This window comes from Gordonia heveisoli, assembly GCF_030315745.1.
Classification (GTDB): Bacteria; Actinomycetota; Actinomycetes; order Mycobacteriales; family Mycobacteriaceae; genus Gordonia.
Genome location: NZ_JASXSH010000005.1, coordinates 115344 through 229463 on the forward strand (window position 1 = coordinate 115344; position 114120 = coordinate 229463).

Sequence of the window (114120 nt, forward strand, 5' to 3'; positions counted from 1 at the left end):
CGGCGCCGGTGGCGATCATCTATGTGATCGTTCTCGCCGCCGTGAGTACCACCACCTTCACCACCAGCGGGATCGGCTACACCCTGCTGCTGATGGCGGCGGGTCCGCTGACCGCCATTCCGTTGCTGTTGTTCGGCGTTGCTGCGCAACGGATTCCGCTGAGCATGCTCGGTCTGCTGCAATATGTGACGCCGACGCTGCAAATGTTGCTCGGTGTCCTGGTGCTGGGTGAGACGGTGTCCGCGGCGCGGTGGATCGGATTCGCCCTGATCTGGACCGCCCTGGTGATCTTCACCGTGGATCTGCAGCGGCGTCCGGCCCGCCCCTGAGGCCGGTGGGCAGCACGGCGCGCGAGATGACACAGTAGGGGGCTGATGATGGAAGGGCGATCCTTCCCCGAACCTCGAAGGAACAGGCAGACGATGGCGTTCTCGGCCGACGGTAAGACCTACGCACTGGTGATGTTCGACCTCGACGACACGCTGGCCGACTCGAAGAGCCCGCTGGACGATCAGATGGTGGACCTGCTGAAGCGGATGCTCGAGCGGGGTCTCGGCTGCATCATCTCCGGTGGACGGTTCGAGCAGTTCCAGAAGCAGGTCCTCGACCGCCTCGGCGTCTTCGACACCATCGGCAACCTGCACCTGATGCCCACCTGCGGCACCCAGTACGTCCGGTGGTCGGGGGACGAATGGGAAACCGTCTACGCCGAATACCTCACCGATGACCAGAAACAGCGCACCCTCGAGGTGCTGGAGACCGGGGCCAAGGAACTCGGCATCTGGGAGACACAGACGTGGGGGCCGATCCTGGAGGATCGGGGCAGCCAGATCACCTTCAGCGCGCTCGGGCAATCGGCTCCGGTCGACGCCAAGACTGCGTGGGACCCGGACGGCCGCAAGAAGGAATCCCTACGCGCCCACGCCGCACGCCTGCTGCCCGATCTGGAGGTGCGCAGCGGCGGTTCGACGTCGGTCGACGTCACCAAGAAGGGCATCGACAAGGCCTACGGCGCCCGCAGGCTGATGGAGATCCTCGACCTCGGCACCGAGGACATCTTGTTCTTCGGTGACCGCCTCGACGAGGGCGGCAACGACTACCCTGTCAAGGCGCTGGGGATCGACTCGATCGCCGTGCACGGCTGGCAGGACACGCACACCAAGCTGTCGGCGATCCTCGACTGAGGATTGCAGGCAAGGGATCACAGGCAAGGGATCGCCGACAGACGGTTCAGCGCCGCCCGGTGAGCGGGGTATATGCGGTCCAGCCATAGTCACCGGGCTGCACGAGCAGAGACTTCTTGAGCGAGGCGACGTCAGCGGCCGTCAGTCCCAGGCCCGCGCGGACGTAATTGTCGAAACTGCCGTAGACCTTGTCGGCGGTCGCGAATGAGGCGCGCAGCCACGCGATGTTCACCCCGTTGAGCGGGTCGTTCGCGGTGGTGTGCCGGAAGGCGTTGCTGGCCAGGTAATCCCGTTCGACGCTCACCCGGTCGACGCCCAGCACGGTCAGCAGCACGGCGGCCGTCCAGCCGGTACGGTCCTTGCCCGCGGTGCAGTGGAACAGGGCGGTATGGCCGGCGGCGGTCGTCGATTTGATGTCCAGCAGGGCGGTCCGGAATCCGCGACGCGCCTGGGGATCGGTCACGAAGGCGCGGTACGTGCCCGGCATGTCGACCAGCGCGGTCGGCGGCAATCCGCCGAGAATGTCGGCGTTGACCAGCTGTGCGCCCGGCACGGCCCGATTGGGCTGAATGGTCCGCTCCAGCGCGGTGCGCAGATCGATGACCCGACGCACATCTCGGCGCTGCAGCGTCCGCTGATCGGCCGGGGTGAGCTTGGACAGATTGTCGCTGCGGATGACCAGCTGGTTGACCAGATGTCCGTCGGCGGTGCGGTACCCGAGGAAGGTGCGGGTGTTCTCGGTGCCGGTGAGGGCGATCTCGTCCAGCACGGTGGACGTCGGGGCGGCGGTGGCCGACGGCGCGATCGACGGTACGACCAGCGCGGGCGTCGCGATCAGCGCAGCCGCGGCGACGCCTGCGGCGATCGTGCGGGAGGCGCGGGAACGGGCGGACAGGCGCATCGAGAACCTTTCGGTGGAGTTGATCGAGGTGGCTCGCGGGCAGGGTATCGCACCGAAATGACCGCACACCGGCGGCGACATGACCGCACGGCGGCGGAAACGGTGCCGGTCGGGTCGGATCGGGCGCCGGTGGGGTGATGGGGGAGGCGCCGGTCAGGTGGTGGACAATCGACGGGTCTGAAGTAGTGCGACCAAGTGTGCGAAAGCGAGGCCAGACGTGTCGGAACTGGTGCCCTTGAAGGTCCAGATGGTGGCGTTGACCCAATTCACCCCACCGTCCGACGTGCCGTGGTCGACCGACGCCGAGGGCGGCGAGGCACTCGTCGAGTTTGCCGGTCGCGCCTGCTATCAGAGCTGGGACAAACCCAACCCGCGCACCGCGACCAACGACGGCTACCTGCGCCACATCCTCGAAGTCGGGCACCTGTCGCTGCTCGAACACGCGAACGTGACCTTCTACATCAGCGGCATCTCGCGGTCGTGCACCCACGAGCTGATCCGGCACCGCCACTTCTCCTACTCGCAGCTGTCGCAGCGCTTCGTCCCCGAACACGATTCGAATGTGGTGGCCCCGCCCGCGATCGTCGGGGACCCCGAACTCGAAGAACTGTTCACCGCGGCAACCGACGCCAGCCGCCTGGCCTACACCGAACTGCTCGACGCGCTGGAAGCGAAGTTTGCCGACGTTCCCAACGCCATCCTGCGCCGCAAACAAGCCCGGCAGGCGGCGCGTTCGGTGCTGCCGAATGCGACCGAGACCAAGATCGTGGTCACCGGCAACTACCGCGCCTGGCGGCACTTCGTCGGGATGCGCGCCACCGAACACGCCGACGTCGAGATCCGTCAGCTGGCCGTCGAATGTCTGCGTCAGCTCATGGCGGTGGCCCCCACCGTCTTCGGCGATTTCGAGATCGGCACGCTGGCCGACGGTACCGAGGTCGCCACGTCCCCCTTCGTGCTCGAAGGCTGAGGGGGAGAAGGTAGCCTGAGCACCATGAACGCAGGCGAGGAACAGCTGCACTCGCATCCCTTCGGGACCGTTGCAGTTGCCATGGTGACCCCCTTCACACCGGAGGGGAAGCTCGATCTGGACAAGGCGGCCGAACTCGCCGATCACTTGGTCTCGAAGGGGTGCGACGGTCTTGTCGTATCCGGAACCACCGGTGAGTCGCCGACCACCACCGTGCCCGAGAAACTGGACCTGCTGCGCGTCGTTCTCGACGCCGTCGGCGACCGGGCCCGCATCACGCAGGGTGCAGGCAGCTACGACACCGCCGAGAGTGTGCGATTCGCCATCGAGTCGGAGAAGATCGGCGCGCACGGGCTGCTTCTGGTGACCCCCTACTACTCCAAGCCCCCGCAGGCCGGCATCCTCGCGCATTTCCGCACGATCGCGGATGCCACCGAACTTCCCGTCCTGCTCTACGACATCCCGCCGCGCTCGGTGGTGCCCATCGCCGACGACACGATGCTGGCGCTGGCACAGCACCCGCGCATCAAGGGCGTCAAGGATGCCAAGGGGGATCTGCACTCGGCGGCGCGCATCATCGCCTCCACCGACCTGGAGTATCTGTCCGGCGAGGACGCACTCAACCTTCCGTGGCTGTCGATCGGCGCCACCGGCTTTGTCAGCGTGATCGGCCATCTTGTTCCAGATCGCTTGCGCGACTTGCTGATCGCGGTCGACAAGGGTGACCTGGCGGCGGCTCGGGGGCTCACCAACTCGATGGCTCCGCTGGTCGACGCGATGGGACGCCTCGGTGGCGTCACCATGGTCAAGGCCGCATTGCGCATTCTCGGTTTCGACGTCGGCGACCCCCGCCTGCCGCAGGTGCCTGCCGACGGCCCGCAGATCGAGGCGCTCATCGCCGACCTCCGCACCGCGGGATTGTTGTCCTGATGTCCGGCGTCGAGCGTCAGCCGCGACGTCGCACCGCGAGCCGCAAGGCGGGTCCGCCGCAGGCCCGTCCCGAAGTGCGTCCCGAGGCAGCCGCCGCGGCTGACACCCCGGCGTCCCCCGAGCAGCCCGCCAAGAGTGGCGGAGCTCGGTCGGGCGGTCGGCGCCGCGGCGGTGGCGGGGCCAAGGCTGCCGCTCCCGCGGCTACGCCGGCGCCGGTCGATCGGCTGGGCACCCCGAGGAAGCTGCCCAAGGGCGGTATGCGGGTGGTCGCCCTCGGCGGCATCGGCGAGATCGGCCGCAACATGACGGTGTTCGAGTACGACGGACGCCTGCTGATCGTCGACTGCGGTGTGCTCTTCCCCGAGGATCAACAGCCCGGCGTCGACCTGATCCTGCCCGATTTCTCCTACATCGAAGACCGGATGGACGACGTCGACGCCGTCGTCCTGACCCACGGTCACGAGGACCACATCGGCGCCGTGCCGTTCCTGCTCCGCTTACGCGGCGACATCCCGGTGGTCGGCTCCAAGTTCACTCTCGCGCTGGTCGCGGCCAAGTGTCGTGAGCATCGCCTGCGCCCGAACCTGGTCGAGGTGACCGAGGGGCAGCGCACCCACCACGGCGCCTTCGACTGCGAGTATTTCGCCGTCAACCACTCCATCCCGGACGCCATCGCGGTGGCCATCCGTACCCCGGCGGGCCTCGCGCTCCACACCGGCGACATCAAACTCGACCAGCTTCCGCTCGACGGCCGACTCACCGACCTCGCGGGGTTCAGTCGGCTCGGCGACGAAGGTGTCGATCTCTTCCTGGTCGACTCCACCAACGCTGAGGTGCCCGGTTTCGTCACTCCGGAACGTGAGATCGGCGGGGTTCTCGACACCGTCATCGGGCGGGCCAAACAGCGCGTCATCGTCGCTTCTTTCGCCAGCCACGTGCATCGCATCCAGCAGATCGTCGACGTCGCGCACACGCACAACCGCCGCGTCGCCTTCGTCGGTCGCTCGATGGTGCGCAACATGCAGATCGCCCAGGACCTCGGCTATCTGTCGGTGCCCGACGGTGTGGTCGTCGACATGGACACCGCCGCCACCCTGCCCGATCACCGCATCGTGCTGATCTCCACCGGTTCCCAAGGTGAACCGCTGTCCGCCCTGTCCCGGATGGCGCGCGGCGAGCATCGCCAGATCAACATTCGCGCCGACGATCTCGTCGTGCTGGCCTCCTCGCTGATCCCCGGTAACGAGAACTCCGTCTTCGCCGTGGTCAACGGCCTGGCCAAGCGCGGTGCGACCGTCATCACCCAACAGTCGGCCAAGGTGCATGTCTCCGGACACGCCTCCGCGGGAGAGTTGCTGTACCTCTACAACGCGGTGCGGCCGTCGAATGCGATGCCGGTACACGGTGAGTGGCGTCACCTTCGGGCCAATGCCGCACTCGCCGTCGCGACCGGGGTGCCCGAGGACCGGGTCGTTCTCGCCGAGGACGGTGTCGTCGTCGACCTCGTCGACGGGCGGGCCGAGATCGTCGGCCGCGTGCCGGTCGGTCATGTGTACGTCGACGGGCTCTCGGTCGGCGACGTGGGCGAGTCGACCCTGTCGGAGCGGCTGGTGCTCGGTGAGGGCGGCTTCATCGCCATCACCGTCGCGGTCGATGTCGCCACCGGTCGCGCGGTCAGCACGCCGGAGGTCTCCGGCCGCGGCTTCTCCGACGATCCGAGTGCGCTCAAGGAGGCCGCGGACATCGTCGACAAGACCCTCGACACGTTGGCGGCCGAAGGCATCTCCGACACCCACCGCATCGCGCAGGCGATCCGACGGGCGGTTGGTCGCTGGGTGTCGGAGACCTATCGACGGCGTCCGATGATCGTGCCGACCGTACTTGCTGTCGGATCCTGAGTTCGCACAAGCGAATCCACGACTCTGGCTAGATTGACGCTAGGGTAGTCGGGGTGACCAGTGCTCAAAACGAACGTGCGGCCCTTGTCGAAACCCTGCGGACTGTCGGACCCGACGCCCCGACACTGTGCGACGGGTGGACCACCCGGGATCTGGTGGCCCATCTCGTCGTTCGTGAGCGCCGTCCCGACACCGCGCCGGGCATCCTGATCCCGCGCTTCGCGGCCCACACCGAGAAGGTGCGTCGGCAGACGGCGGCGGGGGAGTGGGATGTCCTGCTCGGGCAGCTGGCCGATGGCCCGCCGGTGTACTCGCCGATGGCGCTGGTGGACCGGTGGGCCAATCTCGCCGAGATGTTCGTCCACCACGAGGACGTGCTGCGCGGAGGTGTGGCGCCGGACAGCGACTGGACGCCCCGCGCCCTCGACGCACAGCTCCAGCGGGACTTGCGCACACCGGCGAAGTCGATCGGCAAGATGAGCCTCAAGAAGGTTCCGGCGACGGTGACGCTGCGCACTCTCGACGGTGACGATCTGGTCACCGCCGGTAGCGGCAGTCCCGTGACTGTCACGGGCGCGGTGGGCGAACTGGTGTTGTTCGCCTTCGGGCGCGCCCCGGTCAACCTGGAGTTCAGCGGCGACGCGTCGGCGATCGCGGCTGTGCAGGCTTCCAAACGCGGACTTTGAGTCCGCGACCATCGAACGTCACGAATCCGACACGCCGAAGTTGTTGCCGGTGTTGCCAGTGTGACTGTCGTGACGATTGGCGACTAGTCTGTCCCCATGGCTTCGAAAGCAAGCACGGGTTCACGCGCGTCCTCTTCGCGCGCGCGGACGTCGGCGTCGGCAGGTGCGGCCGGCAAGAAGGCTTCGCCCAAGTCCAGCGGTAAGTCCTCGGCACGCTCGACCAAGACGACGAGCAGCACCAAGACCACGAGCAGCACCAAGACCCGTGGTGGCGCGAAAACAACGTCGGCCCGATCCGGATCGACGCGGACCACGGCGACTCGCCAGACGACCCATGGATCGGCGGACCTGCACCGACGCTCGGCGGCGGCGGCGGGTGCGGCGGCGGTCGGCAGGGGAGTGGGCAAGAGCTGGTCGCTGCTGGCGCGCGGAGTCGGGAGCGCAGCGCGCGTAGGCTCCACCATCGGGCACGGACCGCGTGTCGGTGACGCCCGCGGCCGCGACGACCGGGCGTACGACGACGCCTACGGTGACGACGCCTATGACGAACTCGACGACGATGGTGCGTACGACGAGACGTACCCCGATGACTATTCCGACCAACCGCCCTTCGACGCCGATCGTGATCGTCGGGGAGCACCGCTCACCGGCCACTCACATCGACGCGACGGCGTGGCGCTCGCGCTGCTCGGCCTGGCGTTGCTCGTCGGCGCGTCGGTGTGGTTCGGGGCAGCAGGGCCGGCCGGTGCGTTCATCGACGCTCTGATCCGCTCGGTGATCGGATCGGCGGCGATGGTGGTACCGGCGGTACTGGCGATCCTCGGCATCGTGCTGATGCGTCGCCCGCCGGCGCCGGAACGTCGCGCCCGCTACATCGGCGGCGGTCTACTGCTGGTGCTGCCGATCCTCGGTGTGATGCACCTGATCGGAGGCGCGCCCAACGATCTGCCCGGTAGGTCCCGGATCGCAGGTTTCCTCGGCTTCGCGATGGGGACACCGCTGACCAATGGGGTATCGGCCTGGGTGTCGATCCCGATTCTGCTGCTGTGCGTCGCCTTCGGGCTCCTGATCATCAGTGGCCGGACGATGCGTGAGGCCATCGACGGTGCGGTCGGCTATCTGGGCCTCGGGGTCCACGAACCGGCGCCGCGACCGGTTCGGCCCGGCAGCCGCCGCGCCCGTGCGGACGCCGACGACTGGCGCTACGACGGTTCGCGCTGGGACGACTCGCGCCGCGGCTATCGCGCCGGCGAGGTGGACGACCGTGACGCAGACGACCGTGACGCAGCTGATGACCGTGGTGTGGACGGCCGTGGTGTGGACGGCCGTGATGTGGACGGCGACGATCTGGGCGCCGACACCGTCAGCGGCTTCATCGATCTCAGCGACAGCGGACGTCGTGGCCTGACCGCCGGCCAGGTGCGTGACCGCGGGGGCTACTCCGCCGATCCGTACGAGAACTACCCACCGGACGCCACGGCGTCGCGGCGCAGCCGGCCCACCTCGCGGCGTGTCCCGGCCGATGTCGCCGACAATGCGACCGAGGTACTCGCCGACGCCGTCACCGACAACTTCGTCGACGCCGTCACCGAACCGCTGGGTGATGACAATGCGACCGCGACGATCGATCGCACCCCACCTCGCCCGGTCCGGCCGAAGACGACGCGACCGGCACCCGTCGTAGAACCCGAACCCGAGCCCGAACCGCGCGCCGAGGTGCCGCCCACCCCGGTCGCCGAGGGCGACTACGTGTTGCCGCCGACATCCCTGCTCGTCGACGGCGACCCGCCGAAGTCGGGCAGCAGCGCCAACGACGACATGATCGACCGGATCTCGGAGGTGCTCCAACAGTTCAAGATCGACGCCGCGGTCACCGGGTACACCCGCGGCCCGACCGTCACCCGCTACGAGGTCGAGCTCGGCCCGGGCGTCAAAGTGGAGAAGATCACCGCGCTGCAGCGCAATATCGCCTATGCGGTCGCCACCGACAACGTGCGGCTGCTGGCACCCATCCCCGGTAAGTCGGCCGTGGGTATCGAGGTGCCCAACAGCGATCGAGAGATGGTGCGCCTGGCCGACGTCCTGACCGCGCCGTCGACGCGCAAGGACAAACATCCACTGGTGATCGGGCTGGGCAAGGACATCGAGGGCGACTTCGTCAGTGCCAATCTGGCAAAGATGCCGCACCTGCTGGTGGCCGGTTCGACCGGCTCGGGTAAGTCGAGTTTCGTGAACTCGATGCTGGTGTCGTTGCTCACGCGCGCCACCCCGGACGAGGTTCGCATGATCCTCATCGACCCCAAGATGGTGGAACTGACGCCCTACGAGGGTATTCCGCACCTCATCACCCCGATCATCACCCAGCCGAAGAAGGCAGCCGCTGCGCTCGCCTGGCTGGTCGAGGAGATGGAGCAGCGCTACCAGGACATGAAGGCCTCGCGGGTTCGGCACATCGACGACTTCAATGCGAAGGTCAAGTCTGGGGAGATCAGTGCACCGCTGGGTTCCGAACGGGTCTACAAGCCCTATCCCTACATCCTGGCCATCGTCGACGAACTCGCCGATCTGATGATGACCGCGCCGCGCGACGTCGAGGACGCGATCGTGCGCATTACCCAGAAGGCGCGTGCGGCCGGTATCCACCTGGTGCTCGCGACCCAGCGGCCCTCGGTGGACGTGGTCACCGGTCTGATCAAGACCAATGTGCCGTCGCGGCTCGCGTTCGCGACCTCCTCACTCACCGACTCGCGGGTCATCTTGGACCAGCCGGGTGCGGAGAAGCTCATCGGCATGGGTGACGGTCTGTTCCTGCCGATGGGGGCGAACAAGCCCATCCGCATGCAGGGCGCGTTCATCACCGACGAGGAGATCGCCGCCGTCGTCGACTACACACGTGCGCAGGGTGAACCGGAGTACACCGAGGGTGTCACCGCCGCGAAGGCCGGCGACAAGAAGGAGATCGACGCCGACATCGGCGGTGACCTCGACGACCTGCTGCAGGCCATCGAGCTGGTGGTCAGCAGTCAGTTCGGGTCGACGTCGATGCTGCAGCGCAAACTGCGTGTCGGATTCGCCAAGGCCGGACGGCTGATGGATCTGATGGAGACCCGCGGTGTGGTCGGGCCGAGTGAGGGCTCCAAGGCCCGCGAGGTGCTGGTCAAACCGGAGGATCTGGCCGGTGTGATCGCATCCATCACCGGCGGTGGTGCCGACGATGCGGACGCGAGCGGCGACTGACGCCGGGGATCGTCGCCGGTATGCGTTAGGCTGATCGACAGATCGAAGAGGGGAGTATCCCCGAACTCGTGGCGTCTTTCGTCAATACGGTCTGTGCGCGCATCCGATGCCGATCATCGGTGCGCGGCCGGCCCGGGGACGCCGGTCCGCACCCATATCCGGGTATCTCGGCGGGCGGGAGAGACCTCTGGCATCGCACAGTTCGTGCTGCGCTGGAGGAGATTCGCTTATGCATGTGTCCCCGACCGTCTGGGTCATCACCTGTCTGGTGATCCTGGGTCTGTTCGTCTTCGACTTCTTCGCCCACGTGCGGGTTCCGCACGCCCCGACCCTCAAGGAATCGGGGACCTGGTCGGCCATCTACATCAGCATCGCGCTGCTCTTCGGGGTATTCGTGTGGTGGCAGTGGGGTGCCACCTCGGGTGGCGAGTACTTCGCCGGCTACGTCACCGAGAAGGCGCTGTCTGTCGACAACCTGTTCGTCTTCGTGATCATCATGGCGAAATTCGCCGTGCCCCGGGAGTATCAGCAGAAGGTGCTGCTGCTGGGCATCGTGATGGCGCTGGTGATGCGCGGCATCTTCATCGCGGTGGGCGCCGCCGCGATCAACGCCTATAGCTGGGTGTTCTACCTGTTCGGTGCTTTCCTGATCTTCACCGCGGCCAAACTGCTCTCCGAGAGCGACGACCCGGTCGAGCACGAGGAGGAACGCGAGACCCGGCTGGAGCGATTCCTCAAGAAGTACCTGCGCACCCACGACTCCTACGACGGCGACAAACTGTTCACCCGGATCAACGGCAAACGGCTGGCCACGCCGATGCTCGTCGTGCTCATCGTCATCGGGTTCACCGACGTGCTCTTCGCGCTGGACTCGATCCCGGCCATCTACGGTCTGACCCAGGAGCCCTATCTGGTCTTCACCGCGAACGCCTTCGCGCTGATGGGTCTGCGCCAGCTGTACTTCCTGCTGGGCGGACTGCTCGACCGGCTGGTCTACCTGTCGTACGGGTTGTCGTTCATCCTCGCGTTCATCGGCGTGAAGCTCGTCTTCCACGCGCTGCACGAAAACACCCTGAGCTTCATCAACGGTGGTGAATCGGTACACGTGCCGGAGATCAGCACACCGGTGTCGCTGGGCGTGATCGTGGCGACCCTGGTGATCACCACCGTCGCGAGCCTGGTGTTCGGGAAACCGAAGGATTCGCAGACGTCGGGGACCGACCCTCAGAACGGTCCGTAGATATTGGTCCATTCCTTGATCTCCACGCCGTCCACGGCCTGATGTGCCTGGAACGGATCGTTGGCGATGAATGCCTCGGCGGCATCGATGTCGCCATCGACGCGAATCAGGATGAGCGCGCCGGTGCCGTCGGGGTAGGGGCCGGCGAGGAGGACGTTGCCCGCCTTGTTCTCCTCACCCAGCCATTCGCGATGCAGTCCTCGGTGCTGGTCGCGCAACGCGGCCTTGGCGGGGCGGTAGGTGTAATGGACAGCGAAGATCGCCACGTTCACTCCTGATCGAGGTTGGCCAGCATGCGGGTGTTACCGAGCGTATTCGGCTTGACGTAGCTGAGGTCGAGGAACTCCGCCACACCGGTGTCGTAGGAGCGACACATCTCCTCGTACACCTCGCGGGTGACCGGGGTGCCCTGGATCTCGACGAAGCCGTGCCTGCCGAAGAAGCTGGTCTCGAAGGTCAGCACGAAGACCCGGGACAGCTGGAGCTCGCGCGCAACCTTCATCAGCCTGCCGACCAGCTGATGTCCGATGCCGCGTCCGGCGCACGACGTGTCGGTGGCGACCGTGCGCACCTCACCCAGATCGGCCCAGAGGACGTGCAGGGCACCGCAACCGACGACCCGGCCACCGAGGTCGGCCACCCAGAACTCCTGCACCGACTCGTAGAGGGTGACCAGGTTCTTCTCCAGCAGGATCCGTCCCGCGTACTGGTCGATGAGTTCTTTGATGCGGGGGACATCGGAGGTTCGGGCGCGGCGGATCACCACGTCGTCGTCGGTGATCGGGTCGATCGTCCGGTTGTCGTCCGGTTGACCGTCTTTCGGTTGACCGCCCTCGGCGGGGCCAGTGCCGCTGTGCATACCGATCATCTTGCCCCGTGCCGGTCTCGATGTTCGAGCGGGATTCGATACCGCCGCCGACCTCACCGCAACTGCCCGGTGAGCGGGCCGATACCCTGGTCGGGTGCGGAGCAAGGATCTGGGTGCGGCCTCGGGTATGCGCATGGGCGTGGCCCGATGACCGACCGGATGAGGCGTGCGGTCAACGAGCACGGAATCGCCAACGCGGGTCGGGGACCCGACCACATCACCGACCCGGTGGATCCGGTCCCGGTCGTCAACATCGCCAACGCGCTGACGGTCTTCCGGATCGTGCTGGTCCCGGTGTTCCTGGTGACGCTGTTCATCGACGGTGGGGAGAGCACTACGTGGCGTATCGTCGCGGCGCTGATCTTCGCCCTGGCGGCGCTCACCGACCGCTACGACGGTCAACTCGCCCGGCAGCGTGGACTGATCACCGACTTCGGCAAACTTGCCGACCCGATCGCCGACAAGGCATTGATCGGTGCGGCGCTGGTGGGTTTGTCGATCCTGGACATCCTGCCGTGGTGGGTGACCGCGGTGATCCTCGCCCGCGAGCTGTGGGTGACCGCGTTGCGCTTCTGGGTGTTGCGCCATGCCGTCATCCCGGCCAGCCGCGGCGGCAAGCTGAAGACGCTGTTGCAGGCGATCGCGATCGGCCTGTATCTGCTCCCGCTGTCGGGCGGCTGGCTCGTCGCGGCCGGGGTGATCATGGGGCTGGCGTTGATCGTCACCGTATTCACCGGACTGGACTACACCTGGCAGGCCTGGACCGTGCGGGCCAACGGGCAGCGCGTGGCGGCAAATGTCCCCCACGGGACCGACGAGCCGCGCGGCACCCGCTGATATCTTCGGCTAATCTCGTGCAGACGATGCCGGGAAGGGTTCGGGTGTCGACGGTGTTGTGGGAGTGAAACCGAAGGGAGTCTCGATGGCGATGCTGCTGCGCGAGGCGCTGGGCGAGGGCCTGCGGCGTGCTCGTACCGAACAGGGCCGCACGCTGCGTGAGGTGTCGACCGACGCCCGGGTGAGCCTCGGTTACCTCTCCGAGGTGGAACGCGGACAGAAAGAGGCGTCGAGCGAACTGCTCGCCGCGATCTGCGATGCCCTCGACGTCGAGATTGCCGATCTGCTGCTGGATGCGGGCAACGCCATGCGTCCGATCGATTCGCTCGCCTCGACGACTGTCGTCATCCCCGCACCCACCGCTGACCGTCGCGACGCGACGGCTCTGGCGGCCGCCTGAGCGGAATCTGCCCGTCGCCGGACCCACCCGGCCCTGGCGACAGCTAGATTGGTGAACAACGTTTTCTACCGCTGAATGGAGTGACGACGAGCATGGCGAACCCGTTCGTAAAGATGTGGCGCTACCTGATGGCTCTGGGCAACGCGAAGATCGACGAGAACGCGGATCCCAAGATCCAGATCCAGCAGGCGATCGAGGATGCTCAGCGTCAGCATCAGGCACTGAGTCAGCAGGCCGCCTCGGTGATCGGCAACCAGCGTCAGCTGGAGATGAAGCTCAATCGGCAGCTCGAAGAGGTGGAGAAGCTGCAGGCCAACACTCGGCAGGCGCTGACCCTCGCCGATCAGGCCGCCGCTGCCGGCGACACCGCCAAGGCGGGCGAGTACACGAACGCCGCCGAGGCCTTCGCCGCCCAGTTGGTCACGGCCGAACAGGGCGTCGAGGACCTCAAATCACTGCACGATCAGTCGCTGCAGGCCGCCGCGCAGGCGAAGCAGGCCGTCGAACGCAACGCGATGATGCTCCAGCAGAAGCTCGCCGAACGGTCCAAGCTGCTCAGTCAGCTGGAGCAGGCCAAGATGCAGGAGCAGGTCAGTGCGTCGCTGAACCAGATGAGCGAACTGGCCGTGCCCGGTAACACCCCGAATCTCGATCAGGTCCGCGAGAAGATTGAGCGCCGCTACGCCAATGCGCTCGGCTCGGCCGAACTTGCCCGCGATTCGGTGCAGGGCCGGATGGCCGAGGTCGAGCAGGCCGGCATCCAGATGGCCGGGCATTCGCGACTGGAGCAGATCCGCGCCAGCATGAAGGGTGAGGCGCTGCCATCGGCCGGCGCCGCGACCCCGACCACCCCGTCCATCGCCGAGGCTGCACCTCCCGCGGCCGCCCCGGCGCCCGAACCGCCGCAGCAGGGATAGCGGACTGCGCATTGCCATAGTCGCGGGATCGGATGCGGGACACGCATTTCCGGCCCTCGCGCTGGCCGAGAGGTACGCCGCTGCCGGCGATCAGGCGACCGTGTTCAGTGGTCTGAAGTGGCAGCGTGCGGCCGCCCGGCGGGGGATCGACCTCGCCGAACTGCCCGGGCTGGCCGCCGTCGACACCGACGATGACTCGGACGCCGGAGACAAGCTGAGTGTGCGCGCCGCGCGGATGACCTTGCAGCTCGAGCCGGTGCTCCAGGATGGCGGCTTCGACCTCGTCGTCTGTGACGTCATCACCGTGGCCGGCGGCTGGGCGGCTCAGCGCTGCTCGCTGCCGTGGATCGAGCTGTCGCCGCATCCGCTCTATCTGCCGTCGGTCGGATTGCCGCCCATCGGTTCCGGTCTGGCGGCCGGCACGGGGTGGCGCGGACGGGCGCGCGACGCTGCGATGCGGGCGGCGACCTCGATGTCGGTCCGTCAGGGTGAGCAGCAACGCAGCCGGGCTCGGGCGAGTATCGGGATGAGCGCCGCGGGAGAACCCGACGCCCGGTTCGTGGCGACGCTGCCAGGACTTGAGGTCTACCGCCCGGACTGGCCGGCCGGTGCACACCTCGTCGGACCACTGCTGTGGGAACCGACCGACGAGATCTTCGACCGGCCGACCGGATCCGAGCCGCTGGTCGTCATCGCACCGTCCACCGCGGTCACCGGCGCCGCCGACATGGTCGCCACCGCGTTGCGTGCCCTGCGTGCCGATGAGCTGGGACAGCAAGTGCGCGTGGTCATCTCGTCGCTGACACCGCCGGACGATGCCGAGGTCGCCGCTTTCGGCGGACCCATCGCCGCGGGACTCGGCAGACAGGACGAACTACTGACCCACGCGGATCTGGCGATCTGCGGGGCCGGTCACGGGATGCTGGCCAAGACACTGCTGGCCGGGGTTCCGGTGCTGGCGGTGCCCGGTGGCGGAGATCAGTGGGAGCTGGCGAATCGGCTCGAACGTACCGGGGCAGGCCGGTTGATCCGGCCGGTCACCGTGGCGGGCCTGCGCGATGGGGTGAGGGCTGTTCTCGCCGATCCCGGGTATGCGGCTGCCGCGCGTCGGGTCGGTGCGACCGGCACGCAGGTCGTCGACCCGGTCGAGGTGTCGCACCGGGTTGTGGGTCAGTAGGCTGGCCGGGTGCGTCTGACCGAGTTCACCGAGTTGATGGTCACCGAATTCGGTGCCTCATCGGCAGATTCGATCCTGGTCGATCATGCGCTGCTCGACTTCGGGGGCCGGACCGGTGCGCAGGCCATCGAGGACGGCGAAGAGGTTCGTGACGTCTGGGTGGCGATCTGCCGCGACTTCGACGTCCCACGCAATCGGTGGTGACACGCCCGAGCCGAAGCCTGCGTGTCATGCTTGCCATCGAACACATGTTCGTTCATGCTGGTGTCCAGACGGAACCGTTGGCGTGGCGCTCGCGTCTTGTCTAAAGAGTCTTGTCTAGAGAATTGTCAGACCCCGTCGATAGCGTGCAGAACATGAAAACCACCCGACGGCCCGCAGGCCGCAAGAGTGAGGAGAAGATCTCCATGGCAGCAGCGCCCCAAGACCGCGAAAAGGCACTCGATCTGGCCCTGGCCCAGATCGACAAGAACTTCGGCAAGGGCTCGGTCATGCGGCTGGGTGAGGAGACCCGCCAGCCGATCGAGGTCATCCCCACCGGGTCGATCGCCCTGGACGTCGCACTGGGCATCGGCGGTCTGCCCCGCGGCCGCGTGATCGAGGTCTACGGCCCGGAATCCTCCGGTAAGACGACGGTGGCGCTGCATGCGGTGGCCAACGCACAGGCCGCCGGCGGCATCGCCGCATTCATCGACGCCGAGCATGCGCTCGATCCCGACTACGCCGCCAAGCTGGGCGTGGATACCGACGCCCTCCTGGTCTCGCAGCCGGACACCGGTGAGCAGGCGCTGGAGATCGCCGACATGCTGATCCGCTCCGGCGCCCTCGACATCCTGGTCATCGACTCGGTGGCCGCGCTCGTGCCCCGCGCCGAGATCGAGGGTGAGATGGGTGACAGCCACGTCGGCCTGCAGGCCCGTCTGATGAGCCAGGCGCTGCGCAAGATGACCTCCGCGCTGAGCAACTCGAAGACCACGGCGATCTTCATCAACCAGCTCCGCGAGAAGATCGGTGTGATGTTCGGCTCCCCGGAGACCACCACCGGTGGTAAGGCGCTCAAGTTCTATTCGTCTGTGCGCCTTGATGTCCGGCGCATCGAGACGCTCAAGGACGGCACCGACGCGGTGGGTAACCGAACCCGTGTCAAGGTCGTCAAGAACAAGGTCGCACCGCCGTTCAAGCAGGCCGAGTTCGACATTCTCTACGGTCAGGGCATCTCGAAGGAGGGCTCGCTGATCGACATGGGTGTGGCCGAGGGCTTCATCCGCAAGTCCGGGTCGTGGTTCACCTACGAGGGCGATCAGCTCGGCCAGGGTAAGGAGAACGCCCGCAAGTTCTTGCTGGAGAACGAGGACATCCGCGACGAGATCGAGAAGAAGATCAAGGAGAAGCTCGGTATCGGGGCCACCGTCGACGCCGACGACATCGCGCCCGCTCCGGTGGAGTTCTGAGCGCCGAACACGTGAACGAGGCCTCGGACCCCGAGAAGCCTGCGAAGTCTGGTCCCAGTGCCTGGGATTCGGCTCTGCGGCTGCTCGGGGTCCGAGCCCGTTCACGGCATGAGATGGCCGAGCGGTTGACCCGGAAGGGTTTCGATGCCGACACGGTGGCCGAGGTGATGTCGCGTCTGGACCGCCATCAGTTGCTCGACGACGAGGATTTTGCTGCCGAATGGGTGCGTTCGCGCAGTACCTTCTCCGGCAAGGGGAGTGTGGCGCTACGGCATGAGTTACGTGCCAAAGGGATCGACGAGGTCGTCATCGCCGGAGCGATCGGGGACATCGATTCTGCCGACGAACGCGAGGCGGCCGCCGCACTGGTGGATCGTAAGCTCACCGTCGCCACCCGGGAACGGATGGAAAGCGATCCGGCCGAGCGGGACAAGGTTCGCCGACGCTTGATCGGCATGCTCATCCGGCGCGGCTATCCGCAGTCGGTGGCCTTCGATGTGGTGGCCCAGGCACTCACGGGCTGAGCCACCACATCCATCGGGGACCTAGGTGTTGCCGGTGAACGGCAGGTTCTCGGCGGCGAGTTCGGCCTCTTCGGGGTCGGCCGCCTTGGTCTTGCGGCGTCCCTCGCGGAGTCGGCGTTCGAGTGCGGTGGCGAACCACGAAAGTCCGAAGTTGATCGCGATCATGATGACCGCGACGACGAACAGGGCCGGAATGTAGTTGCCGTAGCGTGCCGAGGAGAGGATCGCGCTGCGAATGATCTCCGAGTAGCCGATGATGTAGCCGATCGCGCTGTCCTTCAACGCGATCACCATCTGGGAGATCAGTGCGGGCATCATCGCGGTGATCGCCTGCGGCAGCAGGATCATCCGCATCATCTGGCCCTTGCGCAGACCCAGCGCCTTCGAGGCCTCGGTCTGACCGCGGGGCAGCGAGTTGATACCCGAGCGCAGGATCTCGGCGATGACCGAACCGTTGTACAGCGTCAGTCCGGTGACGACGGCGGCGAAGGCGAGCTGCGATGCGGGCACGATGCCGTACAGCGCGAAGAGGAACCAAGTGAAGACCATCAAGATCAGCACCGGGATCGCACGGAACACCTCGACGAAGAACCCGGAGACCAGGCGCACCCACAGGTGGTCGGAGAGACGGCCGATGCCCAGGACGGAACCCAGGATCAGCGCCAGCACAATGGACACAGCGGCCGCGCCGAGCGTGCGCCACAGGCCGGGCAGGATGTATCCCGTCCAGGTACTGGCGTAGGTGAAGGGCTTCCACTTCTCCGCGGCGAACTGATCGTTGCCGGCGAGTATCACGATCACGTACGCCGCGATCGCGATCAGCACCGCGATGAACACCACCGCGATGATGTTGTTGCGCAGCCGTGCCTTGGGGCCGGGAGCGTCGTAGAGGACGGTTGCCTGGGCGCTCATCGCTTGACTCCGAATCGCTTGGCGAGGTAGCCGAAGACGGCACCTTCGGTGAGCGTGATGATCATGAATCCGACCGCGATGATCCCGAAGATCAGGAAGAGCTGATCGGAGTAGGTCTCGATCTCGGACTTCATCAGCAGCGAGGCCTCCGCGACACCGATCGCCGAGGCGATGGTGGTGTTCTTGGTGAGCGCAATCAGCACGCTACCGAGCGGGCCGATGACCGCACGCAAGGCTTGCGGCAGCACGATCCGGCCGAAGACCTGCGTGAACGACAGTCCCAGCGACCGTGCGGCCTCAGCCTGACCGATGGGGACGGTGTTGAAGCCCGACCGCAACGTCTCACAGACAAAGGTTGCGGTGTAGGCGATGAAACCGACCACCGCGAGCCAGAAGTTGTTGGTCTTGAGTGTCGAGGAGAAGGTGACGCCCAGGTTGTAGGACAACCCGATCGCACAGAACAGGATGATCAGCGTGAGCGGGGTGTTGCGGACGATGTTGACGTAGGTGGTGGCGAAGCCGCGCATCACCGGCACGGGCGAGACGCGCATGCCCGCGAGGGCGATACCCCAGATCAAGGCGCCCAACGCCGACCAGAAGGTCAGTTGGAGGGTCACCCAGAATGCGGGCCACAACTGCGGCCCCATGTTGTCCCAAAGTTCACTCATCTCGGGTCACCTCCTCACTGCATATCTGCCGGACACGGCGTCGACGGGGAATCGAGGAACTTGAGGTTCCCCGGTTCGGGCTTGTAGGCGTACTTCTCGGGGTTCGCGGCGGCGCGCGCGGCGATCATGTCCACGTAGCCGTTGCCGAGGTTGTCGCGCAGCGTGCGTGCCCACGGAGACACACCGTCGGGGCCGGGGACGAGCATGGTGTCGAGGGCCTGGTTGATGGCCTGACGCGACGCTTCGTCACCCTTGCCCAGCCCGATGCCGTAACGCTCGGTGGAGAACGGGGCCCCAGCCTTCTTCAGCACCTTCTTTCCGCCGCTCGTCACGCATGCCGCCTTCGGGTAGGTCATCTCGACGAGTTTGAACTCGTCGGCCCAGAAGTTGGCGTAGCCGGCCAGGATGGACTCGTCGGTGGTCAGCGCGTCGACCTTGCCGCGGCGGAGGCCCTCCACGCAGGCGGAGTAGGAATCGTATTCCTGCAGTTGGACCGAGGGGAGCTGCGCCTTGACGTTCTGCGCCGACGTCGAACCCGATACCGAACACAGCTTCTTGCCCTTGTTGAGGTCGGTCAGCGTGGTGATCGAATCGTCGTCCTTGCGCACGAGCAGTCCCTGGTAGGTCACCAGATACGGTCCGCCGAAGTCGACCTTCTTGCTGCGGGCGGCATTGATCGAGTAGGTCGCGGCGATGATGTCGACCTCGCCGTTCTCGATCATGGCCTCACGACGGGCCGACGGCGTTTCGCGCCAGCTCACGTCGGGATGATCCACATGCAGGATGTTGTCGGCGATGTAGTCGACGACGTACCTCGAGACGTCGGCGTCGAAACCGTCGACCTGTTTCGTCTCAGGGTTGTAGAGCCCGAGACCCGGCTGATCGAACTTCACGCCGAGGACGACCTTGCCGTCCCGGATGGAATCGAGCAGGCTGCGTGGCTCGGTGCTGCCACAACCGGTCAGCACGCCGACCAGCAGGGCGGCGATCGCGGCGACGATGGCCGCGGAGCGGAGTCGTCTCATCTCAGTGGCCCAGGATCTTCCCGAGGAAGTCGCGCGCACGTTCGGACTTCGGCTGGGTGAAGAAGGACTCCGGATCGGTGTCCTCGACGACGGCGCCGTCGGCCATGAAGATGATCCGGTCGGCGGCCTTGCGGGCAAAGCCCATCTCGTGGGTGACCACGAGCATGGTCATGCCTTCCTTGGCCAGCGAGACCATCACCTCGAGGACCTCGTTGACCATCTCCGGATCGAGGGCGGAGGTCGGTTCGTCGAACAGCATCACCTTCGGCTCCATCGCCAGCGACCGGGCGATGGCCACACGCTGCTGCTGTCCGCCGGAAAGCTGGGCCGGGTACTTGTCCTTCTGACTGGCGATGCCGACCCGGTCGAGGAGTTCCAGGGCCCGCTTGGTGGCGTCGGCCTTGCTCTTCTTGCGGACCTTGGTCGGCGCCAGGGTCACGTTGTCGAGGATCGTCTTATGGGCGAACAGGTTGAAGGACTGGAACACCATGCCGACGTCGGAACGCAGGCGTGCGAGGTCCTTGCCCTCGTCAGGGAGGAGTTTGCCCTCGACATAGATCTCGCCGCTGTCGATGGGTTCGAGGCGGTTGATGGTTCGGCACAGCGTCGACTTGCCCGAACCCGAGGGTCCCAGCACGACGACGACCTGTCCGGACGGCACTTCGAGATTGATGTCGCGGAGTACGTGCAGTGAGCCGAAATGCTTCTGCACGTCTTTCATGACGATCATCGGGGAGGCGGCTGTCGCGGCCCCGGATGCGGCGGAGGAGCCCTTGGGCGAAACGGTCATACGTAACCCTAACTGTGCGCTGGGCCACCGGCAGGATGATCGCCGTCGGTGAGTCGCGGTCGGCGGCCATACTCGCGCGGGTCGGCGATTTGCCTCGCCACGTACCCTGGAACAGTGAGTATCGAGTTGTCCGACCGCCCAGATGTCGAGGCGGTGCGCAGTTATCAGGTCCGCACGTACGGGTGCCAGATGAACGTGCACGACTCCGAACGGATCGCCGGACTGCTCGAAGACGCGGGATATGTACGTGCCGCCGACGATGCCGATGCCGACCTGGTGGTGTTCAATACGTGCGCCATCCGCGAGAACGCCGACAACAAGCTCTACGGAAATCTGTCCCACCTCGCCCCGGTCAAGTCCTCCCGGCCCGGGATGCAGATCGCGGTCGGCGGCTGTCTCGCGCAGAAAGACAAGGACACGGTGCTGAACAAGGCGCCCTGGGTCGACGTCGTCTTCGGCACCCATAACATCGGTTCGCTGCCCGCCCTGCTGGACCGCGCCCGGCACAACGAAGCCGCCCAGGTCGAGATCCTCGATTCGCTCGAACGGTTCCCGTCGACGCTGCCCGCCAAACGTGACTCCGCGTACTCCGGATGGGTATCGGTCTCGGTCGGCTGTAACAACACGTGCACCTTCTGCATCGTCCCGTCGCTGCGCGGCAAAGAGGTCGACCGGCGGCCCGGCGACGTACTCGCCGAGGTCCAGGCGCTCGTCGACCAGGGTGTACTCGAAGTCACCCTGCTGGGCCAGAACGTGAATGCCTACGGGATGTCCTTCGCCGACCCGGAGCAGCCGCGCAACCGCGGGGCGTTCGCCGAACTGCTGCGCGCCTGCGGACAGATCGACGGTCTGGAGCGGGTGCGGTTCACCTCGCCCCACCCGGCCGAGTTCACCGACGACGTCATCGAGGCGATGGCGGAAACCCCGAACATCTGCCCGCAGCTGCATATGCCGCTGCAGTCCGGTTCGGATCGCGTTCTGAAGGCGATGCGCCGCAGCTATCGGCAGACCCGTTTCCTCGGCATCCTCGACAAGGTGCGCGCAGCCATGCCGCATGCGGCGATCACCACCGACATCATCGTCGGGTTCCCGGGGGAGACCGAGGAGGACTTCGCCGCCACCCTCGACGTCGTGGAACGTGCCCGGTTCTCCAGCGCCTTCACCTTCCAGTACTCACCCAGACCCGGTACGCCGGCCGCGACCATGGCCGATCAGGTACCCGCCGAGGTGGTGTCGGAGCGCTACCAGCGGCTGATCGCGCTGCAGGAACGCATCTGTCTGGCCGAGAACGAGAATCTGGTCGGCACCGAGGTCGAACTGCTCGTCGTCGACGACGCCGGACGCAAATCTGCACGGACACAACGCATGACGGGCCGTGCCCGCGATGGGCGGCTGGTTCATTTCGCGCCGGGCGAGTTCGCCGCGCAGATTCGGCCGGGCGACATCGTGCACACGAATGTGACCGCGGCCGCGCCGCATCACCTGATCGCCGACGCCGGCGTGCGCGACCACCGTCGCACCCGGGCGGGCGATTCCCATGAACTGAGCCGCACTCCCACGACCGCACCGGTCGGTGTCGGTCTGGGGATGCCGGAGATCGGCCGTCCCGCACCCGTCGCCGCCGAGAGCGCGTGCGGCAGCGGCTGCGGAGCCTGAGGTCACGTGTCGTGGGCCTGGCGCCCACGGTGCGGTGACGTGAGTTCGACAAGAGATGAGGCGATGACAATGTCTGACGGTGCCCAGGCCGGGACCCCGGCGTCGGGGGACTCCCAGCCGAGCCGGGCCGAGGTGAACGCCGGCTTCGCGCAGTACGAGGACGAACTGCGCAAGGCCGAGCGCAAGGTCGCAGGCGAGATCGATCCCGGTGCCCGGGCCCTCGTGGTGGCGATCGCCGTCTTGGTGGCGATGCTGTCGCTGGTGCTGCCGCACGCCGGTTCGGCGTCGGGACTGGAAGTGCTGACCTTCGCACCCGACGCGGCCGCCGAGCGGATCTCGATCACCTCGAAGGTCTTCGTCTACCTGCTCACCATTTTTGGGATCGGCTTCTCGATGCTCGCGCTGGTCACCCGACGTTGGGTGATCGCCTGGATTGCGCTGTGCGGCAACGCCATCGCCTGCGTCGCAGGCATGCTGGCGTGGTGGACCCGCAATACCGTCGGCGTCAACGACATCCAGCCGCCGTCCGGTGTCGGTGTCGGCCTGATGCTCGGCTGGGTGGCCGCACTGGTGCTGACCTTCCACTGGGCGCGGGTGGTCTGGGCGCGCAGCTCCTACCAGTTGGCGCTCGAAGAGGAGCGTCGCAAGGACGCTGCGGCCCGCGATGCGCACGCGTTGTCCCTGCACCACAAGCCGACGGCGCGCCGGACCGAATCCGATCCGGCGGCGTCCGACAAGCCCGCGTCCGACAAGCCCGCGTCCGACAAGCCCGCGTCCGACAAGCCCGCGTCCGACAAGCCCGAGTCCGGGGACTGACGGGTAGCCGCGGTCAGCGGTCGCTGATCGCGGACTGGGCGGCGTCGGCCCATTCCCGCCATTGCGCCGCCTGCTCCCGCAGCTTCTTGGCGTCGGATTCCTTGCCGCGTTCGGCTGCCTTGGCCGCCTGATCCTCGAGCTGGTCGGCGCGCTCGGCGAACTGCGCGGCACGAGCCAGCGCCTCCGGGTCGGTACGTTGCCACTGTGCGTCCTCGGCGTCCCGGATGCGCTTCTCCAGTGCCCGTGCACGCGCCTCCAGCGAGTGCATCTGGTCGCGGGGCACCTTGCCGATCTCTTCCCAGCGATCGCGGAAGACCCGGAAGTCCCGACGCGCGGCGTCGAGGTCGGCGGCCGGATCAATGCTCGCCTCGGCTCCCACCAGCAGCTCGGTCTTGGCCTGCGCATTCGCCGAGAACTCCGCGTCGCGTTCGGAGGTCGCCGCGTTGCGGGCCGCGAAGAAGACGTCCTGGGCGGCCTTGAACCGCTGCCAGAGCGCGTCGTCGGTGTCCCGGGGCGCGCGGCCTGCGGCCTTCCACTCGCCGAGCAGCTCGCGGAACTTCGCCGACGTCGGACCCCAATCGGTGGAACCGGAGAGTTCCTCGGCCCGGATGATCAGCTCTTCCTTACGGCTTCGGGCCCCGGCTCGTTCGCGATCCAACTCGGCGAAGTGGGCGCCCCGACGGCGATTGAACGCATCCCGCGCCTTGGCGTATCGCTTCCACAGCACATCGTCGGTCTTGCGGTCGACGCCCTTGATGGTCTTCCACTCGTCGAGGATCTCGCGCAGCCGATCGCCCGCCGACTTCCAGTGATCGGCCTCCGCGCCGATCTGCTCGGCCTCTGCCGCGAGGGTCTCCTTCCGGGCCACGGCATTCGCACGGGCGTGTTCGCGCTCCTCACGAATCTCGTCAGCCACCCCGTCGGCGCTCCCGACGATGGCCTCCAGGCGCCGCTGCAGTGCGGCAACGTCGCCGATCACATGAGCGCTGGGCAGGTCGCCGAGTAGATGACGGGCTGCGGTCTGCGCCTTGCGCGGATCGCCTGCCCGGGCCGCCAGACGTTCCTCCAGGATCTCCACCTCGGTGGCCAGATCGTCGAAGCGGCGCGCGAAATGATCCAGACCCTCCTCGACGGTGCCTGCCTGCCACGACCCGATCTCACGTTCACCGTCGGCGGTCTTGAGCCACACCACTCCTTCGGCGTCGATGCGCCCGAACTCATGTGGATCACCGTGCGGGATCAGCGTCGGCGTGACCGCGGCTGTCGGGGCCGGTACCGCCGCCTTGGGTCCGCCCGGACGCGGACCGGGCTTGGGACGCGGCCCGGGTTTGGGTGTACCACTCGGGGTGGCACCGCTCTCGGTCACGGCGCTCGCCGGGGTATCGGTGGCCCCGCCCGCGGCGGTGGTGGGATCGTCGGTGGGGTTGGTCATGTGCAGGTCCTAGGAGCTGGTCGGTGCCGCGCGTCACGGCTGCCGGTCGCTTGGCTCGATACCCGCGTCGTGTCGATGACCGGCGCGGGCAGCGAGAGTACGCCAACTATTCAAGCAGCTTGGTCGTCGCCGCGTGGGCTAGCTTCGTATGTGTGTTGGCCGCTGTCGTTTTCGTTCCCAGTGCTCCGCTGCTGGTACCCGCCCTGGCCGGTCCCGCAGCCGAGGACACCGAACCGGTGCGCTCCGCCGCCGTGTCGGCGCTCACCGAGGCCGTCGTCGGGGCGGGTGTCCGTGCCTGGGTCGCAGTCGGTGCCGCCGACAAAGCGGCGATCGGACGTATGCCCGACGGCCCCTCGCGGGGGAGTTTCGCCCGCTACGGTGTCGACGTGCCGGTCGCGTTCGCCTCGGGCGTCGACCCCGTGCAGGTCGACGATGCGGGGGAGATGAGCCTGTCGATGCTGATCGCCGCGTGGTTCCGCGCACAGGCCGGGCTCGATCGTCTGTGCCCGCTGATCGTGGGCCCGCAGACGCCGCCCGAGGAATGCATGCGCATCGGTGCGCTCTTGGGCGCCGACATCGAGGCCACCGACGAACCGGTCGGCGTACTCGTCGTCGGCGACGGTGCGACCGCTCTGTCGGCGCGCGCACCCGGCGGCGGGCTGCGTGAATCAGCGGTCGCCGTGCAGGCACGCATCGACCACGCGCTCGCCACCGCCGATCTGGCCGCGGTCGGCACGCTCACCGCAACCGAATGCGAGGTAGACGGCGTGGGCGGGCGCGCAGCATGGCAGGTTGCCGCGGGGCTCTGCAACGGGCAGGACCTTCTCGCCCGCTCCATCTACGCCGACGCCCCGTTCGGAGTCGGCTACACCGTCGCGCGTTGGTCGCCGAGGTGAGCGCGCACACGCCGACGTCGCCGGATGCATCACCCGCGGTCGTGACACCTATCGCCGTCGTCGGTCCGACCGCGAGCGGCAAATCCGATCTCGCCCTCGACCTTGCCGAGCATGTCGGTGGCGAGATCATCAACATCGACGCCATGCAGCAGTACCGCGGCATGGATATCGGCACCGCGAAACTTCCCGTCGCGCAGCGCCGTGGCATCCCGCATCACCAGATCGATGTCCTCGACGTCACCGAGGTGGCTACCGTCGCGCGCTATCAGGCGGCGGCCACGGCCGATGTCAACGCGTTGCTGGCGGCCGCGGTGACACCGATCATCGTCGGCGGATCGATGATGTATGTCCAAGGGCTGCTCGATGACTGGCAGTTTCCGGCGACCGACCCGGCGGTGCGCGCGAAGTACGAGGCGCTTCTCGCCGACGAAGGGGTGGCGGCTCTGCACCGGCGTCTCGGCGAGGTCGACCCGGTCGCGGCGACATCCATCCTCGACACCGACGGTCGGCGCATCGTGCGCGCGCTGGAAGTCGTCGAACTGACGGGTGCGCCGTTCGCCGCCTCGGCACCGACGATCGGTGAGCCACGCTGGGGCACCAGGATCATCGCCGTCGACCGGGACACCGCCGCACTCGATGAGCGGATCCGGCTGCGTACGCGGCAGATGTTCGAGCACGGTCTCGTCGACGAGGTTCGCGAACTCCTCGGTCACGGACTGCGCGACGGTCTGACCGCCGTCCGCGCCATCGGCTATGCACAGGTCGTGGCGGCCCTGGACGGCGAGTACGACCTCGAACAGGCCGAAGAACTGACCTTCATCGGCACCCGACGTTATGTGCGACGCCAGCGGTCCTGGTTTCGCCGCGATCACCGGATCACCTGGCTCGATGCCGCCGCCCCGGACCTGACCCGCCGGGCGATCGAGGCGGTCGAGGGCTGACCCGCGCCCGGTTCGGTCGTGCACACGCTGCGTAGGCTGGGGTGGTGAGCACACCGACCGTCGAACTGCGTTTCGTCAAGGGCCATGGGACGCAGAACGACTTTGTGATCCTGACCGATCCGGCTGCCGAGCTCGACCTCGACGTGGAGCTGGTGGCTGCGCTCTGCGACCGGCCGCGCGGTATCGGTGCCGACGGTCTGCTCCGGGTGGCGCGTACTGGGGCGCTCGTCGCAGCGGGGGTACTCGACGGTCTGCCGGAGGGCGTCGGACCGGAGGACTGGTTCATGGACTACCGCAACGCCGACGGTTCCATCGCGGAGATGTGCGGTAACGGTGTGCGGGTCTTCGCGCATTTCGTCCGCGCACGTGGACTGATCGGTGTCGACGCGTTCACGGTCGGCTCCCGTGCCGGTGCGCGGCCGGTGATCATTCATTCGCATGACGACGTCCACGCCGACGTGACCGTCGACATGGGGCCGGCCCGCATCGACGGCGATTCCGTCGTGGAGATCGGCGGTGTCCGTCACCCCGGGACGATGGTCGACGTCGGTAACCCACATCTGGCCTGTGTGGTCGACGGACTCGATGCGACGGCGCTGGCCGCCTTCGACTTCGGTGGGGGTGTGCGGCTGGATCCGGTTGCTTTCCCACACGGGGCCAACGTGGAGATCCTGACCCCGCCCAGCGAGGATGCCGACGGTCGCTTCGCGGCGGCCATGCGCGTCTTCGAACGGGGAGTCGGGGAGACACGCAGTTGCGGGACAGGGCTGGTCGCGGCCGGCGCTGCGCTGTTGCGCAGTCTCGGACGCGAGACCGGCGCGGGCACGATCACGATTCCCGGCGGACAGGTCCAGGTCGGCATCACCACGGGTGGCGCAACCCTGCGTGGGCCCTCGACATTGGTCGCCGACGGTGTGTTGCGCCCGGGCTGGCGCGGCGCCCAGACGGTGGCCGGATGAAAATGATGTGCTCTGACCACCTGATTCATGCCACCATGGATGACGTATGACCGAATCAACAGCACATCCCAGCACGGCGCCGACGACCGGCGAACTCCAACTCTCCGAGCGCGCATCACTGCAACGCGTCGCCGGACTCTCGACTGAACTCACCGACGTCACCGAGGTCGAATACCGGCAACTTCGACTCGAACGGGTCGTCCTGGTCGGTGTGTGGACCGAGGGCAGCGCGGCCTCAGCCCGCGCCAACATGGCCGAACTCGCCGCCCTCGCCGAAACCGCCGGGTCGCAGGTACTCGAAGCCCTCATCCAGCGCCGCGGCAAACCGGATTCGGCGACCTATATCGGCTCTGGTAAGGCGGACGAGCTGCGCGAGGTGGTGCTCGCCACCGGCGCCGACACCGTGATCTGCGACGGTGAGCTCACCCCGGCACAGCTGACCGCTCTGGAGAAGGTGGTCAAGGTCAAGGTGATCGACCGAACCGCGCTGATCCTGGACATCTTCGCCCAGCACGCGACATCCCGCGAAGGTAAGGCGCAGGTGTCGCTGGCCCAGATGGAATACATGCTGCCGCGGCTGCGTGGCTGGGGTGAATCGATGTCCCGGCAGGCCGGTGGCCGCGCCGGAAGTAACGGTGGTGTCGGCCTGCGCGGCCCCGGTGAGACCAAGATCGAGACCGATCGTCGGCGCATCCGTGAGCGGATGGCCAAACTACGCCGCGAGATCCGCGACATGCGTAAGGCACGGACGACCAAGCGGGCCGCACGACGTCGGAACGCGATCCCGGCGATCACGGTGGCCGGCTACACCAACGCGGGCAAATCCAGTCTCGTCAACGCGATGACCGGTGCGGGTGTCCTCGTCCAGGATGCGCTGTTCGCCACGCTGGATCCGACGACCCGGCGCGCGACTCTCGACGACGGCCGTGCGGTCGTCTTCACCGACACCGTCGGTTTCGTCCGGCATCTGCCCACCCAGCTGGTCGAGGCGTTCCGCTCCACCCTCGAAGAGGTAGCCGACGCCGATCTGTTGCTCCATGTCGTCGACGGTTCGGATCCCTTTCCGACGGAACAGATCTCGGCCGTACGGCGGGTTGTCAACGAGATCGTCGCCGAAGAGGGGATCCAGCCTCCCCCAGAACTGTTGGTGATCAACAAGATCGACGCGATCGACGCGATCCGACTGGCCGAGATCCGGGGCGCGGTCGGCGCCGACGCCGTCTTCGTGTCCGCCCGGACAGGTGAGGGGCTACCCGAATTGTTCGACCGGGTACGGGAATTCGTATCCCGCGCCGACGTCGAACTGACGATCGAGGTGCCCTTCGACCGAGGTGATCTGGTCTCGCGCATCCACCGTGAGGGTGAGGTGCTGTCGGCCGACCATCATGGTGCCGGCACCACCATGCATGTGCGCGTACCGGTTGCGCTGGCCGGTGAACTGCGGGCGCTGGCCGCTGACCCGGTGAACTGACCGCCCTTCGCGGACGTGTCGGTGCACCGGGTCGTGTGGACTCTCAGATCCGGCGCATCACCGTGACGACCTTGCCGAGGATCGCCGCGTCGTCACCCGGGATGGGTTCGAACAGCTCGTTGTGTGGCATCAACCAGATGTGGCCGTCTTTGCGTTTGAACGTCTTCACGGTGGCCTCGCCGTCGATCATGGCGGCGACGATGTCACCGTTGTCGGCGACGTTCTGCTGGCGGACCACCACCCAGTCGCCGTCGCAGATGGCGGCGTCGATCATCGACTCGCCGACGACCCGCAACAGGAACAGCGAACCCTCGCCGACGAGCTCGCGTGGCAGCGGGAAGACATCTTCGACGGCCTCTTCGGCCAGTATCGGGCCACCGGCTGCGATCCGGCCGAGGACCGGGACGAAGGTCGGCTTGGGTAGGGAGTTGTCGTCGGCGGCCGAGGACGCGCCGCCGGACGGGGTGGTGTCCGGATCGGTGCCGCCGACATCCTGGATGTTCACCGCGCGCGGCCGGTTGTGGTCGCGTTTGAGCAAACCCTTGCGTTCCAGCGTCCGAAGCTGGTGCGCCACCGACGACGTCGAGGTCAGGCCCACCGCGTCGCCGATCTCGCGGATACTCGGCGGATAGCCACGGTCCCGCACGGACGCCCGGATGAAGTCCAGTACGCCGCGCTGGCGAGCGGTCAGCGACGCCTCGGCCGCGACGGGATCGACCGCCGCCTCACCGTCGTCGGGAGCGTCGGTGGTGGTGCCGCGCTTGTCGGTCATGTCGCCTTCGTCCTCTCATCAACCGCCGGTATTCGGCTGTGCCCAGGAACTCATCGGACCGGATGGCGATGAGATCACCCGCGGAGATCAACTACGGAGATCAACTACGGAGATCAACTACTGCCGCTGCGATCACCTGCGGGTTTGGTGCTGTCAGTTCTCGACACTAGCGAACCGCACGCCACTCTTCAAACATTTGTTCGACATGTCGCGAGACTTTGTCGGTCGGGCGTGGTAGAAATCGAACATCAGTTCTTCGAACACACGATCGACGATCATCTGTTCGAAGACGCTGAGTGTTCGAAGACACTGAGTGTTCGAAGACCCAGTGTTCGAACAGCCAGCCGATTCCCGTAGGCACGATTTCCCGGAGGTCACCATGAACAGCGTTCTCGAAGGACAGCGCGTCGGCCTGCAGCACACCACCGACATCCCGGTGGTGACACCCAGTCCGGCTCGGCGGACCAGCCGGCCCGCGGGTCACAGCGGCATGTCGGCTCGTCGCCCGGTCGGACGACCCGGGCGCGGCGTCGCGACGCCGGTGTCCGCATCGTCGACGCGCTGCACGTCGCCGGTCGGGCAGCGGGCTGTCCTGCGCGATCCCATCCGTACGGATCGCCCGGTGTTGCGTGGCGGTGTGTACGCGCGTCGTCGGGCATGTGCACTCGCCATCCTCGCGGGGGTGGCGCTGGCGGCGGTGGTGTGGGTTGTCGCCATCGTCGGCAACAACTACGCCGAGGCGGTGTCCGATCATCCGGTGGCCACCGAGGTCACCCACGTCCGGGCCGGGGATTCGCTGTCCTCGATTGCATCCCGGGTAGCGCCTGATATGCCTCGTCAGGCGGTCATCGACGACATCATCGAATTGAATGACCTGTCGTCGAGCGGTCTGCGAGTCGGCCAGCCACTCCTCACGCCCGCATACCGATAAACGGCGGGCGGTATCCTTATGTCACAGGGACCGTTTGGAAACCGACCCGGCATCCGATCCGGATGTGCCGGTGCGTCCCGCGACTACCTCGAGGATGCGATGCGCTGCCCCTTCTGCAGGAACGAGGACACCAAGGTCATCGACTCGCGTGTCGCCGATGAGGGGCAGGCGATTCGGCGTCGGCGGTCCTGCACAGAGTGTGGTCGCCGGTTCTCGACGGTGGAAAGTGCGGTGCTGGCGGTCGTCAAACGCAATGGCGTGACCGAGCCGTTCAGTCGGGAGAAGGTCATGCGGGGTGTGCGTCGCGCCTGTCAGGGCCGCGACGTCGGCGAAGACGATCTCGCCCAGCTCGCCCAGGCCGTCGAAGATGCCGTTCGCGCGAGCGGTTCGGCCGAGATCCCCAGTAACGAGGTGGGTTTGGCGATTCTCGGACCGTTGCGTGACCTCGATCAGGTGGCCTATCTGCGCTTCGCGTCGGTGTACCGGTCCTTCGATTCGGTCGCGGATTTCCAGCGCGAGATCGATGATCTGCGCGAGCGGGGCACCCCGCGCGCCGGCGGTACCGCCGACGACGCGTCTGCTTCGGTGTCAGCCGAGGCGGTCCAGGGTTCGTAGCGCCCGCTGCTCGGAGACCGGGTAAGCGGTGCCGAGCCGTTGGGCGAAGAGTCCGACCCGAAGTTCTTCGACGAGCCAGTGCGCTTGCTCGTTGACATGATCCCGACGTCCCCGCGGGACCTGCGCGACCCGCTGGTTCCAGTGCGCGATGACCCGGTCGACGGCGGCCAAGGCGTCGGCGTCACGGGTGCCCGAGCCGGCGTCGAGTCTGGTTGCGGCGCCACGCAGGTAGCGTGCCAGTCTGCCGAGGTGCGGTTGCGCGGTGGACGCCACGAATCCGGCGAAGATCAGGTGATCGAGCTGTTCGGCTACGTCATCGGCGGCCACCGATCCTGAATGCAGGTCGATCAGTTCGCGGAGCGGGGCGACCTCGCGAAGTGCGTCGACGACGTGCCGAAAGTACTCGGGTGCTGCCGCGGAGGCTTTCGGGGCGAGTGCGTCCCGCAGCGCGCGGTAGCCGGCCGCGTCCCGCGTCTTGGCGACCAGGGCGGCGTTGCGCGCGACCAGATCGCGGATCGCGCGGCGGGTGCAGTCGGCGAGGAGTCCGTCGACCTGGGGGTAGGGACTCTGGCTGAGGGCCAGTCGCCCGGCCGGGTCGAGGGTTTGCACGATCTTCTTCGGTAGCGGCGCGATGTCGATTTCGAGGAGGGTGGCCACCGCGTCGGTGATCTGGCGGTCACGGTGGTCGGTGCTGGACGCCAGCGTGGGAGAGATCCCGACGTGTGCGCCGCTGCGGATGGTTTCCACGGCCGGATAGCGGGTCAGTTGCTGGCCGGCGACGGTCACCGTCTGCTGTGCTGCCAGCGTCCCGATTCCGTCGGCGGTCCAGCTGGTGTACAGCTTGCGGGTCCGGGTGGGGGCGTCACGGGCGCCGGAATGCCGCTGCTGCAAGGTTTCCAGCGAGTCGTCGGTGTCGCGAACATCGTCGCTGTCGCCGTCGGCGACAAGCGCGAAATGCATTCGAAGATGCGTTGGGAGCTTGGTGGCGTCGAAATCGTCGGCGGTTATCGTCGTGGTGGTGATCGCCGACAGTTCGCGGGCCAGACCGACGGTCAGCGGCTCACTGCGTGGGGTCAGCCGGGCCAGTGCGAGGTCGGCGAATCGCTGGGCCGGCGACATCGTCTTGCGCAGCTGTTTAGGTAGCGATTTGATCAGCGCCGCGGCGAGTTCGGCACGCATACCCGGCACCGTCCAGTCGAATCCGGGGGTACGCATATGGGGGAGCAGCGCAGCCGGAATGAGGACGGTGACGCCGTCGTCGGGGGCGCCGGGTTCGAACCGGTAGCGGAGCCGGAGCCGGGTGTCTCCCTGCTGCCAGGCGCCGGGGAAGTCGGTGTCGGCAACGGTGGCGCCTGCGTTGACGTCGGCCTCGGTCAGATCGAGGAGAGCTGGTTGGTTCTTGCGCATCGTGCGCCACCAGGTGTCGAAATGCCGCGCGGACACCACATCCGGGCCGACGCGTTCGTCGTAGAAGTCGAACAGCTGGTCCTCGGTGATGGTCAGTCCGCGACGACGGACCCGATGTTCGACGTCGGCGGCGGCGTCCAGTAGGGCGCGGTTGCGTGCGAAGAACGGATGCTCGGTACGCCAGTCACCCTCGACCAGCGCGTGTCGGATGAACAGTTCCCGGGCGGTCGCCGGATCGATCGGACCGAAGAGCACCCGTCGTTGTGCGACAAGTGTGACGCCGTAGAGCGTGACGCGTTCGTAGGCCATCGCCGCTCCACGTTTGGCCGACCAATGCGGCTCACTGTAGTTGCGTTTGACCAGGTTACCCGCCAGTTTCTCGGCCCACAGCGGGTCCACGCCTGCGACGGTGTGGGCGAACAGACGCGAGGTCTCCAGTACCTCCGCGGCCATGATGAAGGCCGGCGGCTTCTTGGCGAGGGAGGAGCCCGGGAAGATCATCAGCGTGGTGTTGCGTGCGCCGGTGAACTCGCGACCTTCGGTCTGGCGCACGGCGATATTGCTGAGCAGGCCGGACAGGATCGAGCGATGGATGGCGTCGGCATCGCGTTCGGTGGGGGTGGTCGACCAGTCCAGGTCCCCGACGATGCCGTTGAGCTGCCTGGTCAGGTCCTGCCATTCGCGAATGCGGAGATAGTGCAGGAACTCCCGTTCACAGCTGCGGCGGAATTGGTTGCCGGACAAAGCGCTCCGTTGTTCGGACAGATGATCCCAGAGCTGGAGGTACGACAGGAAATCGGAGTTGGGCACCACGAACCTTCGATGCAGCGCGTCGGCTGCCTCGCGATGGTCGGTCGGGCGCTCGCGCACGTCGGGCAGCGACAACGCGGCCGCGATGATCACCACGTGGTCGAGGCAGCCGAGTTCGTGTGCGGTGGTGAGCATTCGGGCGATGCGGGGGTCGACGGGTAGGCGGGCCATCGAGCGGCCGACCTCGGTCAGGCGCGGCGTGGCGGGCCGGCCGTCGCGCGTCTCGGGAATGTCGATCGCACCGAGTTCGGTGAGTACCCCGATGCCGTCGCGGATGGCGCGTTGATCGGGCGGCTGCACGAAGGGGAAGTCGGCCACGTCGCCGAGCCGCAGCGAGGTCATCTGCAGGATGACCGATGCCAGATTGGTCCGCAGGATCTCCGGGTCGGTAAAGGCGGGCCGGGTGTCGAAGTCGGTCTGGTCGTAGAGACGGATGCAGATGCCGGGCGCGACGCGTCCGCACCTGCCCGCCCGCTGGCGGGCACTGGCCTGCGAGACCGGTTCGATCGGCAGACGATTGACCTTAGTGCGGGTGGAATAGCGGCTGATGCGGGCGGTTCCGGTGTCGATGACGTAGCGGATACCCGGCACCGTGACCGAGGTTTCGGCGACATTGGTGGCCAATACGATTCGCCGTCCGTCGGACGGGCTGAACACGCGCTGCTGGTCGGCGATGGACAAGCGGGCGTAGAGCGGCACGATCTCGGCGCCGGCCGAGGCTCGCCGACGTAGGGCGTCGGCGGTCTCGCGGATGTCGCGTTCGGTGGGCAGGAACACGAGGATGTCGCCGCGGCCGTCGGCCCACAGTTCGTCGATGGCGGCATCGATGCCCTGGATCTGGTCGAGGTCGGCGTGTTCGCCTCCGCCACTGTCGTCGCCGTGATCGGGGTTCTCGCGCAGTGTGAGCGGCCGGTAGCGAACGTCCACCGGGTAGGTACGGCCGGAGACCTCGATGATCGGCACGGCGGCGTCGGCGGTGGCGAAATGTCGTGCGAAACGCTCGGGTTCGATGGTCGCCGAGGTGATGATGACCTTGAGATCGGGTCGGCGGGGCAGGAGCCGATGGAGGTATCCGAGGATGAAGTCGATGTTGAGGCTACGTTCGTGTGCCTCATCGATGATCAGGGTGTCGTAGCGGCGCAGCATCGGATCGGTGCCGATCTCGCGCAGCAGGATGCCGTCGGTCATGAGGCGGATGAGCGTGTTGTCTCCGGACCGGTCGGTGAAACGTACCGAATAGCCGACGACGTCGCCGATCTCGGTGCCGGTCTCGTCGGCGATGCGCCGGGCGACGGAGCTGGCCGCGATGCGTCGCGGCTGGGTGTGCCCGATCAGCCCGCGTACCCCGCGGCCGAGTTCCAGACAGATCTTGGGAAGCTGCGTGGTCTTTCCGGAACCGGTCTCCCCGGCGATCACCACCACCTGGTGGTCGGTGATGGCCGCGGCGATCTCGTCGCGTGCGGCCGACACCGGCAGTTCCTCGGGGAAGCGGAGCACCGGTACCGCGGAGCGGCGTCGGGCGATGCGTTGCCGACCGGCGTCCAACTCGCCGTGCAATCGCGTCCACTCCGATTCGGAGGGTTCAGTGATGTTGTCCAGGCGCCGGCGCAGGCGATGCTCGTCGGCGATCGTCAGTTCCGCGATGGCCGCACGGAAGGCAGCCCGTTCGGGCGAGGACGAGGTGCGCTTGCGCTGGGAGGTGCGGGGGCGGCGACGGTCGGCGGGCATGATCCGTCCAGGATATTCCGCCGATCCCGGCGCCGATGAACGGGCATCACCGGACCGATCGGGCATGATGGCTGGCATGAGTGGTTCGCTGTGGCACGGTTTCGCCGATATGGGAGCGGTCACCTCGACCGGTCCGTTCGTTCTCACCCGCGGTGAGGGGGTGTACGTCTACGACCGTGACGGCAATCGCTATCTCGACGCGACGGCCGGCCTGTGGTTCACGAACGTGGGGCACGGCCGCCGGGAGATCGCCGACGCGGTCGCCGATCAGCTGGGGCGGCTGGCGCACTTTTCCGGGTTCGGTGATTTCACCAGCGATGTGACCCTCGAACTCGCCGACCGCCTTGCCTCGATCGCGCCGGTACCGGACAGCAAGATCTTCTTCACCTCGGGTGGTAGCGATTCGGTGGATACCGCGGCGAAACTCGCCCGACGTTACTGGCACGAGCAGGGCCGTCCGGAGAAGGAGATCATCGTCGGCCGGACCAAGGCCTACCACGGCATGCACGTCGCCGGGACGGCGCTGGCCGGCATCGAACCCAACCGCGAGGGTTACGGCGAGCTGATGTCGACCACCGAGACGGTGGAGTGGGACAACGCGAAGAGTCTGCTCGGACTCATCGAACGGATCGGTGCCGACCGGATCGCGGCCTTCTTCTGCGAACCGATCATCGGTGCGGGCGGCGTCTACCTGCCGCCGGAGGGATATCTCGCCGAGGTGCGCGCGATCTGCCGCGACCATGATGTCCTGTTCGTCGCGGACGAGGTCGTGACCGGTTTTGGCCGGATCGGCGGCGATAGTTGGTTCGCCTCGTCCCGTTTCGACCTCGCGCCGGACATGATCACCACCGCCAAGGGCCTGACCTCCGGATACGTGCCGATGGGTGCGGTCTTCGTCGCGCCCCGGGTCGCGGAGCCGTTTTACCGGGGCGGCGTCTGGTGGCGTCACGGATATACGTACGGCGGTCATGCCGGGGCGGCGGCCGCCGCGATGGCCAACCTGGACATCATCGAACGTGAGGGTCTGCTGGCCGAGGCCACCCGTCTCGAAGGCGATCTTGCGCGGGCGCTCGCGCCGCTCGCCGACCTCGACGCGGTCGCCGAGGTCCGCACCGGACTCGGCGCGGTGAGCGCGGTACAACTGGCCGATCCGGCGCAGGGCCTCCCGATGGTTGCCAAGCTGCGTGAATACGGAGTCAGCAGCCGTGCCGCCGGTCAGGGTGCGTTGCAGATCTCGCCGGCCTTCGTGATGTCCACCGGCGAGGTCGGGGAGCTGGCCGAGCGGCTGCACGCCGCCCTCACCGGGGCGGCGCGCAGCTGATCAGCGGTTGAGTGGGGTCAGGCAGAGCACGACCGTCTGCGAGTAGTAGCTCGACGCGGGGGCCTGCACCCAGTCCTCACCGCAGGATGACGTGCTGGTGGTGCGCAGGTAGACGCGATCGGTGGCTCCCGATGTACACGGGACCCGGCTGAACGAGGTCAGTCGCGACCCCTCGGCCTGTCGGTTGACACATGCGCCGGTGTCCGTCGTCCGGATGGTGTTGGCGATCGGATCCGACGGATCGGGGGAATACCCGGGCGGCGTGGTCTCGCCGACGCCGGTCGACGTGGATCGCGGATAGGAATAGGTCGACGACGGATACGAGTACGACGGGGTCGAGTAGCTCGGGTACGAGTAGGACGACGGATACGAATATGTCGCATCGCTCTCGGGCGTCGACGGTTTCGACGGGTCGGTGGTCTGCGAGCTTCCCGGTCCGGACGCCTCGTTCGAGTCGTCGTCGTCGGAATTGAACGGACTGCCCGGGATGAGCCACAACACCAGACCGACGATGGCGACGGCGGTGAACAGGTAGCCGACGACGAGCGCGGACACCGCGATCGGGCCGCCGCCTTCCCGGTTGCGTTTGATCTCCGACAATGAGAAGTGGCCCAGGACGATACCGATCGGGGCGACGATGAAGGCGGCGATCAGCGCGGCGATGGCCAGGCCGTTCGTCTTCTCCGACGCCTGGGGAGCGCCGTAGGCGGCTGCGGGATCGGAATAGCCAGGTGCGCCGTACGGATTGTTCCCGTAGGGGCCGTTGCCGTACTGGTTCCCGGGCTGCGGGGGTGGCCCGTACTGGTTTCCGCCGGCAGGCGGCCCATACGGGTTGCCGGGCGGGATGGGGCGGGCCTGGGTCTCTCCGAAAGGATCACCGGCCGGTGGCTGGTCGCGGGGAGGGGGACCCGATTGTTGCGGGCCTGGGCCGCCGTATGGGTTGCCCTGATTGCCCTGGTTCCACTGCGGACCCTGTGGATCGTAGGGGTTGTTCACCAGGTGATCCTCTCGTGTGGCGTCCCGAGGGTGGACGCGATCGTCTCAGTGTCTCACCCCGATGGCCGTACGAGAGCCTTCGGCCGGGGTCGACATGCGAATGTCCACCGGATATGCGACAACTGCGACGACGGCCCGTCCCGCGTGGGCGGGACGGGCCGTCGTCGGTGCCGGTATGTGTGCCGAGGCAGCTCAGGCCCGGGCCAGGACCTCGGTGGTCGCAAGTGCCTGTGCGACACCGGCGACGATCGAGGCGACCTTGAGTGATTCGAGGATTGCCTCGCGGTCGACGCCCGCTTCGCGCAGTGTGTTCTCGTGGGCGGCGACGCAGTGACCGCAGCCGTTGATCGATGACACGGCGAAGGACCACAGCTCGAACAGGGCTTTGTCCACACCGGGGTTGCCGATGATGTTCATCCGCAGACCGGGGCGAAGGTCGTCGTACTTGCCGTCGAGGAAGCCGCGGCCGCGGTAGAACACATTGTTCATGCCCATGATGGACGCCGCGCCGAGCGCGGAGTTGTACGCCTGCTCACTGAGGATGTCGGCGGCTTCGTCGGCGATCTCGGTCAGCACCTTGGCATTTCGGGTCGCCGCGGCCGTGGAGAGCAGGGTGCCCCAGAGTTGCTCCTCGTTGAGGACGGTGGTGCGGCTGATGGAGCCGAGGTTCAGCTTGAGGTCCTTGGCGTACTCGGGCAGGGCCTCTTTGAGGTTGTCGATACTCATCGTCGTCGTTCTCCTAAACGCTCGCGGTCAGCAGTTCGCCTGCGTCGATGGTCGGGTCGCCCTTGCGCCAGTTGCAGGCGCACAGTTCGTCGGACTGCAGCGCGTCGAGCACGCGAAGCACCTCGTCCACGTTGCGTCCGACCGAACCTGCGGTCACCGACACGAACTGGATCTCGTTGTTCGGGTCGATGATGAAGGTGGCGCGATCGGCCACCCCATCTGCGTTGAGAACGCCTGCCGCGGTGGCAAGTTCACGCTTGAGGTCGGAGAGCATGGGGAACGGGAGGGTCTTGAGGTCCTCATGCTGGGCGCGCCACTGGAAGTGCACGAACTCGTTGTCGACCGACGCGCCGAGCACCTGCGCATCCCGATCGGCGAACTCGTCGTTGAGCTTGCCGAATGCGGCGATCTCGGTCGGGCACACGAAGGTGAAGTCCTTGGGCCAGAAGAAGACGATGCGCCACTGTCCCGGGTGATCATCGGAGGAGATGGTGGTGAAGTAGTCGTCGGGCTGCTTGGCGTCGACCTTGGAGAGGTCGCCACCGATCACGGCGGTGAGGTTGTATGCGGGGAACTGATCACCGATTGTGAGCAATGCCATGGGTTTTCGCTCCTTGAATATGGATGAGTATGGGACGAAGGTGCGCGAAATCGCAGACTTGTTACTGACGAGTACCATTCTGCCTCACAGTCGGTAAAAGCGAAACGTGATGATTAGCACTACACTGATAAGCATGGTCGATAAAACTTATCAGCCCTCCCTGGCCGGCCTACGCGCCTTCGTCGCACTCGCCAGACGGCATCATTTCGGGACTGCGGCAACCGATCTGGGGGTTTCGCAGCCGTCGTTGTCGCAAGCGCTGGCCGCGCTGGAGAAGGGCCTGGGCGTCACGCTCATCGAACGCACCACCCGGCGTGTCCTGTTGACTCCCGACGGAGAACGCCTGCTGCCGCGGGCCGCGGCGATCGTGGAGGAGGTCGACATGTTCGTCGCGGACGCGGGCGGGATCGACGACTCGTTGTCCGGGGTGCTCCGTCTCGGTCTCATCCCGACGGTCGCGCCCTATATCCTGCCCACCGTGTTGCGTGGACTCGCGCGGACCCGACCCGAACTGAGCCTGCGGGTCGTCGAGGACCAGACCGCGCGCCTGACGACCCAGCTACGGGAGGGCGCCATCGATGTCGCCGTTCTGGCCTTGCCCGCCGAGATTCCCGGGACGGTCGAGATTCCCATGTACGACGAGGATTTCGTGCTCGCGCTACCGTCGGATCATCCGTTCGCCGGTCGCCGTCGGGTGGATCCGGCGTCGCTGGCCGACCTACCGCTGCTCCTCCTGGACGAAGGTCACTGCCTTCGGGATCAGGCGCTGGAGGTGTGCCGACTGGCCGGGGTCCGGCCCGACCTGGGTCACACCCGTGCCGCCTCGCTGACCACCGCGGTGCACTGCGTCGAAGGGGGACTCGGGGTGACGCTCATTCCACAGACCGCGGTCGCATCCGAGACGGCCGGCGGGGGATTGGCGACCGCCACCTTCACGACGCCGCGTCCGGGCCGTCGGATCGGTCTGGTGTTCCGTCGCTCGGCCCGACGTGAGTCGGCCTACCGGGAACTCGCACAGATCATCGCCGGTGTCGTCGCAGAGACCGGGACGGTCCGGGCGGTCCGGGCCTAATCCGTGGGTTCGGTGCCTGTCGGTTCGGTGCCGGTGGGTTCGTTGTCTGCGGCGGCCAGTGCCTCCCACTCGTCGACCAGGCTGGAGTCGACATCGCGCACCATGGTGCCGAGGTTCTCGATGATAGTGGCGATCTCGTCGGTCACCGCAGAGGTCGGTATGCCCTGGCGCAGTACGCGATAGCAGTCCGAGAGGTAGCGCAGCAGCACGCCTTCGCTGCGGGCGAGTCCATAGACGGAGACGAGTTCGGTGAAGGTCATCGCCTTCTCCAGCATCTCGCGCAGCACCGACTTGGGGCTGGGTGGGGTGCCTGCCACCCACGGGTGACTCCGTCGATAGACCTCGAAGGCGAAGGTGATCTCGTCGAGCAGCGGCTGCGGCCAGGTGACCTCCTCCAGCCGGGCCATCCGTTCCTCGTACTCGATTCCGTCGGCCTTCATCTCCGCGATCGCCGCGTCGCGTGCGACTTTGCGCTGGGCCAGCAGCAGCGGTCGCGGGTCGTCGAGCGTCGACTCCAGGACCGACACCACATCGAGTGCGTACGTTGCCGATTCGGCGTCGAGAAGTTCGAAGGTGGCCAGCGCGAATGCCGACAGCGGGTTGGTCAGCGCGAAGTTCTCCGGCAGATCGACGCTGAAGGTCACGTTCCGGCCGAACTCGTCGGGTTCGGGTAGCTGGATCACGATGCCCGCCTCGCGGAGGCCGCGATAGAGCTCGATGGTGTGTCGGATGTGACGCAGCTGCCGGTTGCGCGGCTCGTGATTGGCTTCGAGTAAGTGACGCAGCGCCACGAAACAGTCGCCCGGGCGGGTCAGGACTTCGAGCAACATCGCCGTGGTGATCCGGAAATGGGATCGGAGCGGCTCGTCCGGGGCGTCGATCAGCTGGGTGAAGGTCTGCTCTCCCCAGGAGACAAATCCCTCGGGTGGCTTCTTGCGCACGATCTTGCGGAGCTTCTTGGGGTCGTCGCCTGCCTTGGCGACCGCGCGCGCGTTGTCGACATCGTGTTCGGGTGCTTGCGCCACCACATAGCCGACGGTATCGAAGCCGGCGCGTCCGGCGCGGCCGGCGATCTGGTGGAACTCGCGGGCACGCAGGCGCCGCACCCGTTTGCCGTCGTACTTCGAGAGTCCCGCGAACAGCACGGTCCGGATCGGCACGTTGATGCCGACACCGAGGGTGTCGGTGCCCGCGATGACCTGGAGAAGGCCTTGCTGGGCAAGACGTTCCACGAGCCGACGATAGCGCGGCAGCATACCGGCGTGATGGACGCCGATGCCCGCCCGCAGCAACTTCGACAGCGTGTTACCGAAGCCGGTGTGGAACCGGAAATCGCCGATCGCATCGGCGATCGCGGCCCGCTGCTGTTTGTCGGCGATCTTCGCCGACAGGAGTGCCTGGGCCCGTTCGACGGCGGCGGCCTGGGTGAAATGCACGATGTAGACCGGTGCGCGCCCGCGAGAGATGAGATCCTCGATGGTCTCGTGGATCGGGGTCATCGCGTAGGTGTGTTCCAGCGGGACCGGTCGATGGGTTCCGATGATCGCCGAGGTGGTCCGGCCCGTGCGCTCCCGCAGGTCGTCGACGAAGAAGGACACGTCGCCCAGCGTCGCCGACATCAGCAGGAACTGGGTGTCGGGCAACTCGATCAGCGGGACCTGCCAGGCCCAGCCGCGGTCGGATTCGCCGTAGTAGTGGAACTCGTCGGCGACCAGCACGCCGATGTCGCTGTCGGGTCCGTCGGCGAGGGCCAGGTTGGCGACGATCTCGGCGGTGGCGCAGACGATCGGGGCGTCGGGGTTGACGGCCGCGTCGCCGGTGAGCAGTCCGACCTGATCGGCGCCGAACAGGGCGCACAGGTCGAAGAACTTCTCGCTGACCAGCGCCTTGATCGGGGCCGTGTAGTACGCCCGCACCCCGCGGCAGCGCGCGAAATGGATGGCGCCCGCGGCGACCAGCGACTTACCCGACCCGGTCGGGGTGGCGAGGATGACGTGATTGCCGGAGATCAGCTCGAGGAGAGCGTTCTCCTGGTGCTCGTAGAGTGCGATGCCGCGGTCGGCATACCACTGCGTGAACCGCTCGAAGGCGGCGTCCTCATCCGCGGTCGGTTCGAGGATCAGATCGCCGATCGCGGACCCTCTTCACCGTCGTCGTGTGGCTCGTCGGGGCCGATACCGGAGTCGTCGGGGTTGCCGCCCTCCGCAGGAGCCGACGGGTCGTCCGCGGCGGCTGCCGACTCGTTGCGCTCGGCATGCTCGGCGAGGAAGCGTTCCAGTTCGGCACCCAACTCGTCGCCGCTGGGCAGAGAATCCTCCGCGGCGAGCAGCGACGCCCGTTCGGCCTGCGCCTGGGTGAAGGTGTCGTACTGGGTTTCCAGCGCCGCGACCACCGACTCGATCTCAGAGTTCCCGGATACCTCGTTGTCGATCTGGGCGCGGACCTTCTCCGCCGAACTCTCCAGTGCGGCCAGCGGAAAGTCGAGGCCGGTCAGCTCGGAGACCGCCGACAGCAGCCGCAGCGACGCCGCAGGATAGTTCGCCTGTGCCAGGTAGTGGGGAACATGCACCGACAGCCCGGCGGCGCGGTAATCGTGTTCGGCCATTCGCAGTTCGAGCAGCATCGACGCACTGGCGGGCAGCTTCATCGCCGAACCCCAGCGCGGCAGGTCGCCGAGCGCATCGGGGTCGGATCCGTGTGCGGTGATCGACGGCGGACGCGTGTGCGGCACCGCCATCGGGATGGCGTTCAAGCCGACGACGTCGGTGACGCCGAGACGATCGGCGAGCCGGCGTACGGCGTCGACGAACTGTTCCCAGCGAAGATCCGGTTCGGCCCCGGACAGCAGCAGGAAAGCGGTGCCCGCGTTGTCGCGGACGGCGTGGATGGTCAGCGCGGGCATCTCCACATCGGTGAAGGTCTCGCCGTTGAACGAGATCGTCGGCCGACGGGACCGGTAATCCATCAGCTCATCCGAGGAGAACGTCGCGAGGATCTCCGAGTCGAGGCTGTCGCGAAGGTGGGTCGCGGCCAGTGCGACCGCGTGGCCGGCGTCGGCGAACCCTTCGAGTGCGTGGATCAGCACCGGTCCGGTGCCGTCACCGGAGAGCCGCGGCGCCGGGAAAGCGAGTTCGTACAGGGCACTGTCGCGCTCGGGACGTCCGTCCATGGCCAACCCCTCCTTCTGCTGCTCGTGTGCTGCGGGTGGCGGCTCCGGCCCTGACGGGCCGCATATCTCTTCCAATTGTCGCCCATCACACCCCCGCAACGACAGCCGCCCTGGTGACACGGGTGCCTGCGGTGTCGTCGCGCCCTCTACAACACAGGTAGGGGTCGAGGGATTCCCACGTCCCCGCGCACCGTGCATCCGTGCGTGTCGGTACGGGCGCCGATGGCGATGTTTGGCACAGTTGTCGGTTGTGGAGCTTCGTCGTTGGCTGTCGTTGATCACCGTGCTGGGCGCGTGTGTCCTCGTTGGTGCGTGCTCGGTGGACGGTGACGCCGTCGCCGGTCGGCCCGACCTGGCGCCGCGTGGGCTGACGGCCGCGGACTTCGGCAGCGGGGCTGCGGCGCCGATCCCGCCGCCGGCGGTCGGGGACGCGCTGGCCGACGTGATCGGACGCGCATCCGCCCCCGGGGCCGCGGTGACGCCGCCGGGTTGCGCGCCCGCGCCGATCGACAGCGCGGGCGCCTACGCGATCCTGGGCCCGGGCCGCGCGGACCGCAGCACGCTCACCGCAGCTATCGCCTACGCCGATGAGTCACTGGACGCCGTGGCCGAGCGGGTTCGGCGGTGTCCCACATATACGACCACGCTGTCGCAGGTAGCCGTCACCGAGCAACCGGCCCCGCCGGCCCCCGAGGGCGTGCAGACGATGGCGATCGCCCGCACGATCACCACCGGTGGTCCTGGGGCCGAGATGGTCACCAGCACGCTGACCCTCATCGCGCAGCGCGACGATGTGCGGATCTACGTCGACTATCGCCGTCCGGGCGCCGAGCCGGTGACGCCGGAAGCGGGTGCCGACCTCGACGCACTGTTCACCAAGGCGGTCGCCGCGGCCTTCGGGTGATCGCGCCGGTGACACGGCCTCGGTGACCTCATCGCTGGGCGAGAAGCCGGGCTGTGCACACAATTTCGGTCGGGGACAACTCGGGTGTGCCGATGCCTTGTCGTCGAATGGCCGGGTGCGCGGCGGCACGATGACGTCATGTCCAGACGCACACCCTTTTCCGCTGATCCGGGCGCACTGCTCACCGCGGTGCCTGCGCTCCTCGGATTCGTCCCGGAGCGTTCGATCATCGTCCTCGTCTGCGGTGCCGAGCACACCGTCGAGGCAACCATGCGCCACGACCTGGCACTCACCCCGGACGGGCGCCCGACCACCGAACTCATCGGCGTCCTCGATCACCTCGGTGCCATCTGCGCCGACTACGTCCCCGCGCAGATCGTGGTGGTCATAGCCGACGACCGCTACCCGCCGGATGACGCGCGGTATCGCCGGGTGATGGCGGTCGCCGACCGTCTCCTCGCCGCGCAGGCCGGGGTTTGTCGTGGGTTCGTCGTCGGCGAATTCGCCTCGGGCGCACCGTGGTCGGCGATCTGGCCGGTGATTGCCGAAGGTCGGGACGCGCGATCGGAGATGACCGTCGGGATCCTCGAGGATCCGTGGTCCTGTCCGACCGCGGTGGCCGTCGCGGTCGTCCACGGGCGTCCACTGCTGCGCCGGCGCGAGGAGATCGCCGAGATGCTGGCCCCCGAACCGGGCTGCGCCGACCCGGGATGTCGCCATCACGCATCCGTCGACGGGACCGACGGATCGGTCGTCGACAGCGCGGAACTGTTTGCCACCGTAGTTGATTCGGTGCGGCGCCCGCGCCGTCGGCTGGATTGTGCGACGCTCGCCGAACTTGACCGGGCCATCACCGAACTCCGGGTCCGAGATGCTGCCATGGCCCTGGCGGTGAACGACGATCGCGACAACGCCGAGAAACTGTGGCGTCAGCTGACCCGTCGGCTCACCGGTTCGGGTCGGGCCAGCGCAGCCACCCTGCTGGCACACCTGCACTACATTCGCGGAGAGGGCGCCTACGCCGGGGTGGCTCTGGACATCGCGCTCAGCGCCGATCCCACCTGGTCGATGGCCCACTTGCTCGATGACGCACTGCGGACCGGGTTGCGCCCGGCGATCTTGTGGACGACCGTCTCAAACTGTTACCGGATCGCCGAAGAACTCGGCCAGACGCTACCGCGCCCGACGCTGCGCAGGGCGAGCTGGGCATCGGGCGACGGAGGATGATTCCGTCAGATCTTCTCGACGAACAGCGAATGGGCCATCTCGGCCGACAGATCGAGTCCGTCGTGGCCGGGGGTGTGGATGGTGACCGAGCCGGGGGTGTGCGACACCGTCACGCGGGCGTTGGGCACCACACCGGCCTCGCGCAGGGCGGCGATCAGCTCGGTGTCGGATTGGGCGTGCTCGGAGAGCCGCCGCACGATCACCGCGATCCGATCGCCCTGCGGAAGGTCGGCGAGCCGGGTCGCGCCGTCGCCCTCGGCGGCGGGGGCCGCACCCAGGGCCTCCAGCCCCGGGATGGGGTTGCCGTAGGGAGAGGTCGTCGGGTTCTGCAGCACCTGCAGCAGGCGACGCTCGACGTTCTCGCTCATCACGTGCTCCCAGCGGCAGGCCTCCTCGTGGACCTCATCCCAGGGCATACCGATGATGTCGACCAGCAGACGTTCGGCCAGGCGGTGCTTGCGCATCACGGCGATCGCGAGTCCGCGTCCCTTGTCGGTGAGTTCGAGGTGGCGATCGCCGGCGACCCGCAGCAATCCGTCACGTTCCATCCGGGCGACGGTCTGCGAAACCGTCGGACCGCTCTGTTCAAGCCGCTCGGCGATACGTGCCCGCAGCGGCACGATGCCCTCTTCTTCGAGGTCGTAGATCGTCCGCAAGTACATCTCGGTGGTGTCGACCAGATCGTTCACGGTGCGCAGTCCCTTTCGTCGCCATCCACGATACCTTGGCCCGCAAGATGTTCAGCGACAGAGCAAGGCCACGTGCCGACGTGCCGGGTCCGGCGTGTGGGACGACGAACTGCACCGTTCCCGGTGGCCCACCCACTAGCCTGAGAAGGTGATCTGCCGAATGAGCCGCCGATGAGTGCCACGGTCATCTGGAGCGAGGAATTTCTGTCCTATCGGTGGGCCCACACCCATCCGATGAATCCGGTGCGGCTCGCGCTGACGATGACGCTGGCACAGAGTCTGGGATTGCTCGACGGGGTCGAACTGTCCCCGCCGCGCACCATCGACGACGACGCGCTCACCGTCGTGCACAGCCGTGACTACATCGATGCCGTCCGCGCTGTCGGTTCCGGTACGGCATCGCTGTCGGGTCCGCTGCTGGAACGTCTCTTCGGCCTCGGCAGCGACGACAATCCGGTCTTCGACGGGATGCACGAGGCCGCCCGGCTGCTCGTCGGCGGCACTCTGGCCGCCGTGCAGGCGGTGGGCTCGGGATCGGTGAACCGCGCGGTCAACATCGGCGGCGGCATGCATCACGCGATGCGGTCGCGGGCGGCAGGGTTCTGTGTCTACAACGACTGCGCGGTCGCCATCCACTGGCTCCTCGACCACGGATTCGATCGGATCGCCTACATCGACATCGACGCACATCACGGTGACGGTGTGGAGACGGAGTTCGCCGCCGATCCGCGGGTGCTGACGGTGTCGCTGCATCAGCACCCGGCCACCCTGTGGCCCGGCACCGGGTGGCCCACCGAAGTCGGGCAGGGAGCCGCGGCGGGTACCGCGGCGAATCTTGCGCTGATGCCGGGTACCTCGGACCGGCTGTGGTTGCGGGCCTTCCACGCCGTGGTGCCGTCTCTGCTGGCCGCCTACCGGCCGCAGATCCTGATCAGCCAGTGCGGCGTCGATTCCCATCGGGCCGATCCGCTGACCGACCTCGCCCTCACCGTCGAGGGGCAGCGGGCCGCCATGATCGCGATGCGCGATCTGGCCGACAAATACTGCGACGGCAAGTGGATCGCGGTCGGCGGCGGGGGATACGGCGTGGTCGACGTGGTGCCGCGCGCCTGGACCCACCTGCTCGGTGTAGCGCTCGACCGGGACGTCGATCCGGCCACCCCGATCGACGAGACATGGTGTGCGACAGCAGAACAGATCGCCAAACAAGTCCATTCGGACTATGCCCGCCCACCGGTCACGGTGATGGGGGACGGCGGCGACGTCGACTACCGTGCCTGGGACGGCGACACCGGGCAGGCGCCACCTGAGGGCATCACCGAATCAGCCCAACGGCAGACCGATCGTGCCATCCAGGCGACGCGGCGTGCTCTCTATCCACTGCACGGACTCGATCCGGAGGACCCGCGTGACTGACTCGACAACGCAGGCCGGCGCGGACTCACCAGCCGCCGATCAGCCCTCGGCGCGGGGCCCGTGGGACTATCCGCGTCACTGGATCGCCGATGTTCTCGCCTCCGACGGCGGTGTGGTGCATCTTCGGCCGATCGTGCCCGACGATGCCGACCGGATCGTCGCCTTCCACGAGAAACTTTCCGAACGCACCCGCTATATGCGCTACTTCGGGCCGACGCCGACGCTCCCGCCGCGCGAGGTCGCGCGGATGACGACGGTCGATCATCAGAGCCGGGTCGCGATCGTGGCGGTACTCGGCGGTGACATCATCGCCGTCGGCCTCTATGAGGGACTGGGCGCCGACGGCAAACCCGATTCGGCCGAGGTGGCCTTCGTGGTGGCCGACGAGCATCAGGGCCGCGGACTGGGACCGATCCTGCTCGAACATCTGGCGGGAGCGGCCGCGGAGAACGGTTTCGTTCGATTCGAGGCCGAGGTGCTCAGCGAGAACCCGAATATGGTCGCGGTGTTCCGGGATGCCGGGTATCAACTGTCCCGCAGCTTCGACGGCTCCACCGTGCACGTCGAATTCCTGATCGACCCGACCGAGGCGCTCCTGTCGGTCCGCAACGGTCGCGAACGCGCTTCCGAGGCACGCAGCGTGGCGAATCTTCTGCGGCCGACCTCGGTGGCAGTCATCGGTGCCTCCACCGACCCGAAGAAGGTCGGCAACACGCTGCTGTCCAACATCATTGCGGGCGGCTTCACCGGTCCGGTGTTCCCGGTCAACGGTCCAGGACACGCCAACCCCGCCGACGAGGATGCCGTCGAGCACCCTGTCGTCGGCGTCGCACAGCACGCACCCGTATCCCCGTCGGCCCGCCGTACCCGCGAACGGCCGCCGTCGGTGCGCGGGATCCGTGCCTACGAGACGGTGCGCGACATCCCCGATCCCGTCGATCTGGCCGTCGTCGCAGTGCCCGCCCAGCGGGTCGGCGCGGTCCTCGACGACTGTTTGGCGAAAGGGGTGCGGACCCTGGTCGTGGTGTCGTCGGGGTTCGGTGACAGCGGTGCGGCCGGACTCGAAGAGGAACACCGGCTCGTCGAACAGGTCCGTGAACACGGCATGCGGTTGGTCGGCCCCAATGCTCTGGGGGTGGCCAACAATGATTCGGGGATCGCGTTGAACGCGACTTTGGCACCGCGGATCCCCCCGGCCGGCCGGGTCGGCTTCTTCTGTCAATCCGGTGCGCTGGGCATCGCCATCCTCGACACCGCCGCCCGCCGTCAGATCGGTCTGTCCACCTTTGTGTCGGCGGGTAACCGCGCCGACGTCTCCGGCAACGACCTGCTGCAATACTGGGACACCGACGTCGCCACCGACGTGGTACTGCTCTACCTGGAGACATTCGGCAACCCGCGCAAATTCTCGCGAATCGCCCGCCGGGTGTCGAGGTCCAAGCCGATCGTCGCGGTGAAATCCGGCACCGGCGCGATCACCCCGGTGCGGGCGGCGCGGTCGGCCGCGGCGAGCCTCGACGACCAGATCGCCCGGATGGTGCTCGAACAGGCCGGGGTGATCCAGGTCGACACCATCCCCGAATTGTTCGACTGTGCAACACTGTTCGCCTACCAGCCGATCCCGCGCGGACCGCGGGTGCGCATCATCGGCAACTCGTCGGTGCTGGGCAGCCTGGCCGCCGACACCGCGCGCATCGGCGGGCTCGAGGTCGTCGGCACCATCGACCTCGGCGCCGGTGCCTCGGAGGCAGAGTTCGAGAACGCCGTGGGCGACGCGATGGCCGATCCGGCCGTCGACTCGATCCTGGTGGTCTTCGTGCCGCCGGTCGCCGTCGACGCCGATTGGCACGCCCGTGCTCTGATGGCCGCCGCCAACTCGCCCGACGCCGACGGCGCCAAACCGATCGTGACGACCTTCCTCGCCGTCGAGGGCATCCCGCCCGGTCTGCAGAAACCCGGCGCCAACGGTCTGCCCGAACGCGGATCGATCCCGTCCTACGGCAGCCCCGAGCGCGCGGCGTCGGCGTTGGCACGGGCCTGGCAGTATGCGCGCTGGCGTCAGCGTCCGGAGACGACGATCGGCCGTCCGCCGGGCACCGACCCGGAGGCCGCGCGGATGTATGTCCGCGAAGCGCTGGCATCGGAGGCCCGGGTCCTCGGCCAGGTCGCCTCGGCACAGCTGCTGTCCTGGTACGGGATTGCGGTGGTGCCCTTCCGCGAGGTGACCACCATGCATGAGGCGTCGGCGGCGGCCCATGACCTCGGGTTCCCGGTCGCGGTGAAGGCGACGTCGGCGGAGTGGCGCGGACGTCTCGATCGGGAGGGCGCCCGGCTCGACCTGCCCGACGCGACCGCGGTGATCACCGCCTTCGCCGAACTGGCCGCACTCACCGGTGACGAAACCCTGCACGTGCAGAAGATGGCGCCGAAGGGAGTGGGCACAGTGATCCGGGTCAGCGACGACCCGTCGTTCGGGTCGGTGGTGTCCTTCGGACTGTCCGGGCGCACCTTCGAACTGTTGGGTGACCACGGTTACCGGGCCATCCCGCTGTCCGAACTCGACGCGGCCGAACTCATCGAGGAACCACGGTCGGCGGCGTTGCTGTCCGGCTACGGCGGTGAGCCACCGGTCGACAAGTCGGCGCTCATCGATCTCCTGCAACGCATCTCGACGCTGGTCGACGACATCCCGGAGGTTCGGGAGGTGCTGTGTGACCCGATCCTGGCGTCGGCAGACGGGGCATCGGTGCTCAACACGCTGATACGCATCGGTCCGGTGCCCACCAAGGTGGACACCGGACCGAGACGACTGGGTTAGTCGCGTGGGTGATCAGCTCGCGTAGGCGCGCAGCCGTTCGGCGCGGTCACCCTGCCGCAGCTTGCCCATCACCTCACGCTCGATCTGACGGACGCGTTCGCGCGACAGCCCGAACATCCGACCGATCTGGTCGAGGGTGCGAGGCTGCCCGTCGTCGAGGCCGTAGCGCATCCGGATGACCTGGTGTTCGCGTTCGTCGAGGGTCGCGAGCACCGCGCGCACATCGCTGTGCATCAGACCTGCGATCACGGCGCTCTCGGCAGAGGTGGCCTCGGCGTCCTCGATGAAGTCACCGAGCGGCGCCTCCTCGTCGGAACCGACCGGCATGTCCAGGCTCACCGGGTCACGGCTGTGGTCGAGCAGATCGGCGATCTTGGCTGCCGGGATCCCCGACTCGTTGGCCAGTTCCTCGTCGGTCGCCTCGCGGCCGAGCTGCTGATGCAGTTCGCGCTTGATCCGGGCCAGCTTGTTGACCTGCTCGACGAGGTGGACGGGCAGGCGGATGGTGCGGCTCTGGTCGGCCATGCCGCGCGTGATGGCCTGCCGGATCCACCAGGTCGCGTAGGTGGAGAACTTGAAGCCCTTCGCATAGTCGAACTTCTCCATGGCGCGGATGAGGCCCAGGTTGCCCTCCTGGATCAGATCGAGCAGCGGCATACCCCGCCCGGTGTATCGCTTGGCCAGCGACACGACTAGACGTAGGTTCGCCTCGAGGAGATGCGCGCGGGCCGCTTCACCCTCGCGGATCACGACGGCGAGGTCGCGCTTCTTGACCGCGGACAGGCGCTTGCGGGTTTCCAGGACATGCTTGGCGTACAGGCCGGCCTCGATCTGCTTGGCCAGCTCGACCTCCTGTTCGGCGTTGAGCAGGGCGGTACGTCCGATGCCGTTCAGGTAGACGCGGACCAGGTCCGCAGCCGGCGACTGGGCGTCGAGATCCTGCTCGGTCAGTGCCGGGCGAGAGCGCGTCGTCGGCTCATCGGCGAAGGCGTCGGCGGTCGTGGTGGAGCGGGTGGTCGAACGTGCGGTGGTCGAACGTGCGGTGGTCGAACGTGCGGTGGTCGATTGAGCAACTGTCGAGCGTGACATACGGCCTCCTGGAATGAGTGCGTTCACCGGGTTCAACGCATCGATGAGGAGGAAAGTTCCCGCGGGCCCGCGCCGGTAAACCTCGACGGGTACCGGCTGACCAGCATGATTACCGGCGTGGTTGCCTGCCAGGGCTGAGAAGTTGCTGAGATGTCGGTCGCCGCGGCACCGTGCGGCTATCGAGGCGAGGAGAGCCGGATACGGCTCAGCGCCTGCCCCAGCGGTCCTCGTCGTCGGGGTCGACGGTGTGCGAGTCGATGGTTCTCGGTTCGGCGCCGCGACTCTCTGGTTCGGCCGGCTGGGTGGACCGGTCGTCGAGCTGGGGTGGCCCGATCACCGAGTGGTCCGGGCCGTGCAGATAGCTGGGCGTCATTCCGCGCTTGCGCGGTGGGCGGTCGTTGGCGATCAGCACCGCCACCCACGGCAGCGGGATGGACAGCGCCACGATTGCCAGCGCGAGCAGGCCATTACCGGTGGCGGAGTAGACGATTCCGGCGATGATCAGTGCGGGAACCCGGAACGCCATCAGTGTCAGGTACTTGCGGACCCGGGCTCGGTGCTGTGCCTCGAAGGACTCGGGCGCGTCGGTGATGAGGAAGGCCTCGGCCCCTGACGGTGACTCAGAACGACCGGACTCAGAACGACCGGACTCAGAACGACCGGACTCAGAACGACCGGACTCAGAACGACCGGAGGATTCGGAACGACTGGTGCCGACATGCTCGGACCCCGCACGGTCGGAGGTTGCCCGGTCGCGGTCGTCACGAGGGGTGAAGAACCCGTGTGTCGCGCCGTCACTCATCAGTTGATCGCCATCCCGTCACGCCGTTTACGTCTCTTTCCACCATCCCACTTTCGCGGGACGGGTGCACCATCGCGCTCGCCCACCAGGTGCGCCCGCACCTGGGCCCGCCGGTAGTTGGGCAGCCCGGCATCGGTGGCGCACAATGGTCCCATGGCAACCGAAACCATCGAACGTCCGGACCTCGATGAGTACTCCGACACCAAGACCGACGAACGCCCCGACGCCGACGCCACCGACGGCGGCGACGACGGCACCCCCAAGTTCTTCCACTACGTCAAGAAGGACAAGATCGCCGAGAGTGCGGTGATGGGCAACTTCGTCGTCGCCCTCTGTGGAGAGACCTTCCCGGTCACCAAGTCGGCGAAACCCGGGTCGCCGGTCTGCCCGAAGTGCAAGAAGATCTACTCGCGGATGCGTAAGGGCTGAGCGAGCTCATTCCCCGCCCGTTCGATCCCCGCCCGTTCGATCCCCGCCCGTTCGATCCCCGCCCGTTCGATCCCCGCCCGTTCGATCCCCGCCCGTTCGATCGTCGTCGGGCTGGTTCTGCCGGGTCCGGCGGATCGGACCCGACGACAATCGGTCGGGGAGTCCACGGATCTGACCGGTCAGGTCGGACGTCTGCGAATTGACCCACTCGCGGACCTGCGTGGTCGTCGACGCCTTCGCCGGCCACATCGTCTGCACGGCGGCATTGAACTCGGCGCCCAGCACGATGGCGAAACCGAGGAAGAATGCGAACAACAGGAATGCGATCGGGGTGGCCAACGCCCCGTAGGAGTAGTCGGCTCGGGTCACCGCGGTCAGATAGATCCGCAGCACATAGCCGGCGATCCAGAACACCACCCCGGCCAGCACGGCCCCGCCGACCAGCCGATGCCAGGGCAACGGATTCGGTAGCGCCAGGTGGTACAGCGTCGTCAACACCAACAGCATCAGCAGGGTGACGAACGGGAAGTAGCCGAAGTCGATCAGCGTGGTGATGATCGGATCCCACGAGTCCGGCACGATCTCGTGCAGATACTTCGGTCCCAGCGCAACCAAGGGAAGCAGCAGTACCGCCACGAACAGGAACACGATGTAGAGGAGCAGCGCGAAGATCCGCTGCCACACCGGATTGCGAATCTCATGCTGCTCGTGGGCGCGCACGATCGAGGCGATGAAACACGACACCGCCGACGATCCCGCCCAGAGCGACAGGACGAAACCAAGCGACACCAGTCCGACACGACCACGGTTGAGGACGTTGTCGACTGTGGGGGTGATGAGGTCGGTGACCACGCTGTCGGAGAAGGTTCGGTTGGCGAAGGCGATGATCCGGTCATAGATCACGTCGACGGTGTCGGGGCCGAACCAGCCTGCGACGTACCCGACACTGCCCAGGAGTCCCAGCAGCAGCGGCGGCAACGACAGAACCTGCCAGAACGCGGCCTGCGCGGCCCAGCCGACGATCCCGTGATTCCACGCGTTGACGATGGTGCGCCACACCAGGCGATGCAGATTCGGCAGCACCGGCAACGTCGGCGGAACGTCGGGGGTGTCGAGCGGATCGTCGTGGCCGGGCGGGTCCGGTTGCGCGGGGCGGTCCGCACGCCCCGACGCGGTACCGGGAGCCGTGGTCATCGGGGACCCGGTGTCCGTCGGGGGTGGGCTGGTCGTCGGGGGCCGAGCCGCCCGGCGTCGAATCGGCTCGGTCGGCGAGGTACGCAGAGTCTGGACGCGCGGTGTCGTCGGCGTCGGCCCCCGATCACGGGCCGGACGTGTTCGACCCACCGGCGACGGATCGTCGTCGGCCAGCGGTGCGGGGTTTCGATCTCTACCGGCTATACCCTTCAGCATCCCTGATCGACATCGCCAATGTGTATTCCGGCCCTCTGTTCGCGCCGGGTGTGTCGCGCCGCGAGCCGATCCGAGCGTCGCGGGTGAGTTGTCCCACGACACGCGCAGGGCACACCGCCGATGGGGGCGCGGCGCGCGCTCGGCGGTAGAATCGGCCCGTACCTCTCGCCATGTCCATCGCATGGGCGGGAGGTGGTTTTATGCCCCGGACCGCGATACCGGTGTCGGCCGTCGAGGCCGTGACGAACTTCCCGGGGTGTGCTGAGCGCAGGCAGGAGCAGTACACAGGTGACGTCCGCAGACACTTCTGCAGCAATCCCGGGTCCGTCGTCTCACGATCCGTCGTCCATGTCCGAGGACCCGACCGAGGCCCGCCTGGCCGCCGGCCCACCGCTGCGAGCCTGGCAGCGCCGTGCCCTCACCAAATACCTGACGCAGAAGCCGCGTGACTTCCTCGCGGTGGCGACCCCGGGTGCGGGTAAGACGACCTTCGGCCTGCGGGTCGCCCGGGAACTGCTCGACGATCGCACCGTCGAGCAGATCACCGTGGTCGCCCCGACCGAACATCTCAAACATCAGTGGGCCGAGGCGGCCGCGCGGGTCGGTATCTCCCTGGATTCGCGGTTCAGCAACGCCGCCGGTCAGACGAGCTCGGACTATCACGGCGTGGTCATCACCTATGCGCAGATCGCCGCCCATCCCTCCCGCCATCGGGTGCGCACCGAGAATCGGCGGACGCTGGTCATCCTCGATGAGATCCACCACGGCGGTGACGCCAAGTCGTGGGGTGAGGCCATCCGTGAGGCCTTCGACGACGCGACGCGGCGACTGGCCCTGACCGGAACCCCCTTCCGCTCCGACGACTCGCCGATCCCGTTCGTCACCTACGAACCCGAACCCGGCGGCAACCAGCGATCCAAGGCAGACCACACCTACGGCTATGCCAACGCGCTCAAGGACGGCGTCGTGCGTCCGGTGGTGTTCCTGGCCTATTCCGGGCAGGCGAGCTGGCGAACCAGTGCGGGCGAGGAGTTCACCGCTCGCCTGGGCGAACCGCTGTCGGCCGAACATACGGCGCGGGCCTGGCGTACCGCCCTCGATCCACACGGTGACTGGATTCCGGCCGTGCTGGCCGCTGCTCACACCCGGCTCGGTCAGCTCCGCAAGTCGGGGGTGCCCGACGCGGGCGGCCTGGTGATCGCCACCGACCAGACCACCGCGCGTGACTATGCGGAACTGCTCGAGTCCATCACCGGCAAACATCCGACCGTCGTCCTGTCCGACGACCCGAAGGCGTCGTCGCGGATCGCCGAGTTCTCCGCCTCCGACGACGAATGGATGGTCGCGGTCCGCATGGTGTCCGAGGGCGTCGACGTACCGCGGCTCGCCGTCGGTGTCTACGCGACCAGTTCGTCGACCCCGCTGTTCTTCGCGCAGGCCATCGGCCGTTTCGTGCGGTCGCGGCGTCCCGGCGAGACCGCGAGCGTATTCCTGCCCTCGGTTCCGGTCCTGCTGGACCTGGCCAGCCAGATGGAGACCGAACGCGACCATGTTCTCGGCAAACCGCACCGGGAGAGCGACGGACTCGACGACGCGCTGCTCATCGACGCCAACAAGCAGAAGGACGAGCCCGGTGAGGAGGAGCGCGGATTCCAGTCCCTGCACGCGGACGCCGAACTCGACCAGGTGATCTTCGACGGGTCGTCCTTCGGCACCGCGACCTTCGCCGGAAGCGCCGAGGAGGAGGACTATCTCGGTCTTCCCGGACTGTTGGACGCCGACCAGGTGCGCGCACTGCTGCGTAAACGGCAAGACGAGCAGGTGACGACTCGTTCGGCGCCTGCACCCGCCCCGGCTTCCACCGAACCCGGCCGCGTCGGCACCGGTGAGAACCTGCACGCCCTACGTCGCGAACTGAACACCCTGGTGGCCATGCATCACCAGCGCACCGGGAAGCCGCACGGCCTGGTGCACAACGAACTGCGCAGCCGGCTCGGTGGCCCGCCCACCGCGCTCGCCACCGCCGATCAGCTCAAGGAGCGGATCAGCGCGTTGCGTGAGTGGCGCTGAGGCGTCGCCTGCACTGTAGAAGTAGGCAGATATAAGGAGGCCCGGCCGATCAGTTCGGCCGGGCCTCCTCGGTAGACAACGTCGGGCGGGATTACACCAGTTCGCCTGCGGACTCCACGACGGTCGCGCTGAGCTCGACCAGCCGGGCCTCGTGCTCGTTGAAGTGATGACGGCAGAAGAGCAGCTCGCCGCCCTTGGGGAGGAGAGCACGCACCTTCGCAGCCGCGCCGCAACGATCGCAGCGGTCGGCGGCGGTCAAGGGCATGGAGATCGGGGCCGTGGTGGCAGTAGTTGCAATATCGGTCATGATTCCTCCGTCCCGGTCCGATATCCGTAGTGGACACCGTTCCTTCGCTGAGCCGGCACATCCGGGCGATGTGACACCTTCACCATGTCAGACGTTCGGGCCCTTCGTATTGTTCCGCCCTTGGTATCGGTGTGTCGTCACTCACCGTTAACACAGGTCGCCGCCGCGGGGCAGAATCGTCAGATGCACGGCGACGACCAGAGCGATGATCAGAGCGACGAGCGGTATCTGCTGCATGTATGCGGCGAGCGGGAATGGGCGACGACAGGGGAGACCTACACCCCCGAATCCCTCGGTGGCGTCGGCTTCATCCATCTGTCCGCACCGCGCCAGGTACACCTGCCGGCCAATCGGCTCTACGCCGGACGCACCGATCTGATCCTGCTCATCATCGACACGAGACGTGTGTCCGACGAGATCCGGTGGGAGCCGGGAGTTCCGGGCGACCCCGCGGCGATGCGTTTCCCGCACCTGTACGGGCCGCTGCCGAGGTCGGCCGTCGTCGGGGTCCGTCGATACCGCACCGACGGCGACGGACTCTTCGCGCCCGTCACGCTCTGATCGGTCCCGACCGCCAGACGAGACGCGCCCCGGAGACCGAGGAACGGTCGCCGGGGCGCGGATGAACTCAGCTCGCGACTAATCGAGGTAGTCGCGCAGCACCTGGGAGCGCGACGGATGGCGCAGCTTCGACATCGTCTTCGATTCGATCTGACGGATCCGTTCCCGGGTCACGCCGTAGACCTGACCGATCTCATCTAGGGTGCGCGGCTGCCCATCGGTCAGACCGAAGCGCAATCGGACCACGCCGGCCTCGCGCTCGGACAGGGTCTCCAGCACCGACTGCAGCTGATCCTGCAGCAGCGTGAAGCTCACCGCGTCGACCGCGACGACCGCCTCGGAATCCTCGATGAAGTCGCCGAGCTGGCTGTCGCCCTCGTCACCGATGGTCTGGTCGAGCGAGATCGGTTCACGCGCGTACTGCTGGATCTCCAGCACCTTCTCCGGCGTGATGTCCATCTCCTTGGCGAGCTCTTCCGGAGTGGGCTCGCGGCCCAGGTCCTGCAGGAGTTCACGCTGGATACGACCGAGCTTGTTGATCACCTCGACCATGTGCACCGGGATACGGATGGTGCGGGCTTGGTCTGCCATCGCGCGGGTGATCGCCTGACGGATCCACCACGTCGCGTAGGTCGAGAACTTGTAGCCCTTGGTGTAGTCGAACTTCTCCACCGCGCGGATCAGACCGAGGTTGCCCTCCTGGATGAGGTCCAGGAACGCCATACCGCGGCCGGTGTAGCGCTTGGCCAGCGAGACCACCAGGCGGAGGTTGGCCTCCAGCAGGTGGTTCTTGGCGCGATTGCCGTCCCGGGAGATCCAGTTGAGGTCGCGTTTGGCGGCGGTGCTGATCTTCTCGCCGGACTCCATCATCCGACGCAGACGCTCGGTGGCGAACAGGCCGGCCTCGATGCGCTTGGCGAGTTCGACCTCCTCCTCCGCGTTCAGCAGGGCGACCTTGCCGATCTGCTTGAGGTAGGCGCGGACCGAGTCGGCCGACGCGGTCAGCTCCGCATCCTTGCGGGCCTGCCGCAGTGCCTCGGACTCCTCCTCGTCCCAGACGAAATCGCCTGCGGACTTCTCGCCGTCCTTGGCGTCGGATTTGGCGTCGGCCTTCTTGGCGGGCGCGGCGGTCTTCGCGGTGGGCTTGGCGTCCGCCTCGTCGGCCTCGTCCTCGTCGTCATCCTCGTCATCGTCGTCGGACGAGGTGTCGTCCTCGTCGTCGTCATCGACGTCGAGATCGTCGATCTTCACATCGTCGAGTTCGGCGTCGGGGCCGTCGATGTCGTCGATCGAGTCGGGGCCGTCGTCGGGCTCGGTATCGGGATCGTCGACACCGGCCTTGGCGGTGGCCTTCTTGGCCGCTTTCTTCGCCGGAGCCTTCTTGGCAGCCTTCTTGGCCACCTTTTTGGCGGGGGCCTTTTTGGCGGCCTTCTTGGCGGTTCGTTTGGCAGGAGCCTTGTCGCTCGAACTGCCGGCTGACCCTGCGGTCGTCTCGTCGACCTCGGTGTCTTCCTGACGGGTCTGGGTGGCTGCCACGTACAACCTTTCGGAACAGACTTCTTCAACTGCACACCCTTGCCGGGCGCACGTCACGGCGGCACGGGCCACCGCGGATGAGGGCTTGGTTTGTCGGCGATGTGCACCGATGAGGACCATTGTAACGACATCACCTGCGTCGAACTACCAAAGCCCAGTTCACCGGCTCTCGGACCGGTCGCCGGGTCAGGTTCGCAGCCCCTGCGACACCGCCATCGCGGCGCCGACGATACCGGCCGTGTTCGCGAGTTTCGCGGGGACGACCGGCGTGGAGTTGGTCAGCAGTGGAATCCATTTGTCGGCCTTGCGGCTGATACCGCCGCCGGCGATGAACAGCGTCGGCCAGAACAGCGCCTCGTAGGTGCTCAGTACCTCGGACACCTTCTCGGTCCATTTGGCGTACGACCAGCCCTTGTCCTCCTTCACGCGGGAGGCGGCGATGTGCTCGGCTTCTTTCTTGCCGACGTGTAGGTGGCCGAGCTCGGTATTCGGTACGAGCGTGCCGTTGATCAGGATCGCCGATCCGATGCCGGTGCCGAACGTCAGCATCATGACGACCCCGTCGACATCCTTGCCCGCCCCGTGTGCGTCTTCGGCCATGCCTGCGGCGTCGGCGTCGTTGAGCACCGACACCGGCACGCCACCGAGCCGCGAGCCGAACAACTCGTCGACGGCGGTGCCGATCCAGCTCTTGTCGATGTTGGCGGCGGTGCGCATGACGCCGCCGGTGACGACACCGGGCAGGGTGATGCCGACCGGGCCGGTCCAGTCGAAGTGGGCCACGACCTCGGCGACCCCACCCGCGACCGCCTCGGGGGTGGCCGGCTGTGGGGTGAGGACCTTGAATCGCTCACCCACGAGGACACCAGTGTCGAGGTCGACGACGCCGCCCTTGATGCCTGAGCCACCGACATCGACACCGAAGCCGAGATTGGTTGGGGTGGTCGCGGTCTCGGTTTCGGCTGACACGGTCATGGTGGTCCTCTCCGACGCGATTGCTGCTGCTGCGCGTCCAGGCTATCGGCGCGTCGCGGGTTACGTGTGGTGTGTGGGAATTGCCGTGTCGGGTCCGCGGCTGTCGAAGGTCGATGTCCGATTGTGTTGAATGGAGTCGTGAATCCGACACCGAGTCCCGAAACCCTGGCCGAGATCGCGCGCGCGGTTGCCGAGGAGGCCGCCGCACATGTGCGCCGTCGCCGGCCGGAATTGTTCGAGGTGTCCGGGACCCGGTCGGCCGACGACGTGGTGTCGACGAAGTCGACCGAGACCGATCCGGTGACGGTCGCCGACACCGAGACCGAAACCCTGATCCGCGACCTGCTGCACCGTGCGCGTCCCGACGACGAGGTACTCGGTGAGGAGGCCGGCGGCTCGGTCCGGGTGCCCAGCGGCGTGCGTTGGGTCGTCGATCCGATCGACGGCACGGTGAACTTCATGTACGGCGTGCCCGCCTATGCGGTGTCGGTCGCCGCGCAGGTCGACGGCGAGTCGGTGGCGGGGGCGGTCGTCGATGTGGCCCGGGAACTGACCTACAGCGCCGCGCTCGGCGGCGGGTCCTATGTCGCCGACCGGGAGGGCAACCGGCATCGGTTGTCCTGCAACCAGATCGACCGGGCGGAGCTGGCGCTGGTGGCCACCGGATTCGCCTACGACGCACCGCGACGGGCTGCGCAGGGCAGGATCGTGGCCGGTCTGCTGCCACAGATCCGCGACATCCGGCGCATCGGTGCGGCCGCGCTCGATCTGTGCATGGTGGCCACCGGTGCGGTCGACGCTCACTACGAGCACGGCCTGAGTCCGTGGGACTGGGCAGCTGGTGCGCTGATCGCGGCCGAGGCGGGTGCGGTGGTGCGTACGCCACCGCCGGATTCGCGTGCGTCGGAGGGCTATCTGACGATGGCCAGTGCGCCGGGCGTGGCGACCGAATTGGTCGCTCTCATCGACGAACTGGGCGGACTCGACCCGCTCGGCTGATCCGCCGCCCGCTCACCGGTCAGCAGCTCGACGAGTGGACCGCGCTGAGGAGGCTGGGATCGACGCCGGTGTCGGGGTTCTTCGGGTTGGCGGCCTTCAGCGCCTCCAGGGCGGCCTTGGAGTCCTGCGACCAGTCCGGACCCTTGTAGTACGTGCCCAGGGCGACGTCGACCGAGGTGTCGCGACGGTTGTCGGTGACCAGTTCGGCGCACGGGAAGGCGACCCACAGTGCGGCTGCGCCGGATTTGCCCGCCGCGCCGAAGCGGATCTGTGCGACGCAGTTCAGGTCGTGGTTGGGATAGATCGGGTCGTCGCCGTACGGGTTGTCGGCGGCGGGGGTGAAACCCTGCCGGGTCAGGTCGTCGGAGACCGAGCGGGCGGCACCGCGTTCGTTGGAGGCGTTGAGGACCCGGATCTGGAAGGTCGACAGCGCCGCCGGGATCACCTCGAGCATCTCGGCGCGCGGCGCGACGGTTTGTGTGGCGGCCGGGGTGGCCGGCGGTGTGTTCGGCCCGGCGGTGGTCGACGAGGCGGTGGCCGGGGTCGGCTGATTGCAGTCGGTCGGTGCGGCCTCGGTGGTGTCGTCGGATAGTGCGACCGACCACACCACGACACCGACCAGTGCCAACACCACCATGGCGATGATGGCCGGCAGGTGGCGGCGACGCCGGTAGGGTTGACCGTTCTCATCGGTCGGATATCCGGTCGTGATCTGCGATACCACCGTGGACTCCGCTCCTTCTCCGACGTGCGACTGCGCCCACTGTAGAGGGTGTGTAAAGCCGACGGCGGCAGGGCTCGCCAGAGCGGACTGTCGGCGAGGACACGCCCGACACGGCGCCGGTGAACTCATGGTTGACCCGGCGGTCTCGGTGCACTATTCTTCGGGCGCCCGCTCTCCTCAGCCCTGAGGGAGGGAATCGGCGAAAAGTGATCAAGATCACAGGAGTCGACTGGGTATCGGGAAACGAATTGCATTGGTCGCGACGTTGTAGTGACCCCGCAGTGATGTCGATCCCGGCGGGGCTGCGCATAAGGAAGGGCTGTCCGGCCACAAGCCGGCAGCCGGGAGCGCTTGTGAGACTCTCGACAAGTAAGGCACACGATGGCTACTGATTACGACGCCCCACGACGTACCGAGACCGAAGATCTCAACGAGGATTCCCTCGAGGAGCTGAAGGCCCGGCGCAGTGAGGCGCAATCCTCGGCGGTGGATGTCGACGAGGGTGACACTGCCGAGTCCTTCGAACTCCCCGGTGCGGATTTGTCCGGCGAGGAGCTCTCGGTGCGGGTGGTGCCGAAGCAGGCAGACGAATTCACCTGCAGCAGCTGCTTTCTCGTCTACCACCGCAGCCGGTTGGACCACGAGAACGGCTCGGAGATGATCTGCGTCGACTGCGCCTGAACGGCGGGTCACGCCGGTCGAAACCGGAAACTGCAAGACAGGACGAACCCCGCGGGGCGCGTCCTGTCTTGCTTTGTCTTATTCCCTCTCGGGCGCTACCCGGTGGCAGGCGGTTGCGCCGCGGCGTCCTCGACGCCCAGCGCGGCCAGCAACTGCGCCGGACGGCGGGTGGAGACCAGCCAGTAGGGCGTCGGATCGTCGGGGTCGTCGAGAACGATGAGCACCATCGTCTTCACCCAGGCACGATGAACGAGGTAGGCGGCCGGATCGAGCTGACGGCCGAGTGCGGCGCTCTTCGCGGTCGCCGGGACACTCGCGGCACGCGCGATGACCGACCGGGGCAGGCGGGCCCGGTCGGCGTGCAGCAGACGATCGTGGTCGACGCGGATGCGGGTACGACTCATCGATAGCAGCACGGCGACGCACAGGACCGCGGTCCCCGCATAGCCGAGCAGTCCCCACGGCGAGTTGTGTGCGGAGAGTTCGATCTCGTGGCCGACGACACCGGTCACCACGGCTGCCGCCAGCCACCACCACCAGGGCACATAGAGCCGTTCGTCGAAGAGTGGGCCATCGGCTGCCGAATCGTGCGACTTCTCTGGTGAATCTGGTGCGGGCACGCGATCAGCGTAGTCTGCCTGCGTGACCGTTGATCCGTCCCCTCTCGCACCGTCCGGAATCGCACCCATCCGCGTGCGCCGACTCGATCCGGAACTACCGCTGCCGACCCGAGCGCACCCCGGCGACGCGGGCGTCGACCTGTACTCGACCATCGATCTGGAACTGCCCGCCGGCCGACGGCAATTGGTGCCCACCGGTATTGCGATCGCGCTGCCGATCGGCACCGTCGGGCTGATCCATCCGCGGTCCGGTCTGGCCGCGCGCGCCGGACTGTCCATCGTGAACACTCCGGGCACCATCGACGCCGGCTATCGCGGTGAGATCAAGGTCTGTCTGATCAACCTCGATCCCGAGCAGCCGATCGTCATAGCGCGGGGCGACCGCATCGCCCAGTTGCTGGTGCAGCGGGTGGAGCTGCCCGATTTCGTGGAGGTCGCCGAACTCGACGACACCAGTCGCGGTGCGGGCGGCTACGGCTCCAGCGGAGGGCATGCGGCGCTGGGGGAGACCGCCGCGCCGCGATGAGCGGACGGGTGGTGGTGTCGTCGCGTCCGATCGGTGCGCCGGTCGTCTACGCTGGCCTTCCATGGCGCATGTGGGGATGTTGCCGCGAGACGAGGAGCTTGTGACTGATGGCACGTGAGGGTGGCGGCGAATTGCGGATCGGCGAGGCCGGTGGACCGTATGACTTCGAAGCCCTGGCGACCGACGCCGCGGATCTGGAGAACTCTCACCTCGACCTCGGTTCGGTGCTCGTGCCCGTCGTCGAGGGTGGCCAGGTCACCGTGGAGATGTCGGCCGATCACCAGCTGCAGGCCGTCTACCTCGTGACCCCGGTTGGCCGGATCACGGTCAGTGCCTTCGCCGCTCCCAAATCGCCCGGACTGTGGCGTGAGGTGGTGCGTGAACTCGCGACCTCGCTGCGCGACGACGGTGCTGCCACGAGCATCGAGGACGGACACTGGGGTCGTGAGGTCGTCGCCGTGCTGGACGGCAACACCCATCGCTTCATCGGCGTCGACGGTCCGCGCTGGATGGTGCGTCTCGCTGCCGGCGGCCCGTCCGAGTTGTCCAACGAGATGGCCCAGCTCGCGCGTGCGGTGCTGGCCGAGACGGTCGTGCGTCGCGGCACCGAGCCGTTCCCGCCGCGGGAACCGCTGCCGATCGTGTTGCCGCCCGTGCTCGCCGAACAGGTGAACGCGGCCCAGCAGCAGATGATGGCCGAACTCGACGACACCCAGGGCGGTGGGCCGGGGGCGACGATCCCCGAGGCCACGTCCGACGCACGGTCCGTCGATGCACCGACCGCCGACGATGTTGCGCCGTCTGCCGAGGAGAACGCAGCGGCCGGCGGTTCGGTACCCGGTGGTGCGAAGGATCAGGTCGCCCAGGCCACGGTGTGGAACCCGCAGGCCGAGGCCGTAGGCGCCGAAGCGGTCGTCGAGGAAGCCGACGACGAGGACGAGGTCCCGCCGTCGGAAGGATCGGCGATGCAGCGATTCCGTCGCTTCGGACGTCGGCGCACCGACTCCTAGCGGTTTCCCCTCGGGGGCGCCCGACGCCCCTGTTGTACCTGAGGTGCGCGGAGCACACGGCCGCAAGCGGGCCGTGGGGGTGGCACCCGCATTCGGCTCAATGCGCTATCTCGGTCAGCCGACTCCACTCGCGGGCACACGAGTCACCGAGTAGGGCCGGGCGAGCACCCCATTGCGCGAGCGTGACCTCGACCAGCGCCGACCGTGGGGCCGCCGCGGCCCATGCCCGGCCGATCTCGATCGGGTGGATCGGGTCGTCGACCGCCGCGGTCACCACCAGCGGAACGTCGAGCATGGCGATGTCGCCGGGTGTCGGGGAATAGAAGTCGGCGGCCTGACGCAGCTGCGGAACGAGCCCCGGGTGCAGCGCGCGCCAGGATCGGTCGAGTTCCTGCGCCAGCCACGGGGGACTGGTGCGGTGCAGGTCGGCGATCGCCGCGTCCAGCCCGTCACGTTCGATGCCGTCGGCGGTGATGCGCGCGCTGGCGGTCGCGATCGCGTGCTCGGGCGACCCGCTCCAGGCGGGCAGCGCCGCCCACACGCCCGCACAGCCCCCATCGTCGTTGCCGAGCGCCCACCGGACCGCGATCGCGGCACCGATCGACACACCCCCGACGATGATCCGGCCGTGGGTGGCTACGGCCCGGTCCAGGACCCGCAGATGCCCGTCGACCAGATCCGACGACGGTTCGGAACCGATCAGTTCCACACCCAGCGCGGCGGCCGCCGGGCCGAACGCGCGAGCCGCGTAGTCGGCGTCGGAGCCGGTTCCGGGAATGGCCACGAGTGCGGTCGGCGCGGCCTGTCGTACCCGGTCAGCCACGTCGATCGGTCCGGTCATCGGTACTGGGCATGTTTCGATCATGCCCGACGTTGGACGGAGTGGATGACCAGGTCTAGGCTGACCCCGATGCGGCCGGGTCATCGTCCAGATGGCGATGATCCAGTGACCTGCGAACCCGACAACCAGGAGGTTGTGATGCCCACAGCCGGATATCTCAAGCGGCTCACGCGTCGCCTCACCGAAGACCTCGGTGACGCCGACGCGGAGAAGATCGCCGAGGAATCGCGAGCCACGGGTGCCCAGCACGCATCCGAGTGTTCGCGGGGTGACGAGGTCACCATGCACGGCGAACTCCGCGCGGTCGAGACCTGCTCGCGCACCGCGAAGGCCGGTGTCAAGGCCGAGTTCTTCGACGGCACCGACGTGGTACTGCTCAAATGGCTGGGTCGCAACCGAATTCCGGGTATTGAACCCGGCCGCAAACTCACGGTTCGCGGACGCCTCGCCGAATACAACGGCGGCAAGGTGATCTACAACCCGTTCTACGAATTGCATGGCGTCGAGGACTGACGACGACGGTCCCGCCGAACCCGAAACGCCCGCACCGTCGTTGCTGGAGCAGATGGGTGGGGTCTCGGGCCTGATCTATTCGACCATCCCGGTGTTGGTCTTCGTGCCCGCCAACACCGCATTCGGGCTGCGCGCGGCGATCGTCGCGGCGCTTGCGGCGGCTGCGGTGATCTTCGCCATCCGGCTCGCACGACGCGAGCGGCTCGCCCCCGCCATCTCCGGACTCCTGGGGGTGGCGATCTGTGTGTTCATCGCCAACCGGGTGGGGGATGCCAAGGGCTACTTCCTCTTCGGGATCTGGACCACGCTCGTCTATGCGGTGGTGTTCGTGATCTCCATCGTGGTGCGCTGGCCGCTGGTCGGGGTCGCGTGGAATCTCGTCAACGGCGACGGCATGGGCTGGCGCAGACATCGTCGGACCCTGCTCGCCTACGACCTGGCCACCGCGTTGTGGGCGGCCGTCTTCGGTGCGCGCTATCTCGCCCAGTCACGTCTGTACGACGAGGGCGAAACCGGCTGGCTCGCCGTCACACGCATCGCGATGGGGTGGCCGCTGACGGCACTGGCGATTCTGGGCACGATCCTGCTGGTGCGCCGAGCCACCCGCGAGGAACACGACGTGGAACAGGTGGCCGACGGTGCCGACGAGGCCGAGGACCGCGGTCAGTAGCCGCCGACCGGATTCTTGCTGCTCTCCGGGATACCCATCGCCGCGCGCAGTGCCGGTTCGGCCTCGACCGGGGCGATGAAGACGAGTTCGTCTCCGCCCTCGATCGGGTCGTCGGATTGGGGCACGATCACCCGGCCGCCGCGCAGGATGGTCACCAGTGCAGCATCGCGGGGCAGGTCCAGTTTGCGGACCGGCTTACCGGCCAGGGGCGTGTTGGGTGGGAGTGTCAGTTCGACGAGATTCGCCTGACCCTGACGGAATGTCATCAGCCGCACCAGATCTCCCACCGACACCGCCTCCTCGACCAGGGAGGCCAGCATGCGCGGGGTGGATACGGCGACGTCGACTCCCCAGTCCTCGCCGAACAGCCACTCGTTGCGTGGGTCGTTGACGCGGGCGACGACCCGGTTGACCGCGAATTCGGTTTTGGCGAGCAGGCTCACCACCAGATTGGCTTTGTCGTCGCCGGTCGCGGCGATCATCACATCGAAGGTCTGCAACTGCGCCTGTTCCAGGTTGGACAGTTCACAGGCGTCGGCGAGGATCCAGGTCGCCGCCGGGACGGCGTCGGGGTCCATGTTGTCGGTCTTGCGTTCGAAAAGGGTGACCTCATGGGAGCTGGAGAGCAACTCGCGGGCGATCGAGCGGCCGACGGCACCGGCCCCGGCGATGGCGACTTTCACTGTGCACTCCTGATCGTTGCGGCGTGGTTCACCGGGACCTCACTCATGCTCGAGGGGCGCGGCCGCCAGGGCCCGGGCATTGGGCAGGTTGTCGAGCAGGCTCGCGGCGAAGACCACGTCGTCCTGCTGCAATACGGTGCGGACGTCAGGTAGCACCGGATGCCCGACCCGGTTGAGGAAGGCGATCCGCGCACCGGTCAGTTCCTGGAATTTGCCGACGGTGGTGCCGATCCACGATTCGTGGATCTCCAACTGTGCGACCGCCAGCGAACCGGACGGGTCACGCCACTCGGTGGTCGTCGACGTCTCGCCCAGCGCGGAAACGAATCGTTCGGTGGTCCACGGCACGGTTGCGACCGTCGGGATGCCGAGCCGCTCGTACACCTCCGCGCGTTTGGCGTCGTAGATGCGGGCGACGACCCGCTCGACCCCGAAGGTCTCCCTGGCGACCCGGGCCGCGATGATGTTGGAGTTGTCGCCGGAGGACACCGCGGCGAAGGCGTCGGCCGTCTCGATACCCGACTTGATCAAGACATCCCGGTCGAATCCGACACCGGCGATGGTCTGACCGGTGAACTCCGGTGCCAATCGGGAGAACGCCGAGCGATCGCGGTCGATGATCGCGATGTCGTGGCCGCGCTTCTGCATCGCCATTGCGAGTGAGGAGCCGACCCGGCCGCACCCCATGATCACTACCCGCACGTCGTTCCTTCCGTACGTCCACACTGCCGGCACCGGTGCCGGCACATCGGTTTCGGCACCCGTGTCGGGTGCCCAATGGTCATCGTCGATCGGTGTTGAACCTACCCGCCGCGACACGTTTGCGACGCACGACCCGGCGGGTCGTCATACCGGTGTCCGGCCCCTGATGGTCAACGGGTCGGGCACGCTCTAGGGTTGCGGGGTGTCCACCGTCTCCAAGGTGTCCGTGGCGACCAAACGTCTGCTGTTGGGTCGGCCCTTCCGTAGCGACACCCTCGGCCACACGCTGTTGCCGAAACGCATCGCGCTGCCCGTCTTCGCCTCGGATGCGATGTCGTCTGTCGCCTATGCCCCCCAAGAGATCTTCCTGGTGCTGTCGGTGGCGGGGGTCTCGGCGCTGGCGTACACCCCGTGGGTGGCGCTGGCCGTCGCGGTGGTGATGGTCGTCGTGGTCGCCAGCTACCGGCAGAACGTGCACGCCTACCCGTCCGGCGGTGGTGACTATGAGGTCGCGACGGTGAACCTCGGCTCCAACGCAGGACTCACCGTCGGCAGCGCACTGCTGGTCGACTACGTGCTGACCGTGGCGGTGTCGGTGTCGTCGGCGGCGGAGAACATCGGGTCGGCGGTCCCGTTCGTCGCCGACCATCGCGTGTGGTTCTGTGTCGCCGGGATCCTGCTGCTGGCCGCGGTCAACCTGCGTGGCATCAAGGAATCCGGTGCGGTGCTCGCGATCCCGACCTATGCGTTCATCTTCGGTGTACTCGTGATGCTCGCCTGGGGGTTCATCGACATCTATCTGCTCGACGACTCCATCCGCTCGGAGACCGCCGATTTCGAGATCCGGGCCGAGGACAGTCACCTCGTCGGGATCGCCTTCGTCTTTCTGATCGCGCGCGCCTTCTCCTCCGGTTGCGCTGCGCTGACCGGTGTGGAGGCGATCAGCAACGGTGTCCCGGCGTTCCGGAAGCCGAAGTCGCGCAACGCCGCGACCACGCTGCTGATGCTGGGCAGTATCGCGATCGTGCTGCTGCTGGGCATCGTGATGCTGGCCGAGAAGATCGGCGCGAAATACGTGATGGATCCGGCCAAGGACCTGATCGGCGCACCCGCCGACTATCAGCAGAAGTCGATGATCGCCCAGCTGGCGCATGCCGTCTTCGGCGGATTCAGTCCGGCGTTCTACTTCGTGGCCGTCGCCACCGCGCTGATCTTGCTGCTGGCTGCCAACACCGCATTCAACGGCTTCCCGGTACTCGGGTCGGTGCTGGCGCAGGACCGTTTCCTGCCGCGCCAGCTGCACACCCGCGGTGACCGGCTGGCTTTCAGCAACGGCATCCTGTTCCTCGCCCTGGCGGCGGTCGTCTTCGTGGTGGCCTTCGACGCCGAGGTCACCAAACTCATCCAGCTCTACATCGTCGGTGTGTTCGTGTCGTTCACGCTCAGCCAGACCGGCATGGTGCGGCACTGGACGCGACTCCTGCGCACCGAGACCGATCCGCGCGCACGTCGCCGGATGCTGAGGTCGCGGGTGATCAACACGATCGGTCTGCTCATGACCGGCACCGTGCTGGTCGTCGTGCTCATCACCAAATTCACTGCGGGCGCCTGGATCGCGATCGTCGCGATGATCGCCTTGTTCGTCGTGATGAAGCTCATCCACCACCATTACGCGACGGTGCAGCGCGAACTCGAACGGGCCGAACTCGACGAGGAGTCGGTACTGCCCAGTCGCACCCATTCGGTGGTCTTGGTGTCGTCACTGCATCTGGCCACCCGCCGTGCACTGCGGTACGCCCGCGCCACCCGGCCCGACGTGCTGGAGGCGATCACCGTCAACGTCGACGACCGCGACACCCGCAAACTGGTGTCGCAGTGGGAGGCGAGCGACATCACCGTGCCGCTGAAGGTCATCGCCTCGCCTTATCGCGAGATCACCCGACCGGTCATCGACTATGTCCGACGCGTGCGGCGGGAGAACCCGCGCGACGTCATCACCGTGTTCATTCCCGAATATGTCGTCGGGCATTGGTGGGAGCAGATCCTGCACAACCAGTCCGCGCTGCGGCTCAAGGGCAGACTGCTGTTCGAGCAGGGGGTGATGGTGACGTCGGTGCCCTGGCAGTTGACCTCCTCGGATCGTCTCAAGGACGTGCCGAAGTACTCGGCGCCCGGTGACACCCGACGCGCCCTCGGCGATCTGGAGAACCGGTGACCGGTATCGAACTGGACCTGCTACTCGAACGTCCGGCCAACGGTGGTGACTCGGTCGCCCATACCGACGGTCGGGTCGTCTTCGTGCGTGGCGCGATCCCCGGCGAACGGGTGCGTGCCCGGGTCACCGACGACGCCAACGCGTCGTTCTGGCGAGCCGAGACCGTCGAGGTCCTCGAGGCGTCGCCGTATCGGGTTCCGGTGCTCTGCGCAGCCGCCGACCACGGCGCGGGATGCTGTGACCTGGCCTTCGTCGCGCCCGCTCATGCGCGTGTCCTCAAGCGTGACGTCCTGCGTGACGTGCTGCTGCGGGTGGGCAGAGTGCCCGACGAGCTGATTGCGAACACGGCACTCGTGCACACCGGCATCGAGTCGGTGGGGGCCGACACCGGCTGGCGAGTGCGGACCCGGCTCGCGGTCGGCGATGACGGGCGGACCGGACAGCGCGCCTTCCGCGGGTCGTCGATCATCACCTGGCCCTGTGCACAGCCCTCAGCGGGCCTGCTCGACGACCTCGACGGTCTCGGCACCCCGGGCAGTGAGCTGGCCGTCGTCGAGGACGCCGACGGCCGGCGGCATGTCGTCGAACTTGCCGCGGTCGACTCGCGCGGCCGCGGCCGCCCCGGTGCCCAGCGCACCCGGCATCGGCGGACGACGTCGCGTCGCGCCGAACGGGTAGTGGCGGGTGCGGCTGCGGCCCGGCATGCCGTGGGCACACGGGTATGGGAGATCCCGGTGACGGGTTTCTGGCAGGCCCATCGCGGTGCCCCGGAGGCCTATTCGCAGGCGGTCACGGACCTGATCGCCGCCACACTCGCCGATCTCGGGCGTCCCGCGGTCGCCTGGGATCTGTACGGCGGTGCGGGGGTCTTCGCCGCGGCGCTTCTCGACCGGGCCGGAGTCGGTGCGGTCCATCTCGTCGAGTCCGACACCCGCGCGCTGGCAGCCGCCGATACCGCCTTCGGCGCGGACGAACCGGTCCACCGCCATCATGGCGAGGTCGCCCGTCTGGTCGGTGGCCTGCCCGCACCAGACGTCGTCGTCCTGGACCCGCCGCGTACCGGCGCGGGCAGCAAGGTGATCAACGCCGTCTGCGCGGCGGCGCCGTCGGTCGTCGTCCATGTCGGCTGTGACGCGGCTCGCTTCGCCCGCGATCTGGGGCTGTACCGCGACCACGGGTATCGGCCGGTCGAGATCCGCGGTTTCGACGCGTTTCCGCTGACACATCATGTGGAGGCGATCGCCGCGCTGGTGCCCGCGGACACGGGACGCCGAGGCTGATCCGGCCCGCGGTGATCACCGGCACGCGTCGCGTGGCGTCGGGGCGTCGGGGAGAGTCCGTAGACTGATCGGTTGTGAGTGTCGGCGCGAACCGGTGTCGATGCGGCCGCCACCGACGCGGCGTGGTCAGCCCCCACGCGGTCCGGTGCGTCAGGGTGGCCTGAGATGGATATGTGAGATCTCGATGGAGGAAGCGATGAGCGTGCTCGACCGGATTGATTCGCCGGCCGATCTGCGGCAGTTGTCGCCGGCGGAGATGGTGACGCTGGCCGCCGAGATCCGGGAGTTCCTCATCGCGAAGGTCGCCGCGACCGGCGGTCACCTCGGCCCCAATCTGGGGGTGGTGGAGCTGACGCTGGCCATGCACCGCGTCTTCGACTCCCCGCACGATCCGCTGATCTTCGACACCGGACATCAGTGCTACGTGCACAAGATCGTCACCGGCCGCAAGGACGGATTCGACGGCCTGCGCCAGCGTGGCGGGCTGACCGGCTACCAGGACCGCGCGGAGAGCGAACACGACTGGGTGGAGTCCTCGCATGCGTCGGCGGCGCTGTCCTACGCCGACGGACTCGCCAAGGCGTTCGCGCTGTCGGGTCAGGGCGACCGCACCGTGGTGGCGGTCGTCGGTGACGGCGCCCTGACCGGCGGTATGTGCTGGGAGGCCATCAACAACATCGCCGCCTCCGATCGCCGCATCGTGATGGTCGTCAACGACAACGGCCGGTCCTATGCGCCGACCATCGGCGGGCTGGCCACCCACCTGTCCGGGTTGCGGCTACGGCCCGGATACGAGCGCTTCCTCGACGAGAGCCGTCGCGCCGTCAAGCAGATGCCGGTTGTCGGGGACTCCGCGTACGCGGTCCTGCACGGCGTCAAGAGCGGCCTGAAGGACCTGCTGAGCCCGCAGGCGATGTTCACCGACCTCGGCATCAAATACGTTGGCCCGGTCGACGGCCACGACGTCGCCGCCATGGAATCGGCCCTGGCTCACGCCCGCGACTTCGGGGGTCCGGTGATCGTGCACGCGGTCACCCGCAAGGGCATGGGATACGCGCCGGCGGAGAACCACAAGGCCGACCAGATGCACGCCACCGGTGTGATGGACCCGGCCACCGGACGGGCGACCAGCGTCTCACCGCAGGATTGGACGTCGGTGTTCTCAGCGGCTCTGGTGGAGGCCGGGCAGGCGCGCGAGGATGTCGTCGCGATCACCGCGGCGATGCCCGGACCGACCGGATTGACACCCTTCGGCGAGCGTTTCCCGGATCGGATGTTCGACGTCGGCATCGCCGAACAGCATGCGATGACGTCGGCGGCCGGACTCGCCCTCGGCGGGATGCACCCGGTTGTCGCGATCTATTCGACCTTCCTCAACCGCGCCTTCGACCAGTTGCTGATGGATGTGGCGTTGCTGCGGCTACCGGTCACCGTGGTGCTCGACCGGTCCGGCATCACCGGACCAGATGGTCCCAGCCATCACGGCATGTGGGATCTGTCGCTGATGGCGATGGTGCCCGGGCTGCGGGTGGCGGCGCCGCGCGACGCGGTGCGTCTGCGTGAGGAGTTCGACGAGGCGCTCGCGATCTCCGACGGTCCGTCGGCGCTGCGATTCTCCAAAGGTGCGGTGCCCGAGGATATCCGGGCGATCGAACGCCTTGATGACGGCGCCGACGTGCTGCATCGGGCCAGCCCGGGGATGGGGCCGGCGTCGGGGGATGTCCTCATCGTCGCGGTCGGCGCGTTCTGTGCCCTGGCCGTCGACACCGCTGAACGGCTGGCGCAGCAGGGGATCGTGGCCACCGTCATCGACCCGCGCTGGGTACTGCCGGTCCCGGTGTCGGTGGTCGAGGCCGCCACCCGGCACCGCCTGGTAGTCGCCCTCGAAGACGGTGGCGTCAGCGGTGGGGTCGGTTCCGAGGTCGCGGCGGCGATCGCCCGCGCCGAGGTCCTGGTGCCGGTACAGACCCGCGGCGTTCCACAGGAGTTCGTGCTGCACGCCTCACGTGGCGAGATCCTTGCCGAATTGGGTCTGACTGCACAGGATCTGGCGCGGTCGATCACCGCGACGGTGTCGGGTATGCAGGTCGCTCCCGAGCTGGATTCCGGTGTGCATGACGCGCCGGTGCCGCGGCACCAGCACAGCCCGGCAGACGATCAGGCCTGAGTCGGTCAGGCCCCGGTTGTCGTACCCGGGGTTGTGACACCGGCGAGTGCCTCGGCGATGGCGGCGGAGCACAGGTCACGTTGCCAGCTGCGTGCACCGTCGGCGGCGAGCCGTTGGTTCACCGACTCGGTGTCGGGGTGTGCGACACCGTCCCAGCAGAGCTGACGCATCGCATCGGGGAGAAGCAGGTTCTCGGCGGGTACCGAGTGCTCCTCGGCGATCGCGCTGATCCGTGGGCGCACGGCAGCCAGGCGTGCGGCGGCGTCGGGATTGCGTTGCTCCCAGCGGCTGATCGGCGGTAGACCCGTGGACGGGGTTTTGCGTGCGGGCAGGTCGGCGTCGGACAGCTCGGCGGCCCGGCGCAGCGCACTGAACCAGACCCCGGCCTGACGACGCTGCCGTGGTCCGCCGAAGACGGGCAGCCGGGTCAGTTCCTCGACGGTCGACGGGTTGACGGTGGCCGCGTTGACGACGGCGGAGTCGGGCAGGACTCGTCCGGGAGCGACGTCGCGGCGCTGGGCGATCTCCTCACGTGCGGTCCACAGTTCGCGGACCGCGGCCAGGGTTCGCTGGTCCTTGATGGTGTGGATGTTGGAGGTCCGACGCCACCTGTCGGTGCGCGGCGGGGCGGGCGGGCGCTGCAGAATGTAGTCGAATTCCTCACGGGCCCAGCCGTCCTTGCCTGCCGTGGCGAGTGCGGAATCCATCGCGTCACGCAGCTCCACGAGCACCTCGACGTCGAGTGCGGCGTAATTGAGCCAGTCGTCGGGGAGTGGCCGACGCGACCAGTCGGCAGCACCGTGACCCTTCTGCAGGCCGAGCCCGAGGAAGTGGGCCACCATCGCCGCGAGATTGACCTTGGCCAGACCGAGGAGCCGGCCGGCGAGTTCGGTGTCATACAGCGTCGTACACACGAAACCGAGTTCGCGAAGACAGGGCAGATCCTGGTCCGCGGCGTGCAGCACCCATTCCGGTCCGGCCAGGGCGTCGATCACCGGGGCCAGCGCGTCCGGCTCGGCGATCGGATCGATGAGGAACGATCCCGATCCCTGCCTGCGCAGCTGGATCAGGTAGGCCCGCTGCGAGTAGCGATAGCCCGACGCCCGCTCGGTGTCGACGGCGATCGGGCCGGTACCGGCCCGCAGGGCGCGGGCGACGTCGTCGAATTCGTCGGAGTGTGACAGGACCGGCGGGACACCGTCGACGGGAGTCAGTAGCGGGGTGACCGGCGGCGTATCGGCCTCGGTAGACGGATCGGATCCACCCGGGTCGGACCCGGCCGAATCGCCGCTCGATCCGCGTGTTCCGGCTTCGCTCATGACAACCCGAGTTCGGTGACCCCGACCGGTGGGAGGCCGGCCGCGGACGCCAGCACATCGCAGAAGGACTCGAGGTGGCGACCGAGACCGTCGGTTGTCACCGCGGTCCAGGAGGCCCGCAGCTCGAGCTGGTGGGCGCGTGGCGGGCCGGCGATGTCGCCGTAGCGGACCGAGGTGGTCGAGGTGACGGTGCCGCCGAGCGCGGTGACGGCGAAATCCGATGTCGAGTCGTCGGGGGAGGCGGTCTCACCGACCGGGACACCGAGCGCGTCCGAGAGCCAGCTCCAGGCGACCTCGGGCAGCAGCGGGTCCATCGCGAGTGCCGCCTCGACCTCGGCCTGGATGTAGGCGACCAGGCGCATCGTGCCGTTCCAGGCGTCCTGGCCGGCCGGGTCGTGCAGCAGGATGAGACGTCCGAACGCGGACCCCTGCGATTCCACGGGCAGCTCGCTGTCGGCGATGTCGGGTCCGGCGACTTCGGCGCCGACGGCATAGCTGTACGGCGCGAGGCGCTGCGGTGGTCGGATCGGTCCGACCTCGATCTCGCGCCGGATGCGGGCCGCATGCAGCGACTCGACGGCGGCGCGGAAATCAGCAGGCTCGCTGGGAGCTCCCGAAGAGGTCACGTCTCGACGGTAGGTCGGCGGCGGCGAGCGGCGGCGGAGGCGCGCCGGATATCGGCGGACGAACCTGGGTCCGGCGTGTACTGCGGGTGATCGCACATGGCAGAGTTGACCGTGATGTCGCACGCAACTCGTACCCGCGCCGATCGTTCCCAGCTGCCGCTTGTCGCCGCCGCGACGGGTGCGCGGCCCAGCCGCCGTCCCGTGTGGTTCATGAGGCAGGCCGGCCGCTCACTGCCCGAGTATCGGGCGCTGCGCGCCGAACACGGCATGCTCGAATCCTGTTTCGACCCGGCGATGGTGTGTGAGATCACCATGCAGCCGGTCCGCAGGCACGACGTGGACGCCGCAATCCTGTTCTCCGACATCGTGGTGCCGCTCAAGGCGGCCGGAATCGACCTGGACATCGTCGCCGGGACGGGCCCGGTGATCGCCAACCCGGTCCGCACCGCCGCCGACGTCGCTGCGCTGCCACGCCTGGAACCTGATGCGGTGGGTGCGGTCGCGCATGCGGTCGGACTCATCCTCGATGAGTTGAGCGACACCACCGCGCTGATCGGTTTCGCCGGGGCACCGTTTACGCTCGCGTCCTATCTGATCGAGGGCGGCCCGAGTCGCAACTATGAGCGCACCAAGGCGATGATGCACGGCGATCCGCAGACCTGGAATCTGCTGATGGGTAAGCTCGCCGACATCACCATCGCGTTCCTGCGGGTCCAGCTCGACGCAGGCGCCGACGCCATGCAGTTGTTCGATTCGTGGGCCGGGATGTTGTCGGCCGCGGACTATCAGCGGTTCGTCGCACCGCACAGCACCCGGGTGCTCGCCGAGGTCGCTGAATATGGGGTGCCCCGCATCCACTTCGGTGTCGGGACGGGTGAACTGCTCGCCCCGATGGCCGCGACCGGCGCCGATGTCATCGGCGTGGACTGGCGGGTACCGCTGGACGAGGCGGTGCGCCGGGTGGGGCCGGGTAAGGCCGTGCAGGGCAACCTCGACCCGACGCTGTTGTTCGCCGGCACTGACGTCGTAGAGCAGCACGTACAGCGCGTCATCGACGACGGTGATCGCGCCATCGCCGAAGGTGCGATCGGGCATATCTTCAACCTCGGGCACGGTGTTCTGCCGGGTACCGATCCGGATGTGCTGACCCGCGTCGTCGAGCTGGTCCACACCCTCTGATGACACCGTCGGGTGCGGCACCGCGGGTCGCGGTCATCGGAGCGGGGATCTCCGGGCTGACCGCGGCGTTCCGGCTGCGTCAGCAGCTCGGTGCCGATGCCCGCATCGACGTCCTCGACGCCGCCGATCGACTGGGCGGGATCCTGCACACCACCGCGGTCGGCGGACAGTTGGTCGATGTCGGCGCGGAGGCCTTCATCGTCCGTCGTCCCGAAGCGCTCGCCCTGGTCACCGAGCTGGGACTGGCCGATCAGGTCGTCGCACCCGCCGGACGTCGGCCCGCGATCTGGGCCGGGGGTACGTTGCACCCACTGCCGACCCCGGCGTTGATGGGTATCCCGGCCTCCGCCGAGGCGATGTCTGGTCTCGCAGACGACGCCGACCTCACCCGGATCGCCGGCGAAGCCGACCGTCCGCTGGATTGGCGGCCGGGCGCCGACCCGGCACTCGGTGACTTCGTGGCCGACCGCTTCGGTGCCAGTGTCGTCGCCCGGGGCGTCGACCCGATGCTCGGCGGCGTGTATTCGAGCCTGTCCGCCGACATCGGTCTTCGGGAGGCCATTCCCGCGCTCGCGGCCGCACTCGACGCCGGGGCCACCTCGTTGACCGCCGCGGTACGCAGCGTCATCGCCGCCGGCGCGGGCAGCAGTGGACCGGTCTTCGGCACTCTCCTCGGCGGCTACCGGACGTTGATCACCGCGCTGCGGTCCGCGGCGGATGTGGTTCCCGAGGTCGGCACCCGGGTGGTGGCGGTGGCCCCGCAGAACCGTCGGGGCTGGACCGTCGTCGACGAGGACGGCATCGCCCGCGATTACGACGGCGTCGTGCTGGCCACCCCGGCCTGGACGGCGGGTGCGTTACTGGCCGACGCAGCTCCGGCGCTCGCGGCGCCGCTGTCGGCGGTGGCCGGGGCATCATCGGTGGTCGTGTCGATCGCGCTCGCGCCCGCAACGATGATCCCGGATCATTCGGGGCTACTCGTCGCGACCGGAGAAGACTTGCACGCCAAGGCTTTCACCTTCAGTTCCCGGAAGTGGGATCATCTCGCCGATGCCACCCGACCGGTGTCGGTGCGGGCCTCGTTCGGCCGGTTCCGTGCGCCGGTTCCGGATCCGTCGAAGGAGCCCGGCGTCGACGATCGGTTGCGTGGTGAGGCGCTGGCCGACCTCGACCGGGTGTGTGCCGCCGCGGGTGTGGGGCCGGTGTCTGGACGTGCGGTGGACCTGGTGGTGCAGCGCTGGCCGGGCGGCCTGCCGGTCTACCCGCCGGGCCATCTGGCCCGGATGCGCGACGTACTGCGGGACTGCCCCGTGGGGCTGGTGCTGGCGGGTTCGGCCTATACCGGTGTCGGGGTTCCGGCGTGTATCGGGCGGGCCGGGCAGGCGGTCTCCGAACTGCTCGCCGGACTGTCGGCGGTACCGGGAAATATGTGACCCACCTGACTGATCGGCCGCGTGACTCGAGTGGCACGATGAGATCATGACCCGTTTGGACTACGCAGAGCTCAATGCCACTGTTCGCTACCTGATGTTCTCCGTCTTCGCTGTTCGCCCCGGCGAGCTGACCGATCGGGACGAGGCGAAATCCGATGCCGCCGACTTCTTCAAGTCGCTGTCGGACAGTGGTGTCGTGGTTCGCGGCGTCTACGACGTGTCAGGTCTGCGCGCCGACGCCGATTTCATGATCTGGTGGCATGCGGAGAAGATCGAGGAACTGCAGGCGGCGTACGCACGGTTCCGCCGCGAGACCGTCCTCGGGCGTGCCAGCAACGCGGTGTGGAGCAATGTCGCACTGCACCGTCCGGCCGAGTTCAACAAGAGCCACATCCCGGCCTTCCTCGCCGGTGAGGAACCCGGAAACTACATCTGCGTGTATCCGTTCGTCCGGTCCTACGAGTGGTATCTGCTGCCCGACGAGGAGCGTCGCAAGATGCTCGCCGATCACGGCAAGGCGGCCCGCGAGTACAAGGACGTGCGCGCCAACACCGTCGCATCGTTCGCACTCGGCGACTACGAGTGGCTGCTCGCCTTCGAGGCGCCCGAACTGCATCGGATCGTCGACCTCATGCGTGACCTGCGCGCCACCGAGGCTCGGATGCATGTCCGGGAGGAGACCCCGTTCTTCACCGGCCCGCGGGTCGAGGTGAACGCGCTCATCGACGCGTTGCCGTGACCTTGTCCGGGGGACGCGCGTCCCCCGGCGTCGAGGGGACTTCGTGGCGCGTCGCCGACGCACCTGGCACCTCGGTCGGCGCTACGAGTCCTCGGCCTCTAACTGCAGGCTGATCGAGTTGATGCAGTAACGCAGGTCGGTGGGGGTGTCGTAGCCCTCGCCCGCGAAGACGTGGCCCAGATGGCTGCCGCAGTTGGCGCACAGCACTTCGGTGCGGGTCATGCCGAGCGTGTTGTCGACCCGTTCGATGATGGCGTCACCGGCCAGCGGGGAGAAGAACGACGGCCAGCCGCAATGGGATTCGAACTTCTGCTCACTGCGGAACAACTCGGCGTTGCACGCGCGGCAGCGGTAGACGCCGACAGTCTTCTCGTCGGTGTACTCACCGGTGAACGGCGCCTCGGTGCCGGCCTGGCGCAGCACTCGGTACTCCGCTGGGGTCAGGCGTTGCTTCCACTCGTCGTCGGACAGATTGGCGAGCTCGGCGGGGGTCTCGGAGGTCATATGTCCACGGTAGCGAGCGACGGCCCGATTGCGCCACGATCGCAGGCGACCACCGGACCGACGTCAGGAAGCTGCGACGGCCGCGGTGGTCGGCGCATCGTCGCCGGGGGAGTCGGAGAGCGGTTCTGGCGCAGGTGCTTCGGCCGCCTCCGCCGCACGGATGTCCAGGTACCGGAACAGCAGTGAACAGAACACCGCGATCATCAGCAGCGACCAGCCCCACGTGACCTTGCCGTACTCGAGAATCCACCCGAAGACGTTCCAGCGTTCGGAGTAGAAGCTGTCGAAGGCCATACAGCCGTAGACGCCGAGCCAGGCCGGCCAGTTGCGCACCGGTGACCCTGGCAGCACCACCGTCATCAGGAGCGGGAACAACAGCATCGAGTAGTAGCCCTGCCCGAGCGCGCCGACCAGGAAGGTAGTGCCCAACAGCACGCCCGACGACGCGCTGAGCCAGAGCAGTTCGTTGGTGGTGCGGTAGTACCGATAGAGGAACCACAGCGAGAAGACGGCCATCGCGACGAAGGCGACGCGCAGCAGGATGACCAGCCACGGTGCCACACCGAAGTAGGCACCGTTGCCCGGAATCGAACTGTTGTAGTAGTCGCGGGCCTCGCTGAGGTACGGCGTGGTGTCGGTGAGGAACTTCTTGGCGTCGACGCTCAGCGGCCACGCCACCACCATCAGCGCGGCCGGGATGCCGATCCCGGTGATCAGGACCTTCCACTGCCGGTTGAGCAGGGCCAGCAGCAGTAGCGGTGCGAGGACGGGTTTGACGGCGATGGTCAGGCCGATCGCGGCACCGGCCCACAGGTCGTAGCGTTTGATCAGCAGCAGCATGAAGGCGAGCATGCCGAGCAGCACGAAGGCGTTGAAGTTGGTGAAGATCAGCGTGTTGGCGACCGTCTCGGTACTGAAGAAGAAGAACAGCACGGCCGGCATCACCCACGACGTGACCGAGTAGCCGAACATCCGGGTCAGCAGATACGCCGAGACCACCAGCGCGATCACCGACACCGCGATGAACAGCCAGCGTGCACGCTCGAAGTCGATGACCGCCACCGGCGACATGAGCAGCGTTCCCGACGGTGGGTAGAGGTAGTGCGGGCTGACGGTGTCAAGGTTCTCGCCGTAGACGGGGAGACGGTTGAGGAAGGCGAACGCGGCATCGTAGACGGGCCGGAAGTCGTCGGTGCGGGAGCCATTGACACCCAGGATCACCGAACGCTGGAACACCATCATGATGCTGAGCGGCCACAGGATCATCGGGATGATCCGCTGCACGCTCACCTGGGGGTAGAGATATTTGTCGACAGTCGCCACGCGCGAACCCTACTACGAGTCGTGCGTCACTCCCGCCGATGCCCCCAACGGGGTGTCGGCGGAATGGGCGATTCGTCCGGGGTCGGTCAGGCCGGGCAGCCGCGCTGGGTCTGGCCGGTCAGCGGTGCCCGGTCGACGTACTCGGCGACGACATCGGCGGCGCAGCTGCTGCGGGCGAGCACCGAGTAGCCCAGACCGTCCCAGGTGACGGTGACCGGCGCGACCTGGAGGTTCATGAACAGCGGCTTGAGTGCCGCAGCACCGCTTCCGCCGTTGATGGTGTCGTTGCTGCCGGACAGCACCAGCGGTGCGGTGGGCAGGGCGGTCGGCGCGCGGGTGCCCTCTGCGGGCGGCCAGCCGTTGCATCGCAGCAGCGACAGCGCGGCGTCGGCGCCGGTGAGGGAACTCTGCCGCGACCAGGCATCGATAAGCCCAGGGATCTCGCTCTGTCCGACGGGACCGATCACGTCATTGCAGGTGGCGACGATCGCCCCGTCGTTGAGTCGCAGCTGCGCGGCACGCGAGGCCAGGGCGGTCAGCGCCCCGGTGTCGCCGCGGTCGGCCGCGACAATCGCCGACGACACCGCAACCAGTGCGTCGGGTTTGGCGTCCGCGGTTGCCACGGCGGTGGTGATCGCGGCGAGCGCCTGGGTGTCGGAGAGGGCGCCGAGCCGGCCCGCCCCCGCGCGGTCGATCAGGCGTTGCATGGTCGCGAGACCGTCGGTACCGAAGGCGCAGCCGGGGACGGTCGCACATCGCTGGGCGAAGGTCTGTAACCCGGTCTGCACCCACGTCGCGCGGGCGAGCGCCCGATCCCGCGCATTCATGCCGAACGGGGTGGGGGTGTCGAGGATGAGCCGACCGGCCCGACCGGGATAGAGCGACGCGTAGGCCAGCGCGACGTCGGATCCCTCGCCGACGCCGACGATCCCGAGGTGCTCCACACCCCAGGTGCGGCGCAGGGTTTCCAGATCGGATGCGGCGAAGCTGATGCTGAAGTTCAGTTGGTACGGCGTCAGAGTCTCGGTGCAACTGTCCGATGCCGACGACGCGGAGGACGCCAAGGCGCTGATCCGCGCGCTGTCCGACGACGCGGTGTTCCGGTTGAAGCCGTTGTCGACGAGATTGGCCCGTTCGATTCGGGTCATGCAGTCGAGATCTTTGCTGCGCGGGATCCCCCGACGATCGATCGCGACGATCGGATGGGTGCGCAGGATCTGCGCCCCCGCGCCGTCGGCGAGCATCAGCAGGGTTCGAGACGACGGCAGATCGGACCCGGAGGTGAGGACCAGCGGTGCCGCCGTGGGCGGTGTGGACGCGGTGCGTAGCCGCGTGGCGGCGATCGGCATGACCGCATCGTCGGGCCGGGCCGGGTCGATGGGGGAGTCGAAGGTCGCGCACTCGACCGTCATCCCGGCCGGTGCGCCGACCGAGTACGCCCCGGCGACCTCGGCGGCACACGGTCGCCACTTCAGATCCTGTTTCGGCGCGGCAAGCGCCGGTGGCGGCGGCGGGGGTGCGACCGATGTCGTGGTCGCCGGGTTGTCGTTACCGTCACCGGGGACGAGATCGGGGCCGGATTCGGGACCGACCGCGCAGCCCGACAGCACGATTCCGGCGACCAGCGCCGCGACGCCGATCAGGTGCCGCCGCTGCCGATATCCCGGCCCGATACGGCCACCCCGCGCTGATCGCATGTCCGCGAGCGTAGTCAATGAACCGTGTCGAGGTCCTGACCGCCTCGCACCCAGCGTGTGTAGACGAATCCGTCGTCGTCGGTGAGGACTGTCGCGGTGCGCATCGGCCGCATCACGTTGGTGGCCAGGTCGTGCGCGATCCGCGAGGCGTTACCGGCGACGAGGTGAGGACTGGTCGTCAGGCACAGTTCGTCGACGAGGTCGGCGGTGATCAGCGATCCGAATAGGGTGGGGCCGCCTTCGCACAGGACCCGCCGCCAGCCGCGCTCGGCGCAGACGTCGGCGACGATCGTCGGATCGACCTCCTCTTCGCCGCAGTCGACGAGGGTCACCCCCAGGTCGGTGAACGCCCGCCGCTGGTCCTCCGGAGCGTTGCGGCAGGTCAGCACGACGGTGTCGGGGTTGGTCAGCGGCGGATAGTCGGCTGGGATGGAGAGGGTGCGCGAGAGCAGCGCGAGGGCCGGTGCCGGGGTCTGCTCCGCCTGGGTACGCAACTCGGTGAAGACAGCGTCGGGTGAGGGCTGCCGGTAGCCCTCGGCGACGGCGGTGCGGGCGCCGACCATCACCACATCGGCCAGGCCCCGCAATGCCCGGAACACCGCGCGGTCGCCGGGGCCGCCGAGATCGCCGGATTTCCCGTCGTGGGTGACCGCGCCGTCGACGGAGCTGACGAAATTGGCCCGGATGTACGGGCGGGGCAGACACGGTGGGGAGGTCGGCACCGGGGGATAGGGATACTGGGCCGCGAGCCACCGCAGCATCGACGCCTCGTCCGATCCGGATGTGACCTGGGTCGCTTTCTGCAGGTGGAACATGACTCCATCATTACCCGCCTGGTTACCCTCCCTCTATGGTGGCTCGACTCTGTGACCGGAACCCGGCGACTTCGCCCGACGCACTCATCGACGAGATGGTTCCTCCCTCGACCTTCGACGAGGTCAGCTTCGACAGCTACATCCCCGACCCGAATGAGCCGTCGCAGGCGCAGGCCGTTGCCAAGGCCCGCGATTTCGTCGCCCGGGCCAGCAAGGTTCGTACCGGCAAGCGCGGCTTCTTCTCTCGCAAGGCGGCACCCGCACAAGGTGTCGGCCTGTACCTCGATGGCGGGTTCGGTGTCGGCAAGACCCACCTGCTCGCCTCGATCTACCACTCGATGCCCGAACCGAAATCGTTCGCGACCTTCGTCGAGGTCACGCACGTCGTCGGCGCGCTCGGGTTCATCAATGCGGTGGAGCGACTGTCGCAGCACAATGTGCTCTGCATCGACGAATTCGAGCTCGACGATCCAGGCGACACCATGCTCGTCTCGCGTCTGCTGACCGAGCTCGCCGGCCACGGGGTGTCGATCGTCGCGACGTCGAATACATTGCCCGGCCAGCTGGGTGAGGGCCGTTTCGCCGCCCAGGACTTCCTGCGTGAGATCCGCAAGCTGTCGGGAGTCTTCGAGACCATCCGGGTCGACGGACCCGACTATCGCCATCGCGACCTGCCGCCCGCTCCCGAACCGAGTTCGGAAGCCGACCTCGTCGAACTGGCCGGGGCGTCACCCAACGCGACGCTCGACGACTTCGATGAACTGTGCGCGCACCTGAGCACCCTGCACCCGTCCAAGTACAAGGACCTCATCGACGGTGTGGACCTGGTGTGCATCAAGGGTGTGCATCCGGCACTGGATCAGTCGGTCGCGCTGCGCCTGGTGGTCCTCGCCGACCGGCTCTACGACGCGAATGTCCCGGTGATGGTCTCGGGCAGCAAGCTCGACGAGATCTTCACCGACGAGATGCTCGCCGGCGGTTACCGCAAGAAGTATCTGCGCGCGACGTCGCGACTGCTCGCATTGTCGCGTTTCGCAGCCAACGCGGCCTGACACCGCGGCACCGGAATCCCGGGACGACAAATTTTCCGCCGACGGGGCGGTTGGTACGGGCGTACCAACCGCCCCGTCGACGTTTATGCCTTGGGGTGCCCGTCGAGTGCTTGCGACATGATGTAGTCGTGTTCGACCGATCCGTTCAGGTCGAAGGTTTTCACGCCCGCCCGGGTGAATCCCATCTTGGTGTAGAAGCGTTGGGCGCGAAGGTTTTCCTGGTTCACACCGAGCCAGACGATGGCGGCCGATCGCGTGCGTGCGAGGTCGATGGCGGCCTCCATCAGCGCGCGTGACGGCGAGACCGGCCTGCCCTGGGTGTGATGGTCGGGAAGCACATACATCTTCGACACCTCGGTCGCCGGCCGTGCCGTGATCACCGTCTGTACGTCGCTGTCGGCGGGTTCGCCGTGCCGGACGAGGCAGTAGCCGACCGGCGGGCCGTCGGGGCTCTCACGGGCGATGAGGACGTCTGAGTCGGTATCGAGGATGTGTCCGCGCATGGTGTCCGCGTTCAGATTGTCCGCGATATAGGCGGCGATGTCGTCGGGGGAGGAGTCCGGCGGGCAGGCCAACGGAAAAGTGGCCGCGGCGACGTCGGCGATATCGGCGGCCAACGCCGGATCTGTGACACGCTGCACAAAAGTAGGTGTGGTGCTCACTGCCTGCTCCTCGTCGTCGGCGGCGGCGAGGACGCCGGTTGCCGTATCCATCGTGATGGGTATCACGCTGTTCCACCCCATCTCTCGCCGGCCACCCGTGTTCCGCGTGGGGTGCACTGCGGAGGGTGGGGTGTTGCGGCACGACGACAAACGCGGTTCCGAATCTCGGAACCGCGTTTATCGATGGTGCGCGATACAAGGATTGAACTTGTGACCTCTTCCGTGTCAGGGAAGCGCTCTCCCACTGAGCTAATCGCGCAAGTATAAAGTTTTCCGGTGATGGAGGTGGCGACGGGAATCGAACCCGTGTACACGGCTTTGCAGGCCGTTGCCTAACCACTCGGCCACACCACCAGATGCGAGTCGACTCGCGCCGAGCGGATGACGGGATTCGAACCCGCGACCCTCACCTTGGCAAGGTGATGCGCTACCAGCTGCGCTACATCCGCATGCCCGAGAGCTGATCTTTTGGACCGTTTTTGTTGCTCTCGGTGCGATGCAGAACATTATCTGACGCTTCCCACTCTTCACAAATCGGCTGGTCAGAGGCCTAAAGTCGCGCATAAGCGCAGTTGCGACACCGTCGCAGACCTGTTCGCGGGCAAAACTGGTTCGGATTTTGTCCGCTGCGCCCCGGCGTGTAATCTTCCCCTTCGTGCACAGCGCCCAGGCGTAGCGCGCAAGTACGGTCCCGTGGCTCAGTGGAAGAGCGTCCCGTTCACACCGGGAAGGTCGCTGGTTCGATCCCAGCCGGGACCACAACGTTAGAGCGTTTTTCGAGGTCGTCGGGCCGCAAGCGGGCCATCACTCGTGAATTTTCATCCAATTGCGACGCGCAGTCATCGCTCGTCGGCAATGCCAGCGCAACCGTCTAGGGTTGCTCCGCGTCTAGACGGAGTGCTGCGCGGTGACCGTTCCCGATTACCAGACGCTGATGCGGCCGGTCCTGGCCTACCTTGCCGACGGTCAGGTCCATCGCTCTCGTGATGTGGTCGACGCGATGGCTGATCATTTCGGCCTCAGTGACGATGAGCGTGCCGAGATGCTGCCGAGCGGCGCTTCTAAACGGATCAACAACAGGGTTGGGTGGGCGACCACATATCTCAGTCAGGCCGGGTTGATCGAGCGTCCGGGTCGTGGGCAGATGGTGATCTCGGCTCAGGGCCGTGAGGCGCTCGACCGCAATCCTGAGCGGATCGACACCACGGTGCTGGAGGCATACCCGGCATTCGTGGAGTTTCGCGAGCGCAAGCGGGGCGGCAGTCGGCGTGAAAGCCCTGCGGACGCACCTGGCGTATCGGTGCCGGACGATGATGACACGAGTACCCCGAACGACCTCCTGGACCGGGCGGTGTCGACCAATCGGGCGGCTGTCGAGAGTGAGGTGCTCGCGGCTGCTCTCAAGCTCTCGCCCACCGGGTTCGAGGAACTCGTCGTCCGGCTGCTACAGAAGATGGGCTACGGCAGCCTCGGGTCCGTCGAGCGAACGAGCGCATCGGGTGACGCCGGGGTGGACGGGATCATTAGTCAGGATCCGCTCGGGCTTGATCGCATCTACGTCCAGGCGAAACGATATGCCGAGGATCGCGCTGTCGATCGTCCGAGGATTCATGAGTTCGCAGGGGCTCTGCTGGGCAAGCAGGGGGACCGGGGCGTGTACATAACGACGTCGCGCTTCACCAATGGCGCACGTGACGAGGCTGAGCGCATCAACGCTCGCATCGAGTTGATTGGCGGCTCGCGGCTCGCCGAGTTGCTGGTGCAGTACGGCGTCGGCGTTCAACCCGAACAGTCCGCCACTCTGTATCGCGTGGACGAAGACTTCTTCGATTCGATCTGATGTATGGAGGATCGCTCGAAGGAGCCGACAGGGTATTCGTGTGTTCAGCTCCCTGATTCAAAATAGGGTCTGATATCGCGGACGAAACCCTTTGTGCCAGAGGCGGAGAGGGCTTCGAGGAATGCCTCCGTGGTCACCGGCGGGTGACTACGTTTGTCTGCGGTTTGGGCTACGCAGGCCACTGCGCGCGCCGGGTTGCGGTGGAGCAGGTCCAAGAGGAACCGGTCGGAGCTGCGTGTGTGGAGCCCAGCGGCTCCGGGACCGCCTTCGGGAAGTGCTTGGTGTTGTCGGTGGCGATTGCAGACGCATGGCCTCTCACGGCGGCTGCGACGACGTGGCGGTCGTCGGGGTCGGGCATCCCAGTGATCGCCACTTCGAGCGGCTCCCAACCTTCTACGCAGGCGTCCTCGAACGCGTCGTTCGTGGCATCGACTCGTGTGCGCGCTCGCTCCTCGGAGATACGACCCTTCGTCGCTCGATGGATACCGCGCACAGTCTCGTCCATGATGCGGTCGCTCCACAGCGGGAAATACGCCCGGTGCTCGGCGAATGTGAGGAGTAGATCGGCTTTGTGGATCGGCACCAGAACACAGGCGTCGAGCACCACGCGAAACCCCGCCATTACCCCTTGTGCTCCTCGGCGATCTCGTGGCGAGCGGTGCGTATGGTCTCGTGGTAGTCCTCGGCGGGTACGTCGTACAGGCTGCTCTCCTCGGCGTCGTCCACGAGAGCTTGCAGCGCCGTCCGCCGCTCCGCCGCGCGCTGTGACTGGTAGTCGATCAGGTCGCCCAACTCCACGCGCCGGTGACGGCTACCTTCGACGGTTTCGTAGGGGACCTTGCCGCTCTCTAGGAGTTTGATGAGCGTGGGGCGGCTGATGCCGAGGTAGTCGGCTGCCGCCTGCGTCGAGAGCTTCTGATCGACCGGAGCGACAACGACCGCACGGCGGGCACGCATGGCTTCCACGATCTGTGTCAGCGTGCTGTAGACCTCTAGCGGGAGGGGGATTTGCTCGCCGTCGGGACCAAGGAGTGCGGCGGGCTCGTCGTGGTGGTCGAGGAACTTCGACAGGTCCATGAGGGCGTCGAGGTTGGTGGCGTCTGTCGGAGGAAAGAACGTTCCTTTTCTGCGGGGTGTGGCGGCTGTGCTCATGGAGCCAGTTTTGCCGACTAATCGAAATAAACGCAATACCTGGCGGTCGGCTGTGGATAGTCCACGGCTACCCACGGAGGCCGACGGGGCGGACGGTGAACGACCCGGGCACGGAGCCGGACCGGATCAATGCGTCCGGGATCGTCCGGCGTCAGCACAGACTTCTCGACCGTCGCGTCGTAGACGTGGCGATGACCGCGTGCGCGGATTCGCCGCCATCGCACCTACCGGCGGCGTGGGCAGCCGCCACTGAGCCGACACCTTCTCGGCTTACGACATCAAGGCCGGGGCCGCGTGAGTCGCTACGGCGCCTTGTTCAACCGAATAGTCTGTGGCGATGCCGAAAGTGGCATCGCCACAGCTGTTTACGTCGAATGTCGCAGGTATCCGTACAGTGCGGCACGGTAGCCGCGGGTGTAGCTGCGGTCGTCCTCGGTCAGGTCCGGATCGGGTTCGGCCGCCATGGTCGTCGACGCGAGTTGCCGTGCCCACGGTGCGGGCAGCGACTCCAGGCGGGTGATCGCATCGTCGAACCCCTGCTGGAAGTGATCGGGGTCGAGGGCGCTGTCGAGTTCGGGGTCGATGAGCGGGAACGACGTCGGCAGTCGGGTGGCCGTGCCGTAGGGCGTCACGATGTCCAGCGGCGGGAATTCGGGTTCGATGGTCGACATTACGCGGACCTCCTGTCGGCCAGGGAGCGGTACAGGGTGGCGCGGCTGACACCGAGCGCGGCGGCGATCGCGGGCACCGACTCGCCGCCGGCCCGCATCTGCTCGGCCAGGGCAACCTGGTGCTCATCCAGCGCCCGCGGACGTCCGACTGCCGATCCGTGCGGTCGTCGCGGCGACGACGCCAACAGTCGGGTTCGGCCGGTTTCGTCGTCGAGTTCGGCGAGCGATGAAAGCACGCCGATGATCATCGAGCCCACCCGATCTGATGAATCGATGCCCTCGCGCAACGATCGGATGGCGACGTCGCGGCGGGTCAACTCGCGAGTGGTGGCCAGCACCTCGTCGACGGTCCGGCCGAGCCGGTCGATCCCGGTGACGACGGTCGTGTCCCCGGCACGTGCGTAGTCGAGCAGGGCGATGAGACCGGGCCGCGGGGCCGGGGCGTCCGGACCATGGTCGCTATAGATCCGGTTCGCGGCGACGCCGACGTCGGCGAGTTCGTCGATCTGCGCGGCGAGGCTCTCGGTGCCGATCCCGGATCGGGCGTAACCCAGGAGTGCACCGCCCGCGCCGTGGGGTGTCTCTGACTTCATGTCTCTCAGAATATCTCAGAAGTGTTGCAGAACGTGTATCGAAACCGTGCGTGTCGCATTGCCGTTCTGGGATCAACAATCAGTCAAATGACCAGAATTGCGACTGTCGCAGATTGTATGTATATATAATGAGACTGTCTCAATATTGAGAATGAGCACTATGCCTGTCCGCGCCGGGCGTCAGCCCGTCGGGGTGGACAACTAGGGTCGACTGCCATGAGGTCGGTGGGGTCAACGCGCGACGTCGCCCGCCGGGACCTGCCGTGGGGGATGGCGCTGCTCGCGGTCGCGGGCGCGCTGGTGACGGTGTTCATGAACACCGTCGTGAACCCGATCGGTGGTGCCAGTGGCCTGTTCGGTGCCGCCATCGACGTCGAGGTCTATCAAGCGGGTGCGGCACATCTGTGGTCGGGCGAGTCGGTCTACGACGGCCCGGTGCTGGTCACCTCGACGATGCAGATGATGTTCACCTACCCGCCGTTCGCGGCCGTCCTCTTCTCACCACTGGCGGCCCTCCCATACCTCGGTGTCATCCTGGCGGCCTACCTCGGCAACGTCATTCTGTTGGCGGCTCTCGTCGGGGTCTGCCTGCGGCTGTTGCGATTCCGGACGTCGAGTGCGTTCTGGTGTTTCACCCTGGCCGCCGCGGTGGCCCTGCTCACCCTCGAACCGGTGCGCAGCACCTTCGCGCTCGGCCAGATCAACATCCTGCTCGTGCTGCTGGTGGTCGCCGACATCGGTCGGCGCGGCGGTCGGCTGCGCGGCGTCGGCGTGGGGATCGCCGCAGGCCTCAAACTGACCCCGCTGATCTTCGTCGTCTACCTACTCCTGACCAGACAGTGGCGGACTGCGGCCACCGCGGTCACGACCTTTGTGGCCACGGTCCTCGTCGGCTTCCTGGTGCTGCCCGTGGACGCCTGGCACTACTGGACGGGCACCGGACTCGACGCCCAGCGCATCGGCGTCGTCGACGCGACGTCGAATCAGTCGGTCAAGGGCTATCTGTCCCAGCTACTGCGCTTCTTCGACGCCACCGGCTATCGGGATGCCACGACCGGAATCTTCGTCGCGCCGGCCTGGATGTGGGTACCGGCAGCGGCGGCCGTCGCGGCGTTGGGGTTGTGGGCGGCGTGGGCCGCACACCGTCGGGGCGTGGATCTGCTCGCCGTCGCCATCGTCGGGATGGTCGGCTGCGCGGCGTCGCCGTTCGCGTGGGGGCATCACTGGGTGTGGGTGGTGCCGCTCGTGATCGTCGCGGTCGATTACGCGTGGACGGTCGGCCCGAACCGGCCGTGGGTGTGGGTGGTGCCGGCGGTCATCGTCGCCGCCACCTTCATGTGGTGGTTCCGCCCCGCATCCGGACACGGGTTCGATTTCGGTGTGTTCATGTTGCCTCGGCCCGCGGACGCCGGGCGGCTCCAGTCGGCGACGATCGTCGTGGCGGCCGGCTGCTATCCCATCCTGCTGACGGCGACCGCGATCGTCACCCTGTGGTGGGCGCGATCACGTCCTGCGGAGTCTCGTCGCAGGTCGGCGCCGATCCGCTAGCTCGCGCGACGGGTGACTACCCGGTGGCGACGTACTCTTGTCTCAGTCGACAGAACGGACACCGGCACGTCGCCGGACGACGGGATGGGGAATCTCAGTGTGGCTTCGGATACGGGTGTGGAGCCGCAAACGGCGATATGTCATCCGGCGCAATCGCCACCTGAACCTGACCTATCGCATCGCGGTCGGTCTCGTCGGGACGGTGGTGCTGGCGTGCGGCATCGTGGCCATTCCCTATCCCGGGCCCGGCTGGGTGATCGTCTTCATCGGTTTGGGCATCCTGGCCTCGGAATTCGCCTGGGCCCATCACGTACTGCAGTTCGGCCGCGCGAAGTACGACGCGTGGGTCGAATGGTTCAAACGCCGGCATTGGTCGGTGCAGGGTGTCTTCGCGCTCGGTACCTGCGCAATCGTGCTGGCGACGATGTGGATCCTGGGTGCGCTCGGAACCTTCGCCGGCTGGGTGAACGTCGACGCCGAGTGGCTGGCCAGCCCGATCTTCTGAGCTCGTACCGGGTCCGATGACCCGTCGCGGACCTGTGTGTGACGCGGTGGTCCACACCTGGCGTCGCATGGGTACCACGACCGCCAACCGCACCCGATACGATCAACACGCAGCCGCAACAGGTGTGGGTGCGCGCTCGCGTGCCCAGAGAACGCTAAGGAGACAACCCCGTGCCCGACGAAGTGTTGGTGACCAGCCCCGCGACAATCCGTGTACCGGCTGGCACCACTGCGGGTACCGCGTTGCACGCACACGAACTGCCGAACAAGGGACCGCAGGCGATCGTCGTCGTCCGTGACCCCGAGGGCACCCTGCGCGATCTGTCCTGGGCGCCCGACGTCGACACCGACGTCGAGCCGGTCCCGGCCGACTCCGAGGACGGGCGCAGCGTGATCCGGCATTCGGCCGCCCACGTGCTCGCGCAGGCGGTGCAGGAGCTGAACCCGAAGGCGAATCTCGGTATCGGACCGCCCATCGCCGACGGTTTCTACTACGACTTCGATGTAGCCGAGCCGTTCACCCCGGAGGACCTCAAAGCCCTCGAGAAGCAGATGAAGAAGATCATCAAGTCGGGGCAGCGGTTCTCTCGCCGGGTGTACGAGTCCAAGGACGCGGCACGTGCCGAACTCGCCGACGAACCGTTCAAGCTCGAACTGATCGACGACAAGGGTGCCGCCGACGACGACGAGATCATGGAGGTCGGCGGTGGTGAATTGACCGCCTACGACAACCTGAATCCGCGTACCGGCGAGGTGATCTGGAGCGATCTGTGTCGCGGTCCGCACGTCCCGACCACCAAGTACATCGCCGCCTTCACGCTGACCCGCAGTTCGGCGGCCTACTGGCGCGGCGACCAGAGCCTGGCCGACCTGCAGCGCGTGTACGGGACCGCCTGGGAGTCGACCGAGGCGATGGACCTCTACCTCGACCGCATCGCGGAGGCGGAGAAGCGTGACCATCGGCGCCTGGGGTCGGAGCTGGACCTGTTCAGCTTCCCCGACGAACTCGGTTCGGGTCTGCCGGTGTTCCACCCCAAGGGCGGCATCATCCGCAAGGAGATGGAGGACTACTCGCGCGAGCAGCACGCCGCCGCCGACTACGAATTCGTCAACACCCCGCACCTGACGAAGGGACATCTGTTCGAGGTGTCCAAGCATCTCGACTGGTACGCCGACGGCATGTTCCCGCCCATGCACCTCGACGCCGAGTACAACGAGGACGGCACGGTCCGCAAGCCCGGCCAGGACTACTACGTCAAGCCGATGAACTGCCCGATGCACAACCTGATCTACCGGTCGCGTGGACGGTCGTATCGGGAGCTGCCGCTGCGCCTGTTCGAATTCGGTTCGGTGTACCGCTACGAGAAGTCCGGTGTGGTGCACGGCCTGACCCGCGCCCGTGGTTTCACCCAGGACGACGCGCACATCTACTGCACGCAGGAGCAGGTGGTCGAGGAACTGACCACGACCCTGAACTTCGTGCTGCAACTTCTCAAGGACTACGGCCTCGACGACTTCTACCTCGAGCTGTCCACCAAGGACCCGAAGAAGTATGTCGGCTCCGACGAGGTCTGGGATGAGGCGACCGAGACTCTGCGTCAGGTCGGCGAGGCGTCCGGTCTGGAACTCGTGCCCGATCCGGGCGGCGCCGCCTTCTACGGCCCGAAGATCTCCGTGCAGGTCAAGGATGCGCTCGGCCGGACCTGGCAGATGTCGACGCTCCAGCTGGACTTCTTCGAACCGGAACTGTTCGAGCTGGAGTACACCGCGACCGACGGCACCAAGAAGCGTCCGGTGATGATCCACCGGGCCCTCTTCGGTTCCATCGAACGCTTCTTCGGCGTGCTGACCGAGCACTATGCCGGCGCCTTCCCGGTGTGGCTGTCGCCGGTGCAGGTCGTCGGTATCCCGGTCGCGGAGGCCTTCGCCGACCATCTGCAGGGAGTCGTCACCCGTCTGCGGTCGCGACGGATTCGCGCCGAGGTCGACTACTCCGACGATCGGATGCAGAAGAAGATCCGCAATCACACCACCGGCAAGGTGCCGTTCATGCTGCTGGCGGGTGAACGCGACGTCGAGGCGAACGCGGTCAGCTTCCGCTTCCGCGACGGCACCCAGGTCAACGGGGTGCCCGTCGACGACGCACTCAACGTCATCGAGGAGTGGACGCTGACCCGGCGCAACGACTCGCCGACCGCCGACAGCCTGACCGCGATGCTGGAACTGGTCAGGAAACGACGATGACTCCGGGGGCATCGGAGACTCCGGAGCTCGACCCCGACCGGCTGCAACGGTTGTGGACCCCGCACCGGATGAGCTACATCACCGCGGCGGCACCCAAGCGGGCCGTCGACGGTGGTGAGCTGACCGGTCACCCGTTCCTCGACATCCCGCGTATGTCGGATGAGGACGGGTTGATCGTCGCCCGCGGCGACACCGTGTACGCGGTGCTCAACCTGTATCCGTACAACCCCGGGCACACGATGGTCGTGCCCTACCGTCAGGTCGCCGATCTCGAAGACCTCACCGAGGCCGAGTCGAGGGAGCTGATGATCTTCACCCAGCGGCTGATCCGGGTCATCAAGTCGGTGTCCAACCCGGACGCCTTCAACGTCGGCCTGAATCTCGGTCTCTCGGCAGGTGGTTCGCTATCCGAACACATCCACCAGCACATCGTGCCGCGGTGGGCGGGTGATGCGAATTTCATCACCGTCGTCGGCGAGACCAAGGTCATCCCGCAGTTGCTGCGCGATACGCGCGCACTGCTCTCCGACGCCTGGCAGCATCTCGATGACTGACCGGATCCCGACCTCGTTCGGGCGGCTTGTGCGGGAAGGAGTTCGCGGATGCTGAGCATCCTGGGTCGGGCCTCGGTGTCCAAGGTCACCCTGCCGATCGGTCGGGGACTGTTGCGCACCGGCCTCACCCCTGACGGCATGACGTTGATCGGTACGGTCGCCACGATCGCCGCCGCCCTGACGCTCTTCCCGATAGGGCAGTTGTTCTGGGGCACGATGGTCATCTGGCTGTTCGTGATGTTCGACATGCTCGACGGTGCGATGGCCCGCGCCCGGGGTGGTGGCACCCGGTTCGGGGCCGTACTCGACGCCACCTGCGACCGGATCGCCGACGGCGCCATCTTCGCCGGCTTGGTGTGGTGGTGTGCGGTCACCGAACCGCATGAACTACTGCTGGTCGCGACATTGATCTGCCTGGTCACCTCGCAGGTCATCTCGTATGCGAAAGCGCGTGCGGAGGCGAGTGGACTCTACGGCGACGGCGGTCTGATCGAACGGCCGGACCGACTGATCATCGTGCTCGTGGGTGCCGGCTTGACCGGTCTCGGTCTGGACTGGGCGATCCATATCGCGATGTGGCTGCTGGCCGCAGGCAGTGTCATCACCGTCGGCCAGCGTATGTGGTCGATCTCGCGGTCGCCCGGCGCGCGGGACCTGATCCCGCTGACCCCGGCGCCCACCGCGGTGAGCGCCGACGACGACCGGGTGAGCTCCGACGACGACCCGACGCCCGGCCGCGACGAGCCGAAGGCGTCCTGACCCGATGGCTTCCTCGGATGATCTCTCGGTCGGCGCCCGGGCCGCCGATTTCGGCTACCGTGCCGGGTGGGCGGCCCTGCGCTACGCACCCGAGCGCGCCGCCCGACGCGCCTTCGACGCTGCCGGCGGCCTGGTCGGTCGTCGTAACGGCGGCCCTGATCAGTTGCGGCGCAACCTCGCCCGGGTGCTCGGCACCTCGCCGACCGAGGTTCCCGACGCCCTCGTCGCCGACGCGATGCGTAGTTACGCCCGCTACTGGCTGGAGGCGTTCCGTCTGCCGGCACAGGACCTGGCGCAGACGGCTCGGTCGGTGACCGTGCCCCCTGCTGATCGGGCTCGCCTCGACGCCGGACTGGCCCGGGGTAAGGGAGCGGTCCTGGCTCTGCCCCACACCGGCAACTGGGATATGGCCGGTGTCTGGCTGGTCCAGAACTACGGTCGCTTCGCCACGGTCGCCGAACGGTTGAAGCCGGAGTCGTTGTTCAACCGGTTCGTCGAGTACCGCGAATCCCTCGGCTTCGAGATCTTCCCGCTCAGTGGCGGTGAGCAGCCACCGTTCGGCCAACTCGCCGACCGACTGCGTGCCGGTGGCATCGTCTGCCTACTCGGGGAGCGTGACCTGGCCCGGCACGGGGTTCCGGTGACCTTCTTCGGCGAGCAGACGCGCATGCCGGCCGGATCGGCGCGACTGGCGATCGAGACAGGGGCCGCGCTGATCGCCGTGCACCACTGGTTCCTCGACGCCCCCCGCAGCCAGATTCTGTGCGGGGAGGAGATCGACGTGAGCGGTGGCGTCGAGGCCGCCACCCAGGCGCTCGCCGACGAGTTCGCGAAAAATATCGCCGCCCATCCACAGGACTGGCATATGCTGCAGCCGCTGTGGGAGTCGGACTGGACCGAACGGCAACGGGCCCGCATCGGTCCGGCGGGGGAGTCCGCATGAGGATCGGGATGATCTGCCCCTACTCCTTCGATGTGCCCGGCGGTGTGCAGGCACATGTCGTCGAACTCGCGCATGTCTTCATCGAACGCGGACACGAGGTCAGTGTGCTGGCTCCCGCGGCACCGGACACGGCGCTTCCCGACTATGTGGTTCGCGTCGGTTCCGCCCTGGCGATTCCGTACAACGGGTCGGTGTCCCGGGTGAACTTCAGCCCGGGCGGATACCGGCGGCTGCGCCGGTGGATCGCCGAGAACGCCTTCGACGTGCTCCATGTGCACGAGCCGAATTCGCCGAGTATCTCGATGCTGTCGCTGATGGTCGCATCCGGGCCGATCGTCACCACCTTCCACACCTCGACGTCGAAGTCGTTGTGGCTGAGCACTTTCCAGGCGGTACTGCGTCCGTATCACGAGCGGATCGCGGGCAAGATCGCGGTGTCGGAACTGGCCCGGCGCTGGCAGATGGAATCGCTGGGATCGGATGCAGTGGAGATCCCCAACGGCATCAACGTCGGGTCCTTCGCCGACGCCGAGCCGCTGGAAGGCTATCCGCGGGCCGGTGGCACGGTGCTGTTCCTCGGCCGGTTCGACGAACCACGCAAGGGGATCGACATTCTGATGCGGGCCCTGCCCGCGATCGTCGCCGAATTCCCCGACGTACGGGTTCTCGTCGTGGGCGGCGGTAACCAGCGTGCGCTGCGTCGGCGTGCGGGCGACCTCGCCGACCACCTGATCTTCCTCGGTCAGGTCGACGACGCGACCAAAGCGCGCGCCTTGCGCTCGGCCGATGTGTACTGCGCCCCCAACCTGGGTGGGGAGAGCTTCGGCATCGTGCTGGTCGAGGCGATGGCGGCGGGTGCCGCAGTCATCGCGAGCAGCCTCAACGCGTTCCGGCGGGTGCTCGACGACGGCCGGGCGGGCCGCCTGGTCGCCACCGGCTCTGCCGACGACCTGGCCACCGGGATCATCGAACTGCTCGCCGATCCCGACGCGCGGGCCGAACTGGTCCAGGCCGGACGGGTCCGCGCCGACCGTTACGACTGGTCGCGGGTCGCCGACCAGATCCTGCGCGTCTACGACACGGTGACCGTCGGCGCCGGACCTGTGGTGGTGTCGGACTGATGACCACCCTGGTGATCGTCGGTGTCGCGATCATGCTGCTCGGGATCGGCTGGGCCTATCAGACCGCCAACCGGCTCGACCGGCTCAATGTTCGGGTCGACCTGGCCCGGCAGTCGTTGCACGCGGCACTGGACCGGCGTTCGGTGGTCGCCCGCGCGATCGCCAGCGACATGGCCGCGGGCTCCGATCCGGTGGCGACGTCGCTGGCACGTGAGCTCGCGACCGTCGCCGACCGGGCGGAGCGGGTCGACCCGCCCGACCGGGAGGCCGCCGAGAACGCCCTGTCGGGGATCCTGGCGCGGACGGACTCCCGCGCGCGGCCGCCGGCGCTGATCGCTGAGCTGGCCGACGCCGAGACGCGGGTGATGATCGCCCGGCGGTTCTACAACGACGCGGTCCGCGATACGCGCAACCTCGCCGAGCGCCGACTGGTGCGCTGGCTGCGGCTTGGTGGTCATGCACAATTGCCGGTGTACTTCGAGATCATCGAGCGGGCCGGTCCGGGGAATCCGTGACCTGCCTCACCACATAGACTTAGGTAAACACCCGAGTGGACATGCCCGGGCGGGACGACCCGCGGATGCCGCGGCGACGACGAGGAGACATGGCAGTGAGTTCCAACGACACGACCGTTCCGGAGGTCGGACAGGGCACCGCACGCGTCAAGCGGGGCATGGCCGAGATGCTCAAGGGCGGCGTGATCATGGATGTGGTCACCCCCGATCAGGCGAAGATCGCCGAGGACGCCGGTGCGGTCGCCGTCATGGCTCTCGAGCGCGTGCCCGCCGATATTCGTGCGCAGGGTGGCGTTTCGCGGATGAGTGACCCGGACATGATCGACGGCATCATCTCGGCGGTCAGCATCCCGGTGATGGCCAAGGCCCGCATCGGCCACTTCGTCGAGGCGCAGATCCTGCAGAGTCTGGGTGTCGACTACGTCGACGAGTCCGAGGTCCTCACCCCGGCCGACTACGCCAACCACATCGACAAGTGGGCGTTCACCGTGCCTTTCGTCTGCGGTGCGACCAACCTCGGTGAGGCGTTGCGCCGTATCACCGAAGGCGCGGCGATGATCCGTTCCAAGGGTGAGGCCGGCACCGGTGACGTGTCGAACGCGACCACTCACATGCGGCAGATCCGCGACGAGATCCGCAGGCTGACCTCGCTGCCGAAGGACGAACTCTACGTCGCCGCAAAGGAATTGCAGGCACCGTACGAACTCGTCGCCGAGGTTGCGCAGGCGGGCAAGCTGCCGGTGACGCTGTTCACCGCCGGTGGTATCGCCACCCCGGCCGACGCCGCGATGATGATGCAGCTCGGCGCCGAGGGTGTGTTCGTCGGTTCAGGCATCTTCAAGTCGGGCAACCCGGCGCAGCGCGCCGCGGCCATCGTGCAGGCGACCACTTTCCACGACGATCCCGACGTGCTGGCCAAGGTGTCGCGCGGCCTGGGTGAGGCGATGGTCGGCATCAACGTCGACGAGATCCCGCAGCCGCACCGCCTCGCCGAGCGCGGGTGGTAATTCGCCCGATGGCCCCCGCAGGATTCGTACACACCGAACAGTCGACATGCCTGGCGTCCAAGGGCGTTGTGACCGGTAGGATCTGCTGATCATGAATGCGGCGACAATCGTCCGGGACGACCAGCGGTCGGGTACGGATTTCGTGGGGGATCTCCGGATCGAGTGGACGGCGGCGTGCAACGTCGGACGGGTCCGCGAGACCAATGAGGATGCGGCGCTGGCGTTGCCGGGCGTCTATCTGCTCGCGGACGGCATGGGCGGACACGACAGCGGTGAGCTCGCGAGCGAGGCGGCCCTGCTGACCCTGGCGCAGGCGCAGGCCGTCGACGGTCTGGCCGGCACGCAGAGCGCGCTCAACGCGCTACTCGTGCAGGCCCAGCAGCGGATCGGTGCGATCGAGACCGAATCCGACCGTCGGGCCGGAACGACCGCCACCGGCGTCGTCCTGGTGACCGAGGACGGGCAGCCGCACTGGCTGGTGCTCAACATCGGTGACTCGAGGACCTACCGCTACCAGAACGGCACCCTGAATCAGCTGACCACCGATCACTCGCAGGTGCAGGAGTTCATCGAGGCCGGCTTCCTCACCCCGGAACAGGCGCGGACCGATCCACGTCGCAATGTCATCACCCGTGCGCTCGGGGCAGGCATGGTCGACCCGGTCGCCGACTTCCGGGCCACCCCGGCCTACGCCGGTGACGTCCTGCTGATCTGCAGCGACGGCCTCACCGGGGAACTCCCCGACGAGGAGATCGCCGACATCCTGGCGGAGGCGGAGAGCTCCGAGCAGGCCGCGCAGCGGCTGGTGGACGCGGCGCTCGCACTGGGTGCACACGACAACGTGACCGTCATCGTGCTGACGGCACACGAATCGACCGAAACCCTGCCGATACCCGCGGTGGCCGACACGGCCGGTGATGTCGAGGCGTCCGCCGACGGGTCCGACGTCTGAGTGTGGTGAGTCGATGATGTCGGATCAGGAGGGGTTCACCGGTGCCACGGACCCGTCCCCGGACGGCCTGCCCGACGCGGTGATGACCTATGTGGAGTACTGCGGCGAACGGATGCCGCTGGACGCCGACCGCCGGTTCTTCATCGGCCGCGAGGCTGACCTGTCCATCGACGACAATCCGTATCTGCATCGTCGATTCCTGGTGGTGCACAACGAGAACGGGCTGTGGTGGCTGACCAATCTCGGTACCCACCTGTCGGCCAGCGTATCCGCGGGGGATGTCGGTTTCTCGGCGACACTCGGCCCGGGTGCGCGGATGCCGCTGGTGTTCGGTGAGACGACCATCGTCTTCACCGCCGGACCCACCACCTACGAGCTGAGTGTGTTCGCGCGGGCACCGCAGGTGCGGGCGGTCACCCGGCCCAATTTCGACGGTGGGCGCACCACCCAGGGTGTCCCGACGCTCACCGAGAGCCAGAAACTGCTGATCGTCGTGCTCGCCGAAGAGATCCTGCGCCGCGAGGGCACCGGGTCCAGCGCGATCCCGTCGTCGGCGAAGGCGGCGGCACGCCTGGGCTGGCCGCTGACGAAGTTCAACCGCAAACTCGACAACGTCTGCGACAAACTCGACCAGCTCGGTGTGTCGGGGATGCGTGCGGGCGGTGGCAAGCTGGCCACCAATCGCCGTACGAAGCTCGTCGAGTACGCGGTCTCGTCGCGCATCGTCACGCGTGCGGACCTGCCGATGATCGACGAAGAGGCCGCGCGCAACGCGGTCGGCTGACCGTCGAACCGCGCAACTCCGGGTTGGGTAGCCGATGGGTAGCGCCCATGGGTAGTGCCGCGAAAATTGTCTGCGTGTCGGGCTTGACATCAGATTTACCCCATCTGACCTGGGGTTTCATCATGGGTAGTTCTCCCCGGTGATAGGGGAGTTCTACCCATCGACCGACTGGTCAAACGCCCATAATCTTCTTTTCACAAGCACGGCGGACACCCCGTCCCGAAGCCCCCAAGTGAAGTGAAGAGGACACCGACATGACCGCAATCGCCCATCCCATCCCGTCCTTCGGCCGCATCAGCGACGCCCGTCGCCGGGCCGAGGCCGCCGCCCGCCGGCAGGAAGCGCTCGCCCGGCTGGCCGCACGGCGGATGCCGCTGCCCGGTCAGCCGGTCGCCTCGGCACAGTCGCCGCGGATGGTGCTCGTCGCCGATCCGGCCGAGGCCGACCCGGTGGAGATCGAACCCGAGCGTCCGGTGCTGCCGAAGCCGAACCTGACCTCCCGTGAGATCGAGGTGCTGCGCACCTGGATGCTCGTCGATTCCAAGCCTGCCGTCGCTCAGCAGCTGTTCATCTCGCTCGGCACTGTCAACACCCACCTGACCCGCATCCGCGCCAAGTACACCGAGATCGGCCGCCCGGCCCCGACCAAGGCGTCGCTGGTCGCACGTGCCGTCCAGGACGGGATCATGACGCTCGACGAGCTGTGACCCGCGGATCGGGGTGCGGCGGTGGCGGACAGCCCCGCCCACGACAGGCCCCGATCCGCAGGTAGGCGATACTGGATTTCGTGGCAGCCATCGAGGACATCCTTCACGTCGAGCGGATCGAGACCGACATCTATCGCGGTCCGGCCTTCCCGAGTCATCTCGCTCGCACCTTCGGCGGTCAGGTCGCCGGCCAAGCACTGATGTCGGCGACGCGAACCGTGTCCGAGGAATTCCAGGTGCATTCGCTGCACGGCTACTTCCTCCGGCCCGGAAATCCTGATCTACCCGCGGTCTTCCTGGTCGACCGCATCCGCGACGGACGATCGTTCGTCACCCGCCGGGTCACCGGCATCCAGGACGGTGAGGCCATCTTCATGATGTCGGCCTCCTTCCACATCACCACCGACCAGGGTTACGACCACCAGGACCGCATTCCGCCAGTGCCTGCGCCCACCGATCTACCCGACCGGCTCGATGATCTGCCGGCGGACGAACAAGCCGTTTTCCGTGAGTGGGGCAATTTCGACCTGCGCATCGTGCCGCGCGAACAGATGGTCACCTCGGAGTACTTCGCCGCCCAGCAGCGCGTGTGGTTCCGCTACCGTCATCGGCTGCCCGACGATCAGGTCTTCCATGTCGGAACCCTCGCCTATATGAGCGATATGACGCTCCTCGGGTCGTCACGGGTGCCACATCCCGACGACAACCCGCAGGTCGCCTCGCTAGACCACGCAATGTGGTTCATGCGGCCCTTCCGTGCTGATGAGTGGCTGCTCTACGACCAGACCTCGCCGTCGGCGGCCTCCGGCCGGGCGCTCACCCAGGGACGCATCTTCGATACCGCCGGCCGGATGGTCGCCGCGGTCACCCAGGAGGGGCTGGCCCGCCTCGGCCGCGAGATGCCCGCCGACCAGCACGCTCGGCCGACCCGATGACCGTGACGCGACCCCGTGTCGGGGTACTTGCGCTGCAGGGAGACGTGCGCGAACACGTCCACGCCCTGACCGCCTCCGGGGCCGATGCGACCCCCATCCGCCGACCGGCGGAACTCGCCGCGATCGACGGGATCGTCATTCCGGGCGGCGAATCGACCACGATGAGCAAGCTGCTGGGCATCTTCGATCTGTTCGATCCGCTGCAGCAGGCGCTCAACGACGGCCTACCCGCCTACGGTTCGTGCGCCGGGATGATCATGCTGGCGACCACCATCCTCGACACCCGACCCGATGCGCGCCATCTCGATGCGCTCGATATCACTGTGCGGCGCAACGCTTTCGGTCGTCAGGTGGAGAGTTTCGAGACCGATCTCGACTTCATCGGGATCACCGACGCGCCGGGTGCGGACCCGATGCGGGCGGTCTTCATCCGCGCCCCGTGGGTGGAGGCGGTGTCCCCGGACGTGCAGGTGCTGGCCACCGTGCCTGCCGGTCCCGCGCAGGGACGGATCGTCGCGGTCCGGCAGGGCAATATCCTGGCCACCTCGTTTCATCCCGAGGTGACCGGTGACAGACGAGTACACGAATACTTCGTGTCGATGGTGCGCCGGTAATATCATCGCCGACGCAGCAGAGAGACACCCAGAAGCGATATACGCAGAGACCGACGCACTCGACAACAGCGGGGCCGGCACGGACCGCGACCCACGGTGCGACCGGCGCAGGGAAGGACGGACATGAGCGGCCACTCCAAATGGGCCACCACCAAGCACAAGAAGGCGGTCATCGACGCCAAGCGCGGCAAGATGTTCGCCAAGCTGATCAAGAACATCGAGGTGGCGGCCAGGACCGGCGGCGGTGACCCGGCGGGCAACCCGACCTTGTTCGACGCCATCCAGAAGGCGAAGAAGTCGTCGGTCCCCAACGACAACATCGAACGCGCCCGTAAACGTGGTGGTGGCGAGGAAGCCGGCGGCGCGGACTGGCAGACCATCATGTACGAGGGCTACGGACCCAACGGGGTGGCGGTCCTCATCGAATGTCTGACCGACAACCGCAACCGGGCCGCGGGCGAGGTGCGCACCGCGATGACCCGCAACGGCGGCAACATGGCGGATCCGGGGTCGGTTTCCTATCTGTTCACCCGCAAGGGTGTGGTGACGCTGGAGAAGAACGGTCAGTCCGAGGACGACGTGCTGATGGCGGTTCTCGACGCCGGTGCCGAAGAGGTCTCCGAACTCGGCGACACCTTCGAGATCGTGAGCGAACCCGGTGATCTGGTCGCGGTGCGTTCCGCGCTGCAGGATGCCGGCATCGACTATGACTCCGCCGAGGCCAGCTTCCGCGCCTCGGTCGAGGTCGCCGTCGACGCCGACGGGGCACGCAAGGTGTTCAAGCTGATCGACGCACTCGAGGATTCCGACGACGTGCAGAACGTCTACAGCAACGTCGACATCTCCGACGTGGTGCTCGCCGAACTCGAGAACGACTGACTTCGGCCGCCTCATACGACCACGCACGCCCGGGACTGCACTGGTCCCGGGCGTGCTGTCACTTCGGCGTGACGCGGGTGGTCCCGATCGCCGGCGATGCGGTGTGTTGTCGGGGGAGTTGTCGGCCCGTCCCGCTAGAATCTCGAACAACTGTTCGGCTCATTCGGGAGGTTCGTGTGCGCGTCATGGGGGTCGACCCGGGTCTCACTCGGTGCGGTATCGCCCTGGTCGAGTCGGGCCGGGGCCGGTCGGTCACCGCTCTCGACGTCGACGTGGTCCGCACGCCGTCGGATATGGAGTTGTCCGCACGTCTGCTGGCGATCCACACCGCGGCGAGTCACTGGCTCGATGTGCATCAACCCGACGTCGTCGCCATCGAACGCGTCTTCGCCCAGAATCAGGTGTCGACGGCGATGGGTACCGCGCAGGCCGGTGGTGTCATCGCACTGGCCGCAGCCCAGCGTGACGTGCCGGTCCGGTTCCACACTCCCTCCGAGGTGAAGGCCGCGGTCACCGGCAGTGGCCGCGCAGACAAGGCGCAGGTCACGCTGATGGTGACCCGGATTCTCGGAATGCAGACCAAACCGAAACCCGCCGACGCCGCCGATGCGCTGGCATTGGCGATCTGCCACTGCTGGCGCGGTCCGATGGCCGAGCGGATGGCCCAGGCACAACGACAGGCCGAGCAGGCCGCGGCACGTCATCGTGAGCGCATCGCGGCGGCGCGCAAGGAGAGGAGCGCATGAGCATGATCGCGTCGGTTCGTGGTCCGGTGGTCGAGATCGCCCTCGACCACGCCGTAATCGATTGTGCCGGAGTAGGTTACCGGGTCCTTGCGACCCCGGCCACACTGTCCCGGCTGCGTCGTGGTGAGGAGTCGACACTCCTGACGTCGATGATCGTGCGTGAGGACTCGATGACGCTCTACGGCTTCACCGAACCGGATGCGCGCGCGCTGTTCGCGCTGTTGCAGACGGTGACCGGAGTCGGCCCGCGCCTGGCGATGGCGACGCTCGCAGTCCTCGAACCCGACGCCCTGCGCCGTGCGCTCGCCGACTCCGACACCAAGGCGCTGACCTCGGTGCCCGGTGTCGGTAAACGGGTCGCCGAACGGCTCGTCGTCGAACTGCGCGACAAGGTCGACCGGCCCAGCGGCGCCGCGGCCGATGGTGGCGCGGCGCCGTCCGGGGTCGCGGGCCAGGTGGCCGAGGCGCTGGTCGGACTCGGCTTCACCGCCGCGCCGGCGGAGAAGGCCGTCGCGTCGATTCTGTCCGACGAGCCGTCCGCCGACGCCTCGATCGTGCTGCGACGCGCGCTCACGATGCTCGGTAAGGCGTCCTGATGGGCGGGGATTTCGACTACTACGACCCGGCGGCGGGGGATACGGGGGAGCGGGAGGTATCGGCTCGTCCGGTGCGCGCCGACGGCGACTTCGACGCCGGTCTCCGGCCACGGTCGCTGGCCGATTTCATCGGTCAGCCGCGGGTGTGTGAACAGCTCGAATTGGTCCTACACGGGGCCAAGGGCCGAGGTAGCACCCCGGACCACATCCTGCTGTCGGGTCCGCCCGGACTGGGCAAGACCTCCCTCGCGATGATCATCGCCGCCGAGATGGGTGCGGCGATCCGCGTCACCTCCGGTCCGGCCCTCGAGCGGGCGGGCGACCTGGCGGCGATGCTGTCGAATCTGGTCGAGGGTGATGTGCTGTTCATCGACGAGATCCACCGCATCGCGCGGCCCGCCGAGGAGATGCTGTACCTGGCCATGGAGGACTTCCGGGTCGACGTGGTGGTCGGCAAGGGCCCCGGAGCGACGTCGATTCCCCTCGACGTGGCGCCGTTCACGCTGGTCGGCGCGACGACCCGGTCCGGTTCGCTGACCGGACCGCTACGTGACCGGTTCGGTTTCACCGCGCATATGGAGTTCTACGACACCGACGAATTGGTGCATGTCATCCGGCGCTCGGCGGGCATTCTCGGCATCGATCTGCGCGACGACGCGGCAACCGAGATCGCCGGCCGCTCGCGCGGTACCCCGCGTATCGCGAACCGGCTGTTGCGTCGTGTCCGCGATTACGCCGAGGTTCGCGGCGACGGCACGGTGACGGTGGGGATCGCGCAAGCCGCCCTGGCCGTCTACGACGTCGACAAACTCGGTTTCGACCGGCTGGACCGTGCTGTTCTCGACGCCCTGATCAGGGCATTCGGTGGCGGTCCGGTCGGGGTGTCGACGCTGGCGGTCGCGGTCGGTGAGGAACCGGCAACCGTGGAAGAGGTGTGCGAACCGTTCCTCGTCCGCGCCGGGATGATCGCCCGCACGCCGCGCGGCCGCGTTGCCACCGCGGCGGCCTGGCATCACCTCGGACTGGTGCCTCCGGCCGGTGCGCTCAACGCGACCTTCGGGGCCCGACCCCGCGACATCGGCGGCGGCCTGTTCGACGATCCGTGACCTGCTCGGGCGAGGTCCCGACAACGGCAATATGAGGTCCCGACAACGGCAATATCGGACATCGATGCCAGGCATGGCACACTGTGTACTGGCACTGACCGCGCTGATCGTCGCACCATGCCGGGTGTTCGATGTCGGTTCGGCGCCCGTATCGATCGTCGATACGGTCATCACATCGCGATAAGGATTGACGTTCTCCAATGGAGTCATTGCTCTTCCCCCTCCTGCTGGCACTGCTGGCTGTTTTCATGTTCATGACGATGCGCAAGCAGAAGAAGCGCATGGGCGAGATGCAGGAGATGCAGGGCTCGGTGACCACCGGTACGCGGATCCAGCTGACCTCGGGTCTGTACGGCACCGTGATCGACGCCTCGTCGTCGGACGTCATCGACGTCGAGATCGCCACTGGCATCGTCACCCGCTGGAATCGTCTCGCGGTCATGCGTGTCATCCCGACCGAGGAAGCCGCGGCCACCTACGCCGGGTATGAGGCTCCCGAGTCCGACGACGACGATTTCGATGCCCTCGCCGACGATCACGATGGCGATACCACCGACAGCGCCGTCGAGGCGGACGACCGCGACAAGCGCGACGACAAGTAGCCCGACCACCGGACGGCCGGAATCCGGCATCCGGCGCGACACGGACTTCCGGTGCCACCGCGGCGAATGACCGTCGCGGTGGACCGGTACGGTTACCGGTTGCGTACACCGGAGTGACGCGAGCGACGGACCACGTCGCCGCGCAGTCAAAGGAGACCTGAACAGCAGTGACCACATCTCGCCGGGCTTCGGCAGGTCCGCGGAGGGGGAAGCGGTCGGCACCCGCCCGCGAGATCCCACCGTGGCGTCCTCTCGCCGTCTTCATCATCTTGCTCGCGGTCGTCTACGGCCTGATCTTCTTCACCGGCTCGAAATCGCTGGAACCGAAGCTCGGCATCGACCTGCAGGGCGGTACTCGGGTCACGCTCACCGCGCGCACCGAGAACGGTAAGGCGCCGACCCGCGATCAGCTCGACAAGGCCAAGCAGATCATCGAGAAGCGTGTGAACGGTCTCGGCGTGTCCGGCTCCGAGGTGGTCGTGAACGGCGACAACCTGGTCATCACCGTGCCCGGCGAAGACGGTGACCAGGCGAAGACCCTGGGCCAGACGGCCCGGCTGTTCGTTCGTCCGGTGGTCGGCCAGCCGATCGCCGCACAACCCCAAGCGCCCAAACCGCCTGCGCAACCCGCGCCGAACGCCGACCCGCAGGCAGAAGCGAAGAAGGCCATCGACGAGCAGCGCAAGCTTCGGCAGGCGCCCGCCGATGCCGACCAGGCCCGTCTGACCCAGCTGCAGGAACAGATGGCGAAGATCGACTGCTCGACGCAGACGCGTGACCCGCTCGCCGGTAACGACGTACCCGACCAGTACCTCGTCGCCTGTTCGGAAAAGGGTGACGCGGTCTATCTGCTCGGCCCACAGATCATCGACGGTCGCGATATCAAGACCGCGAGTTCGGGAACCGACCCGCAGACCGGCGAGTGGATCGTCACCCTGGAGTTCAACGACAAGGCCGGTGACTTCTGGGCGGGTTACACCGCGAAGAGCCGCGGCACCCAGACCGCCTTCACCCTGGACTCGGCCGTGGTGTCGGCACCGCAGATCAACGAGGCGATCCCCGGTGGCAAGACCCGGATCAGTGGTGGGTCGCAGGATCCGTTCACCGAGAGTTCGGCGGGCGACCTGGCGAATGTCCTCAAATACGGGTCGCTGCCCTTGTCCTTCACCCCGTCGGATGCGGAGACCGTGTCGGCGACCCTCGGGCTGTCCTCGCTGCGCGCCGGCCTGATCGCCGGTGCGGTCGGGCTCATCGCGGTCCTGTTGTATGCGCTGGCCTACTACCGCATGCTGGGTCTGCTGACGGTCGCCTCGCTGATCCTGGCCGGCGCCATGGTCTACGGCATCATCGTGCTGCTCGGCCGATGGATCGGCTTCACCCTGGACCTGGCCGGTATCGCCGGCCTGATCATCGGTATCGGCATGACCGCCGACTCCTTCGTCGTCTACTTCGAACGGATCAAGGACGAGATACGCGAGGGCAGAACGTTCAGATCCGCAGTACCGCGCGGCTGGGCGAGCGCGCGCCGCACCATCTGGTCGGGTAACGCGGTCAGCTTCATCGCCGCCGCCGTCATCTACGTGCTCGCCATCGGCGAGGTGCGTGGCTTCGCGTTCACCCTTGGTCTGACCACCATCCTCGACGTCGTCGTGGTGTTCCTGGTCACCCATCCGCTGGTGGTCCTCGCAAGCCGTTCGGCCTTCCTGTCGAAGCCGAGTGTCAACGGACTCGGCGCGGTCACGGAGGTGGCGCGACGTCGACGTGTCGCCGCGCACAAGCCAGTTCCCGAGGCGGAAGGATCGGTGCGATGACGGATTCCACCAAGCATTCGGCGGACCCCGCCGAGGCCACAGCCGTCGAGTCGTCGGATGCCGACTTCGTCGCCGACCGGCAACGATCGTTCCTGTCCCGGCTGTACACCGGTACCGGCGCGTTCGAGATCATCGGACGTCGGCGCAACTGGTACATCGTGACCGCGCTGATCATGCTGATCTGCGCGCTGTCCATCATCTTCCGGGGCTTCACCTTCGGTATCGAGTTCGAAGGCGGTACCCAGATCTCGGTGCCCGCGTCGTCGCAGGTGACCGCCGATGCGGTCGAGACCACCGTCACGCAGGCGCTCGGGCACGCGCCGGACACCGTGCAGACCGCGGGTTCGGGGTCGTCCAAGACGATCCAGGTGCGTACCACCACCCTTGAAGAAGGGCAGGGTGCGGCCGTCGTCAAGGGGCTGACCAGCACGTTCGGACCTGAACTGACGCGTGACGAGATCAGTATCTCCGAGGTCAGCTCGACCTGGGGTCGTGAGATCACCGAGAAGATGCTGATCGCACTCGCGGTGTTCCTGGTGATCGTGTTCGTCTACATCGCCGTCCGGTTCGACCGGGAGATGTCGGTGGCGGCCCTGGCGTCGCTGCTCTTCGACATCGTCGCGACTGCGGGCATCTACTCGCTGGTGGGCTGGGAGGTCACGCCTGCGACCGTCATCGGCCTGCTGACCATCTTGGGCTTCTCGCTCTATGACACCGTGGTCGTCTTCGACAAGGTGGCCGAGAACACCCGGTCGGTGTTGCAGACCAGCCGTCGGACCTACGCCGAGCAGGCGAACCTGGCGGTCAACCAGACCCTGATGCGTTCGATCAATACCACCATCATCTCGGTGCTGCCGATCATCGCGCTGATGGTCATCGCGGTGTGGATGCTGGGTGTCGGCACGCTCAAGGATCTCGGCCTGATCCAGCTGGTCGGTGTCGTGGTCGGCGCCTATTCGTCGATCTTCCTCGCGGCGCCGCTGCTGGTCACGCTCAAGGAGCGCCGTGACGACATCGGCAGGCACACCCGCAAGGTGCTCGCCCGGCGGGTGGCTCTCGACTCGGGGGCCGAGCCGGAGGCGTTCGTCTCCAGCCGGAAGGCATCGAAGGCGGCGCGGGGTCGCGACGCCGACGACGCCGATCGCGCGGTGCCCACCGGAAAACGCGGACGCACGCGTTAGTCTCGGCACGTGACGACACGGACCCGGACCTATCTCCGTGCCCTGATCGCCGTGGTCGGTGTCGCCTTGGTGGCCGGCACGGTCACCGCCTGTGGCGACGACGGGCCGCCGACCATCGACTACGCCGTCGACGCCCGGATCGCGAGCTACAACGCCAACACCATCGGTGGAAACGCCGACGGTGTGCTGATGGTGACCGGCCGGATCCAGCCCGGGTTCAGCTTCCTCGGGGCGTTCGGGCAGGTGATCCCCGACCACGACGTAGGGACGGTGACTCGCGCGCCGGGAAGCGTGCTGTCGTTGCGGTACGAGTTCGCTCCGGAGGCGGTGTTCTCCGACGGCACGGCCCTCGACTGTGACGACCTGGTGTTGGCCTGGGCCGCGATGAGTGGCCGTTTCGCCGCGTTCCGACCGGCGACCACCGCCGGATATCGCGATATCGCGTCGGTCGACTGTGCGGCGGGGGAGCGTACCGCCGTGGTCCGGTTCAAACCGGGTCGCGCGTACCAGAATTGGGCGGCTCTGTTCGGGGCCGGGACATTGCTACCCGCCCATGTGGTGGCCCGTGACGCCGGTGTCGGCGACGTACTGACCCCGATCCGCGCGGGGGCGCAGGCCACGGTCGCCGGGATCGCGAAATCCTGGAACGACGGTTTCGCGCTCAAACCCGGTCCGGTTGACGCCACTCGCTTCCCGTCGGCCGGTCCGTACCGGGTCGACCGATATTCCAAGACCGATGGTCTGGTCCTCGTCGCGAACGACAAATGGTGGGGCGACAAACCGCGTACGGGCCGGATCGTGGTGTGGCCGCGACAGACCGACGCCACCCGTCGACTGCCCGCAGGCCGCTACGATGTCGCCGATGTGACCACCGGGATGATCGACGGTGAGATGTCCGGCAGCAACGGCAGTTCCGTCCCGGGCCGGGCGCTGGCGGTCGAGCAGCTCGTGCTGGCGGGGCGGGGGATCGCCGCCGACCCACTGGTCCGGCAGGCCTTCGCCTCCTGCGTGCCCCGCGAGACGTTGGCCAAACGGTTCGGCGACGGCGGACGACTGTGGAATCAGCGCATCCTGTCTCCGGCCGACAACACCGCGGGCGCCATCAACGGCGAGTTCGGCCGTCGCTACCTGCGACCCGATCCCGCACGATCGCGCGCCCTGTTGCAGCAGCGGGCACAGGCCGGTGCGTCGGGACCGGTCCGGATCCGGATTGCCTACCTTGCGCCGACGACGCGTCGCGCGCAGATGGTCGCCGCGATCGCCGGTGCATGCCAGGCGGTCGGCATCGAGGCTATCGACGCGTCGGCCCCCGACATCGACGTGACCGCGCTCGGTACCGGCTTCGACGCATTGCTGGTCGCCGGGGGTGCGAGTATGTCGGCCGCCGGTGCCGCCGACCCGGTCGGGGCCGCCTACGCGCTGCGTGCCGGTGATCCGTCGAATCTGTCCGGATTTCGCGATCCGCAGGTGAGTGGTGCGGTCGACGCGCTGGCCGTGGCGAATGCGCCGGGCGACCGGTTGCCGCTGATCCGGGCGATCGAGAACGCGGCCTGGTCGGCGTTGCCCACCATCCCGCTGTTCGCGGCCCCCCGTACGCAACGTTGGAATGACAGGACTGGCGCCGTGGTCGCGGGATATGCCCGCAGCGGTACCGGATGGAATATGGATCGGTGGACTCTAGGTGACAACTGACGACCCCTGGGGCGACGCCGTCGCCGGCCCCACCGCCGAGGTGACCGAGCGCGCACTCGCGGCGGCGCGCACGGCCATCACCCGGCATGCACGGGTGGTGGACGATTTTCCCGGTCCGGGTATCTCGTTCAAGGATCTGACGCCGGTCCTCGCCGACGGAGATGCGCTCGCGGCCGTCGTCACGGCCCTGACGCACGGTTGCGCCGGTATCGACCTGGTCGCGGGTATCGATGCTCGCGGGTTCCTGCTCGGCGGTGCGGTCGCGCGCGAACTCGGCGTTGGCGTCTTGGCGGTACGCAAGGGTGGCAAGCTGCCACCGCCGGTGAAGTCGGTGTCCTACGCGCTCGAGTACGGCACCGCGGTGCTGGAGATCCCGGCCGACGGCCTCGACCTGACCGGTCGTCGGGTCCTGTTGGTCGACGACGTCCTGGCGACGGGCGGCACGATCGTCGCCGCCGCGGAACTGCTGGCGGGTGTCGGCGCAGATGTGGTCGGGGTCGCGGTCATCATGGAACTCGTCGCGCTGGGTGGCCGTGCCGCGATCGGGCGGGGGATCGGCGACGCGGTCCCGGTACATTCGGTCGCACTCGACTGACTCGCCCGGCGGGCCCGGCGCCCACCTCATTCCCGATCTGATTCACTCGCGGCACTAAGCTTGACAGAATCGGGTCCTCGGGCGGGCCCCACGGCGGTGTCGCTGCCCGGGGCCGACGACGAGGCGGAAGGAGGAGGTCGATGACCGACGAAGTCGACGCGGCCGAAGCCGGTGACGGTGGTCGATCCGTGTCCGCGGTGGGGCCGGTGGCCTCGGCGGCCGAGTCCGGTGCCGGGACGCAGAACGTGACGGTCGCCCCGGCGCACACCTCGTCCGCCTCGCGGCGCGTCCGGGCCCGCCTGGCGCGGCGGATGACCGCGACTCGTTCACAGGTTCGCCCGGTCCTGGAACCGCTGGTCACGCTGCATCGTGAGATCTACCCGAAGGCTGATGTCGCGTTGCTGCAACGCGCCTACGACATCGCCGAGGAACGTCATCGCGGGCAGAGTCGCAAGTCCGGCGATCCCTACATCACGCATCCGCTCGCGGTCGCGACGATTCTCGCCGACCTGGGCATGGACACCACCACGCTGGTGGCGGCGCTACTACACGACACGGTCGAGGACACCGGCTACACGCTGGAGGCGCTCGAATCCGAGTTCGGTGCGGAGGTCGCGCATCTCGTCGACGGGGTCACCAAACTGGACAAGGTGGCCCTCGGATCGGCCGCCGAAGCGGAGACCATCCGCAAGATGATCATCGCGATGGCGCGTGATCCACGGGTGCTCGTCATCAAGGTCGCCGACCGTCTGCACAATATGCGCACGATGCGTTTCCTGCCGCCGGAGAAGCAGGCGCGTAAGGCTCGCGAGACGCTGGAAGTCATTGCACCCCTTGCTCATCGCCTCGGAATGGCGACGGTGAAGTGGGAGCTGGAAGACCTTTCCTTCGCGATTCTCCATCCGAAGCGGTACGAGGAGATCGTGCGTCTCGTCGCCGATCGGTCGCCGTCGCGCGACACCTACCTGGCCCGGGTGCGCGCCGACATCAACAACGCCTTGTCGGCGGCGCGGATCAACGCGGTGGTCGAAGGGCGCCCCAAGCACTATTGGTCGATCTATCAGAAGATGATCGTCAAGGGCCGCGACTTCGACGACATCCACGACCTCGTGGGCATGCGGATCCTGTGTGACGAGGTGCGTGACTGCTACGCCGCGGTCGGCGTCGTCCATTCGTTGTGGCAGCCGATGGCCGGTCGGTTCAAGGACTACATCGCCCAGCCCCGCTTCGGTGTCTACCAGTCCTTGCACACCACGGTCATCGGTCCCGAGGGTAAGCCGCTGGAGGTGCAGATCCGGACGCAGGAGATGCACCGGACCGCCGAATTCGGTATCGCCGCGCACTGGCGGTACAAGGAAAGTGGCTACAAGGACCGTCGCGGCGGCACCAAGTCGGGCCGACGATCCGATGTCGCCGAAGTCGACGACATGGCATGGATGCGGCAGCTGCTCGACTGGCAGCGGGAAGCGGCCGACCCCGGTGAGTTCCTGGAGTCGTTGCGCTACGACCTCGCGGTTCGGGAGATCTTCGTCTTCACCCCCAAGGGTGACGTGATCACCCTTCCCACCGGGTCGACGCCCGTCGACTTCGCCTACGCGGTGCACACCGAGGTTGGACACCGGTGCATCGGCGCACGGGTCAACGGCAGGCTGGTCGCGCTGGAGCGTCAGCTGGAGAACGGTGAGGTCGTCGAGGTCTTCACCTCGAAGGCACCCAACGCCGGTCCTACCAAGGACTGGCAGAACTTCGTCGTTTCGCCGCGGGCCAAGGCGAAGATCCGGCAGTGGTTCGCCAAGGAACGTCGCGAGGAGGCTCTCGAAACCGGCAAGGACGCTATCGCCAAGGAGGTCCGTCGCGGCGGACTTCCCTTGCAGCGGTTGATGAATGCCGAGACGATGAGTGCGATCGCGCATGAGCTGCGGTATGCCGACGTCACCGCGCTCTATACCGCGGTCGGCGAGAACCACGTCTCCGCACAGCATGTGGTGAGCAGACTCGTCGCCTCGCTGGGTGGCATCGACGACGCCGCCGAGCAGATTGCCGAGCGATCGACTCCGTCGACGATGCCTGCCCGGCGTCGCCAGGGGGGCGATGCGGGAGTCGTCATCGAGGGCGTCGACAACGTGCTGATCAAACTGGCGAAGTGCTGTACGCCGGTGCCCGGTGACGCGATCCTCGGCTTCGTCACGCGCGGTGGCGGTGTCAGCGTGCACCGCACCGACTGCACGAACGCGTCGTCACTGCGAGAACAGTCCGAACGGCTGATCGAGGTGTCGTGGGCGCCGTCATCCGAATCGGTATTCCTGGTGGCCATCCAAGTGGAGGCGCTGGACCGACATCGCCTGCTGTCCGACGTCACCAAGGTGCTCGCCGACGAGCGTGTGAACATCCTGTCGGCATCGGTGACCACCAGTCGGGATCGGGTCGCGGTCAGCAAGTTCACCTTCGAGATGGGCGATCCGAAACATCTCGGCCACGTGTTGAACGTGGTGCGCAACGTCGAAGGTGTCTACGACGTGTACCGGGTGACCTCGGCGGCCTGACGCGGCCACCCGGGGACCGACTGCCGCGACTCCACAGACGACGAACGCCGGTCGGGATATCCCGGCCGGCGTTCGTCGTGTCCGCGGTGCACGCGCGCTATGACTCCGTGAGCTGCGGCTATTCGACGGTTGCGGTCTCGATGGTGATCGGGATCTTGGGTTCGCCGTCCTGCGCCTTCGGATTCCCGGGGGTCGGGGTGACGCCACCTGCGTACACCTTGTCGAGCACCTTGAGTCCGGCCTCGTCGACGGTCCCGACGACCGCGAAGTTCGGCGGCAGCTGGCTGTCTTGGACGACGAAGAACATCTGCGCCGAACCCGAGTTGGTGACCGGCTGCTGACCGTACGCCGAGCCCTCGCGGTTACTGTTGGCGATCGCCACCGTGCCGCGTGGGTACACCACCGCCTGCGGTGCTCCGGTGTCCGGGCTCGGCTGGCCGACAGGCTTGAGATGCGTCGGCGGTTCGTCGATGGTGCTCCAGGTCGGGCTGCCGAAACCGGTGCCGGTCGGGTCGCCGCACTGCAGGACCTTCAACGTGTCCGCGGTGGTGAGACGGTGGCAATCCGAACCGTTGTAGTAGCCGTTCTCGACGAGGGACAGCACGGCCGCGGTGTTGCAGGGCGCGGTGTCACGCGTGAAGGTGGTCGGTATCGGGCCCTGGTTGGTGGTGAACAGGACCTGCTCGGTGCCCTCCTTGAGTGCCTGGTCGCCCGGGCGCGGAGCATCCTTCTGCTTCTTCGCGGCAGCCTGGACCTTGGCCAGCTCATCCTTCATCTGT

The 114120-nt window shown here is 67.3% G+C and carries 109 protein-coding genes and 4 tRNA genes (2 of these 113 running past the window's edge); 71 read left to right on the forward strand and 42 right to left on the reverse strand.

Annotation, left to right across the window (positions count from 1 at the left end):
• Both rarD and QSJ18_RS06230 read left to right on the forward strand, forming a co-directional pair.
• Window positions 1–329, forward strand: the 3' portion of a protein-coding gene (rarD, locus tag QSJ18_RS06225) for an EamA family transporter RarD (RefSeq protein WP_286325433.1). It extends 577 nt beyond the left edge of the window; only the last 329 of its 906 coding nucleotides appear in the window; its start codon lies off the left edge, out of view; the stop codon is at window positions 327–329.
• A 93-nt stretch (window positions 330–422) separates the two neighbouring features.
• Window positions 423–1184, forward strand: coding sequence for an HAD-IIB family hydrolase (locus QSJ18_RS06230; RefSeq protein WP_286325434.1), 762 nt, complete (start codon window positions 423–425; stop codon window positions 1182–1184).
• Window positions 1185–1230: 46 nt separating this feature from the next.
• On the opposite strand, the gene QSJ18_RS06235 is transcribed toward QSJ18_RS06230, so the two are convergent.
• Entirely contained in the window at window positions 1231–2085 is an 855-nt protein-coding gene (locus tag QSJ18_RS06235) for a tyrosine-protein phosphatase (RefSeq protein ID WP_286325435.1), read from the reverse strand.
• 217 nt (window positions 2086–2302) lie between these two features.
• On the opposite strand from QSJ18_RS06235, the gene thyX reads away from it, so the two are divergent.
• The 6 genes from thyX (at window position 2303) to QSJ18_RS06265 (ending at window position 11046) form a co-directional block, all read left to right on the forward strand.
• Window positions 2303–3055 (forward strand): FAD-dependent thymidylate synthase, encoded by a 753-nt coding sequence (gene thyX, locus QSJ18_RS06240; protein WP_286325436.1) that lies wholly within the window; start codon window positions 2303–2305, stop codon window positions 3053–3055.
• A 24-nt stretch (window positions 3056–3079) separates the two neighbouring features.
• Window positions 3080–3985, forward strand: coding sequence for a 4-hydroxy-tetrahydrodipicolinate synthase (gene dapA, locus QSJ18_RS06245; RefSeq protein ID WP_286325437.1), 906 nt, complete (start codon window positions 3080–3082; stop codon window positions 3983–3985).
• Complete coding sequence (locus QSJ18_RS06250) at window positions 3985–5883, forward strand: ribonuclease J (protein WP_286325438.1); 1899 nt, start codon at window positions 3985–3987, stop codon at window positions 5881–5883. Before dapA ends, QSJ18_RS06250 begins: the two co-directional genes overlap by 1 nt.
• Before the next feature lie 53 nt (window positions 5884–5936).
• Window positions 5937–6569 carry a TIGR03085 family metal-binding protein gene (locus QSJ18_RS06255; RefSeq protein ID WP_286325439.1) on the forward strand — a complete coding sequence of 211 codons (633 nt, stop codon included), beginning with the start codon at window positions 5937–5939 and terminating at the stop codon, window positions 6567–6569.
• Window positions 6570–6665: 96 nt separating this feature from the next.
• On the forward strand, window positions 6666–9806 hold the full coding sequence (locus tag QSJ18_RS06260; RefSeq protein WP_286325440.1) for an FtsK/SpoIIIE family DNA translocase: 3141 nt from the start codon (window positions 6666–6668) through the stop codon (window positions 9804–9806).
• A 229-nt stretch (window positions 9807–10035) separates the two neighbouring features.
• Window positions 10036–11046 (forward strand): TerC family protein, encoded by a 1011-nt coding sequence (locus QSJ18_RS06265; protein ID WP_286325441.1) that lies wholly within the window; start codon window positions 10036–10038, stop codon window positions 11044–11046.
• Here QSJ18_RS06265 and QSJ18_RS06270 read toward each other — a convergent pair.
• Both QSJ18_RS06270 and QSJ18_RS06275 read right to left on the reverse strand, forming a co-directional pair.
• Complete coding sequence (locus QSJ18_RS06270) at window positions 11031–11312, reverse strand: YciI family protein (RefSeq protein WP_286325442.1); 282 nt, start codon at window positions 11310–11312, stop codon at window positions 11031–11033. The genes QSJ18_RS06265 and QSJ18_RS06270 overlap by 16 nt on opposite strands.
• A gap of 2 nt (window positions 11313–11314) precedes the next feature.
• Window positions 11315–11905, reverse strand: a complete 591-nt coding sequence (locus QSJ18_RS06275) for an amino-acid N-acetyltransferase (protein WP_286325443.1) — start codon at window positions 11903–11905, stop codon at window positions 11315–11317.
• A gap of 156 nt (window positions 11906–12061) precedes the next feature.
• Between QSJ18_RS06275 and pgsA (QSJ18_RS06280) the strand changes: the two genes are divergently transcribed.
• The 7 genes from pgsA (QSJ18_RS06280) (at window position 12062) to QSJ18_RS06310 (ending at window position 17220) form a co-directional block, all read left to right on the forward strand.
• Window positions 12062–12751, forward strand: coding sequence for a CDP-diacylglycerol--glycerol-3-phosphate 3-phosphatidyltransferase (gene pgsA, locus QSJ18_RS06280; RefSeq protein ID WP_286325444.1), 690 nt, complete (start codon window positions 12062–12064; stop codon window positions 12749–12751).
• An 85-nt stretch (window positions 12752–12836) separates the two neighbouring features.
• Window positions 12837–13151: a helix-turn-helix domain-containing protein gene (locus tag QSJ18_RS06285; RefSeq protein WP_286325553.1), complete on the forward strand. Its 315-nt coding sequence runs from the start codon at window positions 12837–12839 to the stop codon at window positions 13149–13151.
• A 92-nt stretch (window positions 13152–13243) separates the two neighbouring features.
• Window positions 13244–14068, forward strand: a complete 825-nt coding sequence (locus QSJ18_RS06290; protein WP_286325445.1) for a PspA/IM30 family protein — start codon at window positions 13244–13246, stop codon at window positions 14066–14068.
• Between the two features lie 4 nt (window positions 14069–14072).
• Window positions 14073–15245: a glycosyltransferase gene (locus tag QSJ18_RS06295; RefSeq protein WP_286325554.1), complete on the forward strand. Its 1173-nt coding sequence runs from the start codon at window positions 14073–14075 to the stop codon at window positions 15243–15245.
• A 9-nt stretch (window positions 15246–15254) separates the two neighbouring features.
• Window positions 15255–15449, forward strand: coding sequence for a DUF3046 domain-containing protein (locus QSJ18_RS06300; RefSeq protein ID WP_286325446.1), 195 nt, complete (start codon window positions 15255–15257; stop codon window positions 15447–15449).
• A 203-nt stretch (window positions 15450–15652) separates the two neighbouring features.
• Complete coding sequence (gene recA / locus QSJ18_RS06305) at window positions 15653–16696, forward strand: recombinase RecA (protein ID WP_286325555.1); 1044 nt, start codon at window positions 15653–15655, stop codon at window positions 16694–16696.
• Between the two features lie 11 nt (window positions 16697–16707).
• Window positions 16708–17220, forward strand: coding sequence for a regulatory protein RecX (locus tag QSJ18_RS06310; RefSeq protein WP_286325447.1), 513 nt, complete (start codon window positions 16708–16710; stop codon window positions 17218–17220).
• Between the two features lie 21 nt (window positions 17221–17241).
• Here the strand turns inward: QSJ18_RS06310 and QSJ18_RS06315 are convergent, their stop codons facing one another.
• From QSJ18_RS06315 to QSJ18_RS06330, 4 genes are read right to left on the reverse strand one after another with little or no spacing between them, the layout of a single operon-like run.
• Entirely contained in the window at window positions 17242–18132 is an 891-nt protein-coding gene (locus QSJ18_RS06315; RefSeq protein WP_286325448.1) for an amino acid ABC transporter permease, read from the reverse strand.
• Entirely contained in the window at window positions 18129–18800 is a 672-nt protein-coding gene (locus QSJ18_RS06320) for an amino acid ABC transporter permease (protein WP_286325449.1), read from the reverse strand. The genes QSJ18_RS06315 and QSJ18_RS06320 overlap by 4 nt, the downstream gene beginning before the upstream one ends.
• Before the next feature lie 14 nt (window positions 18801–18814).
• Complete coding sequence (locus QSJ18_RS06325) at window positions 18815–19825, reverse strand: glutamate ABC transporter substrate-binding protein (RefSeq protein WP_286325450.1); 1011 nt, start codon at window positions 19823–19825, stop codon at window positions 18815–18817.
• Window position 19826: 1 nt separating this feature from the next.
• Entirely contained in the window at window positions 19827–20555 is a 729-nt protein-coding gene (locus tag QSJ18_RS06330) for an amino acid ABC transporter ATP-binding protein (protein WP_286325556.1), read from the reverse strand.
• Window positions 20556–20741: 186 nt separating this feature from the next.
• Between QSJ18_RS06330 and miaB the strand changes: the two genes are divergently transcribed.
• Window positions 20742–22271: a tRNA (N6-isopentenyl adenosine(37)-C2)-methylthiotransferase MiaB gene (gene miaB, locus QSJ18_RS06335; RefSeq protein WP_286325557.1), complete on the forward strand. Its 1530-nt coding sequence runs from the start codon at window positions 20742–20744 to the stop codon at window positions 22269–22271.
• 63 nt (window positions 22272–22334) lie between these two features.
• A complete protein-coding gene (locus QSJ18_RS06340) occupies window positions 22335–23087 on the forward strand; it encodes an Rv2732c family membrane protein (RefSeq protein WP_462475998.1) in 753 nt (250 codons plus the stop codon).
• A gap of 13 nt (window positions 23088–23100) precedes the next feature.
• On the opposite strand, the gene QSJ18_RS06345 is transcribed toward QSJ18_RS06340, so the two are convergent.
• Window positions 23101–24519, reverse strand: coding sequence for a DUF349 domain-containing protein (locus QSJ18_RS06345; protein WP_286325451.1), 1419 nt, complete (start codon window positions 24517–24519; stop codon window positions 23101–23103).
• A gap of 152 nt (window positions 24520–24671) precedes the next feature.
• On the opposite strand from QSJ18_RS06345, the gene QSJ18_RS06350 reads away from it, so the two are divergent.
• Genes QSJ18_RS06350 through hflX form a run of 4 tightly spaced genes read left to right on the forward strand, consistent with a single transcriptional unit; the run spans window position 24672 to window position 28786 of the window.
• Window positions 24672–25415: a class III extradiol ring-cleavage dioxygenase family protein gene (locus QSJ18_RS06350; RefSeq protein WP_286325452.1), complete on the forward strand. Its 744-nt coding sequence runs from the start codon at window positions 24672–24674 to the stop codon at window positions 25413–25415.
• Window positions 25412–26356, forward strand: a complete 945-nt coding sequence (gene miaA / locus QSJ18_RS06355; RefSeq protein WP_286325453.1) for a tRNA (adenosine(37)-N6)-dimethylallyltransferase MiaA — start codon at window positions 25412–25414, stop codon at window positions 26354–26356. Before QSJ18_RS06350 ends, miaA begins: the two co-directional genes overlap by 4 nt.
• A gap of 44 nt (window positions 26357–26400) precedes the next feature.
• The gene (dapF, locus tag QSJ18_RS06360; RefSeq protein ID WP_286325454.1) at window positions 26401–27315 is read left to right on the forward strand and encodes a diaminopimelate epimerase; all 915 of its coding nucleotides are present in this window, start codon (window positions 26401–26403) and stop codon (window positions 27313–27315) included.
• 46 nt (window positions 27316–27361) lie between these two features.
• Window positions 27362–28786, forward strand: a complete 1425-nt coding sequence (gene hflX, locus QSJ18_RS06365; RefSeq protein WP_286325455.1) for a GTPase HflX — start codon at window positions 27362–27364, stop codon at window positions 28784–28786.
• Between the two features lie 43 nt (window positions 28787–28829).
• Here the strand turns inward: hflX and lexA are convergent, their stop codons facing one another.
• Window positions 28830–29558 carry a transcriptional repressor LexA gene (gene lexA, locus QSJ18_RS06370; protein WP_286325456.1) on the reverse strand — a complete coding sequence of 243 codons (729 nt, stop codon included), beginning with the start codon at window positions 29556–29558 and terminating at the stop codon, window positions 28830–28832.
• A gap of 379 nt (window positions 29559–29937) precedes the next feature.
• Here lexA and QSJ18_RS06375 point away from each other — a divergent pair, with 379 nt between their 5' ends.
• Both QSJ18_RS06375 and nrdR read left to right on the forward strand, forming a co-directional pair.
• A complete protein-coding gene (locus tag QSJ18_RS06375; protein WP_286325457.1) occupies window positions 29938–30489 on the forward strand; it encodes a LysM peptidoglycan-binding domain-containing protein in 552 nt (183 codons plus the stop codon).
• Window positions 30490–30588: 99 nt separating this feature from the next.
• A complete protein-coding gene (gene nrdR, locus QSJ18_RS06380) occupies window positions 30589–31104 on the forward strand; it encodes a transcriptional regulator NrdR (protein ID WP_286325458.1) in 516 nt (171 codons plus the stop codon).
• Here nrdR and hrpA read toward each other — a convergent pair.
• On the reverse strand, window positions 31078–35049 hold the full coding sequence (hrpA, locus tag QSJ18_RS06385) for an ATP-dependent RNA helicase HrpA (protein ID WP_286325459.1): 3972 nt from the start codon (window positions 35047–35049) through the stop codon (window positions 31078–31080). The two genes, nrdR and hrpA, sit on opposite strands and share 27 nt — an antisense overlap.
• A 76-nt stretch (window positions 35050–35125) precedes the next feature.
• On the opposite strand from hrpA, the gene QSJ18_RS06390 reads away from it, so the two are divergent.
• The gene (locus QSJ18_RS06390) at window positions 35126–36370 is read left to right on the forward strand and encodes an aminotransferase family protein (protein ID WP_286325460.1); all 1245 of its coding nucleotides are present in this window, start codon (window positions 35126–35128) and stop codon (window positions 36368–36370) included.
• Here QSJ18_RS06390 and QSJ18_RS06395 read toward each other — a convergent pair whose 3' ends face one another.
• From QSJ18_RS06395 to QSJ18_RS06405, 3 genes are all read right to left on the reverse strand, one after another.
• Complete coding sequence (locus tag QSJ18_RS06395; RefSeq protein ID WP_286325461.1) at window positions 36371–37366, reverse strand: DUF4190 domain-containing protein; 996 nt, start codon at window positions 37364–37366, stop codon at window positions 36371–36373.
• Between the two features lie 192 nt (window positions 37367–37558).
• The gene (locus QSJ18_RS06400; protein WP_286325462.1) at window positions 37559–38092 is read right to left on the reverse strand and encodes an alkyl hydroperoxide reductase; all 534 of its coding nucleotides are present in this window, start codon (window positions 38090–38092) and stop codon (window positions 37559–37561) included.
• Window positions 38093–38105: 13 nt separating this feature from the next.
• Window positions 38106–38693 (reverse strand): peroxiredoxin, encoded by a 588-nt coding sequence (locus QSJ18_RS06405; RefSeq protein ID WP_286325463.1) that lies wholly within the window; start codon window positions 38691–38693, stop codon window positions 38106–38108.
• Between the two features lie 133 nt (window positions 38694–38826).
• On the opposite strand from QSJ18_RS06405, the gene QSJ18_RS06410 reads away from it, so the two are divergent.
• Window positions 38827–39765, forward strand: a complete 939-nt coding sequence (locus QSJ18_RS06410; RefSeq protein WP_286325464.1) for a hydrogen peroxide-inducible genes activator — start codon at window positions 38827–38829, stop codon at window positions 39763–39765.
• On the opposite strand, the gene QSJ18_RS06415 is transcribed toward QSJ18_RS06410, so the two are convergent.
• Both QSJ18_RS06415 and QSJ18_RS06420 read right to left on the reverse strand, forming a co-directional pair.
• Window positions 39762–41897, reverse strand: coding sequence for a DEAD/DEAH box helicase (locus QSJ18_RS06415; RefSeq protein ID WP_286325560.1), 2136 nt, complete (start codon window positions 41895–41897; stop codon window positions 39762–39764). The two genes, QSJ18_RS06410 and QSJ18_RS06415, sit on opposite strands and share 4 nt — an antisense overlap.
• Window positions 41885–42934: a PAC2 family protein gene (locus QSJ18_RS06420; RefSeq protein WP_286325465.1), complete on the reverse strand. Its 1050-nt coding sequence runs from the start codon at window positions 42932–42934 to the stop codon at window positions 41885–41887. Before QSJ18_RS06420 ends, QSJ18_RS06415 begins: the two co-directional genes overlap by 13 nt.
• A gap of 250 nt (window positions 42935–43184) precedes the next feature.
• Between QSJ18_RS06420 and QSJ18_RS06425 the strand changes: the two genes are divergently transcribed.
• Window positions 43185–43838, forward strand: a complete 654-nt coding sequence (locus QSJ18_RS06425; RefSeq protein ID WP_286325466.1) for a hypothetical protein — start codon at window positions 43185–43187, stop codon at window positions 43836–43838.
• A gap of 138 nt (window positions 43839–43976) precedes the next feature.
• The gene (locus tag QSJ18_RS06430; RefSeq protein ID WP_286325467.1) at window positions 43977–45065 is read left to right on the forward strand and encodes a DUF4192 domain-containing protein; all 1089 of its coding nucleotides are present in this window, start codon (window positions 43977–43979) and stop codon (window positions 45063–45065) included.
• Between the two features lie 5 nt (window positions 45066–45070).
• Here QSJ18_RS06430 and QSJ18_RS06435 read toward each other — a convergent pair whose 3' ends face one another.
• A complete protein-coding gene (locus tag QSJ18_RS06435; protein ID WP_286325468.1) occupies window positions 45071–45754 on the reverse strand; it encodes a metal-dependent transcriptional regulator in 684 nt (227 codons plus the stop codon).
• A 171-nt stretch (window positions 45755–45925) separates the two neighbouring features.
• Here QSJ18_RS06435 and QSJ18_RS06440 point away from each other — a divergent pair, with 171 nt between their 5' ends.
• Both QSJ18_RS06440 and QSJ18_RS06445 read left to right on the forward strand, forming a co-directional pair.
• Entirely contained in the window at window positions 45926–47170 is a 1245-nt protein-coding gene (locus QSJ18_RS06440; protein WP_286325469.1) for an acetoin utilization protein AcuC, read from the forward strand.
• Window positions 47163–49988, forward strand: a complete 2826-nt coding sequence (locus QSJ18_RS06445) for a bifunctional acetate--CoA ligase family protein/GNAT family N-acetyltransferase (RefSeq protein WP_286325470.1) — start codon at window positions 47163–47165, stop codon at window positions 49986–49988. The genes QSJ18_RS06440 and QSJ18_RS06445 overlap by 8 nt, the downstream gene beginning before the upstream one ends.
• 12 nt (window positions 49989–50000) lie before the next feature.
• Here the strand turns inward: QSJ18_RS06445 and QSJ18_RS06450 are convergent, their stop codons facing one another.
• Window positions 50001–51077 (reverse strand): sigma-70 family RNA polymerase sigma factor, encoded by a 1077-nt coding sequence (locus QSJ18_RS06450; protein WP_286325471.1) that lies wholly within the window; start codon window positions 51075–51077, stop codon window positions 50001–50003.
• Between the two features lie 205 nt (window positions 51078–51282).
• On the reverse strand, window positions 51283–51669 hold the full coding sequence (locus QSJ18_RS06455; protein WP_286325561.1) for a DUF3099 domain-containing protein: 387 nt from the start codon (window positions 51667–51669) through the stop codon (window positions 51283–51285).
• A 363-nt stretch (window positions 51670–52032) separates the two neighbouring features.
• Here QSJ18_RS06455 and QSJ18_RS06460 point away from each other — a divergent pair, with 363 nt between their 5' ends.
• Window positions 52033–52308: a DUF3039 domain-containing protein gene (locus QSJ18_RS06460; RefSeq protein ID WP_286325472.1), complete on the forward strand. Its 276-nt coding sequence runs from the start codon at window positions 52033–52035 to the stop codon at window positions 52306–52308.
• A gap of 6 nt (window positions 52309–52314) precedes the next feature.
• On the opposite strand, the gene QSJ18_RS06465 is transcribed toward QSJ18_RS06460, so the two are convergent.
• Window positions 52315–53502 (reverse strand): YihY/virulence factor BrkB family protein, encoded by a 1188-nt coding sequence (locus QSJ18_RS06465; protein WP_286325473.1) that lies wholly within the window; start codon window positions 53500–53502, stop codon window positions 52315–52317.
• Between the two features lie 564 nt (window positions 53503–54066).
• Between QSJ18_RS06465 and QSJ18_RS06470 the strand changes: the two genes are divergently transcribed.
• Window positions 54067–55788, forward strand: a complete 1722-nt coding sequence (locus tag QSJ18_RS06470) for a DEAD/DEAH box helicase (RefSeq protein ID WP_286325474.1) — start codon at window positions 54067–54069, stop codon at window positions 55786–55788.
• 91 nt (window positions 55789–55879) lie between these two features.
• Here the strand turns inward: QSJ18_RS06470 and QSJ18_RS06475 are convergent, their stop codons facing one another.
• Complete coding sequence (locus QSJ18_RS06475; RefSeq protein WP_286325475.1) at window positions 55880–56095, reverse strand: DUF7455 domain-containing protein; 216 nt, start codon at window positions 56093–56095, stop codon at window positions 55880–55882.
• A gap of 183 nt (window positions 56096–56278) precedes the next feature.
• Between QSJ18_RS06475 and QSJ18_RS06480 the strand changes: the two genes are divergently transcribed.
• Complete coding sequence (locus QSJ18_RS06480) at window positions 56279–56656, forward strand: DUF952 domain-containing protein (protein WP_286325476.1); 378 nt, start codon at window positions 56279–56281, stop codon at window positions 56654–56656.
• A gap of 78 nt (window positions 56657–56734) precedes the next feature.
• Here QSJ18_RS06480 and QSJ18_RS06485 read toward each other — a convergent pair whose 3' ends face one another.
• Together QSJ18_RS06485 and ppgK are read right to left on the reverse strand one after the other, a co-directional pair.
• Window positions 56735–58312: an RNA polymerase sigma factor gene (locus QSJ18_RS06485; protein WP_286325477.1), complete on the reverse strand. Its 1578-nt coding sequence runs from the start codon at window positions 58310–58312 to the stop codon at window positions 56735–56737.
• A 66-nt stretch (window positions 58313–58378) separates the two neighbouring features.
• Window positions 58379–59167: a polyphosphate--glucose phosphotransferase gene (gene ppgK, locus QSJ18_RS06490; RefSeq protein ID WP_286325478.1), complete on the reverse strand. Its 789-nt coding sequence runs from the start codon at window positions 59165–59167 to the stop codon at window positions 58379–58381.
• A 138-nt stretch (window positions 59168–59305) separates the two neighbouring features.
• On the opposite strand from ppgK, the gene QSJ18_RS06495 reads away from it, so the two are divergent.
• Window positions 59306–60166 (forward strand): inositol monophosphatase family protein, encoded by an 861-nt coding sequence (locus QSJ18_RS06495; protein ID WP_286325479.1) that lies wholly within the window; start codon window positions 59306–59308, stop codon window positions 60164–60166.
• A gap of 19 nt (window positions 60167–60185) precedes the next feature.
• Here QSJ18_RS06495 and cei read toward each other — a convergent pair whose 3' ends face one another.
• Complete coding sequence (gene cei / locus QSJ18_RS06500) at window positions 60186–60890, reverse strand: envelope integrity protein Cei (protein ID WP_286325480.1); 705 nt, start codon at window positions 60888–60890, stop codon at window positions 60186–60188.
• Window positions 60891–61271: 381 nt separating this feature from the next.
• On the opposite strand from cei, the gene QSJ18_RS06505 reads away from it, so the two are divergent.
• Entirely contained in the window at window positions 61272–61571 is a 300-nt protein-coding gene (locus QSJ18_RS06505; RefSeq protein ID WP_286325481.1) for a DUF4193 domain-containing protein, read from the forward strand.
• A 95-nt stretch (window positions 61572–61666) separates the two neighbouring features.
• On the opposite strand, the gene QSJ18_RS06510 is transcribed toward QSJ18_RS06505, so the two are convergent.
• Window positions 61667–62191, reverse strand: coding sequence for a DUF3093 domain-containing protein (locus QSJ18_RS06510; RefSeq protein ID WP_286325482.1), 525 nt, complete (start codon window positions 62189–62191; stop codon window positions 61667–61669).
• A 22-nt stretch (window positions 62192–62213) separates the two neighbouring features.
• Here QSJ18_RS06510 and dut point away from each other — a divergent pair, with 22 nt between their 5' ends.
• Both dut and QSJ18_RS06520 read left to right on the forward strand, forming a co-directional pair.
• Window positions 62214–62717, forward strand: coding sequence for a dUTP diphosphatase (gene dut, locus QSJ18_RS06515; RefSeq protein ID WP_286325483.1), 504 nt, complete (start codon window positions 62214–62216; stop codon window positions 62715–62717).
• Between the two features lie 107 nt (window positions 62718–62824).
• Entirely contained in the window at window positions 62825–63727 is a 903-nt protein-coding gene (locus QSJ18_RS06520) for a DUF3710 domain-containing protein (protein WP_286325484.1), read from the forward strand.
• Between the two features lie 97 nt (window positions 63728–63824).
• Here the strand turns inward: QSJ18_RS06520 and QSJ18_RS06525 are convergent, their stop codons facing one another.
• Window positions 63825–64568 (reverse strand): major capsid protein, encoded by a 744-nt coding sequence (locus tag QSJ18_RS06525; RefSeq protein ID WP_286325485.1) that lies wholly within the window; start codon window positions 64566–64568, stop codon window positions 63825–63827.
• A 138-nt stretch (window positions 64569–64706) separates the two neighbouring features.
• Here QSJ18_RS06525 and QSJ18_RS06530 point away from each other — a divergent pair, with 138 nt between their 5' ends.
• Window positions 64707–65081: an OB-fold nucleic acid binding domain-containing protein gene (locus QSJ18_RS06530; RefSeq protein WP_286325486.1), complete on the forward strand. Its 375-nt coding sequence runs from the start codon at window positions 64707–64709 to the stop codon at window positions 65079–65081.
• The gene (locus tag QSJ18_RS06535; protein WP_286325487.1) at window positions 65065–65751 is read left to right on the forward strand and encodes a DUF3159 domain-containing protein; all 687 of its coding nucleotides are present in this window, start codon (window positions 65065–65067) and stop codon (window positions 65749–65751) included. Before QSJ18_RS06530 ends, QSJ18_RS06535 begins: the two co-directional genes overlap by 17 nt.
• On the opposite strand, the gene QSJ18_RS06540 is transcribed toward QSJ18_RS06535, so the two are convergent.
• On the reverse strand, window positions 65745–66434 hold the full coding sequence (locus QSJ18_RS06540; RefSeq protein WP_286325488.1) for a potassium channel family protein: 690 nt from the start codon (window positions 66432–66434) through the stop codon (window positions 65745–65747). The genes QSJ18_RS06535 and QSJ18_RS06540 overlap by 7 nt on opposite strands.
• A gap of 39 nt (window positions 66435–66473) precedes the next feature.
• Entirely contained in the window at window positions 66474–67136 is a 663-nt protein-coding gene (locus tag QSJ18_RS06545; RefSeq protein WP_286325489.1) for a potassium channel family protein, read from the reverse strand.
• A gap of 202 nt (window positions 67137–67338) precedes the next feature.
• Here QSJ18_RS06545 and QSJ18_RS06550 point away from each other — a divergent pair, with 202 nt between their 5' ends.
• From QSJ18_RS06550 to dxs, 3 genes are all read left to right on the forward strand, one after another.
• Window positions 67339–69351 carry an APC family permease gene (locus QSJ18_RS06550; protein ID WP_286325490.1) on the forward strand — a complete coding sequence of 671 codons (2013 nt, stop codon included), beginning with the start codon at window positions 67339–67341 and terminating at the stop codon, window positions 69349–69351.
• Window positions 69348–70631: a class I SAM-dependent RNA methyltransferase gene (locus QSJ18_RS06555; protein WP_286325491.1), complete on the forward strand. Its 1284-nt coding sequence runs from the start codon at window positions 69348–69350 to the stop codon at window positions 70629–70631. Before QSJ18_RS06550 ends, QSJ18_RS06555 begins: the two co-directional genes overlap by 4 nt.
• Before the next feature lie 196 nt (window positions 70632–70827).
• Complete coding sequence (gene dxs / locus QSJ18_RS06560) at window positions 70828–72798, forward strand: 1-deoxy-D-xylulose-5-phosphate synthase (protein ID WP_286325492.1); 1971 nt, start codon at window positions 70828–70830, stop codon at window positions 72796–72798.
• 5 nt (window positions 72799–72803) lie between these two features.
• On the opposite strand, the gene QSJ18_RS06565 is transcribed toward dxs, so the two are convergent.
• A complete protein-coding gene (locus QSJ18_RS06565; RefSeq protein ID WP_286325493.1) occupies window positions 72804–74117 on the reverse strand; it encodes a ribonuclease D in 1314 nt (437 codons plus the stop codon).
• Complete coding sequence (locus QSJ18_RS06570) at window positions 74114–74743, reverse strand: DUF3000 domain-containing protein (protein ID WP_286325494.1); 630 nt, start codon at window positions 74741–74743, stop codon at window positions 74114–74116. The genes QSJ18_RS06565 and QSJ18_RS06570 overlap by 4 nt, the downstream gene beginning before the upstream one ends.
• 114 nt (window positions 74744–74857) lie before the next feature.
• Here QSJ18_RS06570 and hemE point away from each other — a divergent pair, with 114 nt between their 5' ends.
• The 3 genes from hemE to hemQ are packed head-to-tail and all read left to right on the forward strand — an operon-like array spanning window position 74858 to window position 78094.
• The gene (hemE, locus tag QSJ18_RS06575) at window positions 74858–75922 is read left to right on the forward strand and encodes a uroporphyrinogen decarboxylase (RefSeq protein WP_286325562.1); all 1065 of its coding nucleotides are present in this window, start codon (window positions 74858–74860) and stop codon (window positions 75920–75922) included.
• Window positions 75922–77355 (forward strand): protoporphyrinogen oxidase, encoded by a 1434-nt coding sequence (hemG, locus tag QSJ18_RS06580; protein WP_286325495.1) that lies wholly within the window; start codon window positions 75922–75924, stop codon window positions 77353–77355. The genes hemE and hemG overlap by 1 nt, the downstream gene beginning before the upstream one ends.
• A gap of 46 nt (window positions 77356–77401) precedes the next feature.
• Window positions 77402–78094, forward strand: coding sequence for a hydrogen peroxide-dependent heme synthase (hemQ, locus tag QSJ18_RS06585; RefSeq protein ID WP_286325496.1), 693 nt, complete (start codon window positions 77402–77404; stop codon window positions 78092–78094).
• 81 nt (window positions 78095–78175) lie between these two features.
• Here hemQ and msrB read toward each other — a convergent pair whose 3' ends face one another.
• From msrB to QSJ18_RS06605, 4 genes are all read right to left on the reverse strand, one after another.
• The gene (msrB, locus tag QSJ18_RS06590) at window positions 78176–78598 is read right to left on the reverse strand and encodes a peptide-methionine (R)-S-oxide reductase MsrB (protein ID WP_286325497.1); all 423 of its coding nucleotides are present in this window, start codon (window positions 78596–78598) and stop codon (window positions 78176–78178) included.
• A gap of 63 nt (window positions 78599–78661) precedes the next feature.
• On the reverse strand, window positions 78662–79921 hold the full coding sequence (locus QSJ18_RS06595; protein ID WP_286325498.1) for a glycosyltransferase family 87 protein: 1260 nt from the start codon (window positions 79919–79921) through the stop codon (window positions 78662–78664).
• Between the two features lie 86 nt (window positions 79922–80007).
• Window positions 80008–81618: an alpha/beta fold hydrolase gene (locus QSJ18_RS06600; protein ID WP_286325499.1), complete on the reverse strand. Its 1611-nt coding sequence runs from the start codon at window positions 81616–81618 to the stop codon at window positions 80008–80010.
• 14 nt (window positions 81619–81632) lie between these two features.
• Window positions 81633–82433: a pyrimidine reductase family protein gene (locus tag QSJ18_RS06605; protein WP_286325500.1), complete on the reverse strand. Its 801-nt coding sequence runs from the start codon at window positions 82431–82433 to the stop codon at window positions 81633–81635.
• Between the two features lie 35 nt (window positions 82434–82468).
• Here QSJ18_RS06605 and zapE point away from each other — a divergent pair, with 35 nt between their 5' ends.
• Window positions 82469–83485, forward strand: coding sequence for a cell division protein ZapE (gene zapE / locus QSJ18_RS06610; RefSeq protein ID WP_286325501.1), 1017 nt, complete (start codon window positions 82469–82471; stop codon window positions 83483–83485).
• A gap of 83 nt (window positions 83486–83568) precedes the next feature.
• Here the strand turns inward: zapE and QSJ18_RS06615 are convergent, their stop codons facing one another.
• From QSJ18_RS06615 to QSJ18_RS06630, 4 genes are all read right to left on the reverse strand, one after another.
• Window positions 83569–84198, reverse strand: a complete 630-nt coding sequence (locus QSJ18_RS06615) for a GNAT family N-acetyltransferase (protein ID WP_286325502.1) — start codon at window positions 84196–84198, stop codon at window positions 83569–83571.
• A gap of 133 nt (window positions 84199–84331) precedes the next feature.
• Window positions 84332–84406 (reverse strand) — tRNA-Val (locus QSJ18_RS06620).
• Between the two features lie 21 nt (window positions 84407–84427).
• Window positions 84428–84501: transfer RNA gene (locus tag QSJ18_RS06625), tRNA-Cys, on the reverse strand.
• A 22-nt stretch (window positions 84502–84523) separates the two neighbouring features.
• Window positions 84524–84596: transfer RNA gene (locus QSJ18_RS06630), tRNA-Gly, on the reverse strand.
• Between the two features lie 238 nt (window positions 84597–84834).
• On the opposite strand from QSJ18_RS06630, the gene QSJ18_RS06635 reads away from it, so the two are divergent.
• Window positions 84835–84906 (forward strand) — tRNA-Val (locus tag QSJ18_RS06635).
• 148 nt (window positions 84907–85054) lie between these two features.
• Window positions 85055–85987 carry a restriction endonuclease gene (locus QSJ18_RS06640; RefSeq protein WP_286325503.1) on the forward strand — a complete coding sequence of 311 codons (933 nt, stop codon included), beginning with the start codon at window positions 85055–85057 and terminating at the stop codon, window positions 85985–85987.
• A 169-nt stretch (window positions 85988–86156) separates the two neighbouring features.
• On the opposite strand, the gene QSJ18_RS06645 is transcribed toward QSJ18_RS06640, so the two are convergent.
• From QSJ18_RS06645 to QSJ18_RS06660, 4 genes are all read right to left on the reverse strand, one after another.
• Window positions 86157–86594 (reverse strand): PIN domain-containing protein, encoded by a 438-nt coding sequence (locus QSJ18_RS06645; RefSeq protein WP_286325506.1) that lies wholly within the window; start codon window positions 86592–86594, stop codon window positions 86157–86159.
• 14 nt (window positions 86595–86608) lie between these two features.
• Entirely contained in the window at window positions 86609–87139 is a 531-nt protein-coding gene (locus QSJ18_RS06650) for a helix-turn-helix domain-containing protein (protein WP_286325507.1), read from the reverse strand.
• Between the two features lie 365 nt (window positions 87140–87504).
• Window positions 87505–87810: a hypothetical protein gene (locus tag QSJ18_RS06655; RefSeq protein ID WP_286325508.1), complete on the reverse strand. Its 306-nt coding sequence runs from the start codon at window positions 87808–87810 to the stop codon at window positions 87505–87507.
• The gene (locus QSJ18_RS06660) at window positions 87810–88403 is read right to left on the reverse strand and encodes a recombinase family protein (protein WP_286325509.1); all 594 of its coding nucleotides are present in this window, start codon (window positions 88401–88403) and stop codon (window positions 87810–87812) included. The genes QSJ18_RS06655 and QSJ18_RS06660 overlap by 1 nt, the downstream gene beginning before the upstream one ends.
• A gap of 225 nt (window positions 88404–88628) precedes the next feature.
• Between QSJ18_RS06660 and QSJ18_RS06665 the strand changes: the two genes are divergently transcribed.
• The 24 genes from QSJ18_RS06665 to QSJ18_RS06780 all read left to right on the forward strand — a co-directional run bounded on the left by QSJ18_RS06665 (window position 88629) and on the right by QSJ18_RS06780 (window position 113341).
• Entirely contained in the window at window positions 88629–89951 is a 1323-nt protein-coding gene (locus tag QSJ18_RS06665) for a glycosyltransferase 87 family protein (RefSeq protein WP_286325510.1), read from the forward strand.
• 91 nt (window positions 89952–90042) lie between these two features.
• The gene (locus QSJ18_RS06670) at window positions 90043–90456 is read left to right on the forward strand and encodes a TIGR02611 family protein (protein ID WP_286325563.1); all 414 of its coding nucleotides are present in this window, start codon (window positions 90043–90045) and stop codon (window positions 90454–90456) included.
• Window positions 90457–90626: 170 nt separating this feature from the next.
• Window positions 90627–92699, forward strand: a complete 2073-nt coding sequence (gene thrS / locus QSJ18_RS06675) for a threonine--tRNA ligase (protein ID WP_286325511.1) — start codon at window positions 90627–90629, stop codon at window positions 92697–92699.
• On the forward strand, window positions 92696–93253 hold the full coding sequence (locus QSJ18_RS06680) for an ATP adenylyltransferase (RefSeq protein WP_286325513.1): 558 nt from the start codon (window positions 92696–92698) through the stop codon (window positions 93251–93253). The genes thrS and QSJ18_RS06680 overlap by 4 nt, the downstream gene beginning before the upstream one ends.
• 48 nt (window positions 93254–93301) lie before the next feature.
• On the forward strand, window positions 93302–94012 hold the full coding sequence (gene pgsA / locus QSJ18_RS06685; RefSeq protein WP_286325514.1) for a phosphatidylinositol phosphate synthase: 711 nt from the start codon (window positions 93302–93304) through the stop codon (window positions 94010–94012).
• A gap of 4 nt (window positions 94013–94016) precedes the next feature.
• Window positions 94017–94955: a phosphatidylinositol mannoside acyltransferase gene (locus QSJ18_RS06690; RefSeq protein WP_286325515.1), complete on the forward strand. Its 939-nt coding sequence runs from the start codon at window positions 94017–94019 to the stop codon at window positions 94953–94955.
• Window positions 94952–96076 carry a glycosyltransferase family 4 protein gene (locus QSJ18_RS06695; RefSeq protein WP_286325516.1) on the forward strand — a complete coding sequence of 375 codons (1125 nt, stop codon included), beginning with the start codon at window positions 94952–94954 and terminating at the stop codon, window positions 96074–96076. Before QSJ18_RS06690 ends, QSJ18_RS06695 begins: the two co-directional genes overlap by 4 nt.
• The gene (locus tag QSJ18_RS06700) at window positions 96076–96591 is read left to right on the forward strand and encodes a LemA family protein (RefSeq protein ID WP_286325518.1); all 516 of its coding nucleotides are present in this window, start codon (window positions 96076–96078) and stop codon (window positions 96589–96591) included. Before QSJ18_RS06695 ends, QSJ18_RS06700 begins: the two co-directional genes overlap by 1 nt.
• A gap of 89 nt (window positions 96592–96680) precedes the next feature.
• Window positions 96681–97598, forward strand: coding sequence for a pyridoxal 5'-phosphate synthase lyase subunit PdxS (gene pdxS / locus QSJ18_RS06705; RefSeq protein ID WP_286325519.1), 918 nt, complete (start codon window positions 96681–96683; stop codon window positions 97596–97598).
• A 91-nt stretch (window positions 97599–97689) separates the two neighbouring features.
• Window positions 97690–98550, forward strand: coding sequence for a PP2C family protein-serine/threonine phosphatase (locus tag QSJ18_RS06710; protein WP_286325522.1), 861 nt, complete (start codon window positions 97690–97692; stop codon window positions 98548–98550).
• Between the two features lie 82 nt (window positions 98551–98632).
• The gene (locus tag QSJ18_RS06715; RefSeq protein ID WP_286325564.1) at window positions 98633–99334 is read left to right on the forward strand and encodes a hypothetical protein; all 702 of its coding nucleotides are present in this window, start codon (window positions 98633–98635) and stop codon (window positions 99332–99334) included.
• A gap of 254 nt (window positions 99335–99588) precedes the next feature.
• Window positions 99589–100041: a helix-turn-helix transcriptional regulator gene (locus QSJ18_RS06720; protein ID WP_286325523.1), complete on the forward strand. Its 453-nt coding sequence runs from the start codon at window positions 99589–99591 to the stop codon at window positions 100039–100041.
• A gap of 80 nt (window positions 100042–100121) precedes the next feature.
• A complete protein-coding gene (locus QSJ18_RS06725; protein WP_286325524.1) occupies window positions 100122–100976 on the forward strand; it encodes an acyl-CoA thioesterase in 855 nt (284 codons plus the stop codon).
• On the forward strand, window positions 100973–101590 hold the full coding sequence (gene pdxT / locus QSJ18_RS06730; protein WP_286325525.1) for a pyridoxal 5'-phosphate synthase glutaminase subunit PdxT: 618 nt from the start codon (window positions 100973–100975) through the stop codon (window positions 101588–101590). The genes QSJ18_RS06725 and pdxT overlap by 4 nt, the downstream gene beginning before the upstream one ends.
• A gap of 123 nt (window positions 101591–101713) precedes the next feature.
• Window positions 101714–102469, forward strand: a complete 756-nt coding sequence (locus QSJ18_RS06735; RefSeq protein WP_286325526.1) for a YebC/PmpR family DNA-binding transcriptional regulator — start codon at window positions 101714–101716, stop codon at window positions 102467–102469.
• Window positions 102470–102645: 176 nt separating this feature from the next.
• Window positions 102646–103215, forward strand: a complete 570-nt coding sequence (ruvC, locus tag QSJ18_RS06740; RefSeq protein ID WP_286325527.1) for a crossover junction endodeoxyribonuclease RuvC — start codon at window positions 102646–102648, stop codon at window positions 103213–103215.
• A gap of 2 nt (window positions 103216–103217) precedes the next feature.
• Complete coding sequence (gene ruvA, locus QSJ18_RS06745; protein ID WP_286325565.1) at window positions 103218–103811, forward strand: Holliday junction branch migration protein RuvA; 594 nt, start codon at window positions 103218–103220, stop codon at window positions 103809–103811.
• A complete protein-coding gene (ruvB, locus tag QSJ18_RS06750) occupies window positions 103811–104917 on the forward strand; it encodes a Holliday junction branch migration DNA helicase RuvB (RefSeq protein ID WP_286325528.1) in 1107 nt (368 codons plus the stop codon). The genes ruvA and ruvB overlap by 1 nt, the downstream gene beginning before the upstream one ends.
• 200 nt (window positions 104918–105117) lie before the next feature.
• Window positions 105118–105519, forward strand: coding sequence for a preprotein translocase subunit YajC (yajC, locus tag QSJ18_RS06755; RefSeq protein WP_286325529.1), 402 nt, complete (start codon window positions 105118–105120; stop codon window positions 105517–105519).
• Window positions 105520–105686: 167 nt separating this feature from the next.
• Window positions 105687–107330 carry a protein translocase subunit SecD gene (gene secD / locus QSJ18_RS06760; protein ID WP_286325530.1) on the forward strand — a complete coding sequence of 548 codons (1644 nt, stop codon included), beginning with the start codon at window positions 105687–105689 and terminating at the stop codon, window positions 107328–107330.
• Window positions 107327–108511: a protein translocase subunit SecF gene (gene secF / locus QSJ18_RS06765; protein WP_286325531.1), complete on the forward strand. Its 1185-nt coding sequence runs from the start codon at window positions 107327–107329 to the stop codon at window positions 108509–108511. The genes secD and secF overlap by 4 nt, the downstream gene beginning before the upstream one ends.
• A gap of 9 nt (window positions 108512–108520) precedes the next feature.
• Window positions 108521–110203: an ABC transporter substrate-binding protein gene (locus tag QSJ18_RS06770; RefSeq protein ID WP_286325532.1), complete on the forward strand. Its 1683-nt coding sequence runs from the start codon at window positions 108521–108523 to the stop codon at window positions 110201–110203.
• A 40-nt stretch (window positions 110204–110243) separates the two neighbouring features.
• On the forward strand, window positions 110244–110798 hold the full coding sequence (locus tag QSJ18_RS06775) for an adenine phosphoribosyltransferase (protein ID WP_286325566.1): 555 nt from the start codon (window positions 110244–110246) through the stop codon (window positions 110796–110798).
• Between the two features lie 140 nt (window positions 110799–110938).
• Entirely contained in the window at window positions 110939–113341 is a 2403-nt protein-coding gene (locus QSJ18_RS06780) for a RelA/SpoT family protein (protein WP_286325533.1), read from the forward strand.
• Between the two features lie 118 nt (window positions 113342–113459).
• Here QSJ18_RS06780 and QSJ18_RS06785 read toward each other — a convergent pair whose 3' ends face one another.
• On the reverse strand, window positions 113460–114120 hold the 3' portion of the coding sequence (locus QSJ18_RS06785) for a peptidylprolyl isomerase (protein ID WP_286325568.1). It continues 299 nt past the right edge of the window; the window shows 661 of its 960 coding nt (coding positions 300–960); its start codon lies off the right edge, out of view; its stop codon occupies window positions 113460–113462.

Coding starts and splice junctions, on each gene's coding strand:
- QSJ18_RS06230 (WP_286325434.1), top strand. CDS start 423: ATGGCGTTCTCGGCCGACGGTAAGACCTACGCACTGGTGATGTTCGAC.
- QSJ18_RS06235 (WP_286325435.1), bottom strand. CDS start 2,085: ATGCGCCTGTCCGCCCGTTCCCGCGCCTCCCGCACGATCGCCGCAGGC.
- dapA (WP_286325437.1), top strand. CDS start 3,080: ATGAACGCAGGCGAGGAACAGCTGCACTCGCATCCCTTCGGGACCGTT.
- QSJ18_RS06250 (WP_286325438.1), top strand. CDS start 3,985: ATGTCCGGCGTCGAGCGTCAGCCGCGACGTCGCACCGCGAGCCGCAAG.
- QSJ18_RS06260 (WP_286325440.1), top strand. CDS start 6,666: ATGGCTTCGAAAGCAAGCACGGGTTCACGCGCGTCCTCTTCGCGCGCG.
- QSJ18_RS06265 (WP_286325441.1), top strand. CDS start 10,036: ATGCATGTGTCCCCGACCGTCTGGGTCATCACCTGTCTGGTGATCCTG.
- QSJ18_RS06275 (WP_286325443.1), bottom strand. CDS start 11,905: ATGCACAGCGGCACTGGCCCCGCCGAGGGCGGTCAACCGAAAGACGGT.
- pgsA (WP_286325444.1), top strand. CDS start 12,062: ATGACCGACCGGATGAGGCGTGCGGTCAACGAGCACGGAATCGCCAAC.
- QSJ18_RS06285 (WP_286325553.1), top strand. CDS start 12,837: ATGGCGATGCTGCTGCGCGAGGCGCTGGGCGAGGGCCTGCGGCGTGCT.
- QSJ18_RS06290 (WP_286325445.1), top strand. CDS start 13,244: ATGGCGAACCCGTTCGTAAAGATGTGGCGCTACCTGATGGCTCTGGGC.
- recA (WP_286325555.1), top strand. CDS start 15,653: ATGGCAGCAGCGCCCCAAGACCGCGAAAAGGCACTCGATCTGGCCCTG.
- QSJ18_RS06315 (WP_286325448.1), bottom strand. CDS start 18,132: ATGAGCGCCCAGGCAACCGTCCTCTACGACGCTCCCGGCCCCAAGGCA.
- QSJ18_RS06320 (WP_286325449.1), bottom strand. CDS start 18,800: ATGAGTGAACTTTGGGACAACATGGGGCCGCAGTTGTGGCCCGCATTC.
- QSJ18_RS06325 (WP_286325450.1), bottom strand. CDS start 19,825: ATGAGACGACTCCGCTCCGCGGCCATCGTCGCCGCGATCGCCGCCCTG.
- QSJ18_RS06330 (WP_286325556.1), bottom strand. CDS start 20,555: ATGATCGTCATGAAAGACGTGCAGAAGCATTTCGGCTCACTGCACGTA.
- QSJ18_RS06340 (WP_462475998.1), top strand. CDS start 22,335: ATGACAATGTCTGACGGTGCCCAGGCCGGGACCCCGGCGTCGGGGGAC.
- QSJ18_RS06345 (WP_286325451.1), bottom strand. CDS start 24,519: ATGACCAACCCCACCGACGATCCCACCACCGCCGCGGGCGGGGCCACC.
- hflX (WP_286325455.1), top strand. CDS start 27,362: ATGACCGAATCAACAGCACATCCCAGCACGGCGCCGACGACCGGCGAA.
- lexA (WP_286325456.1), bottom strand. CDS start 29,558: ATGACCGACAAGCGCGGCACCACCACCGACGCTCCCGACGACGGTGAG.
- QSJ18_RS06375 (WP_286325457.1), top strand. CDS start 29,938: ATGAACAGCGTTCTCGAAGGACAGCGCGTCGGCCTGCAGCACACCACC.
- nrdR (WP_286325458.1), top strand. CDS start 30,589: ATGCGCTGCCCCTTCTGCAGGAACGAGGACACCAAGGTCATCGACTCG.
- hrpA (WP_286325459.1), bottom strand. CDS start 35,049: ATGCCCGCCGACCGTCGCCGCCCCCGCACCTCCCAGCGCAAGCGCACC.
- QSJ18_RS06390 (WP_286325460.1), top strand. CDS start 35,126: ATGAGTGGTTCGCTGTGGCACGGTTTCGCCGATATGGGAGCGGTCACC.
- QSJ18_RS06400 (WP_286325462.1), bottom strand. CDS start 38,092: ATGAGTATCGACAACCTCAAAGAGGCCCTGCCCGAGTACGCCAAGGAC.
- QSJ18_RS06405 (WP_286325463.1), bottom strand. CDS start 38,693: ATGGCATTGCTCACAATCGGTGATCAGTTCCCCGCATACAACCTCACC.
- QSJ18_RS06410 (WP_286325464.1), top strand. CDS start 38,827: ATGGTCGATAAAACTTATCAGCCCTCCCTGGCCGGCCTACGCGCCTTC.
- QSJ18_RS06420 (WP_286325465.1), bottom strand. CDS start 42,934: ATGGACGGACGTCCCGAGCGCGACAGTGCCCTGTACGAACTCGCTTTC.
- QSJ18_RS06430 (WP_286325467.1), top strand. CDS start 43,977: ATGTCCAGACGCACACCCTTTTCCGCTGATCCGGGCGCACTGCTCACC.
- QSJ18_RS06440 (WP_286325469.1), top strand. CDS start 45,926: ATGAGTGCCACGGTCATCTGGAGCGAGGAATTTCTGTCCTATCGGTGG.
- QSJ18_RS06450 (WP_286325471.1), bottom strand. CDS start 51,077: ATGTCACGCTCGACAGTTGCTCAATCGACCACCGCACGTTCGACCACC.
- QSJ18_RS06460 (WP_286325472.1), top strand. CDS start 52,033: ATGGCAACCGAAACCATCGAACGTCCGGACCTCGATGAGTACTCCGAC.
- QSJ18_RS06465 (WP_286325473.1), bottom strand. CDS start 53,502: ATGACCACGGCTCCCGGTACCGCGTCGGGGCGTGCGGACCGCCCCGCG.
- QSJ18_RS06470 (WP_286325474.1), top strand. CDS start 54,067: ATGTCCGAGGACCCGACCGAGGCCCGCCTGGCCGCCGGCCCACCGCTG.
- QSJ18_RS06475 (WP_286325475.1), bottom strand. CDS start 56,095: ATGACCGATATTGCAACTACTGCCACCACGGCCCCGATCTCCATGCCC.
- QSJ18_RS06480 (WP_286325476.1), top strand. CDS start 56,279: ATGCACGGCGACGACCAGAGCGATGATCAGAGCGACGAGCGGTATCTG.
- QSJ18_RS06485 (WP_286325477.1), bottom strand. CDS start 58,312: ATGGTCCTCATCGGTGCACATCGCCGACAAACCAAGCCCTCATCCGCG.
- ppgK (WP_286325478.1), bottom strand. CDS start 59,167: ATGACCGTGTCAGCCGAAACCGAGACCGCGACCACCCCAACCAATCTC.
- QSJ18_RS06505 (WP_286325481.1), top strand. CDS start 61,272: ATGGCTACTGATTACGACGCCCCACGACGTACCGAGACCGAAGATCTC.
- QSJ18_RS06520 (WP_286325484.1), top strand. CDS start 62,825: ATGGCACGTGAGGGTGGCGGCGAATTGCGGATCGGCGAGGCCGGTGGA.
- QSJ18_RS06525 (WP_286325485.1), bottom strand. CDS start 64,568: ATGACCGGACCGATCGACGTGGCTGACCGGGTACGACAGGCCGCGCCG.
- QSJ18_RS06530 (WP_286325486.1), top strand. CDS start 64,707: ATGCCCACAGCCGGATATCTCAAGCGGCTCACGCGTCGCCTCACCGAA.
- QSJ18_RS06535 (WP_286325487.1), top strand. CDS start 65,065: ATGGCGTCGAGGACTGACGACGACGGTCCCGCCGAACCCGAAACGCCC.
- dxs (WP_286325492.1), top strand. CDS start 70,828: ATGAGCGTGCTCGACCGGATTGATTCGCCGGCCGATCTGCGGCAGTTG.
- QSJ18_RS06565 (WP_286325493.1), bottom strand. CDS start 74,117: ATGAGCGAAGCCGGAACACGCGGATCGAGCGGCGATTCGGCCGGGTCC.
- hemE (WP_286325562.1), top strand. CDS start 74,858: ATGTCGCACGCAACTCGTACCCGCGCCGATCGTTCCCAGCTGCCGCTT.
- hemG (WP_286325495.1), top strand. CDS start 75,922: ATGACACCGTCGGGTGCGGCACCGCGGGTCGCGGTCATCGGAGCGGGG.
- hemQ (WP_286325496.1), top strand. CDS start 77,402: ATGACCCGTTTGGACTACGCAGAGCTCAATGCCACTGTTCGCTACCTG.
- msrB (WP_286325497.1), bottom strand. CDS start 78,598: ATGACCTCCGAGACCCCCGCCGAGCTCGCCAATCTGTCCGACGACGAG.
- QSJ18_RS06600 (WP_286325499.1), bottom strand. CDS start 81,618: ATGCGATCAGCGCGGGGTGGCCGTATCGGGCCGGGATATCGGCAGCGG.
- QSJ18_RS06605 (WP_286325500.1), bottom strand. CDS start 82,433: ATGTTCCACCTGCAGAAAGCGACCCAGGTCACATCCGGATCGGACGAG.
- zapE (WP_286325501.1), top strand. CDS start 82,469: ATGGTGGCTCGACTCTGTGACCGGAACCCGGCGACTTCGCCCGACGCA.
- QSJ18_RS06615 (WP_286325502.1), bottom strand. CDS start 84,198: ATGGATACGGCAACCGGCGTCCTCGCCGCCGCCGACGACGAGGAGCAG.
- QSJ18_RS06650 (WP_286325507.1), bottom strand. CDS start 87,139: ATGAGCACAGCCGCCACACCCCGCAGAAAAGGAACGTTCTTTCCTCCG.
- QSJ18_RS06655 (WP_286325508.1), bottom strand. CDS start 87,810: ATGTCGACCATCGAACCCGAATTCCCGCCGCTGGACATCGTGACGCCC.
- QSJ18_RS06660 (WP_286325509.1), bottom strand. CDS start 88,403: ATGAAGTCAGAGACACCCCACGGCGCGGGCGGTGCACTCCTGGGTTAC.
- QSJ18_RS06680 (WP_286325513.1), top strand. CDS start 92,696: ATGACTCCGGGGGCATCGGAGACTCCGGAGCTCGACCCCGACCGGCTG.
- pgsA (WP_286325514.1), top strand. CDS start 93,302: ATGCTGAGCATCCTGGGTCGGGCCTCGGTGTCCAAGGTCACCCTGCCG.
- QSJ18_RS06690 (WP_286325515.1), top strand. CDS start 94,017: ATGGCTTCCTCGGATGATCTCTCGGTCGGCGCCCGGGCCGCCGATTTC.
- QSJ18_RS06695 (WP_286325516.1), top strand. CDS start 94,952: ATGAGGATCGGGATGATCTGCCCCTACTCCTTCGATGTGCCCGGCGGT.
- QSJ18_RS06700 (WP_286325518.1), top strand. CDS start 96,076: ATGACCACCCTGGTGATCGTCGGTGTCGCGATCATGCTGCTCGGGATC.
- pdxS (WP_286325519.1), top strand. CDS start 96,681: ATGGCAGTGAGTTCCAACGACACGACCGTTCCGGAGGTCGGACAGGGC.
- QSJ18_RS06710 (WP_286325522.1), top strand. CDS start 97,690: ATGAATGCGGCGACAATCGTCCGGGACGACCAGCGGTCGGGTACGGAT.
- QSJ18_RS06715 (WP_286325564.1), top strand. CDS start 98,633: ATGACCTATGTGGAGTACTGCGGCGAACGGATGCCGCTGGACGCCGAC.
- QSJ18_RS06720 (WP_286325523.1), top strand. CDS start 99,589: ATGACCGCAATCGCCCATCCCATCCCGTCCTTCGGCCGCATCAGCGAC.
- pdxT (WP_286325525.1), top strand. CDS start 100,973: ATGACCGTGACGCGACCCCGTGTCGGGGTACTTGCGCTGCAGGGAGAC.
- QSJ18_RS06735 (WP_286325526.1), top strand. CDS start 101,714: ATGAGCGGCCACTCCAAATGGGCCACCACCAAGCACAAGAAGGCGGTC.
- ruvA (WP_286325565.1), top strand. CDS start 103,218: ATGATCGCGTCGGTTCGTGGTCCGGTGGTCGAGATCGCCCTCGACCAC.
- ruvB (WP_286325528.1), top strand. CDS start 103,811: ATGGGCGGGGATTTCGACTACTACGACCCGGCGGCGGGGGATACGGGG.
- yajC (WP_286325529.1), top strand. CDS start 105,118: ATGGAGTCATTGCTCTTCCCCCTCCTGCTGGCACTGCTGGCTGTTTTC.
- secF (WP_286325531.1), top strand. CDS start 107,327: ATGACGGATTCCACCAAGCATTCGGCGGACCCCGCCGAGGCCACAGCC.
- QSJ18_RS06780 (WP_286325533.1), top strand. CDS start 110,939: ATGACCGACGAAGTCGACGCGGCCGAAGCCGGTGACGGTGGTCGATCC.